Here is a 112870-nt window from a genome sequence, read left to right as displayed (position 1 = left end):
GCCGCGCGGGCTGGAGCCGATGGCGGAGGTGCCGGAGCTGAGGTTGCGCCAGAAGGCGTCGAGGTCGTCGGCTCCGGGGTAGCGGCCCGCCAGGCCGATGACGGCGATGTCGTCGGGCCGGGAGTACACCGGCGCCTCGCCCGTGGACGAGGCCCGCTTCGGATGGGACGCCGGCCCGCCCAGGAAGGCCTGGAGGAAGCGGTGCCCGTCGTCGAGGTCGAGCTGGTCGCGCAGCCGGTCGAAGGCGATGTCGCCGATCGGGCACAGGCCCAGGCCGCTCGCCGCCTGACCGGTCATGAGCAGCTGGCCCAGGTAGCCCGCTTCGAGGGTCAGGTACTTCAGGCTCTGCTCGCCGTACAGCGGCTCTATGCCCTTGAGCTGGCCGACGAGGTAGAGGCTGAAGGCCGCCCGGTCGTAGGTCGGGCGGTTGTAGGAGAAGTGCACCGTGCGGTCGATGTCCGGCCGGTCGTTGACGAGCTGGAGCGCGTGCTCGCGCGGGTGGTAGTAGTAGACGCCCTCGGCCAGGCCGTCCACGCCGTCCTTGGCCACGTGCAGGTAGGCCTGGACGGCGTAGGTGTCGCCGGCCGACGGGTAGAGGTGGCGTTCCTCGCCGTCGATCCGCCTCTCGCGCAGCAGGCCGAGCAGCCGGGACAACGCGTGCCGCGGCACGGGGCCCTGCCCGAACTCGCGGATGCTGGACCGCCAGGTGTAGTGCTCCTGCGCCACGTCGAGCGTTTCCAGGCGGATCGCCTCGGCGCCTGCGCGCCGCAGGTTCCACGCGCCCTCCTTGAAGGCGGCGCGGTCCTCTGGCGAGAAGAACTCGACCTCGGCGGGGGCGTCCTCGGCCGGTGCGGGCTCGGCCGGTGCGGGCGTCGCGGGCTGGGGAGCCGGGGCGCCGGCGGGCAGCTGCGCCGCCACGGTCCGCGCGATCCCGTTGACCGTCGGGTTCTCCAGAAGCGCCGACACCGCGATCCGTGTGCCCCTGCTCTTCTGCAGCGCCTTGGAGACCTGGACCATCGTGAACGAGGTCGCTCCCTGGTCCCACAGGTCCTGCGCGGGGTCGACCTCACCGCCGTCGAGCAGCCCGGCGAACATCGCCGAGATCTCCCGCACCAGCTCGTCCGCGGGCGCGGCGGGCGCCGCCTCGGCGGGGCTCTCGCCGTTGACCGGCCATGGCAGCGCGTCGCGGTCCAGCTTGCCGTTGTCGGTGGCGGGGAACGTCGTGAGGAAGGCGACGTAGTTCGGCACCATGTAGTCGGGCAGCGTCTCGGCGGCGTGCCCGCGCAGTTCCGCCACGGAGGGCGCCCGCCCGGACTCCGCGATCACGTAGGCGACGAGCTTGCGCTCCCCCGCCTCGTCGTCGCGGGCCACCACGACCACGTCCCTGACGCCCGGATGCAGGCGCAGCCGGTGCTCGATCTCGCCCAGCTCCACGCGGAACCCGCGGATCTTGACCTGCGCGTCGGCGCGGCCGAGGAAGATGATCGTGCCGTCGGGGAGGTAGGCGGCACGATCACCCGTGCGGTACATCCGCTGGCCCGGCTCCCGGGCGAACGGATCGGCCACGAACCGCTCGGCAGTCAGCTCGGGCTGGTTGCGGTAGCCGAGGCTCAGGCACTGTCCGGCGATGTGGAGGTCGCCCTCCGTCCCGACGGGACAGGGCTGCTGATCCTCGTCGAGGATGTAGTACCGGGAGTTGTCGATCGGCCTGCCGTACGGGATGCTGCGCCAGGCCGGGTCGACGGCGCCGACCTCGAAGTAGTTGGACCAGACCGTGGCCTCGGTCGCGCCGCCCAGGCTGACGATGGAGGCGTTCGGGAACAGGCCGCGCACGGCGTCGGGCAGCGGCAGCGGTGTGTAGTCGCCGCTGAGGAAGACCAGGCGCAGGTCGCCGGTCCCCGGCCGTCCCGCCCGCTCGGGGAACAGCTGCGCGAGCTGGTTCAGCGTGGTGGGCGCGGAGTTCCAGAACGTGATCGGCTCGTCGAGCAGGGCGTCGAGCAGCAGGTCCGGGTCGCGCTGCTGGCCCTCGTCGGCGATGTAGAGCCCGGCGCCGCATCCGAGGAGACCCAGGATGTCGAAGACCGACAGGTCGAAGCCGAGCGAGGTCACGCACAGCCCGACGTCGGAGGGGCCGAAGCCGAACGTGCGGTAGCACCAGTTGAGCAGGTTGAGCACCGGCCGGTGTGTCACCTCGACGCCCTTGGGCTTGCCGGTGCTGCCCGAGGTGAAGATCACGTAGGCGAGGTCGTCGGGTGAGTTGACCGGCTCCGGGTCGCCGCGGTCGTCCCGCAGCTCGTCGTCCAGCTCGACGGCGCGTACCTGCTCCGGCACGGGCCAGCCGGGCGTCCGCGGGCAGGTGAGCAGGATGTCCGCGCCCGCGTCGGCCATCATCACCCGTGCCCGCTCCGGCGGCAGCGACGGCTCCAGCGGCAGGTAGGCGCCGCCCGCCTTGAGGATGCCGAACACGGCGGCCACCATGTCGAAGCCCCGGCAGAGCCGGATGCCGACGATCGTGCCGGGCCCCACGTCGAGGCTCTTCAGGCGCCACGCGATGGCGTTGGCGCGGCTGTTGAGCTCGCCGTACGTCATGGTGCCCTCGCGATGCCGCAGGGCGATCGCGTCGGGATTGTTCCTGGCCTGCTCCTCGAAGAGCAGGTGGACGGGGCGGGTGTCGGGGAAGTCCCTGGCCGTGTCGTTCCAGGCGTAGAGCATCGTGTCGCGGTCGGCGGCCTGCCGCTTCTCTCCTCGCAGCGCCCTTTCGAAGGCGTCGAACAACTCGGCGGGCTCCCCCTCGGCGAAGGCCGACTCCGCCACGTCCCAGTAGTAGGCGAGCCGGTCGCCCTCCCTGACCACGATGCAGTCCAGGGCGACGTCCGGCGTGTACGTCATCCACGGCCCGGCTTCGACGCCCTCGGGGAGGGTGTGATCGGTCAGGTCGAGGATGCTCGTGTAGACGACGGGGAAGGCGTAGGACCTGCGGCGCCGCTCCTTCATGATGATCTTGCGCAGCGCCGCCAGGCCCGCCAGCGTGCCGTGCTCGGCGTCCGCGGAGATCTGCCGGTGATAGGCGCCCGCCGCGTCGTCGGCGGTGTGCGTCACCCAGCTCAGCGCCGTGAACTCGCCGGGGCGGTAGGGCTGGGACTCCTCGGTCCACCGCACCACCGACACGGTGAACGGGTCGGTGAAGCGTGCCGACAGGGCGTCCGTCAGGGCGGCGAGCACGAGCGCGTCGGGTGTCACGCCCTGCTCCCGTGCCGCGGCCTCGACGCGGTCCCACTCGGCCAGGCTGCCCCGCAGCCGCGTGCGCCGCGAAGGCGTGCAGTCCAGCGGCGGCCCCGGCGGCATGTCGCCGAACCGCTCGCTCCAGTAGCCGTCGTGCCGTTCCGCGACGTGCTCGTCCGGCGGCAACGGTTCTCCGACCGCGGCTGAGGGGTCGTCGTAGAGCCGGAACAGCTCGCGCAGCACGCGGTGGATGCTCATGCCGTCGAGCACGGTCAGGTCGATCGCGATGTGCACGGTGTCACCCTCGGCGCGCAGCTCCCACTGCGGCCAGCGGCCCAGCGGGAAGGCCCGCCCGGCCATCTCCTCGACGCTCACGTGGTCGGCGACCGGGATCGTCCAGGTCCGGGGCGCGCCCGGCCTGACGCGTAGCCGGCCGTCGTGCGTGACCTCGGAGCGCAGGGCGTCGTAGGCGTGAACCATGCGCATCCACGCCTGCGACAGCCGGTCCACGTCGAGATCGCGCACGTGGAAGCTGTGATAGACCTGGCAGCCGTCGAACTCGTGTGATCCGCCCGCGCGGGCGACGAAGTAGGCCTGCTGCAGCTCGTTCAGCGGCCGCTCCACGGCATCGCCGTCGGCGGCCAGGGCGCGCAGCGAGTTGACGAAGGCGGCGAACACGCTCTCCAGCACGCCCGGCGCGAACCGGCCGGGGGTCACGTCCCAGCGCAGCTGCAGCGCTCCGCCGTACTCCCACATCTGGTGGTCGAGCGCCACCCCCGAGGTCTGGCTCAGCGCGTAGGTCACCGGCGGGACGGTCTCGTCGGGCCGCGCGTCCAGCAGGCTCGTGAAGACCACGGGCAGGCTCACGCCGGACCGCAGCTCGCGCATGACGGTGACACCCGGCACGCCCGCGTGCCCCAGGTCGCTCCAGAGGGCGTGGTGTACGGCTCGCGCCGCCTCGCTCAGCGGCTCGCCCGCCGTGTCGTCGGCGGCGAACACCGCCGTAGACGTGAACGGGCCGACGACCTCGTCCACCTCGCGCGGCAGCCAGGCCCTGCCGGTAGTGGTGAGCGCGATGGGGAAGGCACGACCCTCCACACGCTGGAGCGCCTCGGCGAAGAGCGTGAGCGCCAGGGAGGTCGGGGAGACCTCGAGGCCGGCCGCGATGCCGCGCAGCGAGCTCCACTCCTGCGAAGTCAGCTCGGCCGTCATCGCCACCCGCTCGCCCGCCTCGTCGGAGTGCATCGCGGGTCCCTGCGGCAGATCGGCCAGGCGCTTCCTCCAGTAGTCGAGGTCGCCGGGGTTGCCGCGGTAGCCGTCGAGCGCGAGCACGCAGTCCCTCAGCGAGACCGCCGGGGCCGCCGGCTCGTGCTCCGGATCGTGGTAGCAGCGCCACCAGTCGCGCAGGAGCACATCCAGCCCGCGCCCGTCCGTCACGCTCGCGTCGATGCTGAAATGCACCGTGGTCCGGCCCGACACCTCGATGGCGAACGGCGGCCAGGCGCCGACCGGCGACACGTGCCGGGAAAGGCGCACACGAACCTGCTCGCCGTCGCCGTCGTGGACGGGCAGCTCCCACTCGGGAGCCTGCTCCAGCACGCGCTGGGTGCCGTCCTCGCCCACGACCAGCCGGAGCGCGTCGTGGTGCTCCACGACCCGCTGCCAGGCCGAGCGCAGCCGTCCGGCGTCCAGGCCGTCCACCTCGAACTCGCGATACACCTGGCAGCCCACGGCGTCGGCAGAGAAGTCCTCGTCCTTGCCCAGGACGTAGGACTGCTGGACGGGCGTGAGAGGGAAGGGCTCGAACCTGGCGCCGGGATCGGCCTCGATCACCGGTCCCGCGGGCTCCGCCGTGCTTCCCTGCTGGGCCGTACCTCTGACCTCGTCGATGCGCGCGGCCAGGTCGGCCGGCGTGGTGCACTCGCCCAGCCGCTCGACCGGCAGGTCCAGCGAGAACTCCCGCTGGATGTCGAACCACACCCGCACCGCGGAGATCGAGTCGAGCCCGTTCTCCCTGAGCGACGAATCCGGGGCCAGCTCCGCGTCGCCGGGCAACGCCTCGGCCAGCAACCGGATGACCGCCTCGATCGTGCTTTCCATCTGATCCATGGCCTCCTCCGTGCTTGCGACGCTAACGACGCGGCGCGGCCGTGCCTGCTCAAGACTGAGCAGTCGCGCGGATCGGGCCCGGCTTACGTTCGTGGCATGTCAGACGCCTGGATCTCCGGAGGAGAACCCCGGAAGGACGCAGAGGTAAGGCTGTTCTGCTTCGCGCACGCGGGAGGCGGATCGGCCCTGTTCCGCAAGTGGGACGCGCACCTGTCACCGACGGTCGACGTGTGTCCCGTCGTGCTGCCGGGGCGGGAAGGGCGCCTGCGCGAGATGCCCTTCAACCGGATGGAACAGCTCGTCGAGCCGTTGTTCCGCGCGCTCTCGCCCCATGCCGACCGCCCCTTCGCCCTGTTCGGGCACAGCATGGGCGCCGCCGTGGCCTACGAGATGGCGCGCAGGTTCGCCGACAGCCCCCAAGGAGGCCCGGCCGCGCTGTTCGCCTCCGGGCGGCGGGCGCCGCACCTGCCCACCAGGCGGCGGCGCTTCAGCGACCTGTCCGAGGACGAGCTGCTGGACGAGCTCGCGACGCTGAACGGCACGCCCGCCGAGGTGATGGACCAGCGCAGCCTGCTCGAGGTGTTCCTGCCGACCCTGCGGGCCGACTTCGAGCTGAACGAGTCGTACACGCCGCTGCCCGGCTCCGAGCTTTCGTGCCCGGTGTCGGCCTTCCTGGGCGACACCGACCCCGAGGTGGACCAGGACGAGATCGCCGCGTGGGCGGACGCCACCCGGGGGCCGTTCATGCTGCGGCTGTTCGAGGGCGACCACTTCTACCTCAAGGGTCCGCGGACCGAGGTCCTGGAGGCCGTCCGCGAGGACCTGGCTAAGCTGCGCCTCTGAGCTCGCGCAGCCTGGCCTCCAGCAACTCGGCGGCCCCGCCCATGAGCCGCTCGGCGATCAGGTCGACGTGCCGGTTGCGCCAGTCGGCCAGCTCTGTGCCCGCGACGAACCGGTTGAACGACCCCATCGCGGGCCCGCAGTGCACCTGGTAGTCCACGCGCCGGTCCTCAGCTCCCTCCAGCGCGAGCCTGATGGAGTGCACGAAGTACCAGCGGAAGATCAGGGCCATCCGGTGCTTGGGGTCGCGCGCGGCCCGGGCCAGCTCGTCGGGCTTGCGCTCGGCCAGGTAGGCCTCGGTCTCCGCCCAGACCTCGTCGAAGGACCTGCGGAAGTACTTGTCCTGGATCGTCTGCCTGGTCCTGTCGTCGATCTCCTCCAGCGAGCCGTGCCGCCGGTAGAGCTCGTACAGCTTGTTGGCGCGGGCCGGGAACAGGGTGCCCTTCCTGGCGACCTGCACCCTCGCGCCCATCTCGAACATGTCGCCCGCGGGCGCGTAGGCGGTGTCCTGCACGTCCAGGTCGGCCAGCATCCGCTTGACCTCGGACGACGTCCCGGCCTCCGGCGAGCACTGGTTGATCGAACCGGTGACGACGAACTCGGCCCCGAGCACGAACGCCGCCGCGACCGCCTCCGGCGAGCCGAGACCGCCCGAGGCGCCGACCCTGACGGGCCTGGCGTAACGATGGCGGGCCATCTCCTCGTCGCGCAGCTTCACCATCGCCGGCACCAGCGCGTACGGCGAGCGGGCGTCGGTATGGCCGGCCGAGTCGGCCTCCACGCAGATGTCCTCGCTGATCGGCAGCTCGGCCGCCACCTCGGCCTCGGCGGGGCTCAGCGCGCCCTCCCCGGTCAGGCGGCGCAGGATCGCCTCGGGCGCCGGTCGCATGAAGGCGCCCGCGACCTCGGGGCGCGACACCTTGGCCAGCACACGCCGGACGGCGACCGGACGGCCGGACTCGTCCCGGTGGGCGCCGGCGAAGCGGTAACGCACGAGCGGCGCCGTGATGTGCGGGTAGGCGGCCGCCTCGACGTAGCGCACGTCGTGGCGCAGATACAGCTCCACGGTGTCGCGTTCGAGGCCGTCCTCGTCGAAGCCGTACAGCAGGTTCATGCCGAAGCGTGTCCCGACCTCCTGCTTGATCGTGTGAATCGCCGCCTCGATCTCGTCCAGGGTCAGGCCGCCCGCGCCGAAGAAGCCCATCAAACCGGCCTTGCCCATCCTGATCACCAGGTCGGCCGAGGCGATGCCCTTGAACATGGATCCGGCCAGGTAGGCGTGACGCACGCCGTAGTCCTCGCGGAACGTGCGAGAACCGAGGCTGGAGTCAGGAGTGCTCGGCGTCTCCTGCTTCGTGACGTCCCAGAGTTTGGAGAGCACGGTGCCGGGGCCGAGCTCCACCAGCTCGTCCACGCCCTGCGCCATGAGGTACCGCATGCCGTCCAGCCAGCGCACCGGGCTGTGGATCTGCTTGCGCAGCAGCTCGGCCATGTCGCCGGCGTCGTGCGGGCGCCCCGTGACGTTGGAGAGCACGGGCACACGCGGCTCGGCGAGGTCGACGGCCTTCAGCTCCTGCGCGAACGCGTCGGCGGCCTCCCGCATGTGACGCGAGTGGGCGGCGACGCTGACGGCGAGCGGGACACACTTGCCGCCGTCGGCCTCGATCGCCTCGGTCACCGAGGCGATGTCGTCCTGGAGGCCGGCGAGCACGACCTGCTGGGGCGAGTTGTAGTTGGCGATCTCCACGTCGGTCCCGTGCAGCAGCGCCTCCAGGCGTTCCACGGGAACGCCGAGCACCGCCGTCATCGCGCCGCCCTTGGCCTGGCTCATCAGCTCGCCGCGCCGCGCGACCAGCCTCAGGCCGGTCTCGAAGTCGAAGCAGCCGGCCGCGAACAGCGCCGTGTACTCGCCCAGGCTGTGCCCGGCCAGGTAGTCGGGCCTGCCGTCCTGCGACAGGTAGCTGAGCGCGTTGACGGTGTAGAGCGCGGGCTGGCTGAAGCGCGTGTCGCGCAGCCGTACGGGATCCCGGCACAACTCGGCGACCGAGTACCCGAGGATCTCGTCCGCCTTCGCGCACAGGTCGGGATGGCGTTCCAAAACGCCGTCGCCCATTCCTCTGCGCTGGGAACCTTGGCCGGGGAAGACCCACACGACTGCCATCGGGCGCTTTCCTTCCTAGCGTTCCCAGGGGAACCGCTTCTCCGTTGCGTAGTCGGACAGGCGCTGCCGGACCTCGGGCGTGGACATCAGCCTGCCGAACTCGCCGACCGCCTTCTCCTCCACGGCGTCGGAGATGATCCACAGGTCGCGGAAGTAACGCTTCATGTCGCCGATGACCGACTCGTCGAGCTTGGTCAGGCGGTAGGCCAGGCGTTTGATGACCGCCCCGGGGTCCGCCGTCACCTCGTCGACGAGCTGGAACCGCTCGGCCTCGGCCGCGCTGACGGGCTGGGTGCTGAACGTCATCGTGTAGGCCTTCTGGAAGCCGGCCCGCCGGATGAGGAAGGGCAGCACGCAGCAGGGCAGCAGCCCCCACAGCGCCTCGGGCAGGCTGAAGGTGCTGCGCTCGCTGGCGTAGACGAAGTCGCTCGCGGCGGCCAGGCCCACTCCGCCGCCCGCGACCCGGCCGTCGACCTGCGCGACGACCGCGCGCGGCGTCGTGGTGAAGCGCTTGAGCAGGCCGAAGAAGTCCGCGCCGCCGTCCTTGGCGTCGCCCGTGGCGGCCTGTTCGAGGTCCATCCCGGTGCAGAACACGCCGTCGCCGCCCTGGAGGACGAAGATGCGGCACTCCGGTGAGTTCTCCGCCTCGTCCAGGGCGGCGTGCATCTCCTTGATCGCCGCGCCGTCGATGGTGGTGCCGATCGTGAACCGCACGGTGGTGGCCATCGTCAGCTCCATCTGTATTCGCGGTGGAAGTCCGCGATCCGGTCCAGGACCAGCAGGCCCCGGTCCTCGAACCCCGCCTCGAAGAGCCCGCCGTAGGGCTTGGTCTCGAACACCGCGTTCCGCGTGCCGAAGCCGCGGTCCGCGCTGAGCTCGCCGACCTCGTCGAGCTCCTCGACGGTGAGCTTGCTCCGCTCGTCGAGCGCCTGGGCGACCTTGGTCACCGGCCGGGCGCCCGGCGGGATCACACCGCTGAAGAACTCCGAGGCGCACCCGGAGCCGTAGGAGAACAGGCCCACCCGCCTCGGCGCCGGGAAGTCGCCCTGTTCGAGCAGCGAGCACAACGCCATGTAGAGGGCGGCGGAATAGGTGTTGCCCACCCGCACCGGGTAGGCCAGCGACGGCGCCACCCTGGCCGTGAAGTCGGCCTCGATGGCGGCCGGCGCCAGCCCCTTCTGCTTGCGCAGCAACGTGCGGTGGGCGCCCTTGACCATGCCGGCGAACGGCGTGTGCAGCGCCAGGTAGTCGAAGGTCTCCACGATGTCGGCACCGGCCACCCGCTCCTTGTAGGCGCCGAAGCTCTCCTCGATGCACCGCATGTACGCCAGCAGCGACAGGTCGGGGTCCACGGCGTCCTCGTCGTGGCGCGGGCGCAGCGTGTCCATGACCTCGAAGGTGTGGTAGCCGCTGGCCCCCTGGTCGAGCCGCAGCACCTCGGCGTCGTCGCCGACGAGCATGGCGACGGCTCCGGCTCCTTCCGACGGCTCCCAGTAGGTGGCCCTGGCCGTGGAGCTGGCGGCGTCCGTCGCGATCACCAGCGCCTTGACGCCGGGGACGGGGCTCGCGCCCACCACTCCCACCGCGCTCTGCAGGGCCGCGGTGCCGCCGTAGCAGGCGTGCTTGACCTCGAACGATCGGCAGGCCGGGTCCAGGCCGAGGTAGTGGTGGACGTAGGTGCTGATCGGCTTGCCGAAGTCGAGCCCCGACTCGGTGCCGACGACGAGCAGCTCGATGCGCCGCCGCTCTGCGGGGCTCAGCGACTCCACGATCGGCTTGGCCGCGTTCACGGCGTTGGTGACCGGGTCCTCACACGGCAGGTTGACCGACCTCTGCTCCATCATGAGGTTCGCGAAGCGCTTCATGTCGAGGCCGCGCGCCTCGAACAGCTCGCGCACCCCGATGAACGCCCGGCCGACGTAGGCGTTGATCGACTCGATCCCCAGAGCCATGGCTCAGGAACCCTCCGTCAGATGCGGCACCATCAGGACGTCGTTGATCGAGGTGGGGACGAACAACCGGTCCCAGCCTCCGCCGCCCTTGGCCTCCGGCACCCGCTCGGCGTCGTAGACCTGCTTGTGCATGCCCTCGCTGCGGTCGATCTCCTGCACGAGCCGGTAGTCCTCCAGCTTGCGCAGGTGGATGAGGCAGTGGATGCGGTCCTGCTGGCCCCAGGTCTGCTCGTAGATGTAGGCGGTGGCCTGACCGGGCAGCGCGTCGTTGAGATAGCTGGACCAGTCGTGCAGGAACTGGCGGCCCTCCTCGCGGAACTCGTACTTGACGTCGCCGGTGCGCAGGATGATCGCGCCCGCGTTCGCCGAGTTGAGCTGGGAGTTCTTGGGCTGGGTGGTCTGGAACATCGCCGGCGGCACGAACAGCGCCGGGTCGTCCTCGGCGTGGTCGGCGAAACCGTGCTGCGGGCACATGATGGTCTCGCGCAGGCTGCCGTAGACGAACATCTTCTCCCAGTTGCCGCCGCCCTTCTTCGGCAGGCGGTTCTTGAGCGAGATGTCCTTGAAGGCCTCGTCGTGGTCGACCATCTCCAGCAGCCTGCTGTACTTCTCCGGCGACTTCATGTGCACGAACCAGTGCAGCCGGTCGCGCACGCCGAAGACCTCCTCGTAGCAGAAGGTGGTGGCGACACCCGCCTGGGCGCGGTTCATGTAGCTCAGGAGGTCGACGCTGAAGTCGCGGCCCTCGCGGGCCATGTCGTACTCGAGCATGCCGACCCGGTGGATGATCAGCCCGGCGTTGCCGGAGTGCAGCAGCTTGTCAGGCGACAGGGTGGTCTGGTGCTGAGCCGACAGCGGCGTTGCCCAGACGTCCTCGTGTGTCATGACCCTTCCCCTCGGTTGCGGCTCTGGGTGCGAATCTCGCGCATGGCGGCCGGATCGTCCGCTCAATATTGAGCAGACGATCGACGAGCCGATCGGCGTAGATTTCGTTGTGCTCGCACTAGGACCCGTCATGCCGCTGGGCACCCATGAGCTGCTGGTTTTCATCCTGCAGGTCGGGGTGCTGCTCCTGCTGGCCATGCTCCTGGGCCGCCTGGCCGTCTGGATGCGCGGACCCGCCATCGTCGGCGAGCTGGCCGTGGGTGTGCTGCTGGGCCCCTCGCTCCTGGCGCAGGTCGCGCCGGACTTCTCGGCCTGGCTGCTTCCCGAGCAGCCCGCCCAGTTCCACCTGCTGGACGCCGTCGCCCAGATCGGCGTGCTCCTCCTGGTGGCCATCACGGGGATCCAGCTCGACTTCGGCATGGTGCGACGGCGCGGCTCCACCGCCGCGAAGGTCTCCATCGCCGGGCTGGTGATCCCGCTCGCGCTGGGCATCGCGACGGGTTTCCTGCTGCCGCGCTCGCTGCTCGCCGAGGGCACCGATTACACGGTGTTCGCCCTCTTCCTGGGCGTGGCCACCTGCGTCAGCGCGATCCCGGTGATCGCCAAGACGCTCCTCGACATGAAGCTGCTGCACCGCGACGTCGGGCAGCTGTGCCTGACCGCCGGCATGGTCGACGACGCGTTCGGCTGGTTCATGCTGTCGGTCGTCTCGGCGATGGCGACCACCGGGCTCAGGGTCGGCCAGATCACCCTCTCGCTCATCTCCCTCGTGGCGCTCGTGCCCTTCTCGATCTGGATCGGCCGTCCCCTGGTGCGCTGGGTGATGCGGCTCGCGTCCCGCTCGCCGGAACCGGGTCCGAGCCTCGCCACCGCCGTCGTGATGGTGCTGCTCTCGGCGGCCGCCACCCACGCGCTCGGCCTGGAGGCGATCCTCGGCGCGTTCCTGTGCGGCATCCTGATCGGCCGGTCGGGCCACGTGAACTCCGACTGGCTGGCGCCGCTGCAGTCCTTCGTGCTCTGCGTGCTCGCTCCCCTGTTCTTCGCCACAGCAGGACTACGCATGGACCTCACTCTGCTGGGCAACCCCGAGGTCCTGATCGCGTCGGGCGTGGTGCTGCTGGTGGCGATCGTCGGCAAGTTCGCCGGCGCCTACATCGGCGCCCGGCTGAGCCGCCTGAGCGGCTGGGAGGCGCTGGCGCTCGGCGCCGGGATGAACGCGCGCGGCGTCATCGAGGTGATCGTCGCGATGGTCGGGCTCCGCCTGGGCGTGATCACCACCGAGATCTACACCATCGTGATCGTCGTGGCGATCGTCACCTCGCTGATGGCGCCGCCGATCCTGCGCTTCGCGACACGGCGGATCAAGGTCACGACGGAGGAACGTATCCGGCACATCCACCACCAGCAGCTCGTGGAGTGAGTCTCAGGAGCTTTCCAGCGGCACGACGTAGGCGCGGCGTTCGCAGATCAGCCCGTCGCGCATGACGAACACCTCGCCCATCGCCGCCCGCATCACGCTGCCGTCCTTCTGGAGCGCTTCGAGGGTCATCTCCGCCATGACGACGTCGTCCTCCTCGACCATGCGGGTGATCACCACCTTGGGCGGCACGCCGACCGGGTCGGGCCCCTCGATGTTGGCGTCGTAGGCCTGCTTGCCGGTGATGTGGAAGTGGCCGAACACGGTCCACTCGATGTCGTCGGTCAGGCACGCCAGGATCTGGGCGTGGTCGGAGGTGTTGAAGCCGTCGATGTAGCGGCGGACGGTCTGCTTGTTCGCGGACATGGTGTCTCCTTCGTTCACCGACCGGTCGGAGCCGGCAGGGCGTTCTCGACACGGAACGTGGAATCCACCAGGACCACCTGATCCGTCGGCCGGATGCGCGGCAGCCGGTGCGCGATGACCACCAGGGTCCTGCCGCGGCAGTACGACCGGAGCGCGTCGTACACCTCGTCGGAGGTGACGCCGTCCAGGGCACTGGTCACCTCGTCGACGACGAGCAACCGCCAGTCGGCGAGCAGGGCCCTGGCCACCGCCAGGCGCTGGCGCTCGCCGCCCGAGAGCTGGTGCCCCTCCACGCCGACAGGGGTGTCGAGCCCCTGCGGCAGCGTGGCCACCAGGTCGTCGAGCCGGACGGCGGCCAGCACCCGGCGCAGGTCGTCCTCGGTCACGCCGTCGCGGGCGAACAGCAGGTTCTCCCTGATGGACGCGTCGAACAAGGTGGTGTGCTGCGGCACGATCGTCGCCACGTCGCGCAGGTCGGCCCCGCCCGCCCCGTGGACCTCGACGGTCCCGGAGGTGGGGCGCAGGAGACCGGCGACGATCAGCCCCAGCGTGCTCTTGCCCGATCCGGTGCGTCCGCGCACGACCGTGACCGAGCCCGCGGGCAGGTCCAGATCGATGCCGCCGAGCACGGCCCGTCCGGCGTCGCCGTACCGGTGGCCGACTCCGCGCAGGGTCACGCCGACCCCGGCGCCGCCGGCCGGGCGTGCGTGGTCGCGCACCGGCTCCGGCAGGTCGAGGTACTGGATGACGCGCTCGAACTTGGCCAGCGAGACGTGCAGGCTGCTCGACAGCTGCAGCAGCGACTGGATGGGCTGCGACAACTGCATCTGCAGGATCACCATGACGATCACGGTTCCGATGCTGAGACCCGAGACCGCCGTGCCCGCCGCCCAGAACACCAGCGGCGGCACGCAGGCGAACGACGCACCGATGATCACATAGGCGGTGGCGCCCACGACCCGCTGCCGGACCGTGATCTCGCTCAGCTGCCGGCACACCTCGACGAACCGTTCGAGCTGCCGCCCGGAACGGCGCAGCGTGCGGCCCAGGATGATCCCGCCCAGGCTGAGGTCCTCGGCGGCGAACCGCAGGAGCGAGGTGAGGTGGCGCTGGCGTTGCCTGGCCAGGTCCTGGCGCCGCCTGGCGAAGCGGTGGTTGAGCAGGGCCAGCACGTAGGCCAGGGAGAAGGAGAGCAGGGCCAGCTGCCAGCTCAGCACCACCATCGCGATGCCCGAGGCGGCCAGCGCGGTGAACGATCCCAGTGCCTGCTGCGCGGTGCTGGTGACGAACCGGTCGATCCCCTCGATGTCACTGACCAGCCTGGCCTGGACCTCCGAGGTGCTCTCCTCGGTGTAGAAGGCCAGCTCCTGCGCCTGGGCCCGGCCGTACACGCCGGCACGCAGGGTGGTCGTCACCCGCTGGCCGATGATGTTGGTGAGGGCCACGTTGCCGACGTCCAGGACGCTGACGACGACCCCGAGGACGACCATGAGCACGCACAGCAGCGTCAGCAGCCCGGCGTCTCCGCGCAGCAGACCCTGGTCGATGACCATGCGGGTCAGCAGCGGGCCGGCCACTCCCAGGGGCACGGTGAGCACCACGATGAGCAGCGAGGCCGCAACCTTCCACCGATGCGGGCGCAACCAGGTGAGCATGCGCCGGAGTACGGCGGCGGCCGTCATGGGAAGGGGTGGGGGTCGGAGGCGAGTTCTTCCGGCGCCAGGTCCCGGTCGCGGTGGCCGAGCAATCGCGGCACCGTCAGCAGCCGCGGCAGGTCGTGGAGCCTGCGGTAGTCGTGCCCGAAGGTCATCGACAGGGTGCCGGGGATCAGCACCTTCACGCAGGCGAGGCCGCCTGCCCGGTGCTCGGTCCCGGTCTGGTCGATCACGATCACGTCGAGCCCGGTCTCCAGGTAGCGGCCGACCGTCTCGTTGAGCACGCTCGTCAGGTCCGTGCCGGAGAAGCCCCGGGTGTCTCCGATGTCGGCCGGCCTGCGGCGGCCGGGCGCCCGTGTCAGGAAGTCGAGCCGGCGTGCTGCGGCCGGATGCGCGTACAGCAGGGCGTGATCCTCCATCTCCTTGACGAGCGCGGGCTCGTCGACCATCCGCCGCGCCTGCTCGGCGTGCTCGTCGTACTTCTCGCCCGCCGGGGCGATGCTCGCCGCGACCTCCGAGAGCGCGTTGGCGATGGCGCGTTCCGGGTCGGGGCTGGAGCCGGCCGCGGAGATCGTCGCCGCCCGCCCGTCGTCGCGCGGGTTCACGGCGACGGCCCACACGCAGGGGATGCGCTGCTCGACGCTGATGTCGTGGAACGACACGTCGTAGCCGGTCTCCGCCTCCACGCACGCGTGTTGCAGCCTCAGCCGCCGGTCGGCGACCCCGGAGATGTCGATGCGCGGCGCGGGCATGCGGCAGTACCAGGTCAGCAGGAAGGCGTCGCGCTCCGCGACCTCCAGGACGCCGTGCAGGACGGCCTCCTCGATCGAGCCGCCGAGCGCGCACCCGTTGGAGATCTCGTAGACCAGCTCGTGCCCGTTCTGGTAGTAGGCGCACGACTCCGGCACCAGGATCGGTTCCTTCCTGGCGAAGGAGTAGCCCCACACCCAGGTGTAGGTCTCGTCCACGTCGAAGGGCCGGTAGCGGAAGCCGGGCAGCCGGTACCGCTCCGGCGGGTAGAGGCCCAGGGTCCGGGGATCGAGCGCGTGCCCGGCGACCTCGGCGAAACTCGCGCGCACGCTCGGCCGTCGCGCGCCGGGAGCCCCGCCGTACCTTTCGAGCCCTTCCAGCACGGCCGTGCGCCTGGCGGCGGCGCGCGTCTCGGCGCGCCCGTATCCCGTCACCTCGCCATCGCGCCCGCCCACGCCGGCCGACGCGACCGCCATGACACCCGCCGTCCATTCCGAGATCGAGCCGACCAGCCCGCACACCTTGTCGACGTACAGCTCCTCCAGGTCCTGCGTGACGTCGCGGGTGCGGAAGCTCCGCTCGCGGTGCATCCGCCGTGGCTCCAGGACGAGATCGGCCAGCTCGGCGGTGTCGTCCGGCGCGTCACCGCAGGTGCCGCAGAAGGCGTCCGGCAGGAACGGGTGCACGCCGACGTCCAGGCGTTCCAGATCCACCATCAGCAGGGCCAGGCTCGTGCGGGGGGTGGCGCCTCCCGACAGGGACGCGACCTCGGCCGCGACGAGTTCGGCCACCTGCGTGGCCGCGAGCGGGGTGACCCAGGAAGACGGGCGTTCGCGCAGGACCTCGCCGTGCCTTCGCCAGATGGCCCGGTGGCCCGCCTGATCGGCGCGCACGCGGCGTCGCCGCCGCTCGGCGCATGACACGCACCCCGGGACGCCCGGGGTCTCCATGGGGCCGATGACCACCTGGCCGAGCTCGGCGCGCACGCGTAACCAGGGCACCGCGAGCGCCGTCGCGGCCGCCCGTGTCTGCGCGGTGCGGGCGGTGTTCCAGCTGTCGTCGGCCGCGATCAGCAGATCAGGCGCGCCTCCGACGTGCGCCGCCGTGCCGTGGCAGGCGACCTTCCGGCCCGTCGCCAGGTGAGCGGCGATCGCGTCGTACATCAGCCCGTGTCCGACCAGAGCCACCTCACGCATCGGTCACCACCACCCGAGTCAGATAGGGCATGATCGAGGACACCGCTTCGTCATGGTCAAGAGGGACGGCCAGCGCCACCCGCCCACGGGCGCGCAGCCGCGACGCCACCTGTTCCAGGTCCGCCGGCCTGGGCGAGGCCCGCCGCGATGGTCCGCGCAGCCGGGCGGGCAACGGTTCCGCGTGGCCGTCCTGCGGCGATTGCAGGCGAACGAGCGCCGACCTCAGGCCCTCGCCCAGCGCCTCGGCCGGGTCCAGGCCAGCGAAGTGGCCGATCGTGACCTCGCCCGCGCAGAAGGCGAAGGCCGGGACCTCCAGCGAGCCGGTGAGGTCGTAGACCTCGGGCAGCTCGCCGGACCGGATGAGCACGTCGCGGCATCTGTGCCCCTCCTCGTGCAGGTCGACGGCGGTGACGTCGATCCTGGGGAAGGGCTCGGTGCGCGAGCCGAATCCGGCCGTGATGAGCTGCAGGCACCGGCCGGCCAGCCCCTCGCCGAGGGCGTGCTCCCAGCTGTCCCCGGCGGCCAGCCCGGCGCGTTCGCCGTCGAACACGGCGTCGGCCGGGATCAGGCGGGCTCGGTCAGGGCGGTCGATCTCGTGCGCCCAGACGCCGGATCCGGTCAGCCTCCCGGGATCCACGGTGCGCGCCGCGTAGGCGGCCAGAGCCCGGCGCACGGCGTCACGGCGCGCGGCCTCGTGGCCGAACCCGGAGCCGACCTCGGCCTCCCCGTCCGGCAGTACGGCCCGGCACGTGTTCACCACCACCTGCGGCTCGTCGGCGTCCACGAGCCGCACGACCCCCAGGTGCCCGTTGACGCACGGGGCGACGCGGCGCAGGAACGAGCCGTGGTCGAGAGGCTCACCCGCCAGGAGCGTGCGCACCCGCTGGAGGAACATCTCACGGGAACGCGCCGAGCCCGGGCGGGGGCGGGGCAGGCACGAGTGCCGCGTGTGGCGCCACGTGTCCAGCGCGATCCTGACCACGCGACCGCGTTCGCCCGGCGGCATGGCGCCCGTCAGCTCGCGGCGGGCGGCCTGGACCAGGGTCGCGGCCGCTCCCGGCGGCACGATTCCGCCCTGCTCCGCGCCGTCACCCATCCGGTATGCCACGTCGTCCCAGCCCGGCGCCCCCGGCGGCAGGAGCCAGGTGGCCTCGCTCGTGGCGACCAGCAGGGCGAGGGGAATCGCCCGCTCCTCGCACACACGCTGGAGCCGGAGGGCGCCCTGCCCGTCGCCCGCGTAGAAGACCAGGTCGGCCGCGGGCAGATCGATCACCGCGGCGGAGGAGAGGTCCACCACGGTGATGTCCCGCAGGCCGGATGCCGACACCGCCCGGACCAGGTGCCCCAGCGCGGGCTCGGCCCCCGCCACCACCACGGCGCGTGCCGCGAAGCCGGCATCGGGCTCCCCTTCGAGGGCGTCGCAGGTCCGCAGGATCTCGACGACCCGCTTCACCGCCTGCTCACGGTCGGGCGGCAGCCCTGCGGTCAGTTGCTCGATCGTGTACCTGCCGTCGAGATACGGTACGAGCCGATCGACCCATCTCGCGATGGACGTCCCGTCGATCCGTGCCAGCCCGCGATGCGTGAGAACGCGCAGGCCGTCGGCGCTCGGCGCCAGGTAGACGTCATCGCGCAGGCGCAGCCTCATCGCTCCGCTCCCTGGAGCACGGAGCCGAGGGCGAACTCGCCGACCGAGCCTTCCTCCGCCGGGTCCAGGCCGGTCGCCGCCGCGAACGCGGCCGGGTTCCCGCCGCCGAGCGCGCAGGGCGCCAGCTCCATCGCCGTGGCCACGAGGTACATCGTCTGGAAGAGGACGCCGACGTTCTTCATGATCAGTGAGTACGCCATCGACTGGTAGCTCCCCATGACGCGCCCGAACCGCGCCGCGATCACCAGCAGGACCTGCGGCTCCTCGCTCGCGGTCGCCGACGCGGCGGCGGTGCGCAGCAGCAACCGCACCTCCGGGGTGGCGCCCCCGACACGTTCGAGCCGGTGGTGCTGCGGGTCGTAGCGGTACAACCCCTGCTCCAGCCCCGAGACCCGCCGGATCACCGGGTAGATCTCCAGTTCGTGCAGGGCCCCGCCGCTGGGATAGGGGCGGCTCACGTAGTCGGCGCCGTCGACCTGGTAGACCGCGCGGTTACGCGAGCAGCGGTGGAGGAACTCCCCGAGCTGCGTCGCGGTCAGCGGGCGCGCCTCGTCGTGGCGCCGCACGGAGCGGCGACGTTCCATCACGGTGGTCAGCGCGGGGTCGCCGACGCGCACACGAACAGGATCGGGGCGGGCGAGCTCGACGGTTTCGCCCGCGAACGGCTCGCGAAGGGCCGGCCCGCCGCCCGCCCATTCGCCCTTGCCGTACGGCACGCCGGTCAGCTGCGTGCGGCTGCGGTGATGGAACCACAACTCGTGCGGCTGCCATGACGGCGACCCGTCGTCCTGATCGTCGGGCAAGGCGACCGCCAGGCCGGCGGCCCACAGGTCACGGCGCAGCCGGTGCACGACCGGGATGTCGTCGTCGGCCAGCCGCGCGGGCCCGAGCCAGGCCAGGGCACGGGAGTCGTGCAGCCGCACGCGGCACCACGAGCGCGGGGACTCCAGGACCATCTCGTTCCGGTCCCTGCGCATGATCGCGAACCGCGACAGCGCCAGCCGCGCGGGCATCTCCCCCTGCGGCGGCTCCTGCGGGCGCTCCGGCTCGACGGTGTAGAGGTCGCTTCCCGACCAGGTCACGGTGGCGTCCAGCCACCCCTCGTTCCGCAGCAGGCTCAGGTCCTGCTCCACCAGCTCCTCGATCGGGACCGGTTCCCGTCCCAGCCGGTGCAGCAGGGCCCGTTGCACCGGGTTCAGGCGGCCGAGCGCCATGCTGTACGGCCAGCTGAGCAGATGGTAGGAGCTGTCCGGAGTGACACCGCCCGAGACACCCGGGCGGATCCTGACCCTCTCCTCGATCGGCGATGTCATGCCGTGCGTTCCTCCTCGCCCATCTCCAGGAAGGTCCGTGTGGCCAGGTCGCAGGCGTACCTCTCGGAGAGCGGGTCGACCCCCAGCCGGTTGGCGGCCAGGTGGGCGCATGCCGTCATCACCGCCGGCCGCGACCGTGGGTCCAGCTCCTTCTGCAGCCTCGCCACGGCCTGCGCCCAGCCCGCCAGGCCGTCGCCCGGTGGCATGGCGCCGGTCAGCTCGACCAGCGCCCGCATGCGCCGGCCCAGAGGCAGCAGGATGTCGCGCTGCCTCGCGAAGTGATCGTCGTGATCTCCGGTCTCCGGCGTGCTTCGCCCGAGCCGGAGCCAAACGATGAGGTACATGGCCACGACGGCGGTGATCCGCTGCGCGGGGGTGACCCCTGCCGAGAGCGTGGACAGGGCGATCCTGCTGGAATCCACGAAGTGCCTCTCCACCGCCGGCATCGCGGCCCGCCCGTAGCGCCGGGTCTCCCTGCGGTAGGGGATGAACGCCACGGAGTTGTTCGGCGCCAGTTCCCGGGTGAAGCCCGGCAGGCCCTCCGCGCCGGCCAGGCCGGCGGCCGTCTTCTCGTACTCCTCCTGGCGCACGGTGTCGGCGGAGGGCCGGGCGCGGAAGAACGCCAGGCACCCGGCCTCGACGACCCGCCGGACCCGATCGTGGTCCGCGGGCTCCGCTCTCACCCGCAGACGCACGTGGGGTCCGGCGTCCCAGTAGCGGAGGAAGAAGAAGTCGGGGCGCTCACCCCCGCCGGCCAGCTCCTCCATGATCGAGGGGATCAGGTCGACGATCACGGCGTCCTGGTCGCCCTGGTAGAACAGGTGCGCGCTCACCCACTCGTCGTGGCCCACGTCAATCGCTCCAGGACGCGACATCGATCACCATCTCCATGACGTGCTCTCCGCCGTGGTGCTCGCGGGCCGACATCGGATCGGGCAGTGCCTCCTCGAAGACGACCGCGTCGTTCGGCCGCCGCAGCAGTTCGCCGAAGGCCTGCAGGAGGAACGGGTTGGCGAAGTCCAGGTAGAGCGGCTTGTTCTCGTGGAAGCGCCGTCTTGCCAGGCCCTTGACGAAGCAGGTCTCAGGGATGCCGGTCTCCTGCCGCCATTCGGCCAGCCGTACGAGGTAGGCGCCGGGCGACTCGCCCGCGCGCCGCGCGGGGACGGCCGCCGGGGTCAGGTGGCGGCTCTCGCGGCGCACCACGACGCGCCCCACCCGCGCTCGCGGGGTCAGCGTCACCTCGGGCGCGGCCTTCCAGTGACCGGGCGGCGCGATGCTCGCGATCGGCTCGGGCGGTTCCTCGCCGAACGCCCTGACGAGCAGGTGCGCGGCACGCGGCAGGGTCCACGGGGCGCTGTTGCCGAGATGCAGCGGCCGGACCTGACGGCCGAGCCGTGCCGACCGCAGCCGCAGCAGATCGCGCGTGTCGTCGCGTTCCACCCACAGGTCCTGCAGGTCGAGCCGGCCGGTCCCCGGCCTGGCGTCACCGTGCCACGGATAGGTGATCTCGTACGGCGCGCAGGGCTCCCTGACGTTCAGCGAGGTCCCCAGCGAGCCGCCGAGCGCGGCGAACACCGGCCGATCGCCGGGCGGCTGCGCCCACGCCGTGGCGCCGGCGCCGGTCAGGTGGTCCAGGCGGCTGTGGCCCCTGCCGTAGCCGGTGAAGACGTTGTTGATCACGAACGCGTGGCCCGACCCGTCCGCGAAGGGCTGGCCGTACACGCCCACCGCATGGAGGTCGTCGAGCCAGCGGGGGAATCCGGTCACCGCCTCGGCCAGCTCGCCGGGCTCGATGACGACGACCCCGTCGGGTCCGGCCGGCCGCCACAGCAGGCCGGCGGCCGTGTCGCGCAGGGCGTGCAGCTCGTGGACACGGTCGAACAGGCTGCTTCGCCCGGTTCCCGACGTGTGCCACAGCCGGCCGATCTCCGTGCCCTCCGGGGAAGCGGCGGCGACCTCCTGCACGAGCTCGTGGTAGAAGTCCGGGAAGGGGGCCGGTGGCCGCCGCCCCCACCAGGAGTGCAGGGCGAGCTTCAACTCCTGTCCGTGGCTGAACAACGCCAGCCATCGGCGGATGGCCTGCAGGTCGTCCAGGACCGGCTGCCAGGCGAGACGGCCGCATTCGGCCAGGGGCTCCCTGGTCACAGCCGTGTCGAAGGTCTCGCCGGCGATCGGCTGCCCCAGACGGCCTGAGAGGTCCGCCATCGCCTGGCGCACCGCGTCCAGCCGCCGCCGATGCCGTTCGACGTCCTCGACGGGGATGTCCTCGCGCACGGCCTCGTCGACGACCAGGAGCAACGAGCCTTCCCGCGTGAACGGCGGGCCGAGCGACCGCAGCCAGTGACCGGCCTCGCGCGGCGTGGTGATCTGCCCGCCCGGCTGCGGCATGAGCTGCAGCAGGCCGATCTCGACGAGGTGGCCGACGAAGGCCTCGGCCCTCGCGGGCCGGGCGTTGCCCGCCGCCGCCAGCTTGTCCGCGAGCTCGCCGAAGGTGATCGCGCCATCATCGGGGATCAGCTCCAGGCAGGCGCGGATGGCCGGGGTGCCGTCGATCGTGAGCATCGCCTCGGCCGGAGGAGGGCCCAGGAAACGCAGCCTGTCACCGGCGGCCGCCGTACTGGGATTGACGCGGGTGACCATGCCGAGCCGCATCTCGCCCCCCACCAGTGCCGCGTGCAGCTCGGAGCGGGCACGATGGCCGAGGTCGAGCACGCCCGTGACACTGTCCGGGCTCCCGGGGAGCTGGCGGACAGGGGTGTCGTCATCGGTCCACGATCCGCGTCCCGTGACCATGAACGTGCTGAAAGGGCTGGTCTTCGCCGTCGCCCGTACCAGGTACTTGGCCAGGGCGGGAGCCAGCCGCCGGGTGTCGCGTCCCGGATCGGCCAGCCACCTGTCGAGGTCGGCCGAGAGATCGGGACTCGCCTGGAGGAGCGCCCGGCGAAAGGCCGGGGCGGCCGCCAGGTCTCGCAGCCTGCTCTCCAAGGTTGCCGTCTCCGCCCTGATCAGCCGATCCAGGGCGGGCCCGCCGCCACGCCACTCCTCGCAGGCGGCCAGCCAGCGGGCCACCCGTCCGGCCAGCTCGTCGCCGAGCAGCTCGCGCGTCGAGGCGCTCCACTCGCGCGCCGTGGGCCTGCGCCCCTGGTAGACCGCCCGCCGCAGGCCGATCAGCGCCGGGCGGGCGGGATCCGCAGCCACGCGCGCGATCACCGCGTAGAGCTCGTCGCTGAGCGCCGCGCCCTCGGCCCGCGTCCAGCTCCGAAGCGAGAGCCGCTCCCGCACGGCCTGGCCCGCTTCGCGGAGACGCAGCTCGTGCAGGACCCCGGCGGGCAGCCCAGCCAGCCTGATCAACGGAGCAGCGAACATCCTTCACCTCACCCGATGGTCCGCGGGCCGCCCCCGCTCGAAGGGCGGCCCGCGGCGACGTCAGCTACTCCTCGGTGTCGGTGTCGGTGTCGTCGTCGGGCTCGGAATGCGGCTTGTTGGAGCAGCCCGAGCAGCATCCGCAGCCGCTGACTCCGTGGCAGTTGGTGAACGGCCCGTTCACGATGTCGTGGCCGCGGCCCAGCGTGAGCGTCTGCACCTCCAGCCCGCTGACGGTGAGGTCGAACACGTCCATCGGAAGATCGTGCACATCGAAGTCGAGCGTCGTGACGGTTGGCATCGATACCCCTCTTTTTCACCTGGCTGGAACCTGAGGTCGTGCGCTGCCGATGCTAGGGAGCCGGGGTATGCAGGAGGTATGCCGGAGGTATGGGGGCGTGACGGACGGGTCAGGCCTTGAACTTCTTGAACAGGAAGAAGTAGAGCTTGATGTACTGCCCGACGAGGATCCCGTTGATGATGGTCCCCTCCCTGATGAAGTGCGGAGCACCCAGGAAGATCAGCCCGATCGCCGCCGCCGCCACCAGCAGCGTGCAGTCGAAGGCCGTCTTGATGTTGCCCCACTTGAACCCGGTCCGTTTGAAGATCGTGTTGACGAACATGTCGACCGGCATCAGCACCAGGTTGGCCCGGATCATCAGGAACAGCCCGAAGGCCAGCGTGGCGTCCGCGAACACCAGCAGGGCGAACTTCGCCGCGTAGGCGTCGAGCACGACCCAGCTGGTCAGCATCAGGTTCAGGTCGAGGAACGCCGCCAGGACGAAGGCCGGCACGAGCGACAGGAGGTTCCTCAGCTTGAAGTCCTTCGGCATGACGAGGTACGTCAGGACCAGCATCAGGATCTCGAGGATGAAGTTGAAGGTGCCCTGGCTGATCGGCGGGAGCACCAGCGTCATCGTGCGGGTGAGGCTGCTCTGCGGCGAGATGCCGATGCCCGCCCTGATCGCGAGGCTGACGCCCAGCGTCAGCAGGTAGATGCCCGCGCCGTAGGTGAGCCACCGGCGCACGAGGCCGCCGGTGTCGGCGACACCCGCCTCCCTCTCATGCTCCAGCACAGCAGCCTCCTGTCATGAACCCGAAGCGGTCCAGAGAGATGAACAGCGTCAGGAGCTTGTTGACGACCGGTTCGCCCTCGTTGCGGTGGCCGAGCTCCTCCATGGCCGCGTCGATCGAGCGGGTCGCGTCGACGAGCTCGGTCAGGCTCATGTCGGCCATGACGCCGTAGATGTCCAGGGGCAGTGCGGCCTTCACCTGCCGGTCCCGGGTGACGATGCAGCCGCCGACGTAGGTGTCGAGCTGCTTGAGGTTGGCGTGCATCTCGGCGCTGTCGGTGCCGACGACGACGAAGTAGGCGACGGGTGCGGGCCAGAAGGTCGACACGGCGCCGCTGTCCATGGAGACGCCCTTGAACACGCCGTTGACGACGTTGCGCTCGCCGTCGGCGTAGCGCTGCACGACGGAGATGCGGCTGAGCCTGACGCCGTCGGCCTCGGGCACGACGGTCCCGTCCTGGTACGGGAGCCAGATCTCCTGCGAGAACTTGAGGTGGCCCCGGCCGTAGACGTCGAAGAGCAGGACCTTGGCCTGGGTGCCGTCGGGCGAGATCTCGATCGGGACGAGGTCGAGCTGCTCAGGGGTGAGGTCCGCCAGTCCCGGCCTGGGCTCCTTGACCATGCCGGAGTAGTCGAGGTCGACCGTCTTGAGCAGCTTGCGGTCCTTGGCGACGAGCTCGCCGCCCTTGAACACGTAGCGCGGGTTGATCTTCGAAAGGCTGTCGGTGAGCACGATGTCGGCGTAGCGGCCGGGGGCGAGCGAGCCGAACTCGTGGTCCATGCCGAACGAGCGCGCGGCGTACAGCGTGCCCATCTTGATCGCCTGGATCGGGCTGATGCCCATCTCGACGGCCAGGGAGATCACCCAGTCGATGTGGCCCTTGGTCAGGACGCGGTCGACGGAGATGTTGTCGGCGCACAGCTGGAAGTTCTCGGCCGGCCACCGGCGCTTGACGATCGCGCGCAGCATGGTCTTGATGACCTCGGGGCTGCCCACGCCGAACTTGATCTGCGTGTGGAAGCCGTGGCGGATGCTCTTCTCGATGTCCTCCTCGTTCCAGACGTCGTGGTTGTTGTGCGCGCCGATGGCGGGCATGTAGTTCAGCAGCAGGTCCGGCAGCGCCGTCACGCCCCAGTGGCAGTTGACGAAGCCGCCGTTGGCGCGGCCCAGGGCGGACTTGCGGAAGTCGTCGTCGTTGCCGGTCATGTACGACAGGTGGGCGAGCTCGCCCAGGCCGATGACCGGCTCCATCTGAAGCATCGCCTCGGTGACCTCGACCGAGGTCTTCTTGCCGGGGGCGAAGGCGTAGATCCGGTAGGGGAGCTCGTCGTGGCCCAGGAACAGCGCCCGGGCCGCCTCGATGGCCTCGTCGCCGGCGGCGCTGGCGAAGTCGAGGGTCTCGGCGAAGATGGTGGTCGTCCCGCTCGGCACGATCGCCTCGCCGAAGGCCGCCGGGTGGGCGAGCTGGGCGTCGAAGTGCAGGTGGGCGTCGATCAGTCCGGGAATGGCGTAGAGGCCTTCGCCGTCGAAGACCTCGCGCACCTTGACGATGGACTCGTCGGGGTCGAGCGCGATGATGCGCTGGCCGTACACGAGGAGCGAGCCCTGGTGGACGGACTCGCTGTGCACGTCGAGGATGTTGAGGTTGCGCAGGAGGAGGTCGGCTTCCCGTTCCCCCTGCAGGATGGCGAAGATCGTCCGCACATGGTCGTAGTGCGCCTGCTGGTGCATCATTTCTCGTTTCGTGGCTCGGCTGGCGGTCTGCTCGGCGGAACGAGGCACCCTAGGACTTGCTCGTACGCACTGGGGCTATGAAATTGCACGCGACCGTTGCTGACAAGCGCCGGTTTTCGCACGGACTGTACTCTTTTTTCGCACACCCCGGTCCGGGAGGCCCCATGCTCCACTCGCGCTTGCTGCACTACATCGACGAGGTCGCGCGGCACGGCTCCATCCGGGCCGCGGGAGCAAGGCTCCACGTCGCGCCGTCGGCCATCAACCGGCAGATCCTGATGCTGGAGGAGGAGCTCGGCGAGGCGCTGTTCGAACGGCTGCCGCGCGGGATGCGGCTGACTCCGGCCGGCGAGGTGCTGCTGGCGCACGTGCGCAGGACGCTGCAGGAGTATCGCGAGGCCGTGACCGAGATCCGCGACCTGCAGTCGCTCCCGAGCGGCGAGGTGGTGATCGCCACGATGACGGGGCTGGCCAGCAGCATCGTCTCGACGGCGACGGTCGGCTTCCACACCCGCCACCCCGAGGTCAGGGTCTCGATCCTGACCATGTCGGCCCACGACATCGTGCGCGCCGTGGCCGACAGCGAGGCAGACCTGGGACTGGGGTTCAACGTACCCGTATCGCCCCAGCTGGAGACGTGCTGGCAACTCGACACGCGGCTCGGAGCGGTCATCGCGCCCGGCCATCCGCTGGCCCGGCTGGAGTCGATCCCGCTGGCGCAGTGCGCGTCCTATCCGCTGATCTTCGCGGACCGGTCGATGGTCATCCACGGCACCATCGCCGACGCCTTCGCGCAGGCCGGGCTGAAGGTGGAGCCGGCCTTCCACACCAACTCGATCGAGGCGATGAAACGGCTCGCCGCCGGGGGCGAGGCCATCGCCTTTCTCAGCAGGTTCGACATCGCCGAGGAGCAGCACCGCGGAAGCCTGGCCTTCCGGCCGGTCAGGGATCGCGCCTTCAGCGACAACGTGCTCTCCCTGATCCGCCGCGGGAGGCACGGGCTGGCCGGCCTGCTGTTCGCCGAGGAGATCGTGACCACGCTGGAGTCGGTGTGAAAGTTGCGCGTCGCGCAATGATGCACGTCGTGCATTTTTGCGGATAGCGTGGGCAGGGTGACGCAATCCCCCACCGCGATTCGCCAGATGCTGCCTGCCGATCTTGTGGAGCGGACCGGCTGCCCCTTCGACCCGCCCTCCGGCCTGGTACGGCGCCGCGGCCAAGGCCCCGTCCAGCCGATCACGCTGGCCAACGGCAACCCCGCCTGGCTGGTCACCGGCCTGCAGGAGGCCCGCGCCGTCCTGGCCGACGCCCGGTTCAGCGCCGACCGTGTGCGACACCCCGACGCCACCAAGCTGCACCCGGGCGAGAGGCCGCCGGTGGTCGCCAGCCGCGACGACGGCATGTTCGTCTTCATGGACCCGCCCGAGCACACGCGGCTGCGACGCCTGCTCACCGGCCAGTTCACCGTCCGCCGCATGAAGGCCCTGGAGTCGCGGCTGCGCGAGATCGCCGTGGAGCACATCGATGCCATGCTGGCCGCCGGCACCGAGGCCGACCTCGTGCCCGCCTACGCGCTCCCCATCCCCTCGCTGGCGATCTGCGAGATGCTCGGCGTCGACTACGCCGACCGCGCCGTCTTCCAGGAACGCACCGCCATCGCACTCAACTCGAGCTCACCCGACGACGAGCGGGCCCGCGCCGGCTTCGAGCTGTACGCCTTCATCCATGAACTGGTCGCGCGCAAACGCGCGGAACCCGCCGACGACATGCTCTCGGGGCTCGTCCACGACGCCGACCCCCCGCTCACCGACGCCCAGCTGACCGACATGGCGCTCGTCCTGCTCGGCGCCGGCCACGAGACCACCGCCAACATGCTCGGCCTGGGCGCCTTCGCGCTGCTCGAACACCCCGACCAGCTCGCGGCGCTGCGCACCGACCCCGAACTGATGGACAACACGATCGAGGAGCTATTGCGCTACCTGTCGATCATCCAGATGGGCGTCAGCCGGGTCGCGACCGAGGCGGTCACGATCGGCGACGTCGAGGTGCCCGCGCGCGGCACCGTGATCATCGCGACGCCCGAGGCCAACCGCGACATCAGGCACTGGGACGAGCCCGACCGCCTCGACGTCAAACGGGCACGAGCCTCGCATCTGGCCTTCGGGCACGGCATCCACCAGTGCCTGGGCCAGCAGCTGGCACGCGCCGAGATGCGAGTCGGACTGAGCGAGCTGTTCACCCGCATCCCCGGCCTCCGCCTCGCCGTACCCGCCGCGCAGGTGCCGCTGCGCAACGAGATGCTCATCTTCGGCGTGCACGCCCTGCCCGTAACCTGGAGCCCATGACCATCCCTGGTCGCCGTGAGCGCAAGAAGCAGGCCACCCGCTCCGCCGTACGGCAGGCGGCCCTGAGGCTGGCGCTGCGCCACGGCGTGGAGGGCGTCACGGTCGAGCAGATCGCCTCCGAGGCCGACATCGCGCTGCGCACCTTCTTCAACTACTTCTCCAGCAAGGAGGAGGCCGTCGTGGCCTCGGCCGCGGCCGGCGCGGAGGCGCTCATCGGCGAGTTCCGCGCCAGGCCGCGCTCGGAGTCGGTGCTGCGGGCACTGCGCGAGGCGGTGCTCGCGGTCATCGACCGCGACCACAGCCACGACGACGACCAGGCCGCCGGCCACGACTACGTCGCGGCCATCAGGCTCATCCACCGGACCCCGGCGTTGATGCCCCACCAGCTGGCCGTGCTGGCCGCGCAGGAGAAGGCGCTCGCCGACGCCATCGCGGAACGCCTCCCGCCGGGCGACCCTCACGGCGCCGGGATCTACCCGGCGCTGTGCGCGGCGACGGCCCTCACGGCGCTGCGCGTGGTCCTGGGACGCTGGCTCGCCCACGCCGACGGGGATCAGCCACCGCCGACCGACCTCCTCGGCCAGGAGATCGACCACGCGATCGCCGCCCTGGCCGCGGGCATGGACCGGCCGGGCACTCCGGCCGGAGGCTGACAGGGGCTGACAGGGGCCGACAGGGGCCGACAGGGGCTGACGGGGGCCGACGGCCGCCACGGCGTCGTACCGTGGTGAGATGAGCACCCGCATCCTGGTCGTCGACGACGATCTCACGGTCGCCGAGGTCGTGACGCGATACCTGGAGCGCGACGGCCACGAGGTGGAGCACGTCGGCGACGGCGCGGAAGCGCTGCGCAGGGCCATGGCCAACCCGCCCGACCTGATGATCCTCGACCTCATGCTGCCGAAGGTCGACGGCCTGAAGGTCTGCGAGAAGCTGCGTGAACGCTGGCCGGTGCCGGTCATCATGCTGACGGCCCTCGGCGAGGAGACCGACCGCATCGCGGGCCTGGAGACGGGCGCCGACGACTACATGGTCAAGCCGTTCAGCCCGCGTGAGCTGGCGCTGAGGGTGCAGTCGGTGCTGCGCAGGGCCAGGGGCGCCGCCCCCGCGACCGGCGTGCTGCGCGACGCCGACCTGGTCGTGGACGTCGGGGCACGCCAGGCACACCTGGGCGAGGAGATGCTGGCGCTCACCGCGCGGGAGTTCGACCTGCTGGCCTATCTGATGCGCAACCCGCGCCAGGCCTTCAGCCGCGACGACCTGCTCAAACTCGTGTGGGGCTGGACCTTCGGCGACACCTCGACGGTGACGGTCCACGTGCGCAGGCTGCGGGAGAAGATCGAACCCGACCCGACCAGCCCAAGGCGGATCGTCACGGTGTGGGGCGTTGGCTACCGCTTCGAGCCCTCGCCATGACGATCACGAGCGTCGTCGCGGTCATCGCCGGGCTGGGCGGCCTGGCGGGCATCGCGGCGATGTCCCGCCTGCGGACCCTGCGCTCGATGGTGGTCGTCGTCGCGGTCGTGGCGATCCTGGCCACCCTCTCCGGCGTGGTGGCCGGGATCGTCGGCATGGCCATCGAGGGCCCGGCCGGGAACACGGTGCTGGTCGTGATCGCGGTGGGCGGAGCGGTCGGCCTCGGCGCCGCCTTCTTCGCCGCCCGCCGCGTGGTGCGGGAGAGCAGGCGGCTGGAGCGGGCCGTGAGCGCCGGCGATTACACCGCGCCCAAGGGCCTCCCGGCCGAGCTGCAGGGCATCGCCGACAGCCTGGAGGAGGCGTACGCGCGCGAGCGCGCGCTGGAGGGCGCGCGGCGGGAGCTGGTCGCGTGGGTGAGCCACGACCTCCGCACGCCGCTGGCCGGGCTGCGGGCCATGGTCGAGGCGATCGAGGACGGCGTGGTCACCGATCCCGAGACCGTCGGACGCTACCACGCGCAGATCCGCGTCCAGGTCGAGCGGCTGTCCGGCATGGTCGACGACCTGTTCGAGCTGTCTCGCATCCACGCGGGCGCGCTGCGGTTGTCGCGGGCCAGGATCGGGCTGGCCGACCTGGTGGCCGACACGATGGACTCGGCCGAGCCGCTCGCCCGCGCCAAGGGCGTACGGCTGGCCGCCTCGGCCGAGCCGGTGCCGGTCGAGGCCGACGCCGGGGCGCTCACCCGCGCGCTGGGCAACCTGGTGGTCAACGCCATCCGCTTCACCCCGTCGGACGGCGTCGTCACGCTGCGCGCCTTCGCCCGCGACGACGCCGCCTGGCTGCTGGTCGGCGACGGCTGCGGCGGCATCCCCGAGGCCGACCTGCCGCGGCTGTTCGACGTGGCCTTCAGGGGCGAGTCGGCCCGCACACCCGGCTCGGACGGCGGCGCGGGGCTCGGCCTGGCCATCGCGCGGGGCATCGTCGAGGCCCACGAGGGCACGATCGGCGTCGTCAACGACGGGCCGGGCTGCCGCTTCGAGATCAGGCTGCCGGCAGCCCACTGAGCCGCGGAGCTAGGCCTCGTGCCAGTCGCGGAAGACCGCCAGCAGCCGGTCACGGTCCTCGCCGGGCAGCGGTTGCGGCGGCAACGCGCCGACGGCCGGCCCTACCGCGCGAAGCTGCTCCAGGTAACGCTCGCAGCCCTCACATCGGCGCAGGTGCCGCTCGAAGCGCGCGTGCGACCTCTCGTCCAGCGCGCCGTCGAGGTAGGCGGTCACGAGCTCCACGAACTCGGCGCACCTCATGGTCGTCCCGCCATGGTCACAAAGTACCTCTCCACCCGGTTGCGCAGCGCGGCGCGAGCCCGGTGCAGCAGGACCCGCTGGTTGACCGCGGTGATGCCCAGCAGCTCGCACACCTCGTCGGCGCTGTAGCCCTCGGCGTCGCGCAGGACGATCACCGCGCGCTGTCGCGGCGGCAGCGTGGCCAGAGCGCGGGCGAGCTGCTCCCCCGCTTCGCGCACGAGCGCCTCGCCCTCGGCGCTGGGCCAGGCGGCCGGAGGCTCCCGCCAGTGGCCGAGGCGGAAACGGCCGGGGTCGACGGCGGGCTCGCCGCCGTCGATGCTGCTCCACGGCACGGTACGGCTCTCGCGGACCCCGCGCCGTTTGGCGGTGTTGATCAGGATCCGGTAGACCCACGTCTTGAACGACGAACGCCCCTGGAAACCGCCGAGGCCGTGCAGCACGCCCAGCCACGTGTCCTGGAGCACCTCCTGCGCGGAGGCGTCGGTGGAGACGTAGGAGCGCGCCAGCCAGAGCAGGTTGCGCGACCACGCGTCGACGAGGGCGGCGAACATGGCCTCGTCGCCGGCGCGCAACGCGGCGACGATCTCGGTGTCGGCGGGCAACGATGCCACGGGTCCCCTCCCACTCATGGCATCGTCTCCCGGCTCACCGATGTTCCAGGTTCTCCATGTCCTCCTTCGAGGGTTCGTGTCACCAGGGCTTTCTCGCGTTACGCCGTAGTTCTGCACACCCACTGTGTGTACTAGTGCACAGGCGGTGCGCATTCCGGGTGGTCCCATGAGCGGCATCACCCACCCCGGAAGGAGCACCGACATGGGTCTCATCGCTCGCCTCGGCACGTGCGTCCTGCTCGTCGCGGCGTCCATCGCCGTCACCGCCCCCACCGCCACGGCGGCCGTGCCCGGCCGTACTCTCGTCTCCGCCAACTCGGCCTCCGACTCCACCCCGCGCAAGACCGCGCGGACCTTCTGCCCCGCGGGCACCGTCGTCGTGGGCGGCGGCGCCGCGCTGCAGACGATCGGCAGCGACGCGGTCAAGTTCAGGACGGTCACGCCGTTCCGCTCCGTGGTCGACGGCCGCTACGGCTACAGCGTCATCGCCGAGGAGTTCCGCGCGTTCGACGGCGCCTGGAGCGTCGCCGTCCGCGCGCTGTGCGCCCCGGCGCCCGCCGGCTACGAGATCAGGAGCGTCACCGTCGGCAGCAGCTCGGTCAGTCCCAAGACCGCCGCCGCCACCTGCTCGGCGGGACGCCGCGCCCTGGTGCCCGGCGGCACGGTGCGCGGCCCCGACGAGCTCACCCCGCAGGTCGCCCTGCTCGGCACCCTGGTCAACACCGCCCGCGACGGCGCCTACGCCATCGGTACCGAGGTCAGGGCCGGATTCGCCGGGCAGTGGGACATGATCGCGACCGTGGTCTGCGCCAACCAGCCGGCCGGCTACGGCGTGGTGGAGCAGCAGACCTCGTCGGGCGGCTCGTCCGACAGCGTCGCCCAGGTCAACTGCCCGGACGGCACCACCGTGCACGGCAGCGGCGGCCTGATCATCCCCAGCACCGCCGGTGACGCCCACCTGTACGTGCTGAGCTCGATCGAGCCGCGCACCACCCTGGTGCGTGCCGCGCGCACCACCCCCGGCCAGACCAACACGTGGCACGTGCGGGCCCAAGCCGTCTGCGCCGCCTGATCCGTATCATCTCGGCATGGTCAGACACCTCTCCCGGCGAGCCCTGCTCCTGGCGGCGGGCGGGTCGCTCGCCGGGTGCTCGCGTCCCGCCGAGGTCGACCAGGTCCAGCTGAGGCTCGCCACCGGCCCCGAGGGCGCGGTCTACCGCCGCATCGGCGGGTCGCTGGCGGCGCACATCACCGCCCAGGTGCCCGGTGCCACGGTGGTCACCGTGCCCAGCAGGGCGGCGACCGACAACATCCGCAAGCTCATGGCGGGTGAGGTGCACCTGGGCCTGTCGAGCCTCGACGCCCTGACGGCCGACGACGGGAGCGTGCCCGCAGGACTGTCGGCGGTGTGCCGGTTGTACGACAGCCATCTGCACCTGGTGGTCATGGCGGGCTCTCCGGTCGAGGAGTTCGCCGACCTGCGGGGCAGGCGGGTGTCGCTGGGCGCGCGCGACTCGGGGACCGAGTTCACCTCGCTTCGGGTGCTGAAGGTCGGCGGCATCGAGGCCGAGGGGCGCTACCTCAGCCAGGCCGAGTCGGCGGCGGCGCTGCGCGATGGGGAGATCGACGCGATGTTCTCCCTCACCGGAGTCCCGACGCCGGCCATCACCGAGCTGGCCAGGCAGCACGCGGTGCGGATCATCCCGCTGGTCGCGCAGGCGGCCAAGCTGTTCGAGCAGTTCGCCGGGCCGTACGCTCCCGCCACGATCCCGGCGACGGCCTACGCCGGGGTCCCCGCCACCAGGACCGTCGCGGTGCCGAACCTGCTGCTCGTCCGCGACGACCTGCCCGCCGAGCTCGTCCACGCGATCACCGACACGATCTTCACGCACACCCGTACGATCACCTCCGCCGGGAGGGGCGGCGCCGAGGCACTGCCGGAGGCGTGGCACATCAACGTGCGGACGGGGATCTCCACCGGCCCGATCGCCCTGCATCCGGGGGCGGTGTCGTGGTTTCGTGATCGGAAGCGATAGGCAGCGTGAACACCGCGGCGAAGCCGTGCCCGCCAGGGTGCGGAAGTCCGTCCTCCAGCCGCAGCACTCCCCCGGCCGTCCCGATCAGGTCGGCGCAGATCGCCAGGCCGAGGCCGGTCCCCGGCACGTTCTGGTGTCTCGGCGAACGCCAGAACCTGCGCAGGGCCTGGGCACGTTCGGCCTCGTCGAGTCCCTGGCCGTCGTCGCGGACCGCGATGGTGACCACGCCGCCGGCGGCCCTGGCGCTGACCTCGACCAGCCGCGCGTCCGACAGCCGCAGCGCGTTGCTGATCAGCTCGTCGAGGATGCTGCCCAGGCCGCCCGAGGGTTCCTGCACCCGCAGGCCCGCGGGCACGTCGACGTCGAGGGTCTGCCCCGCCGTACCGGTCAGGGCCCGCCATCGTTCGACGCGCGTGGCCAGCACCTCGTCGAGGTCGACGGGCGAGGCCGTGCGGATGCTCTCCATCCTGGCGCTGGCCTGCAGCGAGTTGAGCATGCGCTGCATGGCCTTGAGCTCGTCGACCGCGACGTCGAACATCTGCCGCCCGTCGTCGCCGGGGCGCAGGTGCGGCTCCAGGCTCTCGACGGCCAGCCGCAGGCTGGTCAGCGGGTTGCGTAGCTGGTGGGAGGCGTCGGAGACGAAAGCGCGCTGGCGCTGCACGGCGTTCTCGACGGCGTCCATCATGATGTTGAACGAGCCCGCCAGGCGGCGCAGCTCGGCCGGGCCGTTCTCGGCGTCGGCCCTGATGGTGAGGTCGCCCTGGGAGATGCGCGAGCTGGCCGCGTCGAGCTCGCGCACCGGGCGGATCACCCACGCCGACACCGGCCAGGCGACGGCCATCAGCCCGACCAGCGGCAGCAGCCCGAGCCCGGCGAGCTGCGCCCAGCGCACGAGGATGCGGCGGCGTGTCTCGGACAGGTCGGAGATCGACACCACGGCGCCGACGACCTCGCTGTCGCGGCCCACCGGCTCGGCGACCACGAGGGCGGCGTCGTCCCACGGCGCCCACTCCCATGAGGGCTCCGACCTGGTCCCGGCCAGCGCGGCGGTGACGATCCTCGGCAGGGCGGGCTCGGCACGCGCCGCCTCCTGGTAGGCGCCGGTGGGCCCGAGCAGGACGGCTCCCGAGGTGTCGATCACGGCGACCGGGATGCCGTACAGCGAGTGGTAGCGCGTCAGCTCCTGCTGGAGTGCTTCTGTCCTGCCGGTCGACAGCGCGGTCTCGGTCAGCGAGGCGAACCTGCCGACGTCGTTGAGCCTGTCGACGTAGGTCTCCTGCATCTCGCGCTCGCCCACCGTGATGCTCAGGGGAACTCCGAGCGCCGCGACGAGCAGCACCGCGAGGGGCACCAGGACGACCAGCAATCTACGGTGCAAGCCGGTAACCGACTCCGTGAACCGTGCGGATGGGCACCTGCGGCCCGAGCTTGTGCCGTACGGCCGCGATGTGGGTGTCGAGGGTGCGGCTCGACGCCTCCCAGGTGGCGCCCCAGACCTGGTCGAGGATGGCCTCGCGGCTCACCACGTTCGGCGAGCGCCTGGCCAGCAGCAGGAGCAGCTCGAACTCCTTGCGGGTCAGCGTCACGCCGGCTCCGCCGACGGTGACCTCGCGGGTGCCGACGACGATCCGCATCGGTCCGAGCACCAGCGGCTCGTCCTCGGGTCGCAGGGCCCGGTGGGCGCGCGTACGGCGCAGCACGGCCTCGATCCGCGCCAGCAGTTCGGGGATGCCGAACGGCTTGACGATGTAGTCGTCGGCTCCGGCGCGTAGGCCGCGCACCCGCTCGTGTTCCTCCGAGCGCGCGGTCACGGCGATGACGGCGGTCTCGGGGCGGTCGCGCAGCCTGCGGATCAGGTCGAGCCCGTCGCCGTCGGGCAGGCCCAGGTCGACGAGGACCACATCGGAGGGTTCGGCTCGTACGGCTTCCGCCGCGGTGGCCATGCGGTTGACCTCGAAGCCGGACTGGGTCAGAACGGTCACCAGCGCCCGCGCCACGCGGTCGTCATCTTCGATGATGGTGATCCGCATACCGGCGGATTGTACGGGCATGTCCGATGCTTGTGTTACCCCCAAATTTCTTGGGATTCTTTTGACACCATCCGGGTCACCGCAAGCCCACACTGGGCCCCTGCCCTGATGAGGAGGCCGGGATATGACAACCCCCCGCACATTCCGGATGATCGCCGCCATCGGCGTCCTGTCACTCGCCGCGGCCTGCGGCTCCAACGGAGGAGGCGGCGCCCCGCAAGCGGGCGGCGGCGCGTATCCGGAGCAGAACATCACCATCGTCGTCCCCTTCAGCGCGGGCGGACCGACCGACACCGTCACCCGGATGATCGCCGAACCGATGGCCGCCAAGCTCGGCGGCAAGATCGTCGTCCAGAACGTCGAGGGCGCGGGCGGCACGGTCGGCGCGGGCGAGGTCGCCAACGCCAACCCCGACGGCTACACCGTGCTCATGCACCACATCGGCATGTCGACGGCGCCCGCCCTCTACTCCAACCTCGGCTACAAGCCACTGGAGAGCTTCGAGATGGTCGGCCTGGTCACCGAGGTGCCCATGACGATCGTGGCCCGCAAGGACTTCGAGCCCGCCACGCTCCAGGACCTGGTGACCTACGTGAAGGCCAACTCCGCCAAGGTCACCCTCGCCAACGCCGGCGTCGGCGCCGCCTCGCACCTGTGCGGCCTGCTGTTCCAGACCGCCACCGGCGTCAAGCTGCAGGAAGTGCCGTACAAGGGCACGGGTCCCGCGCTGACCGACCTGGTCGGCGGCCAGGTCGACTTCATGTGCGACCAGACCACCAACACCAGCGGCCAGATCTCCGCCGGTGAGATCAAGGCCTACGCGGTCACCACCCCGGAGCGCGTCAAGAGCCTGCCCGACCTGCCCACCACCGCCGAGGCGGGACTGCCCGGCATGGAGGTCAGCGTCTGGCACGGCCTGTACGTCCCGAAGGGCACGCCGCAGGACGTCGTCGCCAAGCTGACCGACGCCCTGAAGACCGCCCTGGCCGACCAGAAGGTCGTCGACCAGATGGCCAAGCTCGGCACCGCGCCCGTCAAGGCCGAGGACGCCACCCCGGAGGCGCACAAGAAGAAGCTCGAGGAGCAGCTCGGCGTCTGGGGCAAGGTCATCGCCGACGCCGGGGTCAAGGCCCAGTGAAATCCGTTCCGGATCTCGTCGCCGGCGGGATCTTCGTCCTGATCGGCGGCGCGTTCGTGGTGGGGTCGCTCAGCTACGAGCTGGGCACCCCGCTGCGGATGGGCCCCGGCGCCTTCCCCCTGCTCGTGGGCGCGATCGTGGCCGCGCTCGGCCTGGCCATCGCCGTCAAGGGGCTCGTCGCCGGTGAGGTGGCCGAGTTCGGGCCCATCCCGTGGCGTGCCATCGCCGCCATCGTGGCGGCGCTGCTGTTCTTCGGCTTCACCGTGCGCGGCCTGGGCTTCGTGCCCACCTCGGCGGTGACCGCCCTGCTCACCACGCTGGCCAGCAAGCGCGTGCGGCTGCTCGCGGCGCTGGCCGTGACCGGCGGGCTGACCGTGGCCGCCACGCTGATCTTCGTCGTCGGGCTGCAGCTGCGCATCCCGCTGTTCGGTCCCTGGCTGGGGTTGTGACATGGATCTTCTCGACAACCTCGCTCTGGGGTTCTCCACCGCCCTGCTGCTCGAGAACGTCGTCTACTGCTTCATCGGCGTGCTGCTCGGCACGATGGTCGGCGTGCTGCCCGGCATCGGGCCGACGGCGACCGTGGCGATGCTGCTGCCGATCACGTTCAACTTCGAGCCGGTCACCGCGCTCATCATGCTGGCGGGCATCTACTACGGCGCCCAGTACGGCGGCTCCACCACGGCGATCCTTATCAACCTGCCGGGCGAGTCGTCGGCGGCCGTCACCGCGCTCGACGGTCACGAGATGGCCAGGCAGGGCAGGGCGGGAGCCGCGCTGGCCGCGGCGGCCATCGGCTCGTTCGTCGCCGGCACCGTCGCCACCGTCGTCCTCGCCGTCGCCGCTCCTCCCTTGGCCCGCGTCGCGCTGCAGTTCGGCCCGGCGGAGTACTTCTCGCTGGTGCTCTTCGGCCTGATCGTCTCGATCGCGCTGGCGCGCGGCTCCACGCTGAAGGCGCTGGCGATGATCGCGCTCGGCGTGCTGCTCGGCACCGTCGGCCAGGACCTCTACACCGGCGAGCCCCGCTTCACCTTCGACCAGCGCGAGCTGTACGGCGGCATCGACTTCGTCTCCGTCGCGGTGGGCATGTTCGGCGTGGCCGAGATCCTGCGCAACCTGGAGAACGAGGCCGGCCGTACGGCCCTGGTGAGCACGGTGCGCAACCTCTGGCCCACCCGCGAGGACCGGCGCAGGATCGTCGCGCCGATCGCCCGGGGCACCGTGCTCGGCTCCGCGCTCGGCGTGCTGCCCGGCGGCGGCCACGTGCTCGCCTCGTTCACCTCCTACGCCGTCGAGAAGCGGGTCAGCAAGCGGCAGCAGGAGTTCGGGCACGGCGCGATCGAGGGCGTGGCAGGACCGGAGTCGGCCAACAACGCCGCCGCCCAGACCTCGTTCATCCCGCTGCTCACCCTGGGGCTGCCCGCCCACCCGGTGATGGCGCTGATGGTCGGCGCGTTCATCGTGCACGGCATCACCCCGGGACCGAACGTGATCGCCGACGAGCCCGCGTTGTTCTGGGGCCTGATCGCGTCGATGTGGATCGGCAACGTGCTGCTGGTGCTGCTCAACCTGCCGCTGATCGGCATCTGGGTGCGCATGCTGCGCATCCCGTACCAGGTGCTGTTCCCGATGATCATCCTGTTCGCCGCGATCGGGACCTACTCGCTCGGGTTCAACGCCTTCGACGTCTACGCGATCGTCTTCTTCGGTCTGCTGGGATACGTCCTGATCAAGTGCGGGTGCGAGCCGGCGCCGCTGCTGCTCGGGTTCGTCCTCGGGCCGCTCATCGAGGAGAACCTGCGCCGCGCGATGATCATCTCGCGCGGCGACGCGACGGTCTTCCTGACCAGGCCCCTGTCGGCGGTCCTGCTGGCGCTGGCCGCCGGCGCCCTCGTGCTCGCCGTCCTGCCGGCGATCCGCAAGCGCCGCGAGGTGGTGTTCACCGAGGACGACTAGGAGGCGGTGACGTGCGGCACCGCTTCGTACAGGGCCCAGTCGGCGCTGATCGCGGCGGCCGTCGACAGCAGGACGGGCAGGTGCTCCTCGGTCAGCTTCTCGACCGTCGTCTCGGCCGCGTGGGCGTTGACGTTGACGGCCGCGATCACGTGGCCGAGGCCGTCGCGCAGGGGGGCGGCGACCGACCGGATGCCGAGCGCGAGCTCCTCGTCCGTCACCGCCCACCCCCTGGCCCGTACGGCACGCAGCGCCGCCTCGCGTTCGCCCGCCGAGGGCCGCCACCGTGGCTCGATGCCCGAGCGGCTCGGCTCGGCCAGTACCCGGTCGACCTCGGCGGGCGGCAGCGCGGCCAGCAGCACCTTGCCCAGCGAGGTCTGCAGCGCCGGGAAGCGGGTCCCGATCTGCACCGACAGCGTCACGATCCTGGGTACGGCGACGCGCGCGACGTAGACGATGTCGGAGCCGTCGAGCTGGGCGATCGAGCAGGATTCGCCGGTGGTGGCCACCAGCCGTTCGAGGTGCGGCCTGGCCACCTCCCACAGTCCCATCGAGCGCACGTAGGACACGCCGAGTTCGAGCACCCGGGGTGTGAGGGCGAAGCCGCCCCGCTCGGTCCTGGCGTAGCCCATCTCGGTCAGCGTCAGCAGGATGCGCCGGGCGGTCGGCCTGGCCAGTCCCGTGGCGGTGGCGACCTCGGTGAGGGTCATCACCGGGCGTCCCGGCTGGAACGCCCGGATGACCTCGAGACCTCGGGCCAGTGCCTCGATGAAGTCGGGTCCAGTGTCGCCGCGTGCCATGGCTCAGACTCTAGAGGCTGTGGGTGTCGGCACTGCTGTAGTCGGTGTAGGTGTACGGGTTGTCGAGGATCTTGGACTCGGGCACGTCGGGGTTCATCCCGCGCTCCCACGCCTCCTGCCCCATGGCCGAGCGCAGGTGCTCCACCGACCGCTCGGCCGCGCGCCTGGCGGCGTCCAGGTCGGCCCCGACCAGGCGGTGCTCGTACTTGACCACGCGGCCGTTGACGATCACGGTGTGTACGTCGCCGCGCTGCGCCTGGAAGACGACGTGGCCGTACGGGTGGTGCAGCGGGAAGCTCACCGGCGAGTGGTCGTTCTTGATGAGCACGAGGTCGGCCTTGTAGCCCGGCTCCAGCCGTCCGAGGTCGGAGCGGCCGATGGCCTGCGCCCCGCCCCTGGTCGCCCATTCCACGACCTGGTCGGCGCGCAGCCCCGCGTGGGTGACGGTGCCGCCGTTGGCGTGGGCCTCCAGGTGCTCGCGTGAGCGGTCGGCGCTGAGGGTGGCGCGCATGGCGGAGAACAGGTCGCCGCTCCACCAGACGCTGGTGTCCATCGACAGCGAGACGGGGATGCCGTGGGAGCGGATGCGCCAGGTGGGCGGGTATCCCTGGCCGGCGCTCTGCTCGCTCTCGGTGGACACCGAGACGGATCCGCCGGTCGCGGCGATGCGGTGGTAGGAGTCGGTCGACAGCGAGGCGGCGTGCACGTACACGGTCCGCGGCGTCATGAAGCCGTGGTCGTACATCAGCTGGATGCCCGCGTCGCTGGTGGCGCCCCAGACCCCGGCGTGGGTGGTGACCGGGACGCCCAGTTCGCGGGCCACGTCGAAGGCGGGCTTCTCCGGGAAGGCGGGGTCGCCGAGCACGTCGAAGGCGAGCTGGAAGCCGAGTAGGTCGTCGCCGGTGATGCGGCGGGAGACGAAGTCGCGGAACGCGGCCGAGGTCGCCCACTCCGCGGGGGCCTGCTGGATGTTGCCGTAGGCGAGGACGAACCGGCCGGGCACCGACTGGAGGGCGTCGGCCGCGGCGTCGGCGTGTTCGGCGCTCTGCAGGTTGTGCGACCAGTCGACGACGGTGGTGACGCCCGCTTCCAGGGCCTCCAGGGCGGCCAGGACGTTGCCGGCGTGGATGTCGTCGGGGCGGAACAGCTTGCCGTGCTCCAGGTAGTTCCAGACGAAGTACTGCGTGAGGGTCCAGTCGGCGCCGTAGCCGCGCATGACGGTCTGCCACATGTGGCGATGCGTGTCGATCATGCCGGGCATGACGATGCCGCCGGTGGCGTCGATCTCCAGCGCGTCGGCGGGCGCCTCCAGGCCGGGGCCGACGGCAGCGATGCGGTCGTCGGCGACCAGGACGTCGGCGCCGCGGAGCACCTGGCGGCCGTCGTCCATCGGCAGCACCGTGCCGCCGCGCAGGACCACCGGGCGGCCGGGCTGGAAGGGGGTCCTGTCGTTCATCGGCTACCTCCGGTCACTTGTCCGCTATACGGTCAATCTGAGGTGGAGACGCGCTCGTGTCAACGAGTTACCATGGCGGACATATGTCCGTTCTACGATCGCTGGAGGGACATGGGACCGCTGTCCGGTGTGCTGGTAGCCGACTTCTCCCGGATCCTGGCCGGGCCGTACGCCACGATGCTCCTGGCCGACCTGGGCGCCGACGTCGTCAAGGTCGAGGGCCCGCGCGGCGACGACACCCGCGGATGGATGCCTCCGGTGCGCGGCCAGACCTCGACCTACTACCTGGGCGTCAACCGCGGCAAGCGCTCCATCGCGCTCGACCTGCGTGAGGAGGCCGACCTCCGGGCCGCCAGGGAACTGGCCGGGCGCGCCGACGTGCTGGTGGAGAACTTCAAGCCCGGCGGGCTGGCCCGCTTCGGACTCGACTACGACAGCGTGCGGGCGGCCAACCCGGCCATCGTGTACACCTCCATCAGCGGATTCGGCTCGGGAGCCGGGCGGCACGTGCCGGGATACGACCTCATGGTGCAGGCGATGTCGGGGCTGATGAGCCTCACAGGCGACGCCGAGGGCCCGCCGTACCGGTCAGGAATCTCGGTCTTCGACGTGATGGCGGGCAACCACGCGGTCATCGGCATCCTCGCGGCGCTCCGGCACCGCGAGGCGACGGGAACCGGGCAGCTCGTCGAGATCAACCTGCTGTCCTCGGCGCTCACCGGGCTGGTCAACCACAGCTCCGCCTACGTTTCCGGCGGCGTCGTGCCGTACCGGATGGGCAACGCCCATCCCAGCGTCTTCCCGTACGAGCCGCTGCCGACGGCCGACGACGAGATCATCGTCGCGGCCGCCAACGACGGGCAGTTCCGCAAGCTGTGCGAGGTGCTCGGCATCCCCGGGGTCGCCGACGACGAGCGGTTCGCCACGAACGTGGCCCGCACCGCCAACCGCGCCGTCCTGCGGCCGCTGCTGGAGGAGCGGCTGGCCGGGCGCGGCGCCGTCGAGTGGTTCGACCTGCTGGTCAAGGCCGGGGTGCCGTGCGGGCCGATCCAGACCATCGACGGCGGGTTCGCCATGGCGGAGAGGTTCGGGCTCGATCCCATCGTCGAGGTGGGCGGCGTGCCCACGACGCGCAACCCGATCCGCTTCTCCGAGACGCCCGTCGCCTACACGCTCCCGCCGCCCGCGCTCGACGAGCACGGGGACCACCTGCGCGCATGGCTCGCCTCCCCCGAGCTCCCCGAGATCCGCGAGCTCCCCGAGATCCGCGAGGACGGCCATGCCTGATCACGCCGACGGCTATCCCACCGCCCTGGGCGCCTCCACCCCGGAAACGATCACCCTGCTCGGCGCCGACCTGGCCGGCGACATCATGGGCAAGGTCGGATTCGGCGAGCTGGCCTTCTGGCTGGCCGCCCAGCGCAGGCCCACCACCGGCGAGACCCGCGTCTTCGAGGCGGTCCTGGCCGCCCTCGCCGACCACGGCTTCACCCCGACCGCGATCGTCACCCGCCTGACCTACCTGTCCGCCCCCGACTCCGTGCAGGGCGCGCTCGCCGCCGGGCTGCTCGGCGGCGGCTCACGCTTCCTCGGCGTCACCGAGGACAGCGCCCGCTTCCTGCACCGGCACCTGCCCGATCCGCTGCCCGCCGACGACACCGCCTGGGACACGCTGGCGCGCGACGTCCTGCGCGCCCAGGGCGGCGCCAGGATCCCCGGACTCGGCCACCACCTGCACAAGGACGGCGACCCGCGCACCCCGCGCCTGATGCGGATCGCCGCCGAGGAGGGCCTGTTCGGTCCGCACCTGTCGCTGTTCGCCGCCATCGGGCGGGTGCACCCCCGGCTGCTCGGCAAGACGCTGCCGCTCAACGGCGCGGGCGCCTGCGGCGCCGCCCTGGCCGACCTGGGGCTGCCGCTCGAACTCCTGCGCGGCTTCGCCCTGCTGGCCCGTACGGCGGGGCTGATCGGCCAGCTCGCCGAGGAGCTGCACCGCCCCGTGGCCAACGAGATCTTCCTGTCCGTGGACCTGAACCACCGCCCCGTCCCCCCTGGAGGCCCCGGAGGCTCGTATGGCTGAACTGGTCGCGGTCATCGCGTCCACCCACCACCCCTTCTACTACCGCGCCAGCATCTCCACCGGCGAGGAGCGCCCGCCGTTCGCCGACGAGTGGGTGCGCAAGGTGCTGGCCTTCCGCGAGACGCTGACCAGGGCACGGCCCGACGTGCTCGTCATGGTCGGCTCCGACCACTTCCACCAGTTGTGGCTCGACAACATGCCTCAGTTCCTCATCGGCAAGGCACCCCGCTACGACGCCAACTGGTACAACGAGGAGCGTGAGTTCGGCCTGCCGCGCATGGTGATGGCCGGGCAGGAGGACCTGTCGGCCCACCTGCTGCGCGGCGGCCTCGACGCCGGCTTCGACCTGGCCTTCTCCAACGAGCTGCGCATCGACCACTCCATCACGTGCCCGATCATCACCCTGCGCCCGCAGAACGACCTGCCGATCGTTCCCGTCTACACCAACATCTTCGCCCCGCCGCTGCCGCGCCCCCGCCGGTTCGTCCAGCTCGGGCGGCTGATCAGGGAACTGGTCGAGTCGTGGCCGTCCGGCGAGCGGGTCGCCGTCATCGGCACCGGCCACCTGTCGCTCGAACTGGGCGGGCCGCGCCAGTTCGGCCCGCACGGGCCCGACCCCGAGTTCGACCGCAAGGCCGTGGAGTGGATCGCCTCGGGCGACCTGGAGGGCTGCCTGGCCGAGGTCACCCTCGACAGCCTGCACCTGCCGGGCAACGCCACCCACGGGTTCATGGACTTCATGCTGATGATGGGCGTGGCGGGGGAAGGCGTGAAGGCCGACTACGTCGACACGTACGACCTGTTCCACACCATGGAGGCCTACTTCACCTGGTATCCGAGATGAGCAAATACCTTCTGAACAAGTTCCTGTTCACCGTGGACCGCGATCCCGAGCTGGTCGAGAGGTACCGCGAGGACCCCGCCGCCACCGTGCGGTGGTGGGAGGAGACGCAGGCCAACCGGCTGCTCAACTGCCCGGAGGTGGAGTCGTCGACCTGGCTGGAGTTCGACGACGCCGAGCGTGAGGCGCTGGCCTCGCACGACTACCCGGCGCTGTTCGAGCTGGGGGCGCATCCGTTTCTCACGCTGACGTTGTTCATCGCCGTGTTCGAGCGGGACCATCCGCCGCTGGGGTTCCAGCTGGAGTACGCGCGGAGGCTGGCACGGTTCGGCCTGCCGTACCCGGATATCGCCACCTGACGCCCGTCATCGCGCCAGCCTCGGCAGCAGCGCGGAGGCGGCGGCGATCCCGAGCACCGCCGACACGGCCAGCACGGCGAAGTCGAGCGGCAGGTGCGCCGGGGTGCCGAGCAGCAGCCCGCGCAGCGCGTCGACCTGGTAGCTGAGCGGGTTGACGGCGCTCAGCGCCTGCAGCCATCCGGGCATCAGGCTGGTCGGGTACAGCGCGTTGGAGGCGAAGAAGAGCGGCATGGTGATCGCCTGCCCGATGCCCATCAGGCGATCACGGTTGCGCACGATTCCGGCGATCGCCACCGACAGGCACGAGAAGAACGCCGCCCCGAGCACGACGGCGACCGCGACGCCGAGCAGGCGCAGGGGGTTCCAGCTGATCCCCACCCCGAGCACGGCGGCGAGGACCACGATGACCAGGGCCTGGATGAGCGCCTTGATGCCGGCGGCGAACGCCTTGCCGGCGACGAGGGCGGCGCGGGGGGTGGGCGTGACGAGCAGCTTGTTCAGCACGCCCGCGTCACGTTCCCAGATGATCTGGATGCCGTAGAAGATCGAGATGAACATGGCCGACTGGGCGATGATCCCGGCGGCCAGGTAGTCGAGGTAGGGGATGCCGTCGCTGGGGATCAGCCCGATCCTGGTGAACGTCATCCCGAAGATCAGCAGCCACAGGGCGGGCTGGATGGCCCTGGTGTACAGCTCGCTGCGGTCGTGGCGCAGCTTCTGCAGCTCGACCACGCACATGGCGGCGATCCTGGCCGGCAGCACCCGCCATCCGGTGAGCGGTCGCGGCGGGGTGAGCAGCAGGTCGAGCTGGTCAGCCGAGGCGGGTTGCGGTGCGGCGGGTGCTGCGGACATCGCGGAATCCTCCTTCGAGCTCGCCTTCGAGGCCGCTGCCCGCCAGGTCGCGGAAGACCTCTTCCAGGGTCGGTACGCCGTCGCCGCCCTGCCGGGCGCGCAGGTCCTCCTTCAGCCGGTACGGCGTGGCGCAGGCACGCAGGACGCCGCGGTGCATGAGGCCGATGCGGTCGCAGTACTGGTCGGCCTCGTCCATGTAGTGGGTGGTGACCAGCACGGTCATGCCGGTGGCCGCGCGGACGGCGTTGATGTGCTCCCACACGCCGGTCCTGGCGATCGGGTCGAGCCCGATGGTGGGCTCGTCGAGTATGAGCAGCCGGGGCGCGCTGACCAGCGCCTGGGCCAGTTCGAGCCGGCGCACCATGCCGCCGGAGTAGGTGGCGGCCATGCGGCCCGAGGCCTCGGCCAGGCCGACGGCGGTGAGCGCCTGCTCGACGCGGGCGGCGCGCTCGCGGCGTGGCACGTCGAAGACCCTGGCGAACATCGCCACGTTCTCGCGCCCGGTGAGGTTGCCGTCGGCGGACAGCTGTTGCGGCACGTATCCCAGGAGCCTGCGCACCGCCATGCGTTCGCGGGAGGCGTCGTGCCCGAAGACCCTGACCATGCCGGAGGGCACGGGTAACAACGTGGTGATGCACCTGATGGCGGTGGTCTTGCCCGCTCCGTTGGGTCCGAGCAGGCCGAAGATCTCTCCTTCCGCCACCGTCAGGTCGACTCCCGCCACCGCTTCGACCTTGCCGAAGCGGTAGCGCAGTCCTGTCAGACCGAGCGCGTCCGTCACGTCCCCTCCATCTCCTCGCGCAGGCCGTCGGCGAGTCGCTGCAGGGCGGGGAGCGCGGCTGCGAGCGCCGCCCTGTCGTCGTCGCCGAGCCGGACGATGTGGTCTCTGACCAGGGCGGCGCGCCGCAGCTCCCAGTCGCCGAGCCGAGCCTCGGCCTGCGGCGTGATCAGCAGCCTGGCCGAGCGCCGGTCGGCGTCGCTGGTCTCGCGGTGCAGGAGCCCGGCGGCGGTGAGCTTGTTGACGAGGGTCGACACCGAGTTGCCCGCCAGGTAGAGCTCCTTGGCCGCGGCCGAGACCCCGATGCCGGGCCGGGCGGCGACCAGGCGCAGCAGCTCGACCTCGGCGCCGCGCAGCCGGGGTCCGGGCAGGTCGCGCCGCAGGCGCCTGCGCACCAGGCGCCTGCGCACCAGGCGATGGATGCCGGCCAGCAGGCCGGGCAACTCCTCTGCCACCATGCCCGGAATATTAGCTCTGCTAAGGATCTAAATCCAGTAGATTTACACATTACCTACATGAAGAGTAGGTTTTATGGCATGAGCCTTGAGTTCCTCTGGTACATCCCGAACCAAGCCCAGCCCGGTCACCGGGGCGACGACGTCGTCAACGACCACAACTCGCTCGACACCCTCACCACCCACGCCAGGGCGCTGGAAGAGCACGGCTGGGGCGGGGCGCTCATCGGCACCGGATGGGGACGCCCCGACACGTTCACGGTCGCCACCGCGCTGGCCGCGCGGACCACGACCTTCCGCCCGCTCATCGCCGTCAGGCCGGGCTACTGGCACCCCGCCAACTTCGCCTCGGCCGCCGCCACCCTGCACCACCTCACCGGCGGGCGCGTGCTGGTCAACATCGTGTCGGGCAAGGACGACCTGGCCGCGTACGGCGACAGCGAGGGCGGCCAGGCCGACCGCTACGCGCGCACCAAGGAGTTCCTGCGGCTCGTCCGCAGGTTGTGGACCGAGGAGAACGTCACCTACGAGGGCGAGCACTTCGGCGTCACCGGTTCCACCGTGGTACCGCGCCTGGGCAACGGCCACCCCAGGCTCTACTTCGGCGGCGCCTCGGAGGCCGCCGAGCGAGTCTCGGCCACCGAGGCCGACGTCCAGCTCTTCTGGGGCGAGCCCCTGGACGGCGTCGCCGAGCGCATCGACCGGCTGCGCAACCTCTCCGAGAAGCTCGGGCGCGAGCACGCGCCGCTGGAGTTCGGGCTGCGGATCACCACGCTGGTGCGCGACACCACCGAGCAGGCCTGGGCCGACGCCGAGGCCAAGGTCCAGGAGATGGCCAAGGGCGGCATCGCACGCGACCCGCTCAGGCGGCCCGCCGTCGGCCAGCAACGGCTGCTCGACCTCGCCGCCCGGGGAGAGGTGCTCGACGACAACCTCTACACGACGCCGGGTAAGGTCGGCGGGGGCGGTGCGGGCACCACGTGGCTGGTCGGCTCCGCGGACGACGTGGCGCGGTCACTGCGCAAGTACCAAGCGCTCGGCATCACCCACTTCGTGCTCTCCGACACGCCCTACCTGCCGGAGATCAAGCGTCAGGGAGAGCAGTTGCTGCCCCTGCTGCGATGAGAGGATGCCATGCGCCTGACGACAGGGCTGCTCGCGATGGCGGCGGGCGTGCTGCTCACGCTCATGACCCTGACCAACGCCGTGCTCGCCCAGCACACCGGCGCGGTGTTCGCCTCCTGGGCCGCGCACGGCATCGGCGCCGTCGTCGCGCTGCTGCTCCTCCTCGTCACCCCGCGTACTGCCACACCCGAGGGCAGGACACCGCTCTGGTACTACCTGGGCGGCATCCCGGGAGCGCTGGTCGTGGTCCTCTCGGCCATCGCGGTCAACAGCGAGCTGGCCCTGTCCGGCACCATCGCGCTGATGCTGACCGGCCAGGTGATCTTCGGCGCCGTCTCCGACCATCTCGGCCTCCTCGACACCCCCAGACGCCCGATCACCGGCACCGACCTCGCCGTCGCCGGCTGCGTGTTGTCAGGCGCGGTGCTGATCGTGCTCGGCGGGGCGTGACCCATGCTGTTCTTCGTCGTCCTGGCCCTGAGCAACGGCCTGCTCATCGGCGTGAGCCGTACGATCAACGGCCGGCTCAGCACCCGCAGGGGCGCCTTCGCCGCCTCGGTCTGGAACCACGTCGTCGGGCTGGCCTTCCTGAGCGTGGTGCTGCTGGTCATGCGGGTCTGGCCCGACGTCACGCGGGTTCCCGTCGCCGCCTACGCCGGCGGCGTGTTCGGCGCGCTGTTCGTGGCGGTCAACAGCTACGTCTTCCCCCGGCTCGGAGCGATGAGCGCCGCCGTCCTGGTGATCGCCGGCCAGGTGCTGTCGGCCGTGGTGATCGACTGCGTACGGCAGGCGGCGCTCCCCTCACCGCTGCGCCTCGCCGGGGTGGCACTCGTGCTCGCCGGGCTGTGCCTGCCCCTGCTCAGGAAGTGAGGAACGCCGAGGCGCGATGGAGCTGCTCGGCCAGGCGGCCGGGCGGGAACAGCCACAGCCCGAGCGAGTCCGCGCCCGCGTCGAGCAGTGCCTGGAGCCGCTGCCCGACCTCGCCGGGCGTTCCCGCGGCGGCGAACTCGTCGATCCACTCGTCCTCGACGGCGAGCGGCTCACCGGCGGTCAAGGCAGCGACGCGCCGCCGGATCTCGGCGCCGTGCCGCGACCGGCCGACGAGGGCCGTGTGCGCCTCCGCCTTGAGGAAGAAGCCGCCCGCGTCGCGCACGGCCTCCCTGGCCTGCCGGCCGTCGTCGGCGATGGAGGCGAGCACGAAGGCGGTGATCCGCCCGCCCCGGCCGCCGGCGGCCGTGCCGGTGCGATCCGCCCCCGCGGGACCGAACCCGGCGGTCTTCCTCGCCCAGGCCGTGTACGACGGTCCGGCCAGGACCGACAGCAGGATGCCGTCGGCCCTGGCCCCCGCGGCGCGCAGGGCGCGCTCGTTGACCGCGCCGATCCACAGCTGAGGCGGCTGCTCCGGCGGGAAGTCGAGCCTGACGCCGTTGAACTCGTGGGTGCCGGTGTGCCGGTCGACGCCGCGCCCGTCGAGGAGCTCGCGCAGCACGTCGAAGGTCTCGACGACCGCGGTGAGCGGGCGCGGCGGTAGCAGGCCCAGCTGCCGCAGCCAGTGGCTGTTGCCCAGGCCGACGGCGGCCCGCACCCGCCCGGGATGGGTCCTGGCGAGCCCGGCCAGTTCCATGGCCAGGATGGCGGGATGCCTGGTCATCACGCTGGCCAGCCCGAGCCCCGCGGGCACGGACCGGGTGGCCTCGAGTAACTGCGTCAGCCCCGACAGCCCGCCGGTGAAGAAGCAGTCCTCGGAGAACCACACCTCGCCGAAGCCCAGCCGTTCCGCCAGTGCCGCTCCCTCCGCCAGGTGCTCCGGAGGGGTCAGGCTGCCGAACACGATGCCGATGTCCACGACTCACGTCCTTCCGATGACGTATCGATCACGACACCAGCGGAAACCGGACGATGTGTCCACTTATTCCGCCATGAGCCGCCCTGCCCATCCGGCGTTCTCCAGCGGGTAGTGGTTCATCAGGATGAGCGTCTCGTCGGTGTTGGCCAGCCCCTCGTAGGCCTCGGCGATCGCGGCGTGGATGACCCCCACCATCTCCCGCTTGGCGTCGAGGTCGGACAGTTCGGGCACCTCCAGGAAGCACAGCGGACGCACGGGCTCCGCGCCGATCCTGCCGTCCTGGGCGACGTTGCCCGGCTGGTACTCACGCAGCCAGATCCGCACGTCGGGCTGGCTGAAGGCGGCGTCGACCGCTTCGGTGATCCGCTTCATCATCTGCTGCTTGGCGCCCTCGCCGATGCCGGCGGGCGCCTCGATCAGTAACTGTGGCATGGTTGGATAGTAGAACTAGATAGTTGGAAAAAACAACCATCAAGTAGGATGCAGCCATGACCGGCCGGAGGAAGTACGACGACGGGTGCGCGGTGGCCCACGGGCTCGACCTGCTGGGCGAGCGGTGGGCGCTGCTGATCGTGCGCGAGCTTCTGCTCGGCCCCAAACGGTTCACCGACCTGCGTGCCGGGCTGCGCGGAGCCAGCGCCGACATGCTGACCCAGCGGCTGCGCGAGCTCGGCGACTCGGGGGTCGTACGGCGGCGCAGGCTGGCGCCCCCGGCCGCCTCCTGGGTCTACGAGCTGACCGCATGGGGGCGCGAGCTCGAACCCATCGTCATCCAGCTCGGCCGCTGGAGCAGCCGCTCCCCCGCGCTGCGGCGGGACGCGCCCATCGGCGCCGACTCGCTCGTGCTCTCGCTGAAGGCGCTGTTCGACCCCGAGGCCGCCCGCGGCTACACCGCGACGATCGCCCTCCACCTGGGCGAGCACCGCTTCCGCGTCCGCGTCGACGACGGCGGGCTCGCCGTCGCCCGCGACGAGAGCCCCGAGGCCGACGCCGTGCTCGAGACCGATCCCGACACCCTCGCGGCCGCGTTGTGGGACGACGGTCCCCGCCCGTCCGACGACCCCACGGGCGTGGTGGCGCGTTTCCTCACGCTCTTCCCCCTGCCGCAGGCCGCCCGCGCCTGAGCGGTCACACCAGCGTCGCCGGGTCGACGAACTCCGGGGCCACGTCCGTGAACTCCATCACCTCGACCCGCAGCGAGTCCGTCCCCAGGTAGGCGCCGGTGCGCGGATCCAGCCAGAAGCTCTGGCCGCCCACGCTCACCCGCAGCGCCCACCGCCCGTCGAACGCCGCCCGCTCCGCGCGCACGCCGGGTGTGACGGCCAGCACGCCGTAGACGCGGGATCGCAGCGCGGGCGAGATGGGCGCGCGCACCAGGTCGAGCGCGGCCTCGTCGACCCACCCGCGCAGCGCCTCGTCGTTCGGGTCGAGCTCGCGCAGTTGCGAGGAGTCGAGCCCGGTCCAGCCGATGAACCAGCCCTCGTGGTGCCGCCAGCGCCTGGTGGCCGGATCACGCAGCCGCCTGACCTTGACGACCTCGGCGGGCAGGGGCCTGCCCGCCCGGTCCCATGCGGTCGCGTCGGCGACCGTGGCGGGCCGCAGCCGCGCGGGGAAGGCCTGCTCGGCGTACTTGCCGTTCTGCAGGTCGTGGACGCGGTCCACGCGGAAGGCGCGTACCAGGCGGTAGCCGCCCATGTCGAAGGTCTGGGTGGAGACCGTGCGCAGGTGGAAGAACCTCCCGTACGGCTGCAGCCGTACGGCCGACCGCGCGACCGCCGTCAGCAGCGGATCGGGCTGCCGCGTGGCGACGGCGGCGGGCCCGGGGATCAGGTTGAGCAGGATCGCGCCCGCCGCCACGACGCACGCCCAGCGGAAGAACGGCACCCGCCGGTCGGCGGCGGGATCCCTCATCGGCGGCGCACCTCGAAGGTGCTGCACCCGTCGGAGTCGACGACTCCCCTGATCGCGGTGGGCTTGTCGCCCTCGATGGCGGCTTTCAGGTCGACCATGAGGTACTCGCCCGGCTGGTCGATCCAGCGGTCGCCGGTCAGCTCCAGGACGGGCCCGGTCAGGCGGCCGCGCATGGCGAAGGAGCCCGAGGGCACGTCGGGGTTGCTGGGGTCGGCCTTGAAGGCGAAGGTGGCCTCCAGCTCGCCGGATCCCGCGTCGGTGATCGTGAGTTCGAGCGCGGTCTTGCCCTGGTTGCACATGTAGGTGCCGGTCCACGTGCCGGCCACCGAGATCTCCGGGCTCTCCGGTTTCCCCGATGAGGTCGGTTCGGCGGCGGCCGTCGAGGGTTCGGCGGTCACGGGCACGTGGGTGAGCGGCGCCGGATCCTTGTCGCCCGTCAGGGTGACCGTGGCGAAGGCGCCCCCGCCGACCAGGACGAGCAGTCCCAGCACGAGCGCCACGACGAGCCCGGCCGAGCTCTTGCGCGGTGCGGCCTGCGTCTCGGCGACCGGCATGCGCAACGTCGGTGAGGGCCCGCCCTGATGCGGCACGAACCCCGGCTGGCCGCCCGCGAGCATGCCCGAGGCGTCCTGCGCCGTCGGGCGGTGCTGCGGCTGCTTGGCCAGGCACCGGTCCAGCACCACCCGCACGCCGAACGGCACCTGTGACAGGTCGGCGGGCAGGTTCCCCACGCGGTAGGCCATCTCCTGCGCGTCGGCTCCCCCGAAGGGATGCCGTCCGGTGGCGGCCCAGGTCATCGTGGCGGCCCAGGAGAACAGGTCGGAGGCGTACCCCGGCGCGTACCCGGCGACCTGCTCGGGCGCCAGGTAGTCGGGCGTGCCGTACCACCCGGGCGGCAGGTCGGTGCGGACCTCGTAGCCCGCCACTCGCGGACCGCCGGTGGCGACCAGGACGTTGGCGGGCCGCAGGTCACCGTGGACGACCCCGGCGCGGTGCAGCTCGGCCAGTGCGCCGGCCGTCGCGAGGGCCAGCCGGTGCAGGGTGTTCGCGTCCAGCGGACCGGCCTGGAGGACCAGTTCCTCCAGGGACGTCCCCTGCACGTACGCGCCGTCGGCCGCCCTGCCGAGATAGGCCGCACCCTGTCCGCCCCTGCCGAGCACGGCTGCCAGTTCGTAGTCCCCGTTCATAAGGATTCCGACCATAACGACGTATCACCCCGTACGTGAAGGGAAATCACGTAGCCCTACGGACCTCGATACGGATAGACACCGGTACGCCTCGTCACCGAAGGTGCTTAGCGGGAGCAACCGTGCCGGTGCGGCCCAGGGCAGCCTCGCCGGCACGGTGCTGCGGGTCCCTACGAGGAGATCAGATGCTTACCGTCGTCCACGCCGACCTGCGCTCCTTTCCCGGCGAGCCCTCGTCAGTTCCTGCCGCTCGACGGTGGGCCCGCCGGGCACTTTCCGACCAGACCGAGTCGGTCGCCACCGCCCAGGACGTCGAGCTGATGGTGAGCGAGCTGGTGACCAACGCCGTCAAGCACGGCTCGCACGGCCGCGTCACCGTGGCGTTGTCGGCGATGGACGGCACGATCCGCGTCGAGGTGCACGATCCCGGCCACGGCCTGCCCGTCAGGCGTTATCCCCGGCCCGAGAGCCTCGGAGGGCGCGGACTGATGCTCGTCGAGCAGCTGGCCGTCGACTGGGGTGTGCGGCTGGACCCCGAGGGCACGACCGTCTGGTTCGAGGTGGGCCAGTAGGGTGTGCGCGTGTCAGCGCACACCCAGCACGCGTGTTGCGGCCCCGGCCGCGAACCCTCAGCCGTGCCGTCCGTCCCGCCGGCGGTCAGGCGCGGCCCCGAGCCGCGCGGCATGGTCCGCGTCCCCGGCGGCACGTTCCACATGGGCAACGACGACGAGCTGGCCAGGCCGGAAGACGGCGAGGGTCCGGTCAGGGCGGTCGAGGTCGAGCCCTTCCTCATCGATCCGGTGTGCGTGAGCAACGCCAAGTTCGCGGCCTTCGTGAAGGCCACCGGCTACGTCACCGAGTCCGAGCGCATCGGCTGGTCGTTCGTCTTCAGGCAGTTCGCCAGGCACGGGATCATGGAGGCGAGCGTGCCACAGGCGCCGTGGTGGGTGGGCGTCGAGGGCGCGACGTGGCGTGCGCCGGAGGGCCCCGGGTCGAGCGTGGCCGACCGGCAGAACCATCCGGTGGTGCACGTGTCGTGGCACGACGCCGGGGCCTACGCGGCATGGGCGGGCAAGCGGCTGCCGACCGAGGCCGAGTGGGAGTACGCCGCCAGGGGCGGGCTGGAGCGCAAGAGGTACCCCTGGGGCGACGAGCTCGCGCCGAACGGGCGCGAGCGCTGCAACATCTGGCAGGGCCCCTTCCCCACCGCCCCGAGCAGGGGCACGGTGCCAGTCAAGTCGTACCAGCCCAACGGCTACGGCCTCTACAACGTCTCCGGCAACGTCTGGGAGTGGACGAGCGACTCCTGGGACGACGCGCACAAGGTCATCAGGGGCGGCTCGTACATGTGCCACGACTCGTACTGCAACCGCTACCGGGTGGCGGCCCGCACGGCGAACACCCCCGACTCCGCGACCGGCCACATGGGCTTCCGCTGCGCCTACTAGTCCAGCTCGTACTCCACGAAGGACAGGCGGTTCAGCAGGGTCGCGCCGTTCTGCCAGCGCCAGCCGTCGTAGACGTCCTTGCGGAAGGCGTAGGAGCCGTACGGGTAGTAGAGCGTCAGGAACGGCACCTGCTGGGCGATCTGGTTCTGTAGCGTTCCAGCCGCGTCGATGCGCGTCTGCAGGACGGGCGAGGTGGTCAGGGTCCGCAGCGCCGGGCTCTCGAAGCCCGCGGTGTTCAGCATCCACGACAGGCCCGCGCCGCTGAGCTGGACGGGGGCGGGCCACTCCCGCAACGCCATGTCGTAGGCGCTGATCTTGCGCACGTCGGCGACGGGCTTGACCTCGACGGCGATGCCGATGTCGTGGAGCTTGTCGCGGATGAGCTCGGCGGCGCGCAGCCGCTCCGACGACCCGGAGTCGATGATCAGCCGGTAGCGCATGGCCTTGCCCTCCAGCACCCGCACGCCTCCCGGGCCGGCCTTGGCGCCCAGCGAGTCGAGCTCGCGCCTGCCCTGCTCGGGGTCGAACAGCAGCGGCTGCGGCATGCCCTGCAGGGGCGACTCGATGTGCACGAAGCCCGGGCTGCCCGGGGTGCCCTGGCCGTAGAGCGCGGTGTTGACCAGCTCCTCGACGTCGACGCCCCGGGCGACGGCGCGGCGCACCTCGGGCCGGTCGAAGGGCGGTCGCGCGGTGTTGAACGTCAGGGTCGTGGCGCCGAACTCGGTGCCCTGCGCGACGCCGATCTGGTCCTGCTTCCTGAGCTCCTCGACGTACCGGGCGGGCAGCGCGCCGGCGATCAGGTGCACCTTGCCGCCGCGCAGCGCCGCGAGCTGGGCGGCGGCCTGCGGGATGACCGTCGCCTTGATGGTGGCGACCTGGGGCTTGCCGCCGAAGTAGGAGGCGTTGGCGGTGAGGGTGTCGGGGGCGGTCAGCTTGTACGGTCCGGTGCCGGTCTTGGCGTCGCCCGGCCGCATGATCGGCGTGCGGGCCAGGACACGCCGGGGGAACTCGGGGTCGGGGGCCTTCAGGTTGACGGTGACGCTGTCGCCGTTGGGCACGACGCTCTGGATCTGCTGCACCCCCGCCCGCCGCAGGCTGGCCGCCACGTCGTCGGCGGTGAGCGGCTTGCCGTCGTGCCAGGTCACCCCCTTGCGCAGCGGCAGGCTGAAAATCCGGTTGTTGCTCTCGGCCGCGACGGCCGTGGCCAGCAGCGGGAGCACGTCGTCGCCCTTGGCCATCACCAGCGAGTCGAAGATCAGCTCGCTGTTCTTGGGAAAGCCCGCCGACACGGCGATCGTGAGGTGCACGGGCGGATCGGCCTGGGGCGCCGCCTCCTCTGAGCCGCAGGCGGCGAGTGCGGCGACGAGCACGAGCGATGCTAAGGTTCGTCGGCACACAGGAACCTCCCGGGGGTATCAACATGGACATCTATCGGACGCTGGCCTCGTACGGCGAGCGCTACCGGCTCCAGGTCGTCCCCGAACCCGGCGAGGGGTGGATTGCCGCCGACCGACTGCTCGATCATCGTTCCCCCGAACTGGCAGCCGTACTCGACGCCGAAAGGGTAGCCAGCGGCCAGGTCTCAGCGCACGCCACCGCGCTGACGGTTATGGCGGTATATGCCGGAACTGTCACTGCCGCTGCCCTCCTGTCATGGGCTCTTCACGGACAGTGGCCGGACCTGCGCCCCGGCAACGTCCTGGTCCTGCCCGGCGAGGAACACGGCTTCGACGGCGTGGCGGTGCGCCGCGAAGAGGTCGAGAGCGGCGGGGTCGACGACCTGGTCGAGCAGATCGTCCACGGCCACCTGGAGCCGCTGGCCGCCGCCATGCACCTGGCCACCAAGGCGAGCCTGCACCAGCTGCGCGGCGGCATCACCCACGGATGCGCCGCCGCCTTCGCCGCCGCCCGCGCGGCCGACGCCGGGCAGCGGGAGCGGGCCCACAAGACGTTCATCGCCGCCTGCCCGCCGGAGTACGCAACGCTCGGCGAGCTCGTGCGCCTGCGCGAGGGCGACCGGGAAGGCCTGTTCTACCTGCGCGAATCCTGCTGCCTCTTCTACACGGCCGAGCACGGCGGCCTCTGCGCGAGCTGCTGTCTCACCAGCCGGGACGAGCGGATCGCCGCCTACCGCGAGGTGCTAAGGTCACGGGCATGATCGTGAACCGCACCTTCTGGTGGCACGCCCCCTGAGGCGGTTCATCACCATGGCCGCCCGGTGAGGCGGCCATCGTCGTTTTCTGGGCGCCTTCGCCGCTGACGACGGAAAGGCACCACGATGACCTGGCCGACCCTCCTGACCCACCTGCTCGCCCGATCCCCGCTCACCAGGGAGCAGGCCGCCTGGGCGATGAACGAGATCGTCGCCGGCCGGGCCACCGACGCCCAGATCGCCGGCCTCGCCGTCGCGCTCAGGGCCAAGGGCGAGAGCCCGGAAGAGCTGGCCGGGCTGGCCGACGCGCTGCTGGCCCACAGCACCCCGCTCCACCTCGACGGCGACGTGGTCGACATCGTCGGCAGCGGCGGCGACCAGGCCCACACGGTCAACGTCTCGACCATGGCCGCGATCGTCGTGGCCGCCTGCGGGGTCAGGGTGGCCAAGCACGGCGGCCGCTCGGCCTCCTCGTTGTGCGGCGCCGCCGACCTGCTCGAAGAGCTGGGCATCGACATCGAGGCCGTGCCCAGGCCCGACGCGGAGATCAGCTTCCTGTTCGCACCGCGCTACCACCCCGCGCTCAAGCACGCCTCGAAGGCCCGCCGCGATCTGGGCGTGCCGACCGTATTCAACTTTCTCGCCCCGCTGACCAACCCGGCCAGGCCCACGGCCCAGGCCGTCGGCGTCGCCAGCCGGAGCCTTGCCCCGACCGTGGCCGAGGTGCTGGCCGGGCGCGGATGCTCCTCGATCGTCTTCCGCGGCGACGACGGCCTCGACGAGCTGACCACGTGCGCGCCGTCGCAGATCTGGCTGGTACGGCACGGCGCCGTCACCGACACCCGGCTCGACCCGGCCGACCTGGGCATCAGGCGCGCCACGCCCGGCCAGCTCAGGGGCGGCGACGCCGTACAGAACGCCAGGATCGCCCGCGAGCTCCTCGACGGCAAGCCGGGCCCCGTGCGGGACATCGTGCTCCTCAACGCGGCCGCCGCGCTGGTGGCCGCCGAGGGTGCGCCGGAACCACGCGAGCTGACCGCGCGGCTCGGCCTCGCCCTCACCAGGGCGGCGGCCGCGATCGACGACGGCAGGGCGGCGGCCACGCTGGAGCGGTGGATTCTCCAGGTGCTCAGGTGATGCAATGAGGACCCCCGAGAGGAGCACACGTGAGAAACAACCTCGACCTGGCCGAGGAGGCTCAGCGGCTGGCCGATGGAGCCCCCGCGGGCTCGCTGGACCGGGTGGCGGCGCACTCGGTGGCCATCACCTGCGCCACCACCCGCGACACCGAGCAGGCCAGGCAGACGCTCGACGGCCTGGCACCACAGGAGGTACGGCAGGCGGCCATCGAGCTGTTCGACCGCCTGGCGATTGAGTAGTCCATACTCAAGCGCCCCGACCACGACAGGCGCACGCTGGCCCTATGCTCACCATTCGTGCCCGCCGCCTGTTCGACGGCCATGACTTCCTGGACGACCAGGTGGTCACCGTCCACGACGGACGTGTCGTCCAGGTCGCTCCCGGCCACGCGGCCGAGGTCGACCTGGGCGACGCGACGCTGCTGCCCGGGCTCATCGACTGCCATGTCCACCTGGCCTTCGACGCCGGACCCGACCCCGTCGCCACCCTGGCGGAGCTCGACGACGCCCAGGTGCTGGAGCTGATGCGCCGATCGGCCGCCAGGCACCTGGCCGCCGGCGTGACCACCGTGCGCGATCTCGGCGACCGGAGCTTCCTGGCGCTGCGGCTCGACGGCGGGCCCGAGGTGCTGGCGGCCGGTCCCCCGATCACCACCGTCAAGGGACACTGCTGGTTCCTCGGCGGCGAGGTGAGCGGCGAGGAAGGCGTGCGCGAAGCCGTACGGGAACGCGCCGGACGCGGCGCGCACGTGGTCAAGATGATGCTCACCGGCGGCGAGATGACCGAGGGCACCCACTCGCACCTGCCGCAGTTCACCCTGGCCGAGGCGAAGGCCGCCGCCGACGAGGCGCACGCGCACGGCCTGCCGATCGCCGGGCACGCCCACGGCGCCGAGGGCATCGCTCAGGCGATCGAGGCGGGGTTCGACACGATCGAGCACTGCTCGTTCATGACGGAGGAGTCGGCGGAACCCGACCACGAGCTGCTCGCCCGCCTGGTGGCGGCGGGTTCGGTCGTCTCGGTCACCGCCGGCATGCTGCCCGTCGGCGGCCCGCCGCCGCCCGGCATCGTCAAGCGGCTGCCCGGCATCATGCGCGTCATCGCCGCCTTCCGCGAGCACGGCGTGGACTTCGTGATCGGCACGGACGCGGGCATCGGGCCGCCCAAACCGCACGGCGTGCTGCCGCACGGCGCCAAGATGCTCACCGACTTCGGCTGGTCCGAGCTGGAGGTGCTGCGCGCGATCACCGCGCGGGCCGCCCGGGTCTGCCGGGTGGGCCACCGCAAGGGCAGGATCGCGCCCGGCTTCGACGCCGACCTGGTCGCCTTCGACGGCGATCCCGGCCAGGACATCACCGCCCTCCAGCGACCCGCGGCGGTCTACCGGCTGGGCTCTGCTGTGCCGATGTGACCGTCATGTGAGGGGTGAGCCGTGCCGGCTGAGATCCTGCGATCGCGAAGCGGCCTGGGCGGCCACCAACTACCTGCACCCTGACCATCCGGCGATCCGCTTCGTGCTGGTCGGCGTCATGCTGGCCGGGCTGGTGATGGCGGCGCTGCCGCAGGCCTTCACCTCGCAGGCCGGGGCCCTGTGGTTCGCAGGCGGCCGTCGGCGACGAACTGGCCATCGCCGAACCGCTCCACCACCATCGCGGGACGGCCGCGATGATCCTGGGCGGTCCGATGCTCTTCCTGGCCGGGCACGCCATGTTCAAGCGGGCCGTCTTCGGCTACGTTCCGGTCAACCGGGTGCCGGCGATCCTCGCGATGGGTGCGCTGATGCCGTTCGGCCTGCCTCCCCTGGCAATGACCGTGGCGGCCACGGTCATCATTTGGGGCGTGGCGATCTGGGATTCTGTCCTAGCCCGAAAACTGGTTAGGTAGACCTCACAGACGCGTGCCGTACAGTGTCGTGTGCCGATCAAGGGAGGTCCGGTGACCACGAGTGCAGTCGAGGCACGTGGCAGTGATTTCGCCAAGCTAGCCAGAAAGATCTCCGACGCCGGTCTGCTCGACCGGCGTCCGGTGTATTACGCGATCCGGATGAGCCTGTGCGTGCTTACGGTCGTGGCCGGTCTGGTGGCGTTCGTCTGGGTGGGCGACTCCTGGTGGACTCTGGCGGTGGCGGCGTTCCTGGCCTTCGCCTTCGGGCAGATCGGATTCGTCTCCCACGACCTGGGACACCTCCAGGTCTTCCGCCGTCGCGGCCCCAGCACGATCGCGGGCCGGATCTTCGGCAACCTGGGCATCGGCCTGGGCTGGGAGTGGTGGACCGACAAGCACACCCGCCACCATGCCAACCCCAACCACGAGGACCACGACCCCGACGTCTCGCCCGCCGTCATCGTCTGGTCGCAGGACCAGCTACGGCAGAGCCGCGGCCTGCCCCGCTTCCTCGCGCGCTACCAGGCCTACCTGTTCTTCCCGATCCTCACCCTCGAGGCCTGGCACCTCCACATCGCCAGCTACAAGGCGCTCTTCCGCCGTGGCGCCAAGCACCGGTGGCTGGAGCTGGCCCTGCTGACCGGCCACTTCGCGTGGTACCTGGCGCTGATCTTCACCGTGCTCTCGCCGGTCAAGGCTCTGGCCTTCCTGGCCGTGCACCAGGCCCTCTTCGGGCTCTACCTGGGCAGCACCTTCGCGCCCAACCACAAGGGCATGCCCACGCTGACCAGCGAGAGCAAGCTCGACTATCTGCGCAAGCAGGTGCTCACCGCGCGCAACGTGCGGGGCGGGGTGATCATCGACGTGGCGATGGGCGGGCTCAACTACCAGATCGAGCACCACCTGTTCCCGAACATGCCCACCCCCAACCTGCGCCACGCCCAGCCGATCGTGCGCGACTACTGCGCCGCTCTCGGCGTGCCGTACGAAGAGGCGGGCCTGCTCGGCTCCTACGGCCAGGCACTGCGGCACCTGCATGAGGTGGGTGCGCCCCTGCGCAAGTAGGGTGTGGCCATGCGGATCGCGACGATCGTGGTCGTGGCCGGGGTCGTGCTCGGCACGATCATCACCTTCCTGGTGCGGCCCGACCGCACCCCCAATGCCCTCGACTTCGTGTTGCCGCTGATCGCGTGCACGGCGATGTTCTTCCAGAAGCGCTACCCGGTGGCCGTGCTCATCGTGGTCACGCTCTGCACGCTCGCCTACTACCCCTACGCCCGGATGGACGGGCCGATGATGGCGCTGCCCGTCATGGCCCTCTACTCCGCCGCCGCCCAGGGCTACCTCCTGGCCGCCATCACGACCGGCGCCACGGCGCTGCTGCTCATGGGACTGGGCGAGCTGGGCGGCACCCGCCACGTGAGCAACACCGGCTTCATCATGATCGCCGAGGGCATGGTCGCCACCATCGCGGCGGGCGGCGTCACCCGCAGCTGGCGCGCCTACCGCCAGGAGGTCGACAGGCGCATCGCGCAGGAGGCCCAGCGCGGCGAGGCCGAGGAGCGCCTGCGCATCGCCCGCGAGCTGCACGACGTCATCGGCCACAACATCTCCATGATCAACGTGCAGGCGGGCTCGGCGCTCCACGGGTTCAAGAAGCGCCCGGAGGAGGCCGAGGAGGCCCTGCGGACGATCAAGGACACCAGCAAGGAGACCCTGCGGCAACTGCGCTCCACGCTGGGCATGCTGCGCCAGGTCGACGAGGACGCCCCCATCGCACCCGCCGCCAGCCTGGCCCGCCTCGACGAGCTGACCAGGGCCAGCGGGCTGCGGGTCGTCACCAGGGTCACCGGCTCGCTGCACGACCTGCCCGCCGAGGTCGACCTGGCCGCCGCGCGCATCGTCAAGGAGGCGCTGACCAACGTCGTGCGCCACTCGGGAGGCGACAGCGCCACGATGACCGTCACCCGCGACCCCGACCTGCTCACCGTCAGGGTCGAGGACGACGGCCCCGGCGCCAGCTTCACCGACGGCACCGGCTTCGGCCTGCAGGGCATGCGCGAGCGCGCCGCCGCGCTCGGCGGCTCCCTGGTGGCCGGGCCACGCACTCCGAGCGGCTTCCACGTGATCGCCGAGCTTCCACTGAAGGGAACAGCATGATCCGCGTCCTGCTCGCCGACGACCAGAACCTGGTGCGGGCCGGGTTCCGCTCGATCCTCAGCGACGAGGACGACATCGAGGTGGTCGCCGAGGCGGGCAACGGCCGCGAGGCCGTCTCGCTGGCCCGCGAGCTGCGCCCCGACGTGGTGCTGATGGACATCCGCATGCCCGAGCTCGACGGCCTGGAGGCGACCCAGCAGATCGTCACCGACTCACGGCTCGACGCGGTCAAGGTCATCATCCTGACCACCTTCGACCTCGACGACTACGTCTACGGTGCGCTGCGCGCCGGAGCCAGCGGATTCCTGGTCAAGGACACCGAGCCGGCCGAGCTGATCCACGGCGTGCGGGTGGTCGCCCGCGGCGACGCGCTGATCGCCCCCGCCATCACCAAGCGGCTGATCTCGGAGTTCGCCGGGCGGGTCAAGCGGCCCGACCCAGGACCCGAGCTCAACGGCCTCACCGACCGCGAGCGCGAGGTCATGGTGCTGGTCGGCCAGGGCCTGTCCAACGACGAGATCGCCGCCACGCTCGTGCTCAGCCCGGCCACGGCCAAGACCCACGTCAGCCGCATCATGACCAAGCTCGGCACCCGCGACAGGGCGCAGCTGGTGGTGCTCGCCTACGAAGCCGGGATGGTCACGCCGGGCTGGCTTACCTCCTGAGGCGTACACCGCGGGAGCGAGATGAGACTGCGGGAGTAGTCCCGGTGCCAGCCCAGGCATGACGCGGTGGCGGTAGCCGTACCAGCACCATCGCAGCATGGAAACAGTAGAGCTCGCGCGCCTGCAGTTCGCGGTCACCGCAGGCGCCCACTTCCTGTTCGTCGCGCTGACGCTGGGACTGGCCACGCTGGTGGCGATCACGCAGACCCGCGCCACCCTGTCGAACAGCCCCGTCCACACCCGCATGGTGCGCTTCTGGGGCCAGCTCTACATCATCAACTACGCCATGGGCATCGTCACCGGCATCGTGATGGAGTTCCAGTTCGGGCTGTCGTGGAGCGGGCTGACGCACTTCGCCGGAGATGTCTTCGGGGCCTCGCTGGCGCTGGAGACACTGGTGGCCTTCTTCGTCGAGTCCACCTTCCTCGGACTGTGGATCTTCGGCTGGGGCCGGTTGAACCGCTGGGCGCACCTGGCGCTGATCTGGGTCGTCACGCTGACGGCCTACGCGTCGGCCTTCTGGATCATGATCTCCAACAGCTTCCTGCAGAACCCCGTCGGGTACGAGCAGAGCGGCGACCGGCTGGAGCTGACCGACTTCGGGGCACTGATCAACGAGGGCGCCCTGACCGCGTTCGGGCACGTGATGAGCGCGGGCCTGGTCGTCGGTACGTTCTTCATGGCCGGAGTCAGCGCCTGGCACCTGCGCAGGGGCACCCACGAGCAGGAGTTCTTCCGCAAGTCGCTCCGCCTCGGGCTCGGGCTGAGCCTGCCCGCCGTCTTCCTGGCCATCTCCTTCGGCGGCGTCTCCTTCGACTTCCTGCAGCCCACGAAGATCGCCGCCTGGGCGGGCGACCAGGAGCGGTTGTCGGAGGCGCAGGCGCAGATGGCCGCCCAGCTCGGACCGGGCGACTACCTTCCTCCGGCCGGGGCGGTGCAGGGGGCGGGGATGGCGATGGTGATTCTCGCCATCGTGATGTTCATCGTCTCCGCCATCGGCGTGATCCTGATGAGCTTCCGCGGGGCGGTGCGGCGATCCCGCGTCCTGCACTGGATGCTCATGCTGGCCATCCCGATCCCCTTCCTGACCACCATCGCCGGCTGGCTCTTCCGAGAGCTGGGCCGCCAGCCGTGGGCGGTCTTCGGCCTGCTCAGGACCGAGGACGCCGTCTCGCACGTCACCCAGGGGCAGATGCTCACCTCGCTGATCGTCTTCAGCACCCTGTTCGGCCTGCTCATGCTGGTCAACTACTGGCTGCTGGCCAGGACCGCCAGGCGTGACCCCTCCGACGTGGCTCTCGGCTCCGACAAGCCGATCGAGACCCCCGCCCCCGCCCTGACCTACTGAGGAGCCCGCTGTGGAACCGTTCATCCTGGCCTTCTTCGGCCTCGGCTACCTCGTCCTGGGAGGCGCCGACATCGGCGTCGGCATGCTCCTGCCGTACCTGGGCCGCTCGCCGCGGGAACGGCGCGAGGTGATCGCCGCCATCGCCCCCTTCTTCCTCGGCAACGAGGTGTGGCTGGTCGCCACCGTGGGCGTGCTGGCCGGGCTCTTCCCGATCGTGGAGGGCGAGCTGCTCAGCGGCAACTACGTGGCGGTCGTCGCGCTGCTGGGCTCGTGGATCCTGCGCGACATGGCGTTGTGGCTGCGCGGGCGGGTGCCCGGCCGCGGCTGGCAGCTGCTGTGGGACGGCGTTCTGGTGGCGGGCAGCTGGGGCCTGGCGGTGTCGCTCGGCCTCGTGCTGGCGGGCACCGTGCTCGACATGCCGCTCCTGGCAGGACTGGTGATCGCCCTGATCTTCGCGTTGCACGGCCTGGCCTTCGCGTCGCTGCGGCTGAGCGGCACGCTCCGGCGGCGGGCGGGGGCGCTGCTGGGCGGCACCGGCGAGTGGCCGGCGTACGCGCTGACCGCCTCGGCCATCGCGGTCATCGCCGTGGTGAGCGGCCTGCATCTGGATCTGTCAACCGCCGGGAGCATGATCACGCCGGTGATCCTGGCGATCATCCCGTTCCTGGTGGCCGCCCAGGCCTGGGTGTGGTGGACCTTCCGCGGGCGCGTCACCGGCCCCTCGTATCTTTGATCGCATGACTGTTCGCGAACTTCGTCTGGTCGTCACCGCCTCCGACTACGAGGAGGCGTTGCGCTTCTACCGCGACGTGCTCGGCCTGCCGGAGCGGGCCGCCTTCTCCTCCCCCGACGGCCGGGTGACCATCCTGGAGGCGGGCCGGGCCACCCTGGAGATCACCGATCCAGGCCACGCGGAGTTCATCGACGAGGTGGAGGTCGGCAGGCGGGTGGCCGGGCACATCAGGGTCGCCCTGGAGGTCGACGACTCGCGGGCGATGACGGCGCGGCTGGAGCAGGCAGGGGCCGAGGTCGTCGCCGAGCCGACCCGCACCCCGTGGAACTCGCTGAACTCACGGCTTGAGGGGCCCGCCGGACTTCAGCTGACCCTCTTCGAGGAGCTGGGCTGAGGTCATCATGCGGCGCAGCTCCTCCACCGCCTCCCTGCCCGCCCCCTCGATGAGGGTCAGCATCTCCCGCTCGGTCGTCTGATCCTGCTTGAGGCGCAGCCGGACCGCACCTGCCTGCATCGTCATCGCGCTGACGATGTGGGCCAGGTCGCTCAGCTCCTCGGCGAGAGTCATGGTGCGAGCGTAGGCGACCACCGGGCGGCCGACATCACCCGTGAAGGTGATTCGCAGTCATCGTGCCTTGACTGAGGCGTCCTCCGGAGGCACGTCGGGCGTCGAGACCCTCAGCCAGCGCGAACCGTGCGGATCCATCGGCAGTTCGACCTGGCCTTTCGCCGAGATGTCGAACGTGGCATCGGTGAGCAGATCGGTCAGCCGTTTCGAGCCCTGGCCCTTGAGGGTCAAGGTCGCGTCAGTGGCGGTGTCAGTCAAGTTGTGCACCACCACCACGCAGGCGTCCTCGGCATCGCAGCGCCAGCCCACGACGCCCTGATGGGCGCAGTCGAGGACGGTGTGCTCGCCCCAGGCCAGCTCGGGGCACTCGCGGTAGCGCTCGATGAGCAGCTGGAACCAGCGCAGCAGCGAGTCGGTGTCGCGCTTCTGGTCGGCCACGTTGATCCGGTCGGGCGCGTAGGCGCCGTCGGGTGGCTGACGATCGGGCTCGACCTGGCTGAAGCCGCCCTCGGGCGCCCACTGCATCGGCACGCGCACGGCCATCCGGCCCTCGGCCTCCAGGTTCTCCCCCAGCCCGATCTCCTCCCCGTAGAAGATCACCGGGGTGCCCGGCAGGGAGAACAGCAGGCTGTAGGCCATCTTGATGCGCCGCAGGTCGCCGCCGAGCATCGTGGGCAGCCTCCTGCGCAGGCCCCGGCCGAAGATCTGCATGTCCTTCTCGGGCCCGAAGGCGTCGAAGATCTCCTGCCGTTCGTCCTCGGTGAGCTTGTCCAGGGTGAGCTCGTCGTGGTTGCGCAGGAACGTGGCCCACTGGCTGTCCTTGGGCGCCTTGGGCCGCTCGCGCAGCGCCGAGGCCAGCGGTTCGCCCTCGCACCTGGCCAGCGACAACCAGGCGCGCTGCATCGCGATGAAGTCGAAGCACATGGTCAGCTCGGTGCCGTTGCCGTCGCCGAAGTAGTCCAGCAGGTCGTCGTAGGGCACGTTGACCTCGCCCAGCAGGATCGAGCTGCCTTCCCTGCGGCCCATGAAGGCCCGCAGGTCCGCCAGGAACTCGTGCGGGTCGGGCAACTTCGGGCTGATGTTCTCGATCAGGAACGGCACCGCGTCGACGCGGAAGCCGCTCAGCCCCAGCTCCATCCAGAAGCCCAGGATCCTGGTGATCTCGTCGCGCACCTCGGGGTTGCCGACGTTCAGGTCGGGCTGGTGCTTGTAGAAACTGTGCAGGTAGTACTGCTTGGTCTTCTCGTCGTACTCCCAGAAGGAGTCCTCCTTGTCGGGGAAGACCACCTGCTTGGGGTCGTCGGGTTCGGGGGTGTCCGACCAGACGTACCACTCGCGGAAGGGGTTGTCGCGGCTCGACCGTGCCTGCTTGAACCAGGGGTGCTCGATCGAGGTGTGGTTGACCACCAGGTCGGCGATGACCCGCAGGCCGCGGTCCTTGGCGGTGCGCATGAACTCCACGAAGTCGCCCAGGGTGCCCAGGCGGGGGTCGATGGAGTAGAAGTCGGTGATGTCGTAGCCGTCGTCGCGGTTGGGCGTCGGGAAGAACGGCATCAGCCACAGGCAGGTCACGCCCAGGCCGGCGAGGTAGTCGATCTGCTGGGTCAGGCCGCGGAAGTCGCCGACGCCATCGTCGTTGCCGTCCTTGAAGGTCTCCACGTCCAGGCAGTAGACGACGGCGTTCTTCCACCACAGGTCGGAGGTAGAGGTGAGTCGCATGGCGCCACCGCTACCCCGAACCAGGCTACGGTGAACGCGTGAGGATCAGACTGCCCGCGGCGCTGGTCCTTCTGCTGTCCTCGATCTTCCTGGTGACCGGCGTGCGGGCGCCTGTCACCGTCGTGCAGAGCGCCGCCGTCCTCGACTGCCCGGCGCAGCACCAGGCGGGCAGTCCCGCCCCGGTCACCCCGCGGGTCTCCGCGCCGTCGCACGGCCACGCCTCCGGCCTGGCCGTGCCGTCCGTCACCCCGGCCGCGAGCGCGGGCGGCCGGTTCCTTGCCGGTACGGCAGAAGCCACGGATTTCACACCGGGCGCCTCTCCGCGGGGAGTTTCGGCCCGCGCTCCTCCCGCCACTCACGAAATCTGACCATATTTTTCGATTTCGTATGTGGAGGTAGTCCGCATGCCTGTTTGGCGTGCGGTGGCGGCCCTTGCCGTCATCGTTTCTTCGTTGTTCCTGGCATTCACCATGGCCCCGCGTCTCGGCCTCGACCTGCGCGGCGGCACCCAGATCGTCTTCGAGGCCCAGGGCGAGGCCTCACCCGAAGCCGTCGACCGCGCCCGCGACGTGCTCGAACGGCGGGCCAACGGGCTCGGCGTGGCCGAACCCACCCTGGTGCGCTCCGGCGACGCGCGCATCATCGTCGAGCTGCCCGGCGTGCTCGACCCGCGCGAGGCGGCCGCGGTCATGGGGCGCACCGCCCAGCTGTCGTTCCACCCCGTGCTGGCGTCAGCGGGCCCGGAGGGTCAGCAGCTCACCGACGAGAGTGGGCAGCCGCTGACGACCGGTCCCGCGGTCATCTCGGGTGACGGGGTCACCGACGCCGTCGCCCGCACCGACCCCCAGCGCGGACCTGGCTGGTTCGTCGACGTCGCCTTCGCGGAACCCGGTCCGTGGCAGCGCCTCACCGGCGAGGCGGCCTGCCGGCCCTACGACGACCCGGCGCGGCGGGTGGCGATCGTGCTCGACGGGAAGGTCATCTCCTCCCCCGTCGTCGGCGACGACACCCCCTGCAAGGCCGGCCAGCAGGGCGGATCGACCACGATCAGCGGGCGCTTCACCGCCGAGGAGGCGCAGAACCTGGCCGTGCTGATCAAGGGCGGCGCGCTGCCGGTGCCGCTGGAGATCGTCGAGCAGCGGGTCGTCGGCCCGACGCTCGGCGCCGCGGCCATCGAGGCGAGCTGGCAGGCGGCCGTCATCGGCGTGCTGGCCACCGGGCTGTTCATCGTGCTCGTCTACCGGCTCGTGGGCCTGCTGGCCGCGCTGGCGCTGGCCTGCTACGGGCTGATCGCCTACGCGGCGCTGATCGCGGTCGGCGCGACGCTCACCCTGCCGGGGCTGGCCGGGTTCGTGCTGGCGATCGGCATGGCCGTCGACGCCAACGTGCTGGTCTTCGAGCGGGCCAGGGAGGAGTATCGCGGCTCCCTGCGGCCGGCGCTCGACCTCGGCTTCAAGAAGGCCTGGAGCGCCATCGCCGACTCCAATGTGACCACGCTGCTCTCGGCCGGGCTCCTGTTCTGGCTGGCGTCGGGACCGGTCAAGGGCTTCGGCGTGACGCTCTCCATCGGCGTGCTGGCCTCGCTGGTGTCGGCGTTGCTCATCACTCGCGTGCTCACCCAGTGGACGATCGGGCGCATGCCCGCCCGGCTGTCGGGGCTGGGCTCGGTGGGCAGGCTGCGGACCTGGCTGACCGAGCGCGACCCGTTCGTCATGCGCCGCGGCAGGCTCTGGCTGGCCGTCGCGGGCGGGCTGCTGGTGGTGGCCTTCGCCGGGCTGGCCGTCCGGGGGCTCGACTTCGGCGTGGAGTTCACCGGCGGCCGGGTCATGGAGTTCTCCTCCACGATGGGGGTCGACGCGGCCCGGCAGGCCGTCGGCGAAGCGGGCTTTCCCTCGGCGGTCGTCCAGGCCTCAGAAGGGCGCATCGCGGTGCGGACCGGGCAGATCTCCGGCGACGACGCCGCCAGGATCGGCGAGGTGCTCGGGCCCGTGGTCCGCGACGAGCTGATCGGACCCTCACTCGGCGAGGAACTGCGGCGCAACGCCGTCATCGCGCTCGCCATGGCGCTGGCGGCGCAGCTCGTCTACCTGGCGCTGCGTTTCCGGTGGACGTTCGGCGCCGCGGCCGTGGCGGCGCTCTTCGTCGACGCCGCGATCGTCGTCGGCGCCTTCGCCTGGCTGGGCAAGCCGATCGACGGCGTCTTCCTGGCCGCGATGCTCACCGTCGTCGGCTACTCCGTCAACGACAAGGTCGTGGTCTTCGACCGGGTGCGCGAGCTGTGGGTGGGCGCGGCGCCCTTCCAGCGCACGGTCAACAGGGCGATCCTGCAGACCGTGCCGCGCACGGTGAACACCGGGCTGGGGGCGCTGTTCATCCTGGTGGCGCTGGCGCTGCTGGGAGGCGACTCGTTGCGTGACTTCGCGCTCGCGCTGCTCATCGGCATCGTCACGGGCACGTTGTCGTCGTGCTTCGTGGCGGGGCCGCTGGCCGTCGAGCTGGAAGGGCGCGACCGGACTCCTCCGCCCGCCGTACAGAAGGAGAGGATCCGGCCGGGAGCCGTCGTCTAGTGCAGGTAGAGCTCGCGGAGGGCGGCCAGGTCGTCCTCCGTGAGCTCCAGCGCCTGGCGCGCGTATCCCTCCAGGCCGCCGTAGTGCTGCTCGGCGGTGTCGAAGGCGGCCTGGAGGTAGACCTCGCGCACCTCCAGCAGCGGGCGGATCACCTCGGGGTCGGGCGCCAGGGCGATGAGCGGGCCGTAGGGGCCGCTCAGGTGCACGTTGCTCTCCAGGTAGTCGGTCATGATCGTGTCGCGGTCCACCCCGAGCAGGGAGAGCAGGACGGCCGTCCCCCAGCCGGTGCGGTCCTTGCCCGCCGTGCAGTGCATCAGCGTGCCTGGCCGCCGCAACGCTCGGAGCAGGTCGCGGTAGGCCTCGTGGGCGTCGGAGGTGGTGACGAAGGCGCGGTAGACCTCGGTGAGGAACCGTTCGGCCGACTGCGGCGAACGCAGCGCCTCGGCCTGCTCCGGCGCGGCGAACAGGGCGGCGATGTCGGCTCCGTGGCCGCCGTGGCGCTGCACGTCGAGCACTCTGTACTCGACGCCTTCAGGGAGCAGGTCGGGGCCGTCCTCGCGTTCCTTGTCGGTGCGCAGGTCGCAGACGAGCCTGACTCCGGCGGCGAGCAGCTGCTGCTGTTCGTCCGGGGTCAGCACGTTGAGCGCGCCGGAGCGGAAACCGATCCCCGTGCGGACCTTGCGTCCGTCGGTGGTGCGGTGTCCGCCCAGGTCACGCAGGTTCGGCGCGGATGCGATGAGCATGGTTCGAACAGTATCAACCGGCGTACTGCCATCAGCCGCCTCACAGCAGCGTTCCCCCGGTGACCTCGAACCTGGCCAGCGCCTGGTCGATGCGGGCAAGGGTGTCGGGGTGCAGCCGGATGTCGGCGGCGGCGGTGTTCTCCTCGATGTGGGCGGGTGTGCGGCTGCCGGGGATGGCCACCACGTGCTCGTCCTGGTGCAGCAGCCAGGCCAGGGCCAGCTGGGCAGGCGTGATGCCCAGATCCACCGCGAGATCGCGCACGGGCGCGTACCTGTCGTTGTTGGCCGCCAGGTTCTCGGCGGAGAAGCGCGGCGCGTTGTGCCGGAAGTCGCCGTCGCCGAGCTCCCGCACGGTGCCGGTCAGGAAGCCGTTGCCCAGCGGGCTCCACGCGACGATCCCCACGCCGAGTTCCTCCGCCGCCCGGCGCAGCTCGGTGTCGGCCGGACGCCACATCGACCACTCGTTCTGCACCGCCGCGATCGGGTGCACGGCATGCGCGCGCCGCAGTTGCCCGGCGGTCACGTTGGAGAGCCCGAGGTGCCTGACCAGGCCGTCCTTGACCAGCTCGGCCATCGCCCCCACGGTTTCCTCGATCTCCACGCCCGGGTCGGGGTAGTGGGCGTAGTAGAGGTCGATCACCTCGGTCCCCAGGTTGGCCAGGCTGCGCTCGGCGTAACGCCGCACCAGGCGCGCCTCGCCGTTCACCCGCAACTCGCCGAAGGCGTAGCCCACGGGGAAGGAGCGGCTGTCCTCTCCGTCAGGTACGGCCAGGCCGAACTTCGTCGCCACCACCACGTCCTCACGACGGCCCTTGACGGCCCGCCCGACCAGCCGCTCGTTGTGCCCGTCCGGGCCGTAGGCGTCGCTGGTGTCGATGTGGGTGGCGCCCGCGTCGAGGGCCGCCTTGATCGCACGCTCACCGCGGGCGTCGTCGACCTCGCCGTAGATGCCGGGCGAGAGCACCATCGCGCCGTAACCGACGGCGGGGACGTTCAGGGTTCCAAGGGTTCTCATGGGCATCATCCTGCGGCCGGGCCGTGAACGCCGTCCAAGACCCTTTGCTATAACCAACGGTTATGGACGTGCACCTGCGGGATCTGCGCTACTTCGTCGCCGTGGCCGAGGAGCTGAACGTCACCCGGGCGGCAGAGCGCCTGTTCGTCTCCCAGCCGGCGTTGTCGAAGCAGCTGCGGATGCTGGAGCGGCAGCTCGGCTTCGCCCTGTTCGAGCGGGTGCACAGCGGGATGGCGCTGACGCAGCCGGGTGCCGCGCTGCTGCCGTACGCGCGGGAGACCCTGGCCGGGTGGAACGCCGGCGTCGAGGCGGCGCGGGCCGCCGCGCCGAGCGGCACCCTGGTCGTGGGCATGCAGACCGCCGTGGGGCGCGGCATCCAGCAGGAGGCGGTGCGGCGTTTCCGCTCGGCGATGCCGGGCTGGGAGGTCTCGCTGCGGCTGGTCGGCTGGGACGACCCGAGCGGCGGACTGGCCGACGGGAGCTCGGACGTGGCCTTCGTCTGGCTGCCGGCGGTGCCGGGGATCACGACGCGGGTGCTCGCCGTCGAGCGCCGCTGGGTCGCCCTGGCCGAGGGTCATCCGCTGGCGGCGCTGGAGGAGATCGCCTTCGAGCAGCTGGGATCGGAGCCCTTCATCGCCCTGCCGGCGTCGGCGGGGCCGCTGCGGGAGTTCTGGCTCGGCGGGCCGGGCTCGATCGTCGGCGTGACGGCCTCGACCGCCGACGAGACCTTCGAGGCGATCACCAGCGGCCTCGGCGTGGCGCTGGTGGCCGAGGGCAACGCCCAGCTCTACCGCCGTCCCGGCGTGGTCTACCGGCCGGTGACCGGCCTCGCGCCGGCCGAGCTCGCCATCGCCTGGCGCTCAGAGGATTCTCGCCCATAAATCAGGGCATTTCTTGATGCTCTCCAATAAGGTGCGTGAACATGAGCGATTACGAGACCACGTTCAAGCTGCTCGACGCGGACGGCGACGGGTTGATCTCCCCCGACGAGCTGGTCAGGCTGATGGACATCCTCGGCCAGCCGATCACCATCGAGCGGGCGGAGGCGGCCGTCAAGCAACTCGACCTCGACGGCGACGGACTGATCAACGTTCAGGAGCTGGGCAACTTCCTGGACTGGTGAATCTCTTTCCCCGGCGGGAACGCCGGGGCTTCTTCCCATCGACGCTAGGCGCGTTATATAACCAAAGGGTTATCGAACTCGAAGGTTATGGAGGAGACGATGGGTGAGATCGCCGACAGCTACCGGCGGCGTGCGGACGCCTTCGACCGCAAGGTCGCGGCCGTCCGCCCCGGCCAGTGGGACAACCCGTCCCCGTGCGAGAAGTGGACCGCCAGGGACGTGGTCCGGCACATCATCGACATGCACGGCGTGATCCTGCGCCCGCTCGGCCGCCGGCTCACCACCGCGCCGACGGTCGACGAGGACCCGGTCGCGGCGTTCCGTTCCGCCCGGGCCGACGTCGAGGCGATCCTGGACGACCCGTCCCTGGCGAGCACCGCGTGCGAGACGCCGACCGGGACGATGACGATCGAGGAGCACATCGACAAGGTCCCGAGCTCCGACCTCCCGCTCCACGGATGGGACCTCGCCAGGGCCACCGGCCAGGACGACACGATCGACCCCGCCGACGTGGCCTACCACTGGTCGGCCATCACCGGACTGCCCGCCGACCTGCTGGAGAAGTTCCGCACACCCGGCGCGTTCGGCCCGGGCGTGGAGGTGTTCGGCCCCGAGGTGCCGATCGGGGAGGACGCCTCGCCGCAGGACCGGCTGCTCGCCTTCATCGGCCGCGACCCGCAGTGGGCCCCCTGGTAGACCAGAACTTCTGTCGCTTTAATGGCGGCAGGAGGGACGATGGCTATCAGGAGTGACATCCGTGTCCCATCTGACGTCGTCAAGACGCTCAGGCAGGGCATCGACACGGTCTCGTGCGAGGTGATCGAGGAGATCCAGGCCCGTATCCCGGAGTACGCCCGGCCCTCGGACGAGACCTATATAAAGATCATCAGGATGGCGGTCGAGCAGGCCATCGAGGGCTTCCTCGACCACATCGAGAACCCGGAGGCGCCCTGGGAGGCCGAGCCGTTCCGCATGATCGGGCGCGGCGAGGCGCACGAGGGGCGCAACCTCGAACCCCTGCAGGCCGCCATGCGCCTGGGCGCGCGGGTGGGATGGCGGCGGCTGACAGAGCTCGCGGTGCCGCTCGGCCTGACCCCGCAGTCGCTCTACGACATGGGCGAGGCGATCTTCGTCTACCTCGACCAGCTGGCCGACGCCGCCGCGGAGGGATACCAGGAGGCCAGGGCGCACGCGGCAGGCGAGATGGAGCGGCGCCGGCGCAGGCTGCTCGATCTGCTGCTGAGCCCCGCCGCCTCCCTCGACGCCGTCTCCGACCTGGCCAAGGCGGCCGGGTGGCGGCTGCCCAAGACGGTCGCCGCCGTCGCGCTGGAGGAGCAGAACGGCTACCGGCCGCCGGTGCTGCACCAGGACGTGCTCCAGGGGCTCGACCGGCCGGTGCCGTGCCTGCTGGTGCCCGATCCCGCAGGACCGGGGCAGGCGCAGCTGCTCGAACACGCCCTGCGCGGCTGGCAGGCCTCGGTCGGGCCCGCCGTGCCGCTCGCGGCGGCCGCGTCGTCGCTGCGCTGGGCGACCGAGGCCCTCGGCCTGGCCAGGCGCGGCGTGCTCGACCACGGCAGGCGCTTGCTGAGGTGCGCGGAGCACATGGCCACGCTGATCGTCTTCAAGGACGAGGAGCTGGTCAGCGCGCTGGCCGCCACGCGCCTCGCGCCGCTGTCGCACCTGCGGCCCACGCAGCAGGACCGGCTGGCCGAGACGCTGCTGGCCTGGCTGCGGTACGGCAGAGGCGCCGGCGAGGTGGCCGCCCGCCTCCACGTGCACCCGCAGACCGTGCGCTACCGGTTACGCCAGCTGGAGGAGCTGTACGGCGAGCAGTTGCACGATCCCGACATCCGCTTCGAGCTGGAGATCGTGCTGCGCGCCCGCCAGGCCGTCGCGGTCAGCGAAACAGCCTGAGCCTCTCCTCCCCGATCCTGGCCCGCTTGCCGGGATCGTCGACCCCGAGCCCCTCACGCTCGGCCTGGACGAGCACGCCCACCTTCCCGACGTGCCGGTTGGTCTGGACGGCACGCGCCGCCTCGGCCGCCTCCTCCAGCGGATAGACCGCCGACAGCGTCGGGTGGATCATGCCCTTGTCGATGAGCCGGTTGACCTCGTGGCATTCCTGGTAGTTGGCGCCGTGCGAGCCGATGATGCTCTTCAGCTTCATCCACAGGTGCCGGTTGTCGTACTCGTGGGCGTAGCCGCTCGACGACCCGCACGTCACGATCTTGCCGCCCTTCCTGGCGACGTAGACGGAGGCTCCGAAGGTCTCCTTGCCGGTGTGCTCGAAGACGATGTCGGGGTCCTCCCCCACGAGCCGCCTGATCTCGGCGCCCAGGGCGCGCCAGGCCTTCTCGTCGTCGAAATGCTCGAACTGGGAGCGGTCGATGACGTGCTCGCAGCCCATACGCTTCAGCAGCGCCGCCTTGGCCTCGGTGCCGACGACGCCCACCGGGATGCCGCCGCCGTTCCTGACCAGCTGCACGCCGTACGAGCCGAGCCCGCCGGTCGCGCCCCAGACGAGGACCACGTCGCCCTGCTTCATCCTGGCGCCGTTGTCGCTGACCAGCATGCGGTAGGCGGTCGAGGCGCAGAGCATCGAGCAGGCCGCCTCCTCCCACGTCAGGTGGGCGGGCTTGGGGAGCAGCTGGGTGGCCTTGACCACGGCGTACTCCGCCAGGCCGCCGAAGTTGGTCTCGAAGCCCCAGGCTCTGAGATCGGCGGCGAGCATGCTGTCGTGGTGGGTGATCGGGTCCTGGGAGTCGACGTAGGCGGGGGTCGTGACGACCTTCTGACCCGGCCGCCAGTGCCGTACGGCCTCGCCGGTCGTGACGACGACACCGGAGGCGTCCGAGCCGAGCACGTGGGTGGGCAGGTCGTGGCGCGGGTCGGTGCGGCCGAGCCGTTCGAGGAAGGCGAAGCTGGGGATCGGCTCGAACATCGCCGTCCACACCGTGTTGAAGTTGATCGCGCTGGCCATGACCTGGACGAGCACCTCGTCGGGAAGCAACTCGGGCACGGGCACCTCGCCCACCCGGATGGAGCGCCTGACGTCCTTGTCGACCCCGTCCGTCCCGTGCGGCGTCTTGCCGAACATCCCGACGTCTTCCTTGTGGACGTACGCTGCCCTCACAGGATCTCCTTCAGGTGCTGGACGATGGCCCCCACGTGGGGCGGGTCGAGCAGGTTGAGGTGGTGGGCGCCGCCGATCTCCACGACGCTCAGGTCGCTCGCGTGGCGGCCGAAGCCTCTGGTGGGGTCGTCGTGGTGGGCGTACCTGGGGTCCTCGACGGCCCACGGGGTCGGCTCCGTCGAGCGGTAGAGCAGGACAGGGCCGTCGTGGGGCCCCGGCTCGTAGCGCTCGAGCGCCCTGGTGTCCTCGTGCGAGGTGACCTGATGGCGCAGGATCGCGGGGCTGAGCGCGGCCAGGACACCCGATGCGGCCACCCGCTCCTCCAGGAGCTCCAGTTGCGCCTGCTCGGTCAGGCCCCGGAGGTCGTCCTCGGTGAGCTCGACGGCGGCGCCGTAGGTGGAGGAGAGGTAGGCGGCGAAGCGGGCGTATCGGATGGCCGTGGCGTCCGGCTCGGCCTGTCCGGGCAAACCCGAGTCGATCATCACGACGAGCTCGGCCTCGGGCAGCCTCCTGGCCACCTCGTAGGCCAGGACGCCGCCGAACGACCAGCCGCCGAGCCGCACCGGACGGCCGCCGGACAGCTCCCTGACGGCCTGGGCGTAGCGTTCCGCCCGCTGCTCGACCGGGCCGGCCTCCTCCAGGCGCTCCAGGCCGAAGACCGGGGTGCCGAGCCCGCCGGCGAGCAGGGCGTAGACGCCGGTGGTGCCGCCCGCGGGGTGGGCCAGGAACAACGCGCGCTCCATGGAGCCCGCCCTGGCCGCCTCGTTCAGCGGGCGCACGATCCCCTGCTCCGCCTCGCCCTCGTCGAGCAGCCGCACGGCGTCGGCCAGTTCGGCGACGGTGCGCGGGGCGACCCGCAGCGAGTGGCCGAGCTCCTCGCCGAGCACCCGCAGGGCCTCGTCGAGGTGCTCTTCCGGCACCGGCTCCGTCACCCCGGGCTCGCGTCCGAGCAGGCCCGAGAGCACCCGCACCACCTGCCGCTCGGCCGCGTCCCTCGGCCCGACGAACCGCTCGGGCAGGCTGCCGCCGCCGACGCCCATCTCGGCGGCGACCGACCGGGCCAGCTCGCCCAGGGTGCCGCCCTTGAGCAGCGGCGCGATGGCGACGGTCACCCCGAAGTCGTGCTCGGCCATGCCCCGCAGGCGGGTGGCCGCCAGGGAGTCGAGGCCCAGGTCGGTCAGGACGCTTGCCTCGCCGAGCCAGACCGGGTCGAACCCCAGCACCGTCGCCGCCCGCTCCCTGAGCAGCTCGACGATCGACTCCAGGCTCGCGGCCCCGGGCTCACGCCGCTGCTCCTGGACGAAACCGGAGAAGTACGGCACGCGCGTGATCGAGGGGAAGGCGGCGACGGCCCGCGAGACGTCCAGCCTGACCACCCCGGCCGAGATCCCGCGCCGCAGCAACGCTTCCAGCGCCTCGATGCCCTCCTCCTCGGTGAGCGGCTCCATCCCCGGCATCGCGTTCGCGCCCTGCCAGGCGCCCCAGGCGATCGACAGGCCCGGCAGCCCTTCCGACCTGCGCCGCTCGCACAGGGCGTCGAGGAAGGCGTTCGCCGAGGCGTAGGCGGCCTGGCCGGGCGAGCCCAGGAGGCCGGCGGCGGAGGAGAAGGCCACCCACCAGTCGAGGTCGAGGTCCTTGGTCGCCTCGTGGAGCCTGAGGGCGCCGTGGACCTTGGGCTTCCACACCCTGTGGACCGATTCCGGCGTCAGGTCGGTGACCAGCCGGTCGTCCAGGACGCCCGCGGCGTGGATCACTCCCCGCAAGGGCATGCCGTCCCTGGTGGCCGTCTCGACCAGCCGCTCGGCCGTACCGGGGTCGGCCAGATCGCCGGGGGTGCCGGCGGATCTGCTGTTGAGCACGACCCGGGTCGCGCCCCTGTCGAGCAGCCAGCGCTCGACGAGCCGGCCCAGGCGGCCGGTGCCGCCGGTGACGATGTACGCACCATCGCGCACCACCCGCCTGCGGAGGGGGATGGGCGTGGAGGCGGCGCGCGCGAGACCGGGAGCGGGGCCGGGGCCAGGCGCGGAGCCGGGGCCAGGCGCGGAGCCGGGGCGCGTGAGGCGGGCCGCGTATCTGACGCCGTCGCGCCAGGCCACCTCGTCGTCGCCGGTGTCGCCTTCGGCGTCGAGCGCGTCCAGGGTGTCGACGTCGACGATCCGCACCCGCTGGGCCGGATGCTCGATGGCCAGCACCCTGACCAGGCCACGCAGCGCCGCCGCCGCCGGATGGCCCGGCTCGGCGTTCCGCGTGACGATCGTGACGCTCCGGCCTCTCGTCACCCGGCAGGCGACCTCCAGCAGCGCCTTCTCGGCCCCGAGAGCATCCAGATCCTCGGGCAGGACCAGCCACTCACCGCCCGACACGGGACCGGGGGGCGGGGAGCCGAGCGGCACCGGGCCGGGGGGCACCGGGACCCACACGCGCTGGACCAGCTTGGCCTCGAACGGCACGGGCGGCGGCAGGTCCACCGTCTCGTCCACGCCCGCCTCGCCGGAGCCGAGCACGGCGCTGCCGTGCCGCCTCCACACCCCGGCCGCGTTCTTGCAGCTCACCTCGACCAGGTCCTCGCTCACCGTCACGGTCACCCGGGCGGGCAGCGCCAGGGGTGTGTGCAACCGCACCCGCCCGGCCGTGGTGCCGAGCTCGGACGCGGCGGCCGACGCCAGATCGGTCACCTGGGCGAGCGACAGGTGCGTGCCCTCGGACAGCTCGACGCTCCACCCGTGGCCGGAGGGCGTCTCCACGTGGACACCCAGCACCGGATGGCCGGCGGGGCGGCGGGTCCTGTCGGCCCAGTGGCGGGTGTGCCGCCACGGAGCACGAGGCACGTCCACGATGCGGCCACGCGTGCGCGGCGGGCTGGAGGCCGCGACGAGGGTGAGCTGCGTGTAGAAGCTCTCGTCGGAGTCGCGGCGCGTCGAGCAGAAGTCGAGCCCGAGCATCGGGTGCGGGCTGACCTCGGCGAACAGGGTGAACCCGTCGTCGGAGGCGGCCCGCAGCGCCTGCGCGAGCCTGACCGGGCGGCGCACGCCCGCGGCCCAGTAGGCGGCCTCGAAGGTGGGCGCCTCGCGCGGGTCGTCGAACACGGTCGAGTAGAACGGGACGACCGCCTTGGCGGGCGTCAACGCGGCCAGATCGGAACGAAGCAGCGGGAGCAGCGGCTGGACCTGCGGGGAGTGCCCGGCGCCTTCCGTGGTCAGCACCCGGCAGAAGACCTCGCGGGCCGCGAGCTCCTCGGCGAACCGGGCGATCTCGTCCGGCGGCCCGGTGACGACCGTGCGGGTCTCCGAGGCGTGGACGGCGACGTGCAGGGAGCCCGGCACCTGCGCGGCGGGCACGTCGGCCACGGCCATGGCGCCGCCGCCTCCGAGTGAGGCCAGCCTGCGGGCCCTGCGGCAGATCACGCGCACGCCGTCGTGCACGCCGAGGCCACCGGCGACGACCGCCGCGGCGACCTCGCCCATCGAGTGGCCGATCACGGCTCCCGGTTGCATGCCGTAGGCCTGCCAGAGCCTGGCCAGGGCGAGCTGCACGGCGAAGATCAGCGGCTGGGCGGTGGCCACGCCCTCGGGCTCCGTCCACAGGTCGAGGCCCGCTTCCGCGCGCAGCAGCGGGGCGAGCTCGTCGAGGCAGGAGCGGAAGGCGGGCTCTGCCTGGTAGAGGTGGGCGCCCATGCCCGGCCACTGCGAGCCGTACCCGCTGAAGACCCAGACGGGTGGCCGGGTGGCGGGACGCACCGGCGTGGGGGTGGCCGCGGGCAGGTCGGCCAGGTCGAAGGCGGCGGCGGCGATCCTGCCCCGGTGGGCGCGGCGGGCCAGGGTGTGGGCGATGTCGGCGGGGTCGGCGGCGGGGCTCCAGGCGGCCAGGAGCGCGGCGTGTTCGCGCACCCGCTCGGCCGAGGCGTCGGAGAGCACGAAGAGCCGCCGCGCGGCGGACGCTTCCAGGGCGGGCGCTCCCCCAGCGGGCGCTCCCGCGGCGGGCACTCCCGCGGCGGGCACTCCCGCGGTGAGCCCTCCCGCGGTGGGTGCTCCCGCGGTGAGCCCTCCCGCGGCGCGAGCGAGCGGGGGCCGGGCGTCCAGGACGACGTGGGCGTTGGTGCCGCCGAACCCGAACGACGAGACCCCGGCCCTGGCGTCGTCGCGCGGCCACGGCGTCGGCTCGGTGACGACCTCCAGCCGGTCCCATGGCAGATGCGGGTTGGGCGTCGCGAAGTGGATGCTCGCGGGAATGACCCCGTGCCACAACGACAGCACGGTCTTGATCACGCCGGTGACCCCGGCCGCCGCCTCCAGGTGCCCGAGGTTGGACTTGACCGAGCCGATCAGCACCCTGCCGTCCACGGAGGCGGCGATGGCCCGCCCCTCGATCGGGTCGCCGAGGAAGGTCCCCGTCCCGTGGCACTCGATGTAGTCGGGCCCCCGGTCCAGCCCGCCGTACACCGAGGTGAGCAGGGCTCGCTGGGCCTCGGGACTGGGCGCCACCAGCCCGTTGGAACGCCCGTCCTGGTTGACCCCGGTGGCCCTGATGACGGCCAGCACCCGGTCTCCTGCCGCGTCGGCCAGGCGTTTCAGCACCACGACCCCGCAGCCCTCGGCGCGCACCATGCCGTCGGCGGAGGCGTCGAAGGCCTTGCAGCGACCGCCGGGTGAGGTGCCGCCGCCCTGGTCGAAGGCTCGGGTGACGACCGGGGAGAGCAGCAGGTTGACCCCGCCCGCGAGGGCCAGGTCGCACTCGCCCGAACGCAGGCTGCGCACGGCCAGATGCACGGCCACCAGCGACGACGAGCACGCGGTGTCGAGCGCCAGGGAGGGTCCGCGCAGGTCGAGCAGGTACGACAGCCGGTTGGCGGCGATGCTGAGCGCCGCGCCCGTCGCGGTCCAGGCGTCGATCCCGGCGGGGTCGGCGGTGGTCAGGTAGGCGTACTCGTTGCCGGAGATGCCGACGAACACGCCGGTACGGCTGCCGCGCAACGATCGTGGCGCGAGCCCTCCGTGTTCCAGCGCCTCCCAGGCGGTCTCCAGCAGCAGCCGCTGCTGCGGGTCCATGGTCTCGGCCTCGCCCGGCGAGATCCCGAAGAACTCCGCGTCGAATCCCGCGATGTCGTCGAGGAAGCCGCCGTGCCGGGTGGCCTCGAGGCCGGCGAACGGCTCCCACCGGCCCTCGGGCACGGTGGTGACGGCGTCCCTGCCCTCCATGAGCAGCCGCCAGAACTCCTCGGGACCGTGCGCGCCGGGCACCCGGCAGCCCAGCCCGACCACGGCGATCGTGTCGTCGTCTTGCGCGGCGTGGAACGGCCCGGCGACCGGCGCCGGTGACGGGGAGCTCAGCGCCGCCGCCAGCCGGGCGATGGTGGGATGCTCCCAGACCAGCGTGGGCGCCAGGTCGCGGCCGAGCAGCCCGGCCAGTTCGCCCGCGATGCCGACGGCGTCCCTGGACGACAGCCCGAACTCCTCCAGTGGCCTGTCGGGGTCGACCTCGTCGGCGCTCAGGCCGCAGCGGGCCGCGATCCGTTCGATGAGGAACCCACGGACATCGCCGCTCACTCGTCCTCCACGTCGCCGAGAGAGAAGTGATCGGTCAACCTACCGAGAACTCCACGACGGGGGCAGACGCCCGCCTCACATTCCGGTCCGACGATTTGTCACGGCGGTGATAACGGCTTTTGTCCGGCGCGGCGCATCGGTGACCGGCTTTCGTTGCCCCAGCGCATAGCCGGGGACGGGCCCGCTCCCTAGCCTCGCCCCATGCGTCGTGCCCTGCTGGCCATCACCGCCGCGCTCGCGGTGGGACTCGCTCCTGCCCCGGCGGCCGCCGACCCCGACTGGTCACTGGTCCCCGACGGCCGGCCCGGCGGCCAGCAGCCGGCGCAGCAGCCCACCCAGCTGCCCGCCGCTCAGGAGAAGTCCTCTGGAGGGTACGCCGCCTGGCAACCGGCCCTGCCCGGCACCGCGCGGGTCGTCGCCGAGCGCTGGTCCGGTCCGCGCACGCTCGACGTGCTGATCTCCTCCCGTGCGGTCGGCCGCCTGCTGCCGGTACGCCTGCTGCTGCCGCGCGGCTGGTCCAAGCAGGCACGCCGCACCTGGCCCGTGCTCTACCTGCTGCACGGCGGAGCCGACGACTACACCTCGTGGACGCGCATGACCGACGTCGCCGCGCTGACGCAGGACGTGGACGCGATCGTCGTCATGCCGGAGGCGGGCCGCGCGGGCAACTACTCCGACTGGCACAACCGCGGCAAGGGCGGGCCGCCCGCCTGGGCCACCTTCCACACCTACGAGGTGCGCCGCCTGCTGGAGGTCGGCTACCGCGCCGGGGCCCGCAGGGCGATCGCGGGCCTGTCGATGGGCGCCTACGGCGCGATGAAGTACGCCGCCGCGTACAGGGGCATGTTCCGCTTCGCCGGCGCCTACAGCGGCATCATGGCGACCCAGCTGCCCGGCATCCCGCAGCTCATCATGAACGCCCAGGCCAGCGAGAAGCAGGATCCCCTGGCGCTGTGGGGCGACCCGTCTCGGAACAAGAAGGTGTGGGCCGCCAACGACCCCATGGTGCTCGCCCCCAACCTCAAGGGCGTCAGCCTCTACATCTCCAGCGGCACCACCAGCGGCCAGGGCGAGCTCGACCCGCCCGGCACCCCGTGGCATCCCGCTCACCTGGGCGAGCCGATCTCCGCCTACACCGCCAAGGCCTTCAGCCGGCGGCTGACCGGCCTGGGCATCGAGCACACGCTCAACCTGTACGGCAACGGCACCCACACCTGGCCGTACTGGTACCGGGAGTTCCGCAACTCCTTCCCGATGATCCTGGGCGCGCTGGGCCTGCCGGGAGGCGGCCCCGCCGAGGTCGGCGAGTGGAAACTGCGCTGACCACGCTCCGAGGTGGAGCAACCCCGCCTCACCGCGGGCCACGAGGCGTTGTTAACTTTCCATGCATGCCGTTCAGAGCCGCGCTGGCCGCCGCACTGCCCCCGCACCGCATCGTCGACGACCCGGACGTCATCGCCGCCTACTCCAACGACCAGGCCGCCTGGGCCCCGGCGGGCAAGGCCGCGCTGCTGGTGCGCCCGGCCGACGCCGAGGAGGTGCGCCGGGTCGTCGAGCTCTGCTTCGTCCACCGCGTGCCGGTGGTCGCGCGCGGGGCAGGCACGGGCCTGTCGGGCGGCGCCAACGCCGTCGACGAGTGCGTCGTCCTCTCGCTCGAAGGCATGAACCGGGTCCTGGAGATCGACACCGCCGAGCAGCTGGCCGTGGTCCAGCCGGGCGTGGTCAACGACGACCTGCGCGCGGCCGTCGCCGAGCACGGTCTGTGGTATCCGCCCGACCCGGCCAGCTCCCCGTGGTCCACGCTCGGCGGCAACGCCGCGACCAACGCGGGCGGCGTGTGCTGTCTGAAGTACGGCGTCACCCGCGACTACGTGCTGGGCCTGCAGGTGGTGACCGGCGAGGGCAAGCTCGTACGGCTCGGCAGGCGCACACGCAAGGGCGTGGCAGGCTACGACCTGACCGCCCTGATGATCGGCTCCGAGGGCACGCTCGGCGTGATCACCGAGCTGACCGTGCGGCTGCTGCCGCTCCCGCGCAAGCCGCACACCATTGTCGGCGCCTTCGGCTCGCTGGTCGCCGCGGGCGAGGCCGTCGCCGAGGTGGCCAGGCGTGGCCTGACACCCGACGCGCTGGAGCTGGTCGACCGCTACTGCCTCCAGGCGGTCGACGAGTGGAAGAACATGGGCCTGGCCGACCTGGGCGACGTGCTCCTGCTGGCCAGGAGCAGCACGGAGGAGGCCGCGATCCAGGACGCCTTCGACGCGGCGGGAGCGGTCTTCAGCACCTACTCCACCGACGAGGAGGAGGCGGAGGCGCTGTTCGCCGCCCGCCGCCTGGCCTACCCGGCGCTGGAACGGCTCGGCCCGGTGCTCACCGAGGACGTGTGCGTGCCCCGCGCGCTCGTCCCCGAGATGCTCGCCCGCATCGAGCGCCACGGCCAGGCGCACGGCGTGCACGTGGCCAACATCGCCCACGCCGGCGACGGGAACCTGCACCCGCTGATCATCGCCGAGGACCCCGCCAAGGCGCAGATCGTCTTCGACCTGATCATCGACGACTGCCTCGATCTGGGCGGCACCGTCACCGGCGAGCACGGCGTGGGCCTGCTCAAGATGCGCGGCATGCACACCGAGCTGGGCCAGGACGTGCTCGCCATGCACCGGGCGGTCAAGGCGGCCCTGGACCCGGCGGGAATCCTCAACCCCGGGAAGGTCATCTGACGATCGCGGACCGGCGGGTGCCTCAGGAGACGGGCAGGATCTCCCGCTGGTCGTATTCGGTGCGAGCCTCCGAGATCTCCTGCTGGTGCCGCTCCGTCCACACCACCAGCGCCTTGGTGACCTCCTGGAGCGAGTTGCCCAGCGCGGTGAGCTCGTAGTCGACGCGCGGGGGCGAGACCGGGTAGACGGTCCGCTTGATCAATCCGTCGCGTTCGAGCTGTCGCAGGGTGACGGTGAGCATGCGCTGGCTGACCCCGTCGATCTCCTTGCGCAGCTCGGTGAAGCGCATGGTGCGCCGGTCGAGCAGGGCGATGACGAGCAGCGACCACTTGTCGGCGATCCGGTCGAGGATCTGGCGCACCTCGCAGTCTTCGCGGGTGTCCCATTGCCGCACGTCATCGTCGGTTCCCGTGCAGTAACTCGGTGCCTTCCAAGTGCCGTCTTCCATGACAGTCCATCCTGCTCCAGGATGTCCTTAGTTACAAGAAGGAACTAAGGAACAAAAATGAACTTCAGTGAGATCGAGGAAGACTTCAACGCCTACGTGGGGCGCACGAACTACGCGACGATGGTCACCGTCGACAACAAGGGACGGCCCAGGACCAGGGTGCTGATCCCCGTGTGGGAGACGGTCGAGGGCGAGCCGCTGGGTTGGCTGGCGACCTATCGGACCCCCGTGAAGGCCGCCCACATCGCGGGCAACCCGCACGTCAACTTCTCCTACCTGGGACGTGGCCTGAACTCGGTGGCGATCGACGCGGTCGCCGGATGGGTCGACGACCGCGAGACCAAGGCGCACGTGTGGGGCCTGTACGAGCGGACCAGCCCGCTGGGTGCGGGCTATCCGCTCGGCAACTTCTGGCGTTCGCCCGACGACCCCAAGCTGCACGTGATGCGCCTGGAGCCGTGGCGAATCCAGCTGGTGCGTGGATCCGACCTGCTGAGCCGGATCTGGAAGGCCTACTCGGAGCGCAGGTAGACCTGGCCGAAGACCTCCGCCAGCTTCTTCAGGTCGGTCGCGGCGTCGACCTCGGGGGTGGCCGGGTCGTAGATCGTGGCCAGCCTGGGCTTGACGGCGGTGAGCTTGCGCAGCTGCCCCCACGTCGCGTTGTCGGCCAGCTTCTCGCCGAGCACCCGGTGGACGGTGCCGTCGCCCGCCTGCCAGCGGGTCCACAACACGACGCTCTCGGCCGCGTCGGCCTGCAGCGGCGCGACGACCCTGTCGGTGATCGCCTTGGTCGCCTGGTCCTCGGTGAGCTGCGACGAACCGGGCGCGGTGAGCACGGCGTCCTCGGCGGCGATGTGACCGTAGGAGTCCCAGGCCCTGGCGCGCACCTCGATCCACTGGTTGCGCTGGGCGTCGGCCGCCTCGATGTTCCAGGCGGTGTACTCGGTGGCCAGGTGACCGTTGTCGAGGCCGAGCTGGTCGATCTGGCCGCGCGACAGGAAGGCGCCGAAGGTGTCGGGGTTGAGCAGGGGGTACTTCTCGGTCAGCTCGGTCTTGCAGACGTCGCTGCCGCCGCAGCCCAGCACGGGCAGGACCGTGTGCGCGGCGAGCTTCTTGCCGGGCAGCGCGGCACGCAGCGCGGCCGAGGTCTCGCCGACGAACTTCTCGATCTCCTCGGTGGTCGCGAGGTTCTGGTTGTAGCCGAGCTGCGAGGTGAAGCGGATGCCCACGACGCCGGGCTGGGCGGCCAGGGCGCCGACCCGCTGGACCGCCTCGGCGAGCTTGCCCGCCTTCCAGTCGTCGGCGAGTTCGGTGTCGATCCAGACACGCATGCCGTGTTCGGCGATCGACTTGATCGTCTGGCCCTGGGCGGAGGCCGCCGCCTTGGCGATGGCCGCCGGGTCGATCGCGCAGCTGCCCGAGGTGCCGTCGGCGCACTTCGGCGGGTCGTCGACCTCACCGGGCGGCACGTCGGGGTCGCCGTCGTCGTGCGGCTGACCGTCGCCTTCCGCGCCCGGGGCGCAGTCGGGACCGCAGTCGACGGTCACACCAGGGTACGGGCTGGCGTCGACCAGGTTCTGACCGTCGTTGCCCAGCCAGAACTTGGCGATCTCGGCGGCCTCCTCGGGGGTGGCCAGCCACGTGCACACGACGTACGACGGGGTCCCTGGCGGGAGCTCACAGGGGCGAGCGGGCTGGGCCTGCGCCGAGGTGGGGGCGACGATGCCGAGCAGTGCGAGGGCGAGTCCGGCTGTGAGGATCTTCCGCTTGGTCATCACGCATGCTCCTGGGGGGACACTTGGGGCATGTTGCACACTATCTGGACGATCATCGCTGTTCAATGAGATCAGCCGCGTTCTTCACGCCATTCTCGACAGCCAGTCGTCTACCCAGTTGAGCTGATTTTTCACGACATTTCTGTACGGCATGCTGCAAACGCCCAGCTAGCGCCCCCGCCCGGAGCCCCCTCACCGGCAGCGGCTCCGGCCCCGCGCCGAGCTCCCTGACTCTCCTCCCCCAGAAGGGCTGATCGGCGAAGAACGGGCAGACCACGCTCGGCACCCCCGCCGTCAGAGCGGTGCCCGTCGTGCCCGCCCCGCCATGGTGCACGACCGCCGCCATCCGGGAAAACAGCTGATCATGCGGCACTTCTCCGACGATCACCAGGTCGTCGGAGTGCCGCACCTCCAGTCCCTGGACCACCGCCCTGACCTTCGCCAGCCTCAGCGCCTCCACCACCTGTTCGCCCAGCCGAGGAGTGACCGCCATGCTGCCGAAACCCACGTAGACCGGAGGCGGGCCCGCCTGAAGGAAATCCTCCAAGTCTCCTGGGAGTCCGCCTCCCGCCAATCGCCAGTAGCCGGTCAGGTGGACGTGTCCGGGCCAGTCGGGAGGCCTCGGCACCACGAGCGGGCTGACCCCGCACAACACCGGCACACGTTCCGCCCGGTCCAGCGTGAACGGATCGCCCTTCAGCGCGGGCAGCCCGAGCACGCCCGCCCGCAGCCGGTCGGCCAGGCGCCCGAGCACCGCCCACGCCAGCCGCTCCAGCAGGAGGTAGCTGGCCCGGTTCGCCGTCGCGCCGAGCGTCCTGACGGGGATGAGCGGGTTCGGGAAGCACCGGGTCGGCTCGCTCGGCTGGAAGTGCAGCAGCACGTGCCGCATGCCGTACCTCTCCGACAGGTGCCTGCCGAAGGCCCCCAGAGCCGGGGCCAGCACCAACTCGGCCCCCTTGCACGCGGCGTCGACCTCCAGCACGAGCTTCTCCGCCAGCGGTTCCACCACTGTGCGCAATCCCCTGACGAATCCGAGCGGGCCGCTGCGCAGCCACGCCCTGCCCTCCTCGCTCTCCACGATCGCCGCGGGGTCGACGGAGAGCGGCGCCATCGTGAGCGGGCTCGTCACCAGGGGCGCGTAGCGGTGCGACGCGACCACGGTGACCTCGTGGCCCCTGCCCGCCAGCTCCTGTCCGAGCGCCACGCAGGGCTGGGTGTCGCCGCGCGACCCGAGCGCCAGGACCGCGATCCTCATGGCAGCGTCGCCAGGCTGATCAGCGCCCCGACCACCACCAGCAGCGCGGCGGCCAGCAGGCCCAGCGCGTAGCCGTACGAGAAGGTGCCCGCCTCGTGCACGATCACGCCGATCAGGGCGATGCCGAACAGGCCGGAGATCTCCCTGCTGACCGTGAACACCCCGCCCGCGATCCCGCCCCGCCCCTCCGGCGCGGCGCCGAGCACGGCGGAACCGAGCGGCATCGTCAGCGCCGAGCCCGCGCCGATCAGGCAGACCGCGGGCAGCAGTTGCGCCCAGCCGTCGCCCGGCCTCAGGAAGGCGACCATCGCCATGCCGGCCGCCACCATGACCAGGCCGAGCGCCACCGTGTGCCCGGGGCCGAGCCGGCGTTCCACCACCGGGGCCAGGGGCGTGACCAGCACCACCAGCAGCGCCAGCGGCACGAAGGCCACGCCCGCCGCCGTCGGGGTGAAGCCGAGCACGCCCTGGAGGAAGATCGCGGTGAAGAAGAACACCCCGTTGACGCCCAGCCCCCACAACACCTGCGCGAGCACTCCGCCGGTGAACACCTTGTTCCTGAACAGCGCCGGATCCACCATCGGGTCGGCGGCCCGGCGCTCCACGGCCACGAAGGCGACCGCGGCGACCGCGGCCGCCGCGGCGGTGGCCACGATGACGGGCGACGTCCAGCCGTACTGCGGACCGTGGATGAGCGCGAAGGTGCCCGCCGCGAGCACCACGGCCGAGCTCGCCAGTCCGCGCAGGTCCAGCCGTGCCCCCGCGGCCCCGCCGCCCCGACCGCTGCCCTGACCACCGCCCCGACCGTCGTCCCGACCGCTGCCCCGGCCCTGGCCACCGTCCGGTCCGTCCCGGACGCCGTCCCGGCCGGGCACCGCGACCAGGGCCAGGCCGATCGTCACCAGCCCGATCGGCACGTTGATCAGGAACACCCAGCTCCAGTGCGCGTGCTGGCTCAGGTAGCCGCCCACCACCGGGCCCAGGGCGAGTGCTCCCGCGCCCGCCGCCATCCAGACGGCCACCCCCTGGGAGCGGCGCCGTTCGTCCTGACCGGCCAGGACCGCGAGCGTGGCCGGCAAGGTCAGCGCCGCCCCCACGCCCTGCGCCAGGCGGGCGGCGATCAGGGCCGCGATGTCGGTGGCCAGGCCCGCGGCGAGGGAGGCGGCGGTGAAGAGCGCCAGGCCGGAGATCATCGCCCGCCGGTTCCCGTGCATATCGGCCACCCGGCCGCCGGCGAGCATCAGCCCGGCGAAGGTCATGATGTAGCCCGTCGCCACCCACTCCAGTGCGGGCAGCCTGGCCGCCAGGTCCTGCTGGATGCTGGGCAGGGCGACGGTCACCACGGTGTTGTCGAGGGTGGTGACGAATCCCGCGAGCCCCACGACGAGGTGGAGCGGCCAGCCGGTCGTACGGCCGCGGACGATCGCGACGGCCATCAGTCGGTCTCCGCCCAGGTCCAGCCCTCGCCTTCGGGCCTGACCACCCTGGGCCTTGATGCGGTCACCCTCACCCAGCCGTCCGGCCGCTCCTCCTGGCGCCCCACGGGGTGCGGATCGGTGTCGGCGCCGAAGACAAGCCCAGGAGGCAACGCGGGCGCGGGTGGTGCGGGTGGTGCGGGCGGCTCGTGCTCCCTGATCTCGATCCTGCGGTGGAAGCCGCGCAACCAGCCGGGCAGCCACCAGTTCGCGCCGCCCATGAGCCGCATGGTCGCCGGCACCAGCAGCGCCCTGACCAGGGTGGCGTCGACCACGATGGCCACGAACATGCCCACGCCGAGCAGCTTGACGATGGTGATGCCCGCCGTGGAGAAGGCCCCGATCACCACCAGGAGCAGCAGCGCCGCGCTGGTGATGATCCCGCCGGTCTTCTGCAGGCCCGCGGCCACCGCAGCGGTGTTGTCGCCGGTGCGCAGCCATTCCAGCCGCACTCTCGACAGCAGGAAGAGCTCGTAGTCCATCGACAGGCCGAAGACCACGGCCAGGATCAGCACGGTGACGGTGGCCTCGATGGAGCCGGTCACGGTGAAGCCCAGCACGGAGGCGAGGGCGCCGTCCTGGAACGCCCAGACGATCACGCCGAAGGAGGCGCCGATCGACAGCACGTTCATGATCAGGGCCTTCAGCGGCAGGAGCAGGGAGCCGAAGGCGGCGAAGAGCAGCAGGAAGGTGACGCCGCCGACGAACAGCAGCATCCAGGGCAGCCGGGAGCCGAGGCTGTCGATCAGGTCCATCTGCGCGGCGGTCGAGCCGCCGACCACCACCGAGCGCATGTTCGGCTCCGGCTCCATCGAGCGGATCAGGGAGACGAGCTTCCGGGTGCGTTCGTCGAGCGGGTCCCAGGAGTAGCGGACCGCGAGCCGTACGGCGCCGTTGTCCTGGGAGAAGCCCGTGTAGTCGACGCCGGTGACCCCGTCGAGGTCCTCCAGGCGGGTGACGAACGGCTTGACGTCGACCGGGACGACGGGGGTGACGAGCTCGGTGTGCCAGGGCCCGGAGCGCGGCTCGGCGGCGAACTCTCGCTCGACCAGGACGTGCACGTCGATGGCCGCCATGGAGTTCGTGGCGAAGTCGCGGTCGATGGCCTCGGCCACCTGGCGGCTCTCGACCGAGGCGGGCAGCACGCGGTGGTCGACGTTGCCGAACTCCACGCGCAGGAACGGCAGGGCCAGCGAGACGAGCACCGCGCCCACCGCGAGAAGGTACAGCACCGGGCGCCGCATCACGCTGGAGGCGACGCGGTGCCAGAACCCGCCGGTGAGGCCGAAGTCGGGCAGCACGCGCAGGGCGTCGACCCGCCTGCCCAGGACCGCCAGCAGCGCCGGCAGCACCACGAGCGCGGCCAGCATGGCGACCACCACCACGGCCGCGGCGCCCATGCCGATCGAGCGCAGGAACATCTGCGGGAACAGCAGCAGTCCGAGCAGGGCCGTGGCCACGGTCAGACCGGAGAAGGCCACCGTACGGCCGGCGGTGGCCATGGTCGTGACCACCGCCTCCTCCACCGTGACGCCGCGCCTGATCTCCTCGCGGAAGGCGGCCAGCACGAACAGCGAGTAGTCGATCGCCAGGCCGAGGCCGAGCATGGTGACCACGTTGAGCGAGAACACCGACACCTCGGTGACCTCGGTGAGCAGGCGCAGCAGCACCAGCGCGCCCAGGACGGACAGCAGGCCGACGACCAGCGGCAGCCCGGCGGCGACGAGGCTGCCGAAGACGATCACCAGCAGGACCAGGACGACCGGCATCGAGATGGCCTCGGCCCGCAGCAGGTCGGCGGCGGTCTGGTCGTTGAGCGCCTTGAGCAGCGGGACGGTGCCGCCGACCGTCACCTGGAGGTTCTGGACGGCCAGCCGGTCCTTGATCGCGGCGTAGCCGTTCTGCTTGGTCTGGTCGCCGCCCTTGAGGGTGATCACCGCGTAGGTGGAGCGTTCGTCCTTCGAGACGAGCGTGGCCTCGCCGCTCGTCCAGTAGGTGACGATGCGTTCGACGTGTTCGCCCGGCAGGGCCTTGAGCGAGTCGTGGACGGCGTTTCTGTATCTGTCGTCGCCGACCTCGACCGTGGTGTGGCGGTAGAGCACCACGACGTCGGGCGTGCTGCCGCCGTACCAGTCGTCGCTCCATTCGGCGGCCGTCGTGGACTGCGCTCCTGGGTCCTCGAAGCCGCCGTCGGCCATGCGGCCGAACAGCTCCAGGCCGAACGGCGCGACCAGGATCGCCACCACCGCGCTGAGGGTCAGCAGTGTCCATCTGCCCCGGTAGACGATCCGGCCGAGCGCCTCAAACACCTGAGAGCGCCCCTGCCAGGTAGGCCTCCCGGCAGGCTCGTCTGGCGATCTTCCCGCTGGAGGTGCGTGGCACCTCACCCGCCTCGACCAGGACGAAGTCATGGACGGCCAGGTTGTGTCCGCCCGCGACGGCCGCCCTGACCCTGCCCGCGATCTCCTCGGCCGGGACGCCGGCGCCGCGTCGGGAGCGCTCCGCCACGACGACGAGGCGCTCGGTCTCGTCGCCCTGCACGGCGAAGGCTGCGACATGGTCCCTTCTTATCGACTCGTCGGCCTCCTGGATCGTCGTCTCGATGTCCTGTGGATAGTGGTTGCGGCCGTCCACGATCACCAGGTCCTTGACCCTGCCCGTCACGTAGAGCTCGCCGTCGTGGATCACGCCGAGGTCGCCGGTGCGCAGCCAGCCGTCGCCGGTGAAGACCTCCGCCGTGCGCTCCGGGTCCTGCCAGTAGGCGCGGGCGACGTTGGGGCCCTTCACCCAGATCTCACCGACGTGGCCGCCGTCCGCGGCGATCTTGATCTCCTGCCCGTACGGCCTGCCGCAGGAGACGAGCGTGCTGGAGGGCCCGTCGCCCGTGTGGGGTACGGCACGCCCGGCGTTGAGCGAGTCGCGGCAGAAGCGGGTGAAGCGGGCGGGCTCGTCGCGTCCGGTGGCGGTGACGAAGACGGTGGCCTCGGCCAGGCCGTAGGCGGGGGTGTGGGCCTCGGGGCGCAGGCCGTACGGGGCGAAGCGGGCGTTGAAGCGCTCGACGGTCGCCGGGCGCACGGGCTCGGCGCCGTTGAGCATGACCTGCACGCCCGACAGGTCCAGCCCGGCCAGCTCGTCGTCGGTGCAGCGGGCCAGGCAGTACTCATAGGCGAAGTTGGGCCCGCCGGTGAAGACGTCGTCGAAGGAGGCGAGCAGCTCGAACCAGCGCGACGGCTTCATGACGAAGGCCACCGGGTCCATGAAGGCCACGTGGTTGCCGCCGACGATCGGCGCCATGATCGTCGCGATGAGGCCCATGTCGTGGAAGAGGGGCAACCAGAGCGCGGCCGTGGAGGTGCGCGGCGTCCCGCGGAAGGCGGAGTAGAGCTGGGCGGCGTTGGCGGAGACGTTGCCGTGGGTGATCTCGACGCCGGCCGGCGCCCTGGTGGAGCCTGAGGTGTACTGCAAGTAGGCCAGGTCGTCCTGGTCGAGGTCGGGCAGCCCGGCGAACTCGTCGGCGAGCAGGTCGGAGACGGTGTCGACGAGCACCACCGATTCCCCGAACTCGGTGACCAGCGGCAGCGTGGCACGTGTCGTGAGCACCACCGAGGGGGCGGCGTCGGCGAAGGCGTGGTCCAGCCGCGAGGCGTGCCCCGGCAGGTCGGGCGAGAACAGCGGCACCGCGACGAGCCCCGCGTAGAGCGTGCCGAGCATCGCCACCACGTACGACAGCCCCTGCGGCAGGAGCAGCGCCACCCGGTCGCCCGGCCCGGCCACCTCGCCGAGCCGTACGGCCAGGGCCCGCGCCTTGAGGTCGGCCTGCCGCCAGGTGAGGGTGTGCCGGGCGCCGTCGCCGAGGTGGTCCACGAAGGTGTAGGCGGGAGCGTCCGGGATCTCCCGAGCCCACTGCGCTACGCGGGCAAGAAGCATCGAAACCCCTCCCAACGGCGGATACAGCAAATTACGGGAGAAGTCTTCGCGAGTCTTGCCAAACGCCCGCACATTCCAGAACCGCTCTTGTTAACAGGATGACAACCCGAAGTCCGGAAGTGTCAGTGGCCAAGGACACAATGGCTGCTGTGCACAGCTACCGGCAGGACCTCCACCTTCTCCGAGATCGCCGCTTCGCACTGCTCCTGACCGCGCGGACCATCTCCATGCTGGGCAGCTCCTTCGCACCGGTCGCGCTGGCCTTCGGCATCCTCAGGCTTCCTGGCGCCACCAGCACGACCCTGTCGGTGGTGCTGACCGCCGAGGCGCTGCCGATGGTGCTGTTCATGCTGGTCGGAGGCGTCATCGCCGACCGGTTCCCGCGCCACAGGGTGATGATGATCGGCGAGTGGACCAATGCGCTGGCCTTCTTCGCCCTGGCCGCGATGCTGTTCACGGGCTGGACCCCACTACCCGCCCTCGCGACCGCGGCCGCCATCAGCGGCATCGCCATCGCGCTGCTCTTCCCCGCGCTCCAGGGCATCATCCCCGAGGTGGTGCCGCCCGACCGGCTGCAGGCGGGCAACGCCCTGCTGGGGCTGGGCGCCAACTCCTCACGCATCGCCGGAGCGGTGCTGGGCGGCGCGACCGTGACGCTGGTCGGCGGCGCCTGGGCCCTGGCGACCAGCGGCCTGCTGTTCGCCGTCGCCGGGGTGTGCATCTCGCTGCTGCGCCTGACCCCCGTCCAGAAGTCCTCCAAGAGCCACTCCGTCATCAAGGACCTGCGCGAAGGCTGGCGGGAGTTCGCCTCGCGCCAGTGGTTGTGGGTGGTCGTCGCCCAGTTCGCCATCATGCTGATGGCCATGCAGGCGGCCCACGGTGTGCTCGGGCCGACGCTGGCCGAGCAGGAGCTGGGCGGCGCGCCCGCGTGGACCGCCGTGCTCACCGGCGAGGCGGTCGGCACCATCGTCGGCGTCGCCGTCGCGCTGCGGCTGCGGCCCCGGCGCCCGATCTTCGTCGCCACGCTGCTCACCATCCCGACCGCCCTGCCCTACCTCCTGCTGGGCCTGAGCGCGCCGTTGTGGAGCGTGGTGGCCGCCGCCGTCGTGCTCGGCATCTGCTTCGACGTCTTCGGCGTGCTCTGGCAGACCACCATGCAGCGCGAAATCCCGGCCGAGGCGCTGTCGCGGGTGAGCTCCTACGACGCGCTGGGCTCGCTGATGTTCGGCCCGATCGGCCTGATGCTGGCAGGGCCCGTCGCCGGGGCGATCGGGCCCAAACCTGCGCTGATCGGGTGCGCGGTGATCGTGGTGGGCGTCTCGGTGATCGCGGCGCTCGCGCCCGGCGTGCGCCGCCTGAAGGCACCCCAGTCCGTGGCTACCCCGTAGCCGCCGCGCTGTGCGAGGTATGCCGGTAGGCCGCTGACACGGTGGCCAGCTCGTCGGCCGTCAGCACTCCGGTCACGTCGCTGAAGCCGTCGGGCGCGCGGTCGGCGACCAGGGAGAGGATCCGGTCGGCCGGCATGGCCCTGCACGCGGCGACGACGCCGTTCGCGAGCGGAAGCCGCTCCGCCTCGTAGGCCCGCAGCCCCTCCTCGGGGTCGCCGGCCCGCGACAGCGCGGTGGCCAGGGCGCGGGCGTCGAGGATCGCCTGCGACGCGCCGTTCGACCCGATCGGGAACATGGGATGGGCCGCGTCGCCGAGCAGGGTGACCGGCCCCGATCCCCAGGTGGCCAGCGGGTCGCGGTCGGTCATGGGCAGTTCGAGCACCTCGGGCGCCGCCGCGAACAGGGCGGCGACGTCGAGGCCCGGCAACGACCAGCTCTCGAAACACGCCGCGAGATCGGCACGGACGTCATCCTGCGAGCGGCCGGGTGCGCGCACCGGACCGCGCGCCTCGGCGACCCAGTTGAGCTGCACCAGCCCGCCGTCTGGGCGGGAGATCGGGTACACGACCAGCTTGGCGCGGGCGTTGCAGCCGTAGACGGCGACGGTCGGCCCGGTCCGCAGCGGCCTGCCCCTGCTGATGCCGCGCCACATCATGATCCCGTTGGTGAGCGGCTCCCCCTCGCCCGGGTGCAGGCGGCGGCGCACCGCGGAGTGCAGCCCGTCGGCGCCGACCAGCACGTCGGCGGAGAGCGTCACCTCGCGGCCCGAGTCACGCTCACGGCACAACACCGTGAGCGGACCCGCCGTGAAGTCCTCCACGGAACACCCGAACCGCACCGCGTCGGCTCCGAGCCGATCCTGTACGGCACGCAGCAGCATCATCTGCAGCTCGCCCCGATGGATGGAGTACTGGCCCTCGCGCGGCTCACGCCAGATGAGGTTGCCGTGCCGGTCGAAGTGGGCCATCTCGGCGACGGGCACCCCGAGCGAGGCCAGTTCGTCACCGAGCCCGAGCCGCACCAGCTCGTCGACGGCCGCCGGAAGCAGGTTGATCCCCACGCCGAGCGGCTCGCACCGCCTGGCCGCCTCGACCAGTTCGGGACTCAGCCCCGCCGCGTGCAGGTGGAGGGCGGCGGCCAGCCCTCCGATCCCCGCCCCCGCGATCAGCATGCGCATCAGACCGCGATCGCCTCCAGGAGATGGACCTCCAGCGGCAGACCGCTCTGCGACACGAGCGAGAATCCCGCTGCCAGCATCAGCCTACGGTAGCCGTCGAGGGTGCGCTCCTGGCCGCCGACGTTGTTGACCATCATGTGCACGTCCCAGGCGGTGGCCAGGGAGCGCTGCCCCGGCTCGTCGGGCAGCAGCCTCTCGACCACGGCGAGCCGGGCGCCCGCGGGCACCGCCTCGCGGCAGCGCGACAGGATGCGGGCGCACTGCTCGTCGTCCCAGTCGTGCAGGATGCGCGAGAGGATCAGCAGGTCACCGGCCGGGACCTGGGTGAACAGGTCGCCGCCGACGGTGCTGATGCGCGTGCCGTACCTGGCGGCCAGCTCCGCCTGCGCGGCGGTGACCGTGGCGGGGGTGTCGAAGAGCACGCCCGTGGTGTGCGGCGCGATGTCGAGGATGCGGCCGAGCAGCGCGCCGGAACCGCCGCCGATGTCGGTGACCGTGCCGATGCCCGACAGGTCGAGCCGTCCGGCGATCGCGTCGAAGACGTCGCGGCACTGGTCGGACATCGCCCTCCTGAACACCTCCGCCTGGTCGGCGTCGGTTTCGAGGAAGTCGAAGGGCGCGCTGCCGTAGGCCAGCTCGAACCCGCTCGTCGCGCTCCTGACGGTGCCGGGCAGCTCGCCGAAGCTGCGGTAGAACAGCCCGCCGTACAGCAGGGCTACGCCGTGCAGCGAGTGGCGGGAGTCTCTGGCCAGGGTCGCGCCCAGCGTGGTGAGCGCGATCCTGGCGCCGCTCGTGTCTTCCACGACACCCAGGTGCCTCAGGTAGCGCACCAGCCGCCCGACCCGGTCGGCGGGCGCGCCGATGGCCTGGGCCAGCTCGTCGAGGGTCAGGTCGCCGTCGAACAGCCGGTCGGCAATGCCGAGCTCGGCCGCGGCCCTCAGCGCCTGGGTCGTCCACGCCCCGGTGAGCATCTCCAGCATGCGCCGCCGCTCCTGGCCGCCGCCGAGGTGCTGCTCCAGCTCGGCGGCGGCCGTTCCGTCGACCACGATCTCCAGCCGGTCGCCGTCGCCGCGGAAGTAGAACACGCTGCGCCCGGTCGTGCCCTCTGCCGGGTTGAATCCGCCCCCGTCGGGCACGAAACCGTCGGCGCGCAGGGTCTCCAGGACGCCGAGGTCGCCCACCGGCGCCTCGAAGGCCAGGTGCGTCTCCCTGCCGTGCAGCCGTTCGTCGTCGGCCACCTCCTCAGGGCAGCCCGTCGCCAGGAACAGCTCCAGGCTTCTGCCGTGACCCACGTCGATATGGGCGATCGTCACGTCGAACCCGGTCAGGCCGTACCTCTTGGCCAGGCGGTCCTTGACCACGACACTCGGCAGGGTTCTGAGCACTGGCAGGCCTTCCAGCGCCGCCTCGACCGAGGCCGGGAAGACCAGCAGGCCGACATGATCGAACCTCAGACCGCAGGGCCCCCGCCTGCCGTCACGCGCAATCTGCGCCATTCCGCTGACCCGCAACACGTCGGCCGCGCTGAGCGCGCCCGGTGCGATGTCGGTGGTCAGCACGTTACCCCGCTTCACAGAGGCCAGATTAACAGCACTCTGTGCAACTAAATGACCACAGTGAGTCAGGTGGTCATCCCGCTGGTGCGCAGCCCTCGTGTGGGCACGCGCTCGTGCAGGCCGAACCGCTTCTCGGGCTCCTGCTCCCCCTCCAGGATCGTGGCCACGTACGCGGCCAGCGCGGGAGCGTGCTTGAAGCCGTGACCCGAGTCGCCGCCGAGCACCCACACACCGGGCGAGCGCTCGTGGATGATCCACTCGGCGTCGGGGGTGAGTGAATACTGGCACACCTGCGTGAACAGCGGCGCCGACCCGGCCAGGGAGGGGAAACGCCTGGCCAGGTAGGACGAGGCCACGTCCAGGCTCGCCTGGTCGATCACGCGGGCGCCCGTCTCCGGCTCGTACGGCAGCCCCTCGGCGTCGGAGGTGGTCTTCATACCCACGCCGTCCACGTCACCGTGCCCGTAGGCGGAGGCGCCGTAGTCGACCCACGCCGGGATGCCGTTCCACGCGGGCGGCACGGCGAAGTGCACGGTGTCCTGCTTGGTGACGGCCAGCGGCAGGTCAGGGAAGAGCGCAGCCGACCACGCGCCGCACGCCCACACGACCCGGTCGGCCCGCATCACCTCTCCGTCGACGGCCACCGCGTCCCCGTGCGGCTCGGCCCTGCCCCGCACGAGCTCCACACCCTCCTGTACGGCGAGGCGGGCGGTGAGCTGGGTCGCTCGCCTGGCCCTGATGACTCCGGCGTACGGCTCCCACATCAGGAACTCCAGCCCCTCGCCGGAGAAATCGGGGAAGAACCGGGTTCCCTCGTCGGGCCCCAGCAGGGAGTGCGGGATGCCGAGCCGCTCCAGCACGGCGGAACTGGCACGTTCCCACCCGTCGGCCTGCTGGGCGAACCACACCATGCCCGACTCGAGGTAGAGCGGCTCGCCGACCCGCTCGCCGAGCGCCCGCCACCCGTCGCGGGCCCGCCAGGCCAGGGAGGCGTACCAGTCGTCCTGTCCGTGGGCGCACCGCAGCAACCGGGTCTCCCCCGCGCTGGACTGCCGGACGTGCCCGGGAGTGTGCTGCTCGACCAGGGTCACCCGCCACCCGGTTTCGGCCAGCCGCAACGCCAGCGACGAACCCCAAATCCCCGCACCGACCACAATGACCGATTTCATGTCATACGACGATAAGGGTGACCACCACTCCAGCACAGTTCCCGGCGACACATATCCGCACCGGGATCTCCGACACCCCCGGTCTCACCGGGACGCCCCCCACGTGGCCGTCGGGCCCGATGGCCACGTTCGCGGGCAGCTTGGACGCGTCGGTGACGGTGAAGGTGGCCAGCACGTCTGGAGGGCCGCCGTCGATCTGGATGACGCTGTCGATCATCGCCCCCACCTTGCCGGGGAAGGTCAGCACACCCGGCTCCCATGGCACGTTCCTGTGAACCACCAGGGTGATGTGCTCGTCGAGACAGGTCGGCCCGCGGCAGAACCTGACCGTGTCGGAGTAGACGCCCACCCGGTCGGGCGAGCCCGTCAGGTCGCCGTCGGCCTCGACCGCCACGCCCGGCGCGACCTGGCCGGCGCGGATGGCGTAATCGTCGTTGACGAGCAGCAGCCGGTCGCCGACCTCGATGCCGTGGGTGACGTGGAAGGTGTTCTCCACCAGCAGGCTCGGCTCGGGCGCCGAGACCGCCACCGGGCGCACCAGCGGGGTGTCGCGCACCATCCGCGTCGCCTCGGAGCCGAGCGAGGGCAGGCTGGGAACGAGTGCGCATGCCGCTGCCACGCCCAGCAACCCGACCCACTTGGCCCGCAACGCATCCCTCCTGCCCCACTGACTATCCGGATTCGTACCCTCACCGCTGGATAATCAAGCCATGGCCGCCGAATCAGCTCAGACCCTCGAACGCGGGCTCCACCTGCTGCGACTCCTCGCCGACGGGCGGGGCGGGCGCACTCCGACCGAGCTCGCCAAGGAGCTCGGTCTCAGCAGGCCGGTGGTCTACCGGTTGCTGACCACGCTGACCAACGAGGGCTTCGTCAGGCGCGACAGCGACGGGCGGCTGCATCTGGGCTTCGGCGTGCTCGTGCTGGCCCAGGCCGTCCAGCCGCTGCTGCGCGCCGCGGCGCTGCCGACGTTGCGCAGGCTGGCCGAGCAGGTGGGCGCCACGGCGCACCTGACGGTCGCAGAAGGGGGCGACGGCCTGGCGGTGGCGGTGGTCGAGCCGTCGTGGACGAACATGCACGTCGCCTATCGGGAGGGGTCGCGCCATCCGCTCGCCAAGGGGGCGGCGGGGCAGGCGATCCTGGCGCTGCGCGAGGGCAGGTCCGGATTCTTCGTGACCGAGGGGCAGCTCCAGGAAGGCGCGAAGGGCGTGGCGGCCCCGGTGACCGGGCTGCCGTGGCTGGAGGCGTCGGTCGGCGTCGTCAGCTTCGGGAGCCTGCCCGAGGGCACCGGCGAGAAGGTCGTCGCGGCCGCGGTGGAACTGGAGACGTCTCTCGCCTAGAGTGGTCCATATAGAGGACGAAGGTGTCCGATAAAAGGACGGAGTTGAGATGCCTTTCTACCGCGTCGTAGGTGACGTGCCCCGCAAGCGCCACGTGCAGTTCCGGCGTCCCGACGGCGGTCTGTACGCCGAGGAGCTGATGGGCGAGGAGGGCTTCTCCTCCGATTCGTCCCTGCTCTACCACCGGTACCTGCCGACCGCGATCATCAAGGCCGAGACCGTCCAGCCACTCGTCCCCGACTCGCTCGAAGCCAACCTCCCGCTCTCGCCGCGCCACTTCCGCACCCAGGACCTCAAGTCCGCCGGAGACCTGGTCACCGGGCGCATGCTGCTGAGCGGCAACGGCGACGTCCGCTTGTCGTACGCCACCACCGACGCCCCCAGCGAGCTCTACCGCAACTCCAAGGGCGACGAGTGCGTCTACATCCAGTCGGGCGAGGCCCGCTTCGAGTCGACCTACGGCGCCCTCGACGTCGGGGTCGGCGACTACGTCGTCATCCCGACCGGCACCATCCACCGCTGGGTGCCGAAGGGCACCGTCAACGCCCTGGTCATCGAGGCCTCCGGGCACATCAGGACACCCAAGCGCTACCTCTCGCAGTTCGGCCAGCTCCTGGAGCACGCCCCGTACTCCGAGCGCGACCTGCGCGCCCCTGCCGAGCCGCTGATCGTCGAGGGCGAGGAGGTGCCGGTCCTGGTCCGCACCCGCGGCGGCCTGACCCGGATGACCTTCCGCAACCACCCGTTCGACGTGGTCGGCTGGGACGGCTGCCTCTACCCGTTCGTCTTCAACATCAGCGACTTCGAGCCGGTGGTGAAGAAGACCCACGCGCCGCCGCCCGTTCACCAGACCTTCGAGGGCCCCGGCTTCGTGGTCTGCTCGTTCATGCCGCGCCCGCTGGACTTCCACCCGGAAGCCATCCCGATCCCCTACAACCACCACAACGTCGACTCCGACGAGTTCATGTTCTACGTGGGCGGCGACTACTCCGCGCGCAAGGGCTCGGGCATCGACGTGGGCTCGATCTCGCTGCACCCCGCGGGCTTCACCCACGGGCCGCAGCCCGGCGCGGTCGAGGCGGTCATCGAGTCCAAGGCCACCCACACCAGCGAGATGGCCGTGATGGTCGACACCTTCCGCCCCCTCGACCTGGGCCAGGGCGCGCTGTCGTGCGAGGACCCCGGCTACGCCTGGACCTGGGCCCGATGAACCCCCTGTTCAAGGCCCTGGTCGACGACGCCGGCCTGTTCCCGCCGACGTCGCTGCCCTTTGGCGACGCGCTCGAACGCCACCGCCACGACACCAGCCCGGTGCTGACCCATCGCTTCCTGTGCCCGGCGAGCAAGCTCGACACGTTGCGGAGCTCGGCCTATGTGCCCGCGCGCATCGGGCTGATCGTCGACACCCCGCAGGTGCCCGACTTCTCGGACCTGCCCGTCGACATCGTCGAGAGACGGCTGGAGCGCTCACCGGACGGCGGCGACCTGCCCCCAGGGGTCCGGCTGTTCTACGAGGTCGCTCCCGACAAGGCCGTGGCCGGCCTGCCCGAGCGGGTCGGGCTCAAGGTCAGGTGCGGAGGGCTGACGGCCGACGCCTTCCCCTCGGCCGAGAACCTGGGCGCTTTCATCCGCTTCTGCGTCGAGCACTCCGTGCCGTTCAAGGCCACGGCCGGACTGCACCACGCCGTGCGCCACTTCGACGCCACGCTCGGCGTCGACCGGCACGGCTTCCTCAACCTCGTCGTGGCCGTGTGCGAGGCCGTCGAGGGCCGCGATCCGGTGGCCGCGCTGAAGTCGACCGACGTGGGCGGCCTGGTACGGCTCGCCCAGGCGGTGCCCGCAGGCACGGCCGTCGAGGCCAGGCGGCTGCTCGTCTCCTACGGCTCGTGCAGCACCAGCGCTCCCGTCGAGGACCTGATCGCCCTCGGCCTCATCGAAAAGGACGTCTAGAAGTGGAGCAAGGATGAACTTCGGGGTGTTCTCCCGGCCCGGCGAGCCGCGGCGGGTGGGCGTACGGCGCGGCGAGCGGGTGCTCGACCTGGCCGCCGGGCTCGGCGACGAGGTGTTCGCGGCGCCGAGCCTCAACCCGTTCATGGCGCTGGGCCGTACACGCTGGCTGGAGACCAGGGCCGCCGTGGAGGAGCTCGACGGGCCCGCCTATCCGCTCGACGAGGTGACGCTGCACCTGCCGATCGAGGTGGCCGACTACGTCGACTTCTACTGCTCGCTGGAGCACGCCTCCAACCTGGGGCGCATGTTCCGCCCCGACGAGGAGCCGCTGAAGCCGAACTGGCGGCACCTGCCGGTCGGCTACCACGGCAGGGCGGGCACCGTCGTGGTCTCGGGCACGCCGGTGAAGCGGCCGCACGGGCAGCTGCGCGCCGGGGTGTTCGGGCCGAGCGCGAAGCTCGACATCGAGGCCGAGCTGGGCTTCGTCGTCGGCGACCCGAACGGCTCGGCCTTCGAGGAGAAGGTCTTCGGCGTCGCGCTGGTCAACGACTGGAGCGCGCGTGACATCCAGGCCTGGGAGTACGTGCCGCTGGGGCCGTTCCTGGGCAAGTCGTTCGCCACCTCCATGGCGGCCTGGGTGACCTTCCTCGACGACGTGCCGCGTGTGCGCGGGCGCGAGCAGGACCCGGCGCCGCTGCCGTACCTGGAGCGCGAGGGCGACTGGGGCCTCGACCTGACCTTCGAGGTCAGGCTGAACGGCGAGGTCGTCTCGCGTCCGCCGTACTCCGGCATGTACTGGACGCCCGACCAGATGCTCGCGCACATGACGGTCAACGGCGCGACGCTGCGCACAGGCGACCTGTTCGCCAGCGGCACGGTGTCGGGCCCCGAGCGCGGGCAGCGCGGTTCGTTCATCGAGCTCTCGTGGAACGGCGCCGAGCCGGTCAAGCTGGGCGACGGCTCGACCCGCACGTTCCTGGAGGACGGCGACGTGGTGACGATCTCGGCTCCGGGCCTTGGGGAGGTGTCAGGAAAAGTCGGATAGGTGACTTGGTGTGCTCAAGTCGTGACTCACCGCTACTCTTGTCTCTCCCCGGTCCTTGAATTTGGAGAGCAGATGCGGCGTGCCGCGGCCTTCACTCTCGTCGCCCTACTCCCCGGCTGCAGCTCGGTCACCGCCGAGACTCCCACCACGCCACCCGTGGTCACGGTCTGGCCCGCGTTCGACACCATGCGCGCCAGACCCGACCGCGGCCTGGTCATCAAGGCGGAGGGCGGCACGCTGGCCGAGGTCCACGCCTACAGCGGGCGCAGGCCCGTGCCGGGAACGCTCGACCCGACGGGCACCACCTGGCGCTCCGACTGGACCCTCGAACCCGGCAAGGAATACACGATCACCGCCAAAGCGGCGGGGGCCTCGCAGACGACGCTGGCGGCGGGCAAGTTCCGCACCCGCGACGCCGGGCCGAGCTTCAAGATCGCGAACACCGCGCCCGCACCCGGCGAGACCGTGGGCGTCGGCATGCCGATCATCGTCGACTTCGACGCCCCGATCCGCGACAAGTCCGCCGTCGAGGGCGCGCTGCAGGTCACCGCGAGCAGGCCCGTCGAGGGCGCCTGGCACTGGAGCTCCGACACCCAGGCCGTCTACCGCACCAAGGAGTTCTGGCCGTCCAAGACCGCCGTCTCCCTGGTCGCGCACCTGGCCGGAGTGCGCAACGGCGCCGGCGTCTACGGCATCGCCGACCAGCGGCTCGACTTCACCGTCGGGCGCAGGCAGGTCAGCACCGTCAGCACCGCCACCAAGCAGATGGTCGTGCGCCGGCAGAACAAGGTGGTCCAGCGCATGGCCATCAGCGCCGGCATGGCCACCACCCGCGAATACACCACCACCAGCGGCGTGCACCTCACCATGGAGAAGGGCAACCCGGTCCGCATGATCTCGCCGGGACGCCAGAAGGGCGACCCCGGCTTCTACGACGTCATGATCAACCACGCGGTCCGCATCTCCAACAGCGGCGAATACGTCCACGCCAAGAACAACGTCTGGGCGCAGGGCCGCGTCAACGTCAGCCACGGCTGCATCAACTCCCGCCCCGACCAGGCCGCCTGGTTCTTCGACAACTCCCTGCGCGGCGACCCCGTCACCATCACGGGGACCGACCGCGAGCTCGAATGGAACAACGGCTGGGGCTTCTGGCAACTGCCCTGGGACCAATGGCTGCAGGGCAGCGCCCTCTACGATCCGAAACCGAAGAACGGCTGGGTGGAACCGGCCCCCGCCCCCGGCATACCGTAGAAGGCGGGGAAGCGTGGGGAACCCTCCACCCCCTCAGGCCCGTTATCCCCTCAGGAGGGCCGAACGATGGAACTCTGGGTCATCTGGCTAGTCCTGGCGGTCGTGCTCGGCATCGCCGAGATTTTCACGCTCACCGCCGCCCTGGGCCTGCTCGGCGCCGCCTCGCTCGTCACCGCCGCCGCTGCCGCCCTCGGGCTGCCTCTTCCGCTGCAACTGCTCGTCTTCGCGCTGTCTTCCGCCGCAGGCATCGTGGTGATCCGGCCGATCGCCATGCGCCATATCCGCCAGCCACAACTCCAGCGCTTCGGCGTCGAAGCGCTCGTCGGCAAGCCCGCCTACGTCGTCAGGGAAGTCACAGGACGCGAAGGCAGGGTGCGCATCGGGGGCGAGGAGTGGTCCGCGCGGGCCTACGACGAGACGCTGGTGATCCCCGAGGGCGCCACCGTCGACGTCATCGAGATCGAGGGAGCCACCGCCCTCGTCTATCCACGGGAGTACTGAACATGGACGCCCTCCTTTACATCGGGGTTCTGGTCATCCTCTTCGCCGTCTTCACCGTGCTGCGTGCCGTACGGATCGTGCCCCAGGCCCGGGCGCGCAACGTCGAGCGGCTGGGCCGCTACCACCGCACGCTCAAGCCCGGACTCAACTTCGTCATCCCGTACATCGACCGCGTCTACCCGATGATCGACCTGCGGGAGCAGGTCGTCTCCTTCCGCCCGCAGCCGGTCATCACCGAGGACAACCTCGTCGTCGAGATCGACACCGTGCTCTACTTCCAGGTCACCGACCCCCGCGCCGCCGCCTACGAGATCGCCAACTACATCCAGGCCGTCGAGCAGCTCACCGTCACCACCCTGCGCAACGTCGTCGGCTCGATGGACCTGGAGAAGACCCTCACCTCCCGCGACACCATCAACAGCCAGCTGCGCGGCGTGCTCGACGAGGCCACCGGCAAGTGGGGACTGCGCGTCAACCGGGTCGAGATCAAGGCCATCGACCCGCCCAAGACCATCAAGGACGCGATGGAGAAGCAGATGCGCGCCGAGCGTGACAAGCGCGCCGCCATCCTCAACGCCGAAGGCCAGCGGCAGTCGCAGATCCTCACCGCCGAAGGTGACAAGCAGGCCAGGGTGCTGCGTGCCGAGGGCGCCCGCACCGCCGCCATCCTGGAGGCCGAGGGCCAGTCACGCGCCATCGACCAGGTCTTCCAGGCCGTGCACCGCAACGACCCCGACCCCAAGCTGCTGGCCTACCAGTACCTCCAGGTGCTGCCGCAGCTCGCGCAGGGGCAGGGCAACACCATGTGGGTGATCCCTTCCGAGGTCACCTCGGCGCTCCAGGGCATCTCCCAGGCGTTCACCGAGGTTCTGCCCAGGTCGGCCGCCACCCGTCCCGTCGAGACCTCCGACTCGGCGGAGCGCGAGATCGAGCAGGCGCGCGAGGCCGCCTCCGAGGCGGTCGCCGACGCGCAGGACGCCGAGGTCGGTCCCCGTGCGCTCGGCTCCGCCGTACCCGAGCCCGCGCCCTTCCCCGACCTGGAGCGTGACCGCCAGGAGGCCGAACGCTGAGAGAGCGGAGCCGGCACCGGCTCTTCGAGGGCGCGGGTCTCGACGGCTCCCGCCCTCGGGTCATGCCGCCACCTCGTTCAGGACAACGTGTCCGTAAAGTGGTGTTCTGTGTCGATTGTGTCCCGGCTCCGCGCCGCCGGTTGTGTCTTCGCCGAGGATGAGGCAGAGCTCCTCCAGTCCGCCGCCGGTTCGCCGGACGAGCTGGAGAGCATGATCGTCCGTCGGGTCGCCGGGCTGCCGCTGGAGCAGGTCGTGGGGTGGGCCGAATTCTGCGGGCTGCGCATCCTGCTCGACCCCGGCGTGTTCGTGCCGCGCCGCCGCAGCGAGTTCCTCGTACGGCAGGCCGTCGAACTGGCCGGCGACCGCTCCGGCCTCACCGTCGTCGACCTGTGCTGCGGCTCCGGCGCGCTCGGCGCCGCCGTCGCCACCCCGTTGGGCGCCTCGCTGCACGCCTGCGACATCGACCCGGCCGCCGTCGCCTGCGCCCGCCGCAACGTCACCGACGTCCACCTCGGCGACCTGTTCGACCCCCTGCCCGCCGCACTGCGCGGCCGGATCGATCTGCTCCTGGCCAACGTGCCCTACGTGCCCACCGCCGAGGTGCCGCTGCTGCCCGCGGAAGCACGCGAGCACGAGGCGTTTGTCGCCCTCGACGGCGGCCCCGACGGGCTCGACGTGCTCAGGAGGGTTCTGGCCGACGCCCGATCGTGGCTCGCCCCCGGCGGCCACCTGCTCGTCGAGACCAGCACCCGCCAGGCCGACACCGCGGCGAAGCTCATGACCGACCACGGCCTGACTCCGCGTGTGGAGTCGTCGGAGGAGTTCCTCTCCACCGTGGTGATCGGCTCCCGATGAGTTTCCGGCCCCGCCCTGGTCTGCCCCTCCGACACCCCTGAACGAGGAGGACACCATGGCACGGGTTCACGCCGACATCACGATCTCCCTGGACGGCTTCGTCGCCGGCCCCAACGACGGTCCCGGCTGCGGCCTGGGCGAGGGCGGCGAGCGGCTGCACTACTGGGTCTTCGGCGGCCCGTGGAGCTACGAGCACCCCACGTCCGGCGAGGGCAACAGCATCGACGCCGAGGTGCTCGCCGGCGCGAGCGAGGCCGGCGCCGTGATCGTCGGCCGGGGCATGTTCGACGCGGGCGAGGCCTGGGGCGGCAAGAACCCCTTCGACATGCCGATCTTCGTGCTGACCAACCGCATCACCGACGACCTGCCGGCCGACTTCACCTATGTGACCGGCATCGGCGAGGCACTCGCCCAGGCCCGCGCGGTCGCCGGAGACCGCACGGTCGCGATCGGCGGCGGCGCCGACGTCATCCAGCAGTATCTGCGCGCCGGGGTGGTCGACACCCTGGGCATCCACATCGCGCCGGTCGTCCTCGGCGCCGGGCGTCCGCTGTTCGACGGCTCCTTCAGCGCGGACCTGCGGCAGCTGTCGTGCGTGCAGTCGCCGCTGGCCACCCACCTGACGTATCAAGTGGGCGGCCCCGGCCTCAGCCGTACTTCATGACCTGGAGCAAGGACTCCAGCTCGTCGTCGGGTGCGACGCGGTTGCGCCGCACGAACCCGCACTCCACGCAGCGGTGGACGAGCATGTGCCCCTTGGCCGGATGGCTGTCGACGCCCCGGGCCCGCATGAGCCCGCGGCACCGAGCCGCCCGGTCACCGGGCAGCACGTCCACGTGTCTGGAGCACAGGCACGACGGACAGTGATTGCGGTAGCTGCCACGCGGCAGCGGCCCGACCTCGATCCCGCAGTGCATGCAGGTGAAGCCGGTGTTCTCGGTTGCCCGACTGATGGTGCCCCTCCGAGCCGATTGAAGGTGTGAGCTTCAACTCGGAAGGCGCAGGGTTCCGTAAGATCTCCTGAGGCCCAGGCTTGAACGGGCGAGGGATACGATTCACCGCCTCTCAACGGCGATTACTCCCGGCTCCGACTTCACCCTCGTCGCAACGACGAGGGATCCGGACCACGACCGAGGTTGTGGATTTGTCTCGGCCACTGTCAGCAAGGTCGCCCCAGCTGCCGCCGGTGGATGTCGTCCCGATCGCACTGGCGTCGGCGTCGTCCCCTGCTAGGCACCCTTGGGTGTGGTGGTGTTCATGGCGACGAGCCTAGCGAACCTGTCGTACGGCAGGCCGGCGCCGGCGCCGCTCCACATCTTCTGCGCGAGCACCCCCAGGCTCTCCTCGATCAGCTCGTACATCCACTCCTCGGAGTAGTCCTCCCTGACCAGGTCGTTCCAGAGCGCGGGCATGGCGCCGAGCAGGCGCGGGTCGCCGGGTTCGAGCTGCTGCCCGTCGGCGAAGACGTGCGGCTCCCAGTGGTTGTAGAGCCACTCCGCGTCCAGCCCGTATCCGTGGTAGTAGTCGGCCTTGGGGACGATGTAGAGCAGGTCGTCGTTGCTGTTGATCAGCCGGTAGGAGTCGTCGCGGGCGCCGTCGGGGCCGTAGAAGCCGTTGTTCCAGCTGTTGATCACCACGTCGGGGTCGAAGCCCGCGGTGTCGCCCGTCGGGGACAGTCGGGTGAAGCCGCCCCAGGCGCGCGGCTGCTTGCCGAGCGAGCGCACGTGCGCGGCCAGGTCGTTGAAGAACTCCTTCCACAGCTGCTTGCTCTGGTAGTACTCATCGGCACCGAAGTGCAGGGCGGGCCCGCGAAACCACGGCGCGAACTCGGTGAACACCGCTTTGACCAGGTCGGTCGCGGCCGGGTTGGCCAGGTCGAGGTGGTCGGAGTTGCCGTCGTCGTGCCCGATGGACGGGTCGTGGGCGATGAAGGACCGCGAGTGGGCGGGGGCGTCGATCTCGGGGACGATGGTGATCGCGTGAGCGGCGGCCAGGTCCTCGAAGGTGTCCCATTCCGCGCGGGAGTACGCCTGCTCGGAAGCCAGGCCCGGGAACGCGTCCGAGCGCAGGCGGAAGCCGTGCAGCGCCTTGCTCCAGTCGCCCTCCGGGGCCTTGATCTCGTTGTCGTTGAGGTGAAGTTGCAGCTCGTTGAGCTTGAAGCGGCCCATCAGCCGGATGAGGCGGTGGATGAGCTCAGGGGTGACGTAGCGGCGCCCGACGTCGAGCATGTAGCCGCGCACCGGGTAGTTCGGCCAGTCCTGCGCCACGCCGCACGGCATCGCGCCGGAGCGCAGGATCTGGACGAGAGTCCGCGTGCCGTAGTACAGGCCGCGAGCCGTGGGGGCGCTGATCCGCACGCCGCCGGGGTCGGCCTGCAGCCGGTAGCTCTCGTCGCCTCGGCCGGTGGGGGCGAGTTCGAGCACGATGTCGCCCTCGCCCTCCGTCGCGTGGCCGATTCCCAGCTCGGCGGCCAGGTCGGCGCCCAGCGCGGGATCGGCGCAGATCACCCGGGAATCGGGAGCGAGCCGGAACTCGCCGGTGCCGCCCGTCCACTCCTGCAGGGCGGGGACGACCTGGGGCCGCTCGTTCATCACCACTCCAAGATCGCGTAGCCGCGGTGCGGCACGTCTTCGTCGATCACGAAATATCCGGTCTCCGACCGCACGGGCACGCTCCTCGGCTCCCGCAACGGCTCCAGCAGCGTCGCGACGCTCGGCGCCGGCCCCGACACGATCGGACGAGCCGGATCGGCCGAGCCGTTGACGATCGCCAGCCTCCTGCCCCCGCCCGCCTGCGCGAGCTGCGGCATGAGATGCGGACCGCCACTGACCAGGGGGAAATCTCCGCCCAGGAAACGCACCGCGCGATGCGCCAGCCGCTGCCCGTCGTCGCAGCGCCCCAGGGACTCGGGCGCGCACGCGGCGAGCGTGACCACCCGGCCGCCCAGCCCGTTGGCGTAGGCCACGCGCCCGTCGCCCCACTCCTCCTCGCGCGGGGTGAGGATGTGCGTCCACACCTGCGCGCCGCTCACCGCCGCCAGCCGCGCCAGCGCGGGCTGCACGTTGACGCTGAGCAACGCGCCGCCGTCGGCGATCCGTTCCATGCTGTACGGCACGCGCGAAGGCTCCGACCGCTCGGTCACCTCCACGACCTCCACCCCGAGCAGCGAGCCGTACCCCCGCTCGGTGAGGATCACGGCGGCGTGCCCGTCGAGCAGCACCCCGCCGGAGAAGATCGCCTCCATCTCGGAGTCGGGCACACCCCAGGCGACCTTGCCGAACAGCGCGGTGACGGGGCCGGAGCCGGCCCTGATCGGCACGCCGTACGGCAGCAGGTAGCGGGCCGCGCGCAACGGGTCGGCCGTCAGGCCGTCGAAGGTCCCGTCGCCCCAGACCCTCGCGGCCGTCTCCGGCCACCACGGGATCGCGACTCCCTCGGTCGTGAGCACGGGCGAGGCCGTGGCGTCGAGCGCGGCGCGCGACCGGTCGAGCATGCTCCCGACCCGGGGGTAACGCTCCGGCTCGCCCGTCACGAAGGGATGCACGTCGAGCAGCATGCCGTCGGCTCCCGACAGGCGTGCGGCGACCATCTCCGACCAGGTCTGGGTGTCGGACTTGGTCCACTCGGTGTGCGGCCAGTTCTCGATCTCCGGCGCCACCTCCACACCCTCGGGACGCACCGCGCGCTGCAGCTCCAGCATGGCAATCGAGGAGGCCAGCGACTGTCCTGGCGCGTCGCCGTAGGGCGCGAAGTGGGGCCGGTGCACGTCGATCCGGTCGAACAGCGCCGCCCAGTCGCGGCCCTCGACCGAGGCGATGCCCAGGCCGGAGCTCATCAGGCCCAGCCTGGCCCGGCCGCCGACCGCCTGCCGTACGGCGTCGAGGGCTTCGAGCTGGGCCTCGCGCCACGTCTGCTGGAGCAGCGAGCGCCAGGGGTGCGGCGGGCCGCCCGCGGTGACCGCCGCGACCAGTTCCTCGCGCTCCACCTTCTCCCCCGACAGCAGCGCGAAGCGCTCCAGCATCTCGGGCTCGAACCCGCCGCCCCAGGTGAGCGGGGAGTGGTTGTGGTAGCGGAAGTCGTCCTCCAGCCACAACACGCGGAAGCCGAGCTCGGAGAAGCGGCCGTAGTGTCCCGCCAGCCAGTCGCGCCAGACCGGGCAGGCGAAGGAGGCGGTCGCCGTGGACACCTCACCGTAGGGCGAGACCATGGGCGCGAACCCCAGGTCCTGCATCCGGCCCCGGTCCGCGTGGCCGACGGTCACCCACGGGTTCAGGCTGGCGCCCACGCCGTGCGCGTCGAGCACCCGCTTGACCGCGGCCACGTGCTCGAACCACAGATCCTCGCCGACGCCCACCGGGTGGCCGGAGTGCAGCTCCTCGGAGCTGTAGATCAGCACGACCTCGTCGACGCCGTGCTCGGCGCAGTAGCGGGCCAGCGGGGTGGCGTCCCGGCCGGGGAGCACCTGGTAACGAAGGTGATAGCTCATGCTTCCTCGTGCAGCCAGCAGTTGGTCCAGCTTCCGTCGGAGAACTCGGTGCGCGGCGGGAAGTCCGTCTTGCACTTGTCCATGGCGAAGGGGCAGCGGGGGTGGAACCGGCATCCGGGCGGCGGGTCCACCAGGCTGGGCGGCTCGCCCAGCTTGGCCGTGGCGGTGAAGGCCGAGCTGCCGCCGGCCCGCTCGGGGTCGGGCGAGGAGTCGATGAGCAACCGGGTGTAGGGGTGTTTCGGCTCCTGGATCACCGACTCGGCGGGGCCGCCCTCGACCATCTGCCCGGCGTACATGACGTAGATGTCGTCGGACAGGTAGCGGGCGCTGGCGATGTCGTGCGTGATGTAGAGCAGCGCCAGCCCTTCCTCCTCGCGCAGCCTGGCCAGCAGGTTGAGCACGTCCAGCCGGATGGAGACGTCGAGCATCGAGATCGGCTCGTCCCCCAGGAGCACGGCCGGCCGTACGGCCAGCGCGCGGGCGATCGCCACCCGCTGGCGCTGACCGCCCGACAGCTCGTGCGGCAGCTTGCGGGCGAACTCGGCCGCCGGGGTCAGGTTCACCTTGCCCAGCAGCTCGTGCACCTGATCGTCACCCGACTCGTGGCCGTGCAGCTTGAGTGCCCTGCGCACGTTGTGCTCGACCTTGCGCAGCGAGTTGAGCGAGGCGAACGGGTCCTGGAAGACCAGCTGGACCTCGCCGTAGAAGGCCTTGTCCGCCCGGCTGACGGTCTGGCCGCGCAGTTTGATCTCGCCCGAGGTGACCGGATAGAACTGGGCCAGCAGCCGGGCCAGCGTCGTCTTGCCGCTGCCGCTCTCGCCGACGAGCGCGGCGATGCGCCCGCGATACAGGCGCAGGGTCACGTTCTCCAGCGCCCTGACGGTCTGCGTGCCGGTGTCGAAGTGCTTGGTGACGTTCTCCGCGGCGAGGACCGGGGTCTCCTCAGGCATGGGCCGTCCTCTCTCGGTCGTGCAGGTGGCAGGCCGCCAGGCCGTCACCCACGTCGAGCAGTTCGGGCCGCCGCTGCGCGCACTCGTCGAAGCGGCTCGGGCAGCGCGGCTCGAAGGCGCAGCCGTGGGGCAGGTTGCGCAGGTCGGGCGGGGTGCCGGGGATGCCGCTCAGCCTGGTGACGGGCGCGTGCAGGGGCGGGAAGGAGTCGCGCAGGCCCTTGGTGTAGGGATGCTTGGGCGAGCGGTAGATCTCCGCCGCCTCGCCCAGCTCGACGATGCGCCCGCCGTACATGATGGCGATGCGGTCGGCCAGCTCGACCAGCAGCGACAGGTCGTGGGTGACGAACACCACCGAGAAGCCGAGCTTCTGGCGCAGTTCGAGGATCTGGGCGAGGATCTGCCGCTGCATGACGACGTCGACGGCGGTGGTCGGCTCGTCCATGACGACGATCTCGGGGTCGCAGGCCAGCGCCAGGGCGATCATGGCGCGCTGGCGCATGCCGCCCGACATCTCGTGCGGGTAGGAACGGGCCCGGTCGGGCGAGATGCCGACCATCTCCAGCAGCTCGGCGGTGCGCTCCTCGACGTTGCGGTAGCCGTGCTCCCTGAGCACGTCGGCGAACTGGGCGCTCAGCCGCGCGACCGGGTTGAGCGCGTCCATGGCGCTCTGCAGCACCACCGCGATGCTGCGCCAGCGAAGCTTGCGCAGCTCCTTGTCGGTCCTGCGCGCGATGTCGACCGGCCGGCCCTCACGCGGGTGCAGCCACACCTCGCCGCCGGTGATGGCGGCCGGCGGGCGCAGCAGCCGGATGAGCCCCATGATGAGGGTCGACTTGCCGCAGCCCGACTCGCCCGCCACTCCCAGGATCTCGCCACGGCGCAGCTGGAAGGAGACGTCGTTGACGGCCCGTACGGCTCCCGCGGCCGAGATGTAGTCGACGTTGAGTCCCTTGACGTCCAGGATCATGCGAGCGCCTTTCTCATCGCCTTGATGTCGGCCGTGCGCAACCGCGGGTTCATCACCTCGTCGATGCCGAAGTTCACCAGGCCGGTCGCGGTGCCCAGCAACGCGATGCACAGGCCAGGCGGGACGAACCACCACCACATGCCGTTGAGCATGGCCACCTGCCTGGCCTGGTCGATGATGGTGCCCCAGCTGACGGTGTCGGCCGACGAGATGCCGAGGAAGGCCAGACCGGCCTCGGCCAGCACCGCGCCAAGCACCAGGTGCAGGAACATCGCCGAGATCCAGCCCGCCAGGTGCGGCAGGACCTCGACGAAGATCAGCCGCGCCCTGGTCTCGCCGACCATGCGCATCGCCATGACGAAGTCGCGTCTGCGCAGGGAGAGCGTCTGCGCCCGCAGGGTGCGCGCGCCGGGTGCCCACCCGAACAGGCCGATGATCAGCGCGATCGTGACAGGACCGGTGTCCTGCACGTAGCCGGCGACGATCAGGGTGAGCGGGAGCACCGGCAGGACCAGGAACATGTTGGTGACGAAGGAGAGCACCGCGTCGACCTTGCCGCCGAAGAAGCCGGCGGTGACGCCGAGCACGACCGCCAGCACCACGCCGATGATCGCCGCCACGGAACCGACGACCATCGAGTTGCGGGTTCCGGCGATCATCTGCGCGAGCACGTCGGTGCCCTGGCTGGTGGTGCCGAGCAGGTGCTCGCCGCTCGGAGCCTGACTGATCGCGTCGTAGTCGATCTTCCAGGGCCCGACGCCCAGCAGGTCGTTGAGCCACGGCCCGACGATGGCGATCACCGCGAAGAAGGCGATGATGCCGATGCCGATGCGGACCTTCATCGCCCTGCCTCCCTCGTGCGGGGGTCGATCATCACGTAGACGGAGTCGGCCACGAAGTTGGCCAGCAGCACGGTGAGCGTCGTCAGCAGGAAGACACCCTGCATGAGCGGGTAGTCACGCTTGCTGACCGCGTCGTAGAGCAGGTAGCCGATCCCGGGATAGGAGAAGACGATCTCGGTCAGCAACGCCCCGCCGAGCACGCCGCCGATCGCCATGGCGAACCCGGTGACGCTGGGCAGCAGGGCGTTGCGGGCGGCGTACCTGAACATCACGCGCCCCGACGACAGGCCCTTGGCCTTGCCGAGCAGCACGTAGTCCTCGCTGACCGTGGTGATCATCATGTTGCGCATGCCCAGCAGCCAGCCGCCGAAGGCGGAGAAGACGATGGTCGCGGCGGGCATGACCAGGTGCTCCAGGACACTGCCCAGGAAGCCCGGCCGGCCGTACAGGTCGGGGTCGTAACCGCCGCCCAGAGGGAACCAGCCCAGCACCAGCCCGAAGACGTACAGGGCGATCAGCGCGACCCAGAAGTACGGCAGCGCGGACAGGAAGGTCGACAGGGGCGACAGGA

The 112870-nt window shown here is 71.2% G+C and carries 103 protein-coding genes and 1 pseudogene (2 of these 104 only partly in view); 52 read left to right on the top strand and 52 right to left on the bottom strand.

The window, feature by feature from the left end:
• Window positions 1-5331 carry the beginning of a non-ribosomal peptide synthetase gene (locus HNR30_RS46995; protein ID WP_220134294.1) on the bottom strand. The gene continues 6921 nt to the left of window position 1, outside the view, so only the first 5331 of its 12252 coding nucleotides appear in the window; its start codon is at window positions 5329-5331; the stop codon falls past the left edge of the window.
• 96 nt (window positions 5332-5427) lie between these two features.
• On the opposite strand from HNR30_RS46995, the gene HNR30_RS33715 reads away from it, so the two are divergent.
• Window positions 5428-6174 carry a thioesterase II family protein gene (locus tag HNR30_RS33715; protein WP_181614161.1) on the top strand — a complete coding sequence of 249 codons (747 nt, stop codon included), beginning with the start codon at window positions 5428-5430 and terminating at the stop codon, window positions 6172-6174.
• Here HNR30_RS33715 and fabD read toward each other — a convergent pair.
• From fabD to HNR30_RS33695, 4 genes are read right to left on the bottom strand one after another with little or no spacing between them, the layout of a single operon-like run.
• Entirely contained in the window at window positions 6158-8332 is a 2175-nt protein-coding gene (gene fabD / locus HNR30_RS33710; protein WP_181614160.1) for an ACP S-malonyltransferase, read from the bottom strand. The two genes, HNR30_RS33715 and fabD, sit on opposite strands and share 17 nt — an antisense overlap.
• Before the next feature lie 15 nt (window positions 8333-8347).
• Window positions 8348-9058 carry an enoyl-CoA hydratase-related protein gene (locus HNR30_RS33705; RefSeq protein ID WP_220134293.1) on the bottom strand — a complete coding sequence of 237 codons (711 nt, stop codon included), beginning with the start codon at window positions 9056-9058 and terminating at the stop codon, window positions 8348-8350.
• Window positions 9059-9060: 2 nt separating this feature from the next.
• Window positions 9061-10284, bottom strand: coding sequence for a hydroxymethylglutaryl-CoA synthase family protein (locus tag HNR30_RS33700; protein ID WP_181614158.1), 1224 nt, complete (start codon window positions 10282-10284; stop codon window positions 9061-9063).
• Between the two features lie 3 nt (window positions 10285-10287).
• Window positions 10288-11169 (bottom strand): DUF6039 family protein, encoded by an 882-nt coding sequence (locus HNR30_RS33695; RefSeq protein WP_181614157.1) that lies wholly within the window; start codon window positions 11167-11169, stop codon window positions 10288-10290.
• 130 nt (window positions 11170-11299) lie between these two features.
• Here HNR30_RS33695 and HNR30_RS33690 point away from each other — a divergent pair, with 130 nt between their 5' ends.
• On the top strand, window positions 11300-12589 hold the full coding sequence (locus HNR30_RS33690) for a cation:proton antiporter (protein ID WP_181614156.1): 1290 nt from the start codon (window positions 11300-11302) through the stop codon (window positions 12587-12589).
• A gap of 3 nt (window positions 12590-12592) precedes the next feature.
• On the opposite strand, the gene HNR30_RS33685 is transcribed toward HNR30_RS33690, so the two are convergent.
• The 10 genes from HNR30_RS33685 to HNR30_RS33640 form a co-directional block, all read right to left on the bottom strand.
• Window positions 12593-12952 (bottom strand): nuclear transport factor 2 family protein, encoded by a 360-nt coding sequence (locus tag HNR30_RS33685; RefSeq protein ID WP_181614155.1) that lies wholly within the window; start codon window positions 12950-12952, stop codon window positions 12593-12595.
• Between the two features lie 14 nt (window positions 12953-12966).
• The gene (locus HNR30_RS33680) at window positions 12967-14607 is read right to left on the bottom strand and encodes an ABC transporter ATP-binding protein (RefSeq protein ID WP_181614154.1); all 1641 of its coding nucleotides are present in this window, start codon (window positions 14605-14607) and stop codon (window positions 12967-12969) included.
• A 23-nt stretch (window positions 14608-14630) separates the two neighbouring features.
• Window positions 14631-16553, bottom strand: a complete 1923-nt coding sequence (locus tag HNR30_RS33675; RefSeq protein ID WP_181614153.1) for a TOMM precursor leader peptide-binding protein — start codon at window positions 16551-16553, stop codon at window positions 14631-14633.
• On the bottom strand, window positions 16546-18201 hold the full coding sequence (locus HNR30_RS33670; RefSeq protein WP_181614152.1) for a hypothetical protein: 1656 nt from the start codon (window positions 18199-18201) through the stop codon (window positions 16546-16548). The genes HNR30_RS33675 and HNR30_RS33670 overlap by 8 nt, the downstream gene beginning before the upstream one ends.
• Window positions 18198-19514: a SagB family peptide dehydrogenase gene (locus HNR30_RS33665; protein ID WP_181614151.1), complete on the bottom strand. Its 1317-nt coding sequence runs from the start codon at window positions 19512-19514 to the stop codon at window positions 18198-18200. Before HNR30_RS33665 ends, HNR30_RS33670 begins: the two co-directional genes overlap by 4 nt.
• Window positions 19511-20365 (bottom strand): lantibiotic dehydratase C-terminal domain-containing protein, encoded by an 855-nt coding sequence (locus tag HNR30_RS33660; protein ID WP_181614150.1) that lies wholly within the window; start codon window positions 20363-20365, stop codon window positions 19511-19513. Before HNR30_RS33660 ends, HNR30_RS33665 begins: the two co-directional genes overlap by 4 nt.
• Before the next feature lies 1 nt (window position 20366).
• Window positions 20367-22865 (bottom strand): lantibiotic dehydratase, encoded by a 2499-nt coding sequence (locus HNR30_RS33655; RefSeq protein ID WP_181614149.1) that lies wholly within the window; start codon window positions 22863-22865, stop codon window positions 20367-20369.
• A 79-nt stretch (window positions 22866-22944) separates the two neighbouring features.
• The gene (locus tag HNR30_RS33650) at window positions 22945-23178 is read right to left on the bottom strand and encodes a GE37468 family thiazolyl peptide (RefSeq protein ID WP_181614148.1); all 234 of its coding nucleotides are present in this window, start codon (window positions 23176-23178) and stop codon (window positions 22945-22947) included.
• A 109-nt stretch (window positions 23179-23287) separates the two neighbouring features.
• Window positions 23288-23953 carry a YczE/YyaS/YitT family protein gene (locus tag HNR30_RS33645; protein WP_220134292.1) on the bottom strand — a complete coding sequence of 222 codons (666 nt, stop codon included), beginning with the start codon at window positions 23951-23953 and terminating at the stop codon, window positions 23288-23290.
• Window positions 23940-25682 carry an adenine deaminase C-terminal domain-containing protein gene (locus tag HNR30_RS33640; RefSeq protein ID WP_220134291.1) on the bottom strand — a complete coding sequence of 581 codons (1743 nt, stop codon included), beginning with the start codon at window positions 25680-25682 and terminating at the stop codon, window positions 23940-23942. The genes HNR30_RS33645 and HNR30_RS33640 overlap by 14 nt, the downstream gene beginning before the upstream one ends.
• A gap of 167 nt (window positions 25683-25849) precedes the next feature.
• On the opposite strand from HNR30_RS33640, the gene HNR30_RS33635 reads away from it, so the two are divergent.
• From HNR30_RS33635 to HNR30_RS33615, 5 genes are all read left to right on the top strand, one after another.
• Window positions 25850-26740: a LysR family transcriptional regulator gene (locus tag HNR30_RS33635; RefSeq protein WP_181614146.1), complete on the top strand. Its 891-nt coding sequence runs from the start codon at window positions 25850-25852 to the stop codon at window positions 26738-26740.
• Between the two features lie 87 nt (window positions 26741-26827).
• Window positions 26828-28030 carry a cytochrome P450 gene (locus HNR30_RS33630; RefSeq protein ID WP_181614598.1) on the top strand — a complete coding sequence of 401 codons (1203 nt, stop codon included), beginning with the start codon at window positions 26828-26830 and terminating at the stop codon, window positions 28028-28030.
• Entirely contained in the window at window positions 28027-28683 is a 657-nt protein-coding gene (locus HNR30_RS33625; RefSeq protein ID WP_181614145.1) for a TetR/AcrR family transcriptional regulator, read from the top strand. The genes HNR30_RS33630 and HNR30_RS33625 overlap by 4 nt, the downstream gene beginning before the upstream one ends.
• Window positions 28684-28762: 79 nt before the next feature.
• The gene (locus tag HNR30_RS33620) at window positions 28763-29446 is read left to right on the top strand and encodes a response regulator (protein WP_181614144.1); all 684 of its coding nucleotides are present in this window, start codon (window positions 28763-28765) and stop codon (window positions 29444-29446) included.
• Complete coding sequence (locus HNR30_RS33615) at window positions 29443-30510, top strand: sensor histidine kinase (protein ID WP_181614143.1); 1068 nt, start codon at window positions 29443-29445, stop codon at window positions 30508-30510. Before HNR30_RS33620 ends, HNR30_RS33615 begins: the two co-directional genes overlap by 4 nt.
• A 9-nt stretch (window positions 30511-30519) precedes the next feature.
• Here HNR30_RS33615 and HNR30_RS33610 read toward each other — a convergent pair whose 3' ends face one another.
• Window positions 30520-30732, bottom strand: coding sequence for an anti-sigma factor family protein (locus HNR30_RS33610; RefSeq protein ID WP_312894819.1), 213 nt, complete (start codon window positions 30730-30732; stop codon window positions 30520-30522).
• A gap of 14 nt (window positions 30733-30746) precedes the next feature.
• On the bottom strand, window positions 30747-31361 hold the full coding sequence (locus HNR30_RS33605) for a sigma-70 family RNA polymerase sigma factor (RefSeq protein ID WP_312894818.1): 615 nt from the start codon (window positions 31359-31361) through the stop codon (window positions 30747-30749).
• 202 nt (window positions 31362-31563) lie between these two features.
• Here HNR30_RS33605 and HNR30_RS33600 point away from each other — a divergent pair, with 202 nt between their 5' ends.
• Entirely contained in the window at window positions 31564-32433 is an 870-nt protein-coding gene (locus HNR30_RS33600; RefSeq protein WP_181614140.1) for a hypothetical protein, read from the top strand.
• Window positions 32434-32449: 16 nt separating this feature from the next.
• Entirely contained in the window at window positions 32450-33397 is a 948-nt protein-coding gene (locus tag HNR30_RS33595) for a TAXI family TRAP transporter solute-binding subunit (RefSeq protein WP_181614139.1), read from the top strand.
• Here the strand turns inward: HNR30_RS33595 and HNR30_RS33590 are convergent.
• Both HNR30_RS33590 and HNR30_RS33585 read right to left on the bottom strand, forming a co-directional pair.
• On the bottom strand, window positions 33315-34775 hold the full coding sequence (locus HNR30_RS33590) for a HAMP domain-containing sensor histidine kinase (RefSeq protein WP_181614138.1): 1461 nt from the start codon (window positions 34773-34775) through the stop codon (window positions 33315-33317). The genes HNR30_RS33595 and HNR30_RS33590 overlap by 83 nt on opposite strands.
• Window positions 34765-35427 carry a response regulator transcription factor gene (locus tag HNR30_RS33585; RefSeq protein WP_181614137.1) on the bottom strand — a complete coding sequence of 221 codons (663 nt, stop codon included), beginning with the start codon at window positions 35425-35427 and terminating at the stop codon, window positions 34765-34767. The genes HNR30_RS33590 and HNR30_RS33585 overlap by 11 nt, the downstream gene beginning before the upstream one ends.
• Window positions 35428-35551: 124 nt before the next feature.
• Here HNR30_RS33585 and HNR30_RS33580 point away from each other — a divergent pair, with 124 nt between their 5' ends.
• From HNR30_RS33580 to HNR30_RS33570, 3 genes are read left to right on the top strand one after another with little or no spacing between them, the layout of a single operon-like run.
• Window positions 35552-36565 carry a tripartite tricarboxylate transporter substrate-binding protein gene (locus tag HNR30_RS33580; protein WP_181614136.1) on the top strand — a complete coding sequence of 338 codons (1014 nt, stop codon included), beginning with the start codon at window positions 35552-35554 and terminating at the stop codon, window positions 36563-36565.
• The gene (locus tag HNR30_RS33575) at window positions 36562-37014 is read left to right on the top strand and encodes a tripartite tricarboxylate transporter TctB family protein (protein ID WP_181614135.1); all 453 of its coding nucleotides are present in this window, start codon (window positions 36562-36564) and stop codon (window positions 37012-37014) included. Before HNR30_RS33580 ends, HNR30_RS33575 begins: the two co-directional genes overlap by 4 nt.
• A 1-nt stretch (window position 37015) precedes the next feature.
• The gene (locus HNR30_RS33570; protein ID WP_181614134.1) at window positions 37016-38521 is read left to right on the top strand and encodes a tripartite tricarboxylate transporter permease; all 1506 of its coding nucleotides are present in this window, start codon (window positions 37016-37018) and stop codon (window positions 38519-38521) included.
• Here the strand turns inward: HNR30_RS33570 and HNR30_RS33565 are convergent.
• Both HNR30_RS33565 and HNR30_RS33560 read right to left on the bottom strand, forming a co-directional pair.
• Window positions 38518-39318 carry an IclR family transcriptional regulator domain-containing protein gene (locus tag HNR30_RS33565; protein ID WP_181614133.1) on the bottom strand — a complete coding sequence of 267 codons (801 nt, stop codon included), beginning with the start codon at window positions 39316-39318 and terminating at the stop codon, window positions 38518-38520. The genes HNR30_RS33570 and HNR30_RS33565 overlap by 4 nt on opposite strands.
• Window positions 39319-39328: 10 nt before the next feature.
• The gene (locus tag HNR30_RS33560; protein WP_181614132.1) at window positions 39329-40774 is read right to left on the bottom strand and encodes an amidohydrolase family protein; all 1446 of its coding nucleotides are present in this window, start codon (window positions 40772-40774) and stop codon (window positions 39329-39331) included.
• 111 nt (window positions 40775-40885) lie between these two features.
• Here HNR30_RS33560 and HNR30_RS33555 point away from each other — a divergent pair, with 111 nt between their 5' ends.
• Genes HNR30_RS33555 through HNR30_RS33540 form a run of 4 tightly spaced genes read left to right on the top strand, consistent with a single transcriptional unit; the run spans window position 40886 to window position 44054 of the window.
• Window positions 40886-42061, top strand: a complete 1176-nt coding sequence (locus HNR30_RS33555; protein WP_181614131.1) for a CaiB/BaiF CoA transferase family protein — start codon at window positions 40886-40888, stop codon at window positions 42059-42061.
• The gene (locus HNR30_RS33550; RefSeq protein ID WP_181614130.1) at window positions 42054-42854 is read left to right on the top strand and encodes a citryl-CoA lyase; all 801 of its coding nucleotides are present in this window, start codon (window positions 42054-42056) and stop codon (window positions 42852-42854) included. The genes HNR30_RS33555 and HNR30_RS33550 overlap by 8 nt, the downstream gene beginning before the upstream one ends.
• A complete protein-coding gene (locus HNR30_RS33545) occupies window positions 42847-43698 on the top strand; it encodes a DODA-type extradiol aromatic ring-opening family dioxygenase (protein WP_181614129.1) in 852 nt (283 codons plus the stop codon). Before HNR30_RS33550 ends, HNR30_RS33545 begins: the two co-directional genes overlap by 8 nt.
• On the top strand, window positions 43695-44054 hold the full coding sequence (locus tag HNR30_RS33540) for a hypothetical protein (RefSeq protein ID WP_181614128.1): 360 nt from the start codon (window positions 43695-43697) through the stop codon (window positions 44052-44054). Before HNR30_RS33545 ends, HNR30_RS33540 begins: the two co-directional genes overlap by 4 nt.
• Window positions 44055-44060: 6 nt before the next feature.
• On the opposite strand, the gene HNR30_RS33535 is transcribed toward HNR30_RS33540, so the two are convergent.
• Genes HNR30_RS33535 through HNR30_RS33525 form a run of 3 tightly spaced genes read right to left on the bottom strand, consistent with a single transcriptional unit; the run spans window position 44061 to window position 46142 of the window.
• Window positions 44061-44906, bottom strand: a complete 846-nt coding sequence (locus HNR30_RS33535; RefSeq protein WP_181614127.1) for an ABC transporter permease — start codon at window positions 44904-44906, stop codon at window positions 44061-44063.
• Entirely contained in the window at window positions 44866-45687 is an 822-nt protein-coding gene (locus HNR30_RS33530; protein ID WP_181614126.1) for an ABC transporter ATP-binding protein, read from the bottom strand. Before HNR30_RS33530 ends, HNR30_RS33535 begins: the two co-directional genes overlap by 41 nt.
• Window positions 45684-46142: a MarR family winged helix-turn-helix transcriptional regulator gene (locus tag HNR30_RS33525; protein ID WP_181614125.1), complete on the bottom strand. Its 459-nt coding sequence runs from the start codon at window positions 46140-46142 to the stop codon at window positions 45684-45686. The genes HNR30_RS33530 and HNR30_RS33525 overlap by 4 nt, the downstream gene beginning before the upstream one ends.
• Before the next feature lie 78 nt (window positions 46143-46220).
• Between HNR30_RS33525 and HNR30_RS33520 the strand changes: the two genes are divergently transcribed.
• The 3 genes from HNR30_RS33520 to HNR30_RS33510 are packed head-to-tail and all read left to right on the top strand — an operon-like array spanning window position 46221 to window position 48134.
• Window positions 46221-47264: an LLM class flavin-dependent oxidoreductase gene (locus HNR30_RS33520; protein WP_181614124.1), complete on the top strand. Its 1044-nt coding sequence runs from the start codon at window positions 46221-46223 to the stop codon at window positions 47262-47264.
• A 9-nt stretch (window positions 47265-47273) separates the two neighbouring features.
• The gene (locus HNR30_RS33515) at window positions 47274-47714 is read left to right on the top strand and encodes a DMT family transporter (protein WP_181614123.1); all 441 of its coding nucleotides are present in this window, start codon (window positions 47274-47276) and stop codon (window positions 47712-47714) included.
• A gap of 3 nt (window positions 47715-47717) precedes the next feature.
• Window positions 47718-48134: a DMT family transporter gene (locus HNR30_RS33510; RefSeq protein ID WP_181614122.1), complete on the top strand. Its 417-nt coding sequence runs from the start codon at window positions 47718-47720 to the stop codon at window positions 48132-48134.
• On the opposite strand, the gene HNR30_RS33505 is transcribed toward HNR30_RS33510, so the two are convergent.
• Together HNR30_RS33505 and HNR30_RS33500 are read right to left on the bottom strand one after the other, a co-directional pair.
• Window positions 48124-49110 carry an LLM class flavin-dependent oxidoreductase gene (locus HNR30_RS33505; RefSeq protein WP_181614121.1) on the bottom strand — a complete coding sequence of 329 codons (987 nt, stop codon included), beginning with the start codon at window positions 49108-49110 and terminating at the stop codon, window positions 48124-48126. The two genes, HNR30_RS33510 and HNR30_RS33505, sit on opposite strands and share 11 nt — an antisense overlap.
• A 63-nt stretch (window positions 49111-49173) precedes the next feature.
• Window positions 49174-49542, bottom strand: coding sequence for a tautomerase family protein (locus HNR30_RS33500; RefSeq protein ID WP_181614120.1), 369 nt, complete (start codon window positions 49540-49542; stop codon window positions 49174-49176).
• A 56-nt stretch (window positions 49543-49598) separates the two neighbouring features.
• Here HNR30_RS33500 and HNR30_RS33495 point away from each other — a divergent pair, with 56 nt between their 5' ends.
• The gene (locus HNR30_RS33495; protein WP_181614119.1) at window positions 49599-50234 is read left to right on the top strand and encodes a winged helix-turn-helix transcriptional regulator; all 636 of its coding nucleotides are present in this window, start codon (window positions 49599-49601) and stop codon (window positions 50232-50234) included.
• Between the two features lie 4 nt (window positions 50235-50238).
• On the opposite strand, the gene HNR30_RS33490 is transcribed toward HNR30_RS33495, so the two are convergent.
• Entirely contained in the window at window positions 50239-51021 is a 783-nt protein-coding gene (locus tag HNR30_RS33490; RefSeq protein ID WP_181614118.1) for a hypothetical protein, read from the bottom strand.
• Window positions 51018-52208: a serine/threonine-protein kinase gene (locus tag HNR30_RS33485; protein WP_181614117.1), complete on the bottom strand. Its 1191-nt coding sequence runs from the start codon at window positions 52206-52208 to the stop codon at window positions 51018-51020. The genes HNR30_RS33490 and HNR30_RS33485 overlap by 4 nt, the downstream gene beginning before the upstream one ends.
• 185 nt (window positions 52209-52393) lie before the next feature.
• On the opposite strand from HNR30_RS33485, the gene HNR30_RS33480 reads away from it, so the two are divergent.
• Entirely contained in the window at window positions 52394-52780 is a 387-nt protein-coding gene (locus tag HNR30_RS33480; RefSeq protein WP_181614116.1) for an ATP-binding protein, read from the top strand.
• A gap of 111 nt (window positions 52781-52891) precedes the next feature.
• Complete coding sequence (locus HNR30_RS33475; RefSeq protein ID WP_181614597.1) at window positions 52892-53656, top strand: formylglycine-generating enzyme family protein; 765 nt, start codon at window positions 52892-52894, stop codon at window positions 53654-53656.
• Here HNR30_RS33475 and HNR30_RS33470 read toward each other — a convergent pair.
• Window positions 53653-55026, bottom strand: a complete 1374-nt coding sequence (locus HNR30_RS33470) for an ABC transporter substrate-binding protein (RefSeq protein ID WP_181614115.1) — start codon at window positions 55024-55026, stop codon at window positions 53653-53655. The two genes, HNR30_RS33475 and HNR30_RS33470, sit on opposite strands and share 4 nt — an antisense overlap.
• 50 nt (window positions 55027-55076) lie before the next feature.
• Here HNR30_RS33470 and HNR30_RS33465 point away from each other — a divergent pair, with 50 nt between their 5' ends.
• The 11 genes and pseudogenes from HNR30_RS33465 (at window position 55077) to HNR30_RS33415 (ending at window position 64132) form a co-directional block, all read left to right on the top strand.
• Window positions 55077-55814 (top strand): (2Fe-2S)-binding protein, encoded by a 738-nt coding sequence (locus HNR30_RS33465; protein WP_181614114.1) that lies wholly within the window; start codon window positions 55077-55079, stop codon window positions 55812-55814.
• Between the two features lie 120 nt (window positions 55815-55934).
• Window positions 55935-56945 (top strand): anthranilate phosphoribosyltransferase, encoded by a 1011-nt coding sequence (trpD, locus tag HNR30_RS33460; protein ID WP_181614113.1) that lies wholly within the window; start codon window positions 55935-55937, stop codon window positions 56943-56945.
• 29 nt (window positions 56946-56974) lie between these two features.
• On the top strand, window positions 56975-57187 hold the full coding sequence (locus HNR30_RS33455; RefSeq protein ID WP_181614112.1) for a hypothetical protein: 213 nt from the start codon (window positions 56975-56977) through the stop codon (window positions 57185-57187).
• A gap of 44 nt (window positions 57188-57231) precedes the next feature.
• Window positions 57232-58359 carry an amidohydrolase family protein gene (locus HNR30_RS33450; RefSeq protein ID WP_181614111.1) on the top strand — a complete coding sequence of 376 codons (1128 nt, stop codon included), beginning with the start codon at window positions 57232-57234 and terminating at the stop codon, window positions 58357-58359.
• Window positions 58360-58562: 203 nt separating this feature from the next.
• Window positions 58563-58832: pseudogene (locus HNR30_RS33445) on the top strand (hypothetical protein); the annotation flags it as partial.
• A gap of 51 nt (window positions 58833-58883) precedes the next feature.
• Entirely contained in the window at window positions 58884-59897 is a 1014-nt protein-coding gene (locus HNR30_RS33440) for a fatty acid desaturase family protein (RefSeq protein WP_312894813.1), read from the top strand.
• A 9-nt stretch (window positions 59898-59906) separates the two neighbouring features.
• Window positions 59907-60992: a sensor histidine kinase gene (locus HNR30_RS33435; RefSeq protein WP_220134290.1), complete on the top strand. Its 1086-nt coding sequence runs from the start codon at window positions 59907-59909 to the stop codon at window positions 60990-60992.
• Window positions 60989-61657 carry a response regulator transcription factor gene (locus HNR30_RS33430; RefSeq protein WP_181614110.1) on the top strand — a complete coding sequence of 223 codons (669 nt, stop codon included), beginning with the start codon at window positions 60989-60991 and terminating at the stop codon, window positions 61655-61657. Before HNR30_RS33435 ends, HNR30_RS33430 begins: the two co-directional genes overlap by 4 nt.
• A gap of 97 nt (window positions 61658-61754) precedes the next feature.
• Window positions 61755-63005 carry a cytochrome ubiquinol oxidase subunit I gene (locus HNR30_RS33425; protein WP_181614109.1) on the top strand — a complete coding sequence of 417 codons (1251 nt, stop codon included), beginning with the start codon at window positions 61755-61757 and terminating at the stop codon, window positions 63003-63005.
• 10 nt (window positions 63006-63015) lie between these two features.
• Window positions 63016-63738, top strand: a complete 723-nt coding sequence (locus tag HNR30_RS33420; RefSeq protein WP_181614108.1) for a cytochrome d ubiquinol oxidase subunit II — start codon at window positions 63016-63018, stop codon at window positions 63736-63738.
• Window positions 63739-63742: 4 nt separating this feature from the next.
• A complete protein-coding gene (locus HNR30_RS33415; protein ID WP_181614107.1) occupies window positions 63743-64132 on the top strand; it encodes a VOC family protein in 390 nt (129 codons plus the stop codon).
• Here the strand turns inward: HNR30_RS33415 and HNR30_RS33410 are convergent.
• Entirely contained in the window at window positions 64076-64306 is a 231-nt protein-coding gene (locus tag HNR30_RS33410) for a histidine kinase (protein WP_181614106.1), read from the bottom strand. The two genes, HNR30_RS33415 and HNR30_RS33410, sit on opposite strands and share 57 nt — an antisense overlap.
• 57 nt (window positions 64307-64363) lie before the next feature.
• Complete coding sequence (locus HNR30_RS33405; RefSeq protein WP_181614105.1) at window positions 64364-66025, bottom strand: alpha-amylase family protein; 1662 nt, start codon at window positions 66023-66025, stop codon at window positions 64364-64366.
• A gap of 38 nt (window positions 66026-66063) precedes the next feature.
• Here HNR30_RS33405 and HNR30_RS33400 point away from each other — a divergent pair, with 38 nt between their 5' ends.
• Together HNR30_RS33400 and secD are read left to right on the top strand one after the other, a co-directional pair.
• Window positions 66064-66393, top strand: coding sequence for a hypothetical protein (locus tag HNR30_RS33400; protein WP_181614104.1), 330 nt, complete (start codon window positions 66064-66066; stop codon window positions 66391-66393).
• Window positions 66394-66429: 36 nt separating this feature from the next.
• Entirely contained in the window at window positions 66430-68592 is a 2163-nt protein-coding gene (gene secD / locus HNR30_RS33395; protein ID WP_181614103.1) for a protein translocase subunit SecD, read from the top strand.
• On the opposite strand, the gene HNR30_RS33390 is transcribed toward secD, so the two are convergent.
• Window positions 68589-69335: a tyrosine-protein phosphatase gene (locus HNR30_RS33390; RefSeq protein WP_181614102.1), complete on the bottom strand. Its 747-nt coding sequence runs from the start codon at window positions 69333-69335 to the stop codon at window positions 68589-68591. The two genes, secD and HNR30_RS33390, sit on opposite strands and share 4 nt — an antisense overlap.
• Before the next feature lie 40 nt (window positions 69336-69375).
• Entirely contained in the window at window positions 69376-70350 is a 975-nt protein-coding gene (locus HNR30_RS33385) for an aldo/keto reductase (protein ID WP_246379880.1), read from the bottom strand.
• Window positions 70351-70412: 62 nt separating this feature from the next.
• On the opposite strand from HNR30_RS33385, the gene HNR30_RS33380 reads away from it, so the two are divergent.
• The 4 genes from HNR30_RS33380 to HNR30_RS33365 all read left to right on the top strand — a co-directional run bounded on the left by HNR30_RS33380 (window position 70413) and on the right by HNR30_RS33365 (window position 73387).
• Window positions 70413-71231, top strand: coding sequence for a LysR family transcriptional regulator (locus HNR30_RS33380; protein WP_181614100.1), 819 nt, complete (start codon window positions 70413-70415; stop codon window positions 71229-71231).
• A 41-nt stretch (window positions 71232-71272) separates the two neighbouring features.
• Window positions 71273-71473, top strand: coding sequence for an EF-hand domain-containing protein (locus HNR30_RS33375; protein WP_181614099.1), 201 nt, complete (start codon window positions 71273-71275; stop codon window positions 71471-71473).
• 99 nt (window positions 71474-71572) lie between these two features.
• On the top strand, window positions 71573-72169 hold the full coding sequence (locus tag HNR30_RS33370; protein WP_181614098.1) for a TIGR03086 family metal-binding protein: 597 nt from the start codon (window positions 71573-71575) through the stop codon (window positions 72167-72169).
• A 39-nt stretch (window positions 72170-72208) separates the two neighbouring features.
• Window positions 72209-73387 carry a PucR family transcriptional regulator gene (locus HNR30_RS33365; protein ID WP_246379878.1) on the top strand — a complete coding sequence of 393 codons (1179 nt, stop codon included), beginning with the start codon at window positions 72209-72211 and terminating at the stop codon, window positions 73385-73387.
• On the opposite strand, the gene ccrA is transcribed toward HNR30_RS33365, so the two are convergent.
• Both ccrA and HNR30_RS33355 read right to left on the bottom strand, forming a co-directional pair.
• Window positions 73371-74570: a crotonyl-CoA carboxylase/reductase gene (gene ccrA / locus HNR30_RS33360; RefSeq protein ID WP_181614593.1), complete on the bottom strand. Its 1200-nt coding sequence runs from the start codon at window positions 74568-74570 to the stop codon at window positions 73371-73373. The genes HNR30_RS33365 and ccrA overlap by 17 nt on opposite strands.
• A 32-nt stretch (window positions 74571-74602) precedes the next feature.
• Window positions 74603-80149, bottom strand: coding sequence for a type I polyketide synthase (locus tag HNR30_RS33355; RefSeq protein WP_181614096.1), 5547 nt, complete (start codon window positions 80147-80149; stop codon window positions 74603-74605).
• Window positions 80150-80350: 201 nt separating this feature from the next.
• Here HNR30_RS33355 and HNR30_RS33350 point away from each other — a divergent pair, with 201 nt between their 5' ends.
• Both HNR30_RS33350 and HNR30_RS33345 read left to right on the top strand, forming a co-directional pair.
• Window positions 80351-81472, top strand: coding sequence for an alpha/beta hydrolase (locus HNR30_RS33350; RefSeq protein ID WP_181614095.1), 1122 nt, complete (start codon window positions 80351-80353; stop codon window positions 81470-81472).
• Between the two features lie 65 nt (window positions 81473-81537).
• Window positions 81538-82869, top strand: coding sequence for an FAD-binding oxidoreductase (locus tag HNR30_RS33345; protein ID WP_181614094.1), 1332 nt, complete (start codon window positions 81538-81540; stop codon window positions 82867-82869).
• 22 nt (window positions 82870-82891) lie between these two features.
• Here the strand turns inward: HNR30_RS33345 and HNR30_RS33340 are convergent, their stop codons facing one another.
• A complete protein-coding gene (locus tag HNR30_RS33340; RefSeq protein WP_181614093.1) occupies window positions 82892-83317 on the bottom strand; it encodes a winged helix-turn-helix transcriptional regulator in 426 nt (141 codons plus the stop codon).
• A gap of 57 nt (window positions 83318-83374) precedes the next feature.
• Here HNR30_RS33340 and HNR30_RS33335 point away from each other — a divergent pair, with 57 nt between their 5' ends.
• On the top strand, window positions 83375-83848 hold the full coding sequence (locus HNR30_RS33335) for a pyridoxamine 5'-phosphate oxidase family protein (RefSeq protein ID WP_181614092.1): 474 nt from the start codon (window positions 83375-83377) through the stop codon (window positions 83846-83848).
• On the opposite strand, the gene HNR30_RS33330 is transcribed toward HNR30_RS33335, so the two are convergent.
• Genes HNR30_RS33330 through HNR30_RS33310 form a run of 5 tightly spaced genes read right to left on the bottom strand, consistent with a single transcriptional unit; the run spans window position 83830 to window position 91749 of the window.
• On the bottom strand, window positions 83830-85092 hold the full coding sequence (locus HNR30_RS33330) for a hypothetical protein (RefSeq protein WP_181614091.1): 1263 nt from the start codon (window positions 85090-85092) through the stop codon (window positions 83830-83832). The two genes, HNR30_RS33335 and HNR30_RS33330, sit on opposite strands and share 19 nt — an antisense overlap.
• Before the next feature lie 52 nt (window positions 85093-85144).
• Window positions 85145-86347 (bottom strand): glycosyltransferase, encoded by a 1203-nt coding sequence (locus tag HNR30_RS33325; RefSeq protein ID WP_181614090.1) that lies wholly within the window; start codon window positions 86345-86347, stop codon window positions 85145-85147.
• Entirely contained in the window at window positions 86344-87783 is a 1440-nt protein-coding gene (locus HNR30_RS33320) for an MFS transporter (RefSeq protein WP_181614089.1), read from the bottom strand. The genes HNR30_RS33325 and HNR30_RS33320 overlap by 4 nt, the downstream gene beginning before the upstream one ends.
• Window positions 87783-90131 (bottom strand): MMPL family transporter, encoded by a 2349-nt coding sequence (locus tag HNR30_RS33315; protein WP_181614088.1) that lies wholly within the window; start codon window positions 90129-90131, stop codon window positions 87783-87785. Before HNR30_RS33315 ends, HNR30_RS33320 begins: the two co-directional genes overlap by 1 nt.
• Complete coding sequence (locus HNR30_RS33310) at window positions 90124-91749, bottom strand: fatty acyl-AMP ligase (protein WP_181614087.1); 1626 nt, start codon at window positions 91747-91749, stop codon at window positions 90124-90126. The genes HNR30_RS33315 and HNR30_RS33310 overlap by 8 nt, the downstream gene beginning before the upstream one ends.
• Window positions 91750-91898: 149 nt before the next feature.
• Here HNR30_RS33310 and HNR30_RS33305 point away from each other — a divergent pair, with 149 nt between their 5' ends.
• Complete coding sequence (locus tag HNR30_RS33305) at window positions 91899-93137, top strand: MFS transporter (RefSeq protein ID WP_312894812.1); 1239 nt, start codon at window positions 91899-91901, stop codon at window positions 93135-93137.
• Here the strand turns inward: HNR30_RS33305 and HNR30_RS33300 are convergent.
• Genes HNR30_RS33300 through HNR30_RS33285 form a run of 4 tightly spaced genes read right to left on the bottom strand, consistent with a single transcriptional unit; the run spans window position 93127 to window position 97688 of the window.
• Window positions 93127-94314 carry an FAD-dependent monooxygenase gene (locus HNR30_RS33300; protein ID WP_181614085.1) on the bottom strand — a complete coding sequence of 396 codons (1188 nt, stop codon included), beginning with the start codon at window positions 94312-94314 and terminating at the stop codon, window positions 93127-93129. The two genes, HNR30_RS33305 and HNR30_RS33300, sit on opposite strands and share 11 nt — an antisense overlap.
• Window positions 94314-95888 carry a methyltransferase gene (locus tag HNR30_RS50390; RefSeq protein WP_181614084.1) on the bottom strand — a complete coding sequence of 525 codons (1575 nt, stop codon included), beginning with the start codon at window positions 95886-95888 and terminating at the stop codon, window positions 94314-94316. Before HNR30_RS50390 ends, HNR30_RS33300 begins: the two co-directional genes overlap by 1 nt.
• Window positions 95889-95935: 47 nt before the next feature.
• Complete coding sequence (locus HNR30_RS33290) at window positions 95936-97039, bottom strand: NAD(P)/FAD-dependent oxidoreductase (RefSeq protein ID WP_181614083.1); 1104 nt, start codon at window positions 97037-97039, stop codon at window positions 95936-95938.
• A 1-nt stretch (window position 97040) separates the two neighbouring features.
• Entirely contained in the window at window positions 97041-97688 is a 648-nt protein-coding gene (locus tag HNR30_RS33285) for a hypothetical protein (protein WP_181614082.1), read from the bottom strand.
• 61 nt (window positions 97689-97749) lie between these two features.
• Here HNR30_RS33285 and HNR30_RS33280 point away from each other — a divergent pair, with 61 nt between their 5' ends.
• From HNR30_RS33280 to HNR30_RS33240, 9 genes are all read left to right on the top strand, one after another.
• On the top strand, window positions 97750-98379 hold the full coding sequence (locus tag HNR30_RS33280) for an IclR family transcriptional regulator (RefSeq protein ID WP_181614081.1): 630 nt from the start codon (window positions 97750-97752) through the stop codon (window positions 98377-98379).
• A 49-nt stretch (window positions 98380-98428) separates the two neighbouring features.
• The gene (locus HNR30_RS33275; RefSeq protein WP_181614080.1) at window positions 98429-99589 is read left to right on the top strand and encodes a homogentisate 1,2-dioxygenase; all 1161 of its coding nucleotides are present in this window, start codon (window positions 98429-98431) and stop codon (window positions 99587-99589) included.
• Complete coding sequence (locus HNR30_RS33270; RefSeq protein WP_246379876.1) at window positions 99586-100329, top strand: hypothetical protein; 744 nt, start codon at window positions 99586-99588, stop codon at window positions 100327-100329. The genes HNR30_RS33275 and HNR30_RS33270 overlap by 4 nt, the downstream gene beginning before the upstream one ends.
• Before the next feature lie 13 nt (window positions 100330-100342).
• Window positions 100343-101374: a fumarylacetoacetate hydrolase family protein gene (locus HNR30_RS33265; RefSeq protein ID WP_181614079.1), complete on the top strand. Its 1032-nt coding sequence runs from the start codon at window positions 100343-100345 to the stop codon at window positions 101372-101374.
• 72 nt (window positions 101375-101446) lie between these two features.
• Entirely contained in the window at window positions 101447-102628 is a 1182-nt protein-coding gene (locus tag HNR30_RS33260; protein WP_181614078.1) for a L,D-transpeptidase, read from the top strand.
• A gap of 66 nt (window positions 102629-102694) precedes the next feature.
• A complete protein-coding gene (locus HNR30_RS33255; RefSeq protein ID WP_181614077.1) occupies window positions 102695-103129 on the top strand; it encodes an NfeD family protein in 435 nt (144 codons plus the stop codon).
• Window positions 103130-103131: 2 nt separating this feature from the next.
• A complete protein-coding gene (locus tag HNR30_RS33250; protein WP_181614076.1) occupies window positions 103132-104199 on the top strand; it encodes an SPFH domain-containing protein in 1068 nt (355 codons plus the stop codon).
• Window positions 104200-104307: 108 nt separating this feature from the next.
• The gene (locus HNR30_RS33245) at window positions 104308-105054 is read left to right on the top strand and encodes a putative protein N(5)-glutamine methyltransferase (protein WP_312894811.1); all 747 of its coding nucleotides are present in this window, start codon (window positions 104308-104310) and stop codon (window positions 105052-105054) included.
• A 55-nt stretch (window positions 105055-105109) separates the two neighbouring features.
• On the top strand, window positions 105110-105718 hold the full coding sequence (locus HNR30_RS33240; protein WP_181614075.1) for a dihydrofolate reductase family protein: 609 nt from the start codon (window positions 105110-105112) through the stop codon (window positions 105716-105718).
• Here HNR30_RS33240 and HNR30_RS33235 read toward each other — a convergent pair.
• The 7 genes from HNR30_RS33235 to HNR30_RS33205 all read right to left on the bottom strand — a co-directional run.
• Window positions 105702-106007, bottom strand: a complete 306-nt coding sequence (locus HNR30_RS33235; RefSeq protein WP_312894882.1) for an RNHCP domain-containing protein — start codon at window positions 106005-106007, stop codon at window positions 105702-105704. The genes HNR30_RS33240 and HNR30_RS33235 overlap by 17 nt on opposite strands.
• Before the next feature lie 276 nt (window positions 106008-106283).
• Complete coding sequence (locus HNR30_RS33230; RefSeq protein ID WP_181614073.1) at window positions 106284-107645, bottom strand: beta-N-acetylhexosaminidase; 1362 nt, start codon at window positions 107643-107645, stop codon at window positions 106284-106286.
• A complete protein-coding gene (locus HNR30_RS33225; protein ID WP_181614072.1) occupies window positions 107645-109540 on the bottom strand; it encodes a hypothetical protein in 1896 nt (631 codons plus the stop codon). Before HNR30_RS33225 ends, HNR30_RS33230 begins: the two co-directional genes overlap by 1 nt.
• Complete coding sequence (locus HNR30_RS33220; protein ID WP_181614071.1) at window positions 109537-110490, bottom strand: ABC transporter ATP-binding protein; 954 nt, start codon at window positions 110488-110490, stop codon at window positions 109537-109539. Before HNR30_RS33220 ends, HNR30_RS33225 begins: the two co-directional genes overlap by 4 nt.
• Window positions 110483-111457 (bottom strand): ABC transporter ATP-binding protein, encoded by a 975-nt coding sequence (locus HNR30_RS33215; protein WP_181614070.1) that lies wholly within the window; start codon window positions 111455-111457, stop codon window positions 110483-110485. Before HNR30_RS33215 ends, HNR30_RS33220 begins: the two co-directional genes overlap by 8 nt.
• The gene (locus HNR30_RS33210; protein WP_181614069.1) at window positions 111454-112299 is read right to left on the bottom strand and encodes an ABC transporter permease; all 846 of its coding nucleotides are present in this window, start codon (window positions 112297-112299) and stop codon (window positions 111454-111456) included. Before HNR30_RS33210 ends, HNR30_RS33215 begins: the two co-directional genes overlap by 4 nt.
• Window positions 112296-112870, bottom strand: partial view of an ABC transporter permease gene (locus HNR30_RS33205; RefSeq protein ID WP_181614068.1) — the 3' portion only. Its footprint extends 430 nt past the window's final position; the window shows 575 of its 1005 coding nt (coding positions 431-1005); its start codon lies off the right edge, out of view — the gene reads right to left on this strand; it ends in the stop codon at window positions 112296-112298. The genes HNR30_RS33210 and HNR30_RS33205 overlap by 4 nt, the downstream gene beginning before the upstream one ends.

The organism is Nonomuraea soli (assembly GCF_013761175.1).
In the GTDB taxonomy this organism is placed as follows: Bacteria; Actinomycetota; Actinomycetes; order Streptosporangiales; family Streptosporangiaceae; genus Nonomuraea; species Nonomuraea soli.
The sequence above is the reverse complement of the archived record's forward strand: the minus strand, read 5'-3'. Positions and strand labels throughout refer to the sequence as shown.

Bases quoted from the DNA above. Each gene is read 5' to 3' on its own strand.
- HNR30_RS33625 (WP_181614145.1), top strand. From the start codon at position 28,027: ATGACCATCCCTGGTCGCCGTGAGCGCAAGAAGCAGGCCACCCGCTCC.
- HNR30_RS33375 (WP_181614099.1), top strand. From the start codon at position 71,273: ATGAGCGATTACGAGACCACGTTCAAGCTGCTCGACGCGGACGGCGAC.
- HNR30_RS33495 (WP_181614119.1), top strand. From the start codon at position 49,599: ATGACCGGCCGGAGGAAGTACGACGACGGGTGCGCGGTGGCCCACGGG.
- HNR30_RS33535 (WP_181614127.1), bottom strand. From the start codon at position 44,906: ATGTCCGCAGCACCCGCCGCACCGCAACCCGCCTCGGCTGACCAGCTC.
- HNR30_RS33680 (WP_181614154.1), bottom strand. From the start codon at position 14,607: ATGCTCACCTGGTTGCGCCCGCATCGGTGGAAGGTTGCGGCCTCGCTG.
- HNR30_RS33585 (WP_181614137.1), bottom strand. From the start codon at position 35,427: ATGCGGATCACCATCATCGAAGATGACGACCGCGTGGCGCGGGCGCTG.
- HNR30_RS33525 (WP_181614125.1), bottom strand. From the start codon at position 46,142: ATGGTGGCAGAGGAGTTGCCCGGCCTGCTGGCCGGCATCCATCGCCTG.
- HNR30_RS33705 (WP_220134293.1), bottom strand. From the start codon at position 9,058: ATGGCCACCACCGTGCGGTTCACGATCGGCACCACCATCGACGGCGCG.
- HNR30_RS33210 (WP_181614069.1), bottom strand. From the start codon at position 112,299: ATGAAGGTCCGCATCGGCATCGGCATCATCGCCTTCTTCGCGGTGATC.
- HNR30_RS33700 (WP_181614158.1), bottom strand. From the start codon at position 10,284: ATGGCTCTGGGGATCGAGTCGATCAACGCCTACGTCGGCCGGGCGTTC.
- HNR30_RS33255 (WP_181614077.1), top strand. From the start codon at position 102,695: ATGGAACTCTGGGTCATCTGGCTAGTCCTGGCGGTCGTGCTCGGCATC.
- HNR30_RS33265 (WP_181614079.1), top strand. From the start codon at position 100,343: ATGAACTTCGGGGTGTTCTCCCGGCCCGGCGAGCCGCGGCGGGTGGGC.
- HNR30_RS33475 (WP_181614597.1), top strand. From the start codon at position 52,892: ATGGTCCGCGTCCCCGGCGGCACGTTCCACATGGGCAACGACGACGAG.
- HNR30_RS33370 (WP_181614098.1), top strand. From the start codon at position 71,573: ATGGGTGAGATCGCCGACAGCTACCGGCGGCGTGCGGACGCCTTCGAC.
- HNR30_RS33425 (WP_181614109.1), top strand. From the start codon at position 61,755: ATGGAAACAGTAGAGCTCGCGCGCCTGCAGTTCGCGGTCACCGCAGGC.
- HNR30_RS33385 (WP_246379880.1), bottom strand. From the start codon at position 70,350: ATGAGAACCCTTGGAACCCTGAACGTCCCCGCCGTCGGTTACGGCGCG.
- HNR30_RS33580 (WP_181614136.1), top strand. From the start codon at position 35,552: ATGACAACCCCCCGCACATTCCGGATGATCGCCGCCATCGGCGTCCTG.
- HNR30_RS33230 (WP_181614073.1), bottom strand. From the start codon at position 107,645: ATGAACGAGCGGCCCCAGGTCGTCCCCGCCCTGCAGGAGTGGACGGGC.
- HNR30_RS33670 (WP_181614152.1), bottom strand. From the start codon at position 18,201: ATGAGGCTGCGCCTGCGCGATGACGTCTACCTGGCGCCGAGCGCCGAC.
- HNR30_RS33515 (WP_181614123.1), top strand. From the start codon at position 47,274: ATGCGCCTGACGACAGGGCTGCTCGCGATGGCGGCGGGCGTGCTGCTC.
- trpD (WP_181614113.1), top strand. From the start codon at position 55,935: ATGACCTGGCCGACCCTCCTGACCCACCTGCTCGCCCGATCCCCGCTC.
- HNR30_RS33310 (WP_181614087.1), bottom strand. From the start codon at position 91,749: ATGCTTCTTGCCCGCGTAGCGCAGTGGGCTCGGGAGATCCCGGACGCT.
- HNR30_RS33650 (WP_181614148.1), bottom strand. From the start codon at position 23,178: ATGCCAACCGTCACGACGCTCGACTTCGATGTGCACGATCTTCCGATG.
- HNR30_RS33640 (WP_220134291.1), bottom strand. From the start codon at position 25,682: ATGCACCAGCAGGCGCACTACGACCATGTGCGGACGATCTTCGCCATC.
- HNR30_RS33545 (WP_181614129.1), top strand. From the start codon at position 42,847: ATGGCTGAACTGGTCGCGGTCATCGCGTCCACCCACCACCCCTTCTAC.
- HNR30_RS33450 (WP_181614111.1), top strand. From the start codon at position 57,232: ATGCTCACCATTCGTGCCCGCCGCCTGTTCGACGGCCATGACTTCCTG.
- HNR30_RS33270 (WP_246379876.1), top strand. From the start codon at position 99,586: ATGAACCCCCTGTTCAAGGCCCTGGTCGACGACGCCGGCCTGTTCCCG.
- HNR30_RS33480 (WP_181614116.1), top strand. From the start codon at position 52,394: ATGCTTACCGTCGTCCACGCCGACCTGCGCTCCTTTCCCGGCGAGCCC.
- HNR30_RS33220 (WP_181614071.1), bottom strand. From the start codon at position 110,490: ATGCCTGAGGAGACCCCGGTCCTCGCCGCGGAGAACGTCACCAAGCAC.
- HNR30_RS33540 (WP_181614128.1), top strand. From the start codon at position 43,695: ATGAGCAAATACCTTCTGAACAAGTTCCTGTTCACCGTGGACCGCGAT.
- HNR30_RS33350 (WP_181614095.1), top strand. From the start codon at position 80,351: ATGCGTCGTGCCCTGCTGGCCATCACCGCCGCGCTCGCGGTGGGACTC.
- HNR30_RS33410 (WP_181614106.1), bottom strand. From the start codon at position 64,306: ATGACTCTCGCCGAGGAGCTGAGCGACCTGGCCCACATCGTCAGCGCG.
- HNR30_RS33415 (WP_181614107.1), top strand. From the start codon at position 63,743: ATGACTGTTCGCGAACTTCGTCTGGTCGTCACCGCCTCCGACTACGAG.
- HNR30_RS33550 (WP_181614130.1), top strand. From the start codon at position 42,054: ATGCCTGATCACGCCGACGGCTATCCCACCGCCCTGGGCGCCTCCACC.
- HNR30_RS33335 (WP_181614092.1), top strand. From the start codon at position 83,375: ATGAACTTCAGTGAGATCGAGGAAGACTTCAACGCCTACGTGGGGCGC.
- HNR30_RS33380 (WP_181614100.1), top strand. From the start codon at position 70,413: ATGGACGTGCACCTGCGGGATCTGCGCTACTTCGTCGCCGTGGCCGAG.
- HNR30_RS33260 (WP_181614078.1), top strand. From the start codon at position 101,447: ATGCGGCGTGCCGCGGCCTTCACTCTCGTCGCCCTACTCCCCGGCTGC.
- HNR30_RS33390 (WP_181614102.1), bottom strand. From the start codon at position 69,335: ATGCTCATCGCATCCGCGCCGAACCTGCGTGACCTGGGCGGACACCGC.
- HNR30_RS33340 (WP_181614093.1), bottom strand. From the start codon at position 83,317: ATGGAAGACGGCACTTGGAAGGCACCGAGTTACTGCACGGGAACCGAC.
- fabD (WP_181614160.1), bottom strand. From the start codon at position 8,332: ATGGCAGTCGTGTGGGTCTTCCCCGGCCAAGGTTCCCAGCGCAGAGGA.
- HNR30_RS33290 (WP_181614083.1), bottom strand. From the start codon at position 97,039: ATGAAATCGGTCATTGTGGTCGGTGCGGGGATTTGGGGTTCGTCGCTG.
- HNR30_RS33685 (WP_181614155.1), bottom strand. From the start codon at position 12,952: ATGTCCGCGAACAAGCAGACCGTCCGCCGCTACATCGACGGCTTCAAC.
- HNR30_RS33405 (WP_181614105.1), bottom strand. From the start codon at position 66,025: ATGCGACTCACCTCTACCTCCGACCTGTGGTGGAAGAACGCCGTCGTC.
- HNR30_RS33225 (WP_181614072.1), bottom strand. From the start codon at position 109,540: ATGAGCTATCACCTTCGTTACCAGGTGCTCCCCGGCCGGGACGCCACC.
- HNR30_RS33595 (WP_181614139.1), top strand. From the start codon at position 32,450: ATGGTCAGACACCTCTCCCGGCGAGCCCTGCTCCTGGCGGCGGGCGGG.
- HNR30_RS33565 (WP_181614133.1), bottom strand. From the start codon at position 39,318: ATGGCACGCGGCGACACTGGACCCGACTTCATCGAGGCACTGGCCCGA.
- HNR30_RS33275 (WP_181614080.1), top strand. From the start codon at position 98,429: ATGCCTTTCTACCGCGTCGTAGGTGACGTGCCCCGCAAGCGCCACGTG.
- HNR30_RS33510 (WP_181614122.1), top strand. From the start codon at position 47,718: ATGCTGTTCTTCGTCGTCCTGGCCCTGAGCAACGGCCTGCTCATCGGC.
- HNR30_RS33485 (WP_181614117.1), bottom strand. From the start codon at position 52,208: ATGAACGGGGACTACGAACTGGCAGCCGTGCTCGGCAGGGGCGGACAG.
- HNR30_RS33555 (WP_181614131.1), top strand. From the start codon at position 40,886: ATGGGACCGCTGTCCGGTGTGCTGGTAGCCGACTTCTCCCGGATCCTG.
- HNR30_RS33600 (WP_181614140.1), top strand. From the start codon at position 31,564: ATGGGTCTCATCGCTCGCCTCGGCACGTGCGTCCTGCTCGTCGCGGCG.
- HNR30_RS33365 (WP_246379878.1), top strand. From the start codon at position 72,209: ATGGCTATCAGGAGTGACATCCGTGTCCCATCTGACGTCGTCAAGACG.
- HNR30_RS33695 (WP_181614157.1), bottom strand. From the start codon at position 11,169: ATGACACACGAGGACGTCTGGGCAACGCCGCTGTCGGCTCAGCACCAG.
- ccrA (WP_181614593.1), bottom strand. From the start codon at position 74,570: ATGTTCGGCAAGACGCCGCACGGGACGGACGGGGTCGACAAGGACGTC.
- HNR30_RS33630 (WP_181614598.1), top strand. From the start codon at position 26,828: ATGCTGCCTGCCGATCTTGTGGAGCGGACCGGCTGCCCCTTCGACCCG.
- HNR30_RS33320 (WP_181614089.1), bottom strand. From the start codon at position 87,783: ATGGCCGTCGCGATCGTCCGCGGCCGTACGACCGGCTGGCCGCTCCAC.
- HNR30_RS33690 (WP_181614156.1), top strand. From the start codon at position 11,300: ATGCCGCTGGGCACCCATGAGCTGCTGGTTTTCATCCTGCAGGTCGGG.
- HNR30_RS33715 (WP_181614161.1), top strand. From the start codon at position 5,428: ATGTCAGACGCCTGGATCTCCGGAGGAGAACCCCGGAAGGACGCAGAG.
- HNR30_RS33465 (WP_181614114.1), top strand. From the start codon at position 55,077: ATGGACATCTATCGGACGCTGGCCTCGTACGGCGAGCGCTACCGGCTC.
- HNR30_RS33635 (WP_181614146.1), top strand. From the start codon at position 25,850: ATGCTCCACTCGCGCTTGCTGCACTACATCGACGAGGTCGCGCGGCAC.
- HNR30_RS33560 (WP_181614132.1), bottom strand. From the start codon at position 40,774: ATGAACGACAGGACCCCCTTCCAGCCCGGCCGCCCGGTGGTCCTGCGC.
- HNR30_RS33675 (WP_181614153.1), bottom strand. From the start codon at position 16,553: ATGCGTGAGGTGGCTCTGGTCGGACACGGGCTGATGTACGACGCGATC.
- HNR30_RS33570 (WP_181614134.1), top strand. From the start codon at position 37,016: ATGGATCTTCTCGACAACCTCGCTCTGGGGTTCTCCACCGCCCTGCTG.
- HNR30_RS33435 (WP_220134290.1), top strand. From the start codon at position 59,907: ATGCGGATCGCGACGATCGTGGTCGTGGCCGGGGTCGTGCTCGGCACG.
- HNR30_RS33345 (WP_181614094.1), top strand. From the start codon at position 81,538: ATGCCGTTCAGAGCCGCGCTGGCCGCCGCACTGCCCCCGCACCGCATC.
- HNR30_RS33240 (WP_181614075.1), top strand. From the start codon at position 105,110: ATGGCACGGGTTCACGCCGACATCACGATCTCCCTGGACGGCTTCGTC.
- HNR30_RS33615 (WP_181614143.1), top strand. From the start codon at position 29,443: ATGACGATCACGAGCGTCGTCGCGGTCATCGCCGGGCTGGGCGGCCTG.
- HNR30_RS33215 (WP_181614070.1), bottom strand. From the start codon at position 111,457: ATGATCCTGGACGTCAAGGGACTCAACGTCGACTACATCTCGGCCGCG.
- HNR30_RS33250 (WP_181614076.1), top strand. From the start codon at position 103,132: ATGGACGCCCTCCTTTACATCGGGGTTCTGGTCATCCTCTTCGCCGTC.
- HNR30_RS33665 (WP_181614151.1), bottom strand. From the start codon at position 19,514: ATGACATCGCCGATCGAGGAGAGGGTCAGGATCCGCCCGGGTGTCTCG.
- HNR30_RS33520 (WP_181614124.1), top strand. From the start codon at position 46,221: ATGAGCCTTGAGTTCCTCTGGTACATCCCGAACCAAGCCCAGCCCGGT.
- HNR30_RS33330 (WP_181614091.1), bottom strand. From the start codon at position 85,092: ATGACCAAGCGGAAGATCCTCACAGCCGGACTCGCCCTCGCACTGCTC.
- HNR30_RS33300 (WP_181614085.1), bottom strand. From the start codon at position 94,314: ATGCGCATGCTGATCGCGGGGGCGGGGATCGGAGGGCTGGCCGCCGCC.
- HNR30_RS33500 (WP_181614120.1), bottom strand. From the start codon at position 49,542: ATGCCACAGTTACTGATCGAGGCGCCCGCCGGCATCGGCGAGGGCGCC.
- HNR30_RS33325 (WP_181614090.1), bottom strand. From the start codon at position 86,347: ATGAGGATCGCGGTCCTGGCGCTCGGGTCGCGCGGCGACACCCAGCCC.
- HNR30_RS33620 (WP_181614144.1), top strand. From the start codon at position 28,763: ATGAGCACCCGCATCCTGGTCGTCGACGACGATCTCACGGTCGCCGAG.
- HNR30_RS33430 (WP_181614110.1), top strand. From the start codon at position 60,989: ATGATCCGCGTCCTGCTCGCCGACGACCAGAACCTGGTGCGGGCCGGG.
- HNR30_RS33490 (WP_181614118.1), bottom strand. From the start codon at position 51,021: ATGAGGGATCCCGCCGCCGACCGGCGGGTGCCGTTCTTCCGCTGGGCG.
- secD (WP_181614103.1), top strand. From the start codon at position 66,430: ATGCCTGTTTGGCGTGCGGTGGCGGCCCTTGCCGTCATCGTTTCTTCG.
- HNR30_RS33280 (WP_181614081.1), top strand. From the start codon at position 97,750: ATGGCCGCCGAATCAGCTCAGACCCTCGAACGCGGGCTCCACCTGCTG.